The sequence below is a fragment of the Streptomyces litmocidini genome (assembly GCF_014649755.1).
Lineage (GTDB): Bacteria > Actinomycetota > Actinomycetes > Streptomycetales > Streptomycetaceae > Streptomyces > Streptomyces litmocidini.
In genome coordinates this window covers 173,015-276,174 of record NZ_BMTQ01000012.1, presented here as the reverse complement: position 1 = coordinate 276,174, position 103,160 = coordinate 173,015, and the positions used below count along the sequence as shown (strand labels likewise).

Below are 103,160 nucleotides of genomic sequence, written 5' to 3'. Positions count from 1 at the left end.
TTCAGCGCCGATGGTACTGCAGGGGGGACCCTGTGGGAGAGTAGGACGCCGCCGAACAACCCGCCCTTTTAGCTCAGTCGGTAGAGCGTCTCCATGGTAAGGAGAAGGTCAACGGTTCGATTCCGTTAAAGGGCTCCGAGTGAAAAGGCCCCCGCCTTGTGGCGGGGGCCTTTTTGCGTTGTCGTACAGGTCGTACGGACGGGGTGCCGGCGACCCCCGAGGGGGCCGCCGGCACCGTCAGTCGTCGTGCGGTTCGTGCAGGCGCATCGCGAGGATGGCCATGTCGTCGGAGGCAGGGGCCTGGGCGAAGCGCTCGACGGCCCGGAGGACGCGGGAGGCGACCGCACCGGCCGTCAGGCCCGTACAGGTCTTGAGGACCTCGGCCAGGCCGTCGTCGCCCAGCATCCGGGAGCCCTCGCGGCGTTCCGTGACGCCGTCCGTGACACAGAGGAGGACGTCGCCCGGGTCGAGCGTGACCGTCTGCTCGTACAGCTCCAGGTCCTCCATGACGCCCAGGAGCGGCTGAGGCTCGGCCGCGGACTCGACCGTGCCGTCCGGGCGCAGGCGCAGCGGCAGGGGGTGACCGGCGCAGACGACCTTGAGGATCGCCGAGCCGTCCTCCTGCGGGCGCATCTCGCCGTAGAGGAGCGTCAGGAAGCGGCTGCGGGCGCCCTCGTCGAGGATCGCCGCGTTCAGCCGCTCCAGGACGGCGGGGCCGCCGAAGCCCTCGCGGGCCAGGAGGCGCAGGGCGTGGCGGGCCAGGCCGGTGACGGCGGCCGCCTCCGGCCCCGTACCGCAGACGTCGCCGATGGCGAATCCGTACACGCCGTCCCGGATGGGGAACAGGTCGTAGAAGTCGCCTCCGACCTCGTTGCCCTCGCCGGCCGCGCGGTAGATGACGTCCACCTCGACGCCCGGGATCGTGGGGAGGCCGGGCGGGAGCAGGCTGCGCTGGAGGGACTGGCTGATCGCCACGCGCTCCGAGTACAGGCGGGCGTTGTCCAGGGCCAAGGCGGCCCGGCGCGAGAGGTCCTCGGCGAGCTCCAGGATCTCCTGGCGGAAGTGGTCCTCCGAGGGCCTGCCGAGGGTCAGCATGCCGATGACCCGGTTGCGGGCGACCAGCGGCAGGACGACCGTCTCGCCGGCGACGGCGCTCGCGGTGGCGAGGGTGTTGTCGATGCCGGAGGAGAGCGGGCTCGCGGGATGGTCGAGGGCGCGGACCGAGGCGGTCAGCGCGGCGCGGTGCGCGGCCTCGCCCGGGGCGGACCAGACGCGGGCGCCGGGGGTCGGCACCGGGTCCGGCGGGGTGATGGAGGAGAGCAGGGCCTTGAGGCCGTCGATGCGGTCCTCGTCCTCGTGGAGCACGTACGAGAGGTACGGGTCGGAGGCCTGGTCGGCGATCGTGTACACCGCGCACCAGGTGGCGAGGGTGGGGACCGTCATCTGGGCCATGAGGGCCAGGGTCTGGTCGCGGTCGAGGGTGCCGGCCAGGAGGTCGGAGGCCTCGACGAGGAAGCTGAGGGAGCCGCGGCGCAGGCGCTCCAGTTCGCCGAGCCGGGCGGACTCGACGGCCAGGGCGATGCGGTCGGCGGCGAACTGGAGGCGGAGCGCCTCCTCGTTGGAGTAGCGGTTCGCGCTCTCGGCGGCCACGCCGAGGGAGCCGGTGAGCCGGCCCTCGACCTTGAGCGGGACGGTGACGACCGAGCGCATGCCGGTGCCTTCGAGGAGCGGGACGGCGCCGGGGACGGCGGCCAGGTCCTCGTGGACGGCGGGCATGCGGGCGGAGCCGTAACGGCTGGCACCGGTCTCCACGGGGACGCGGGCGAAGCGCTGGCGGGCGGCCGGGAGGCCCGTGGTCGCCCGTACCTCCAGTTCCGTCTCGTCGTCGGTGGCGAGCAGGAGGAAGGCGGCGTCGCCGTCGAGCATGTCGCGGGCGCGTTCGACCGTGCGCTGGAGGAGGCCGTCGAGGTCGTCGGGGGCCGGGGAGCCGATGAAGACCTCGAAGGGGTCGGCGGCGCGGCTCTCGGCGCCCGGTTCGACGGCGGGGCGCTGGGGGGTCTGGAGGACGGCGCGCTCGTGCTCCCGTACGAGGAGGCAGACGGTGGAAGGCTCGCCCTGGGCGTCGCGGACCCGGAGGTGCGAGGCGTAGACGGGGATCACGCGGCCGTCGGCGCAGCGGATGCCGTAGCTGCCCTCCCAGCGGGAGAGGCGGAGGGCCTCGGCGAGGCCGGTGCCGATGCCGGGGGTGTGGGGCCAGGCGGCGAGGTCGCCGAGGGGTTTGCCGGTGACCTGCCCGGCCTCGTAGCCGAAGAGCTCCTCGGCGTCCTCGTTCCAGGCGGTGATCGTGCCGCCGCGGTCGATCTGGGCGACGGCGACGCGGACGCGGCTCTCGGCGACCGGGAGGAGGGCGTCGGGGAGGACGGGGCCGGCGGAACGGGTGCCGACGGGGCGCTGGGGGAGGTCGAGGTGGAACCAGACGTGCTTGCGGGTGGGGGAGTAGTCGACGCCCCAGCGGTGGGCGAGGGCGGCGCAGAGGAGCAGGCCGCGGCCGTTCTCGCGGTCCGGGCTGCCGAGGGAGCGGCCGCTCTGGACGGGGATCTCGCGCTCGGGGTAGCGGTCGGCGACCTCGACGCGGACGCTGTCGTCGGAGCGGAGGCAGAGGACCTCGGCGGAGGTGCCGGCGTGGATGACGGCGTTGGTGACGAGCTCGCTGGTGAGGACGACGGCGTCGTCGACGAGTTCGGGGTGTCCCCAGCCCTGGAGGGTGTCCCGGACGAAGGCGCGGGCGGCCGCGACGGACCGCCCGACGGGCTCGAAGGTGGCAGTCGCCCGCGCGGTGATCACAGCACTCCTCGTACGCGTCTCGACGCCCGGCTCTGCCATGCTCGGTCTGTCCCTCCCGCTGCCCGGTGGTCGTGCGCACGCCACACCGCCCCCGCCGGGCGGACCGGGGCGGTTGGACAGCCGGATGCCAGGTTACTTACCTTCGCTGTCCGAGCGGATGCCGGTCACCGTTGATTCCGCCCCTGGAGGGTAGGGACGCTGTACGAAGCTGCCGAACTGTTATCGCCAGGTTCGGACACGGTGAAACACTGGGCAGGCTGACGGCGGGAGCCGGAGCGGTACGGTCGACCCCTTTCGGGAGGGACACGGTGGAGTCTGGCACGGCGGCGCGGCGCGGCGGAGGCAGTGGCACGCGCGCGAGGGGCGGGCGTTCCCGTGGGGGGACGGTCCAGGTGGACGCGGCGGCGCTGGAGCGGTTGCTGGCCGCCTTGGTGTCGATGCGGGACGGGAACTTCCGCAGGCGGCTGACGGTGTCCGGCGACGGGATCATGGCGGAGATCTCCGCCGTGTTCAACGAGGTCGCCGACCGGCAGATGCACGTGACGGGGGAGCTGTCGCGGGTCCGGCGGGTCGTCGGCCGTGAGGGCAAGCTGTCCGAGCGCCTGGAGGCCGGGGCCAGCGAGGGGGCGTGGGCGGCGGCGATCGAGGCCGCGAACGCGCTCGTCGACGATCTGGCCCGGCCGGTGTCCGAGGTGGGGCGGGTCCTGTCGGCGGTGGCCGAGGGCGATCTGGACCAGCGGATGGACCTGCGGTCGGAGGGCGCGGACGGAACCGTGCGGCCGCTGCGCGGGGAGTTCCTGAAGGTCGCCCGTACCGCCAACAACCTGGTCGACCAGCTGTCGGTGTTCGCCTCCGAGGTGACCCGGGTCGCGGTCGAGGTCGGTACGGACGGCAAGCTGGGCGGTCAGGCGCAGGTGCGCGGGGTCTCCGGTTCGTGGAAGGACCTCACGGACTCGGTCAACACCATGGCGAACCGGCTGACGGCCCAGGTGCGGGACATCGCGCTCGTGACGACGGCGGTCGCGGACGGCGACCTGTCGCAGAAGGTCACGGCGAACGTGGCCGGCGAGATGCTGGAGCTGAAGAACACCGTCAACCGGATGGTGGACCAGCTGTCGTCGTTCTCCTCCGAGGTGACCCGCGTCGCGCGCGAGGTGGGTACGGAGGGCGAGCTCGGCGGTCAGGCCGAGGTGGCCGGGGTCGCCGGCGTGTGGAAGGACCTCACCGACTCCGTCAACACGATGGCGGGCAATCTCACCAATCAGGTGAGAGGGATCGCGGAGGTGACGACGGCGGTCGCCAACGGCGACCTGTCGCAGAAGGTGCGGGTCTCCGCGCGCGGTGAGATCGCCCAACTCGCCGACACCATCAACCAGATGACGGAGACGCTGCGGACGTTCGCCGACGAGGTGACCCGGGTGTCGGGCGAGGTCGGCGCGCAGGGACTGCTGGGCGGTCAGGCGCAGGTGCCGGGTGCGGCGGGGACGTGGAAGGACCTCACGGACTCCGTCAACACGGTCTTCCGGAACATCACCACGCAGGTGCGGGACATCGCGCAGGTGACGACGGCGGTCGCCAACGGCGACCTGTCGCAGAAGGTCACGGTGGACGTGGCCGGCGAGATGCTGGAGCTGAAGAACACCGTCAACACGATGGTGGACCAGCTGTCCGCCTTCGGTTCCGAGGTGACCCGGGTGGCCCGGGAGGTCGGCGTCGAGGGCCTGCTCGGCGGCCAGGCCGAGGTGCCGGGCGCGGCGGGGACGTGGAAGGACCTCACCGACTCGGTGAACACGGCCTTCCGGAACTTGACCGGTCAGGTGCGGGACATCGCGCAGGTGACGACGGCGGTCGCCAACGGCGACCTGTCGCAGAAGGTCACGGTGGACGTGGCCGGCGAGATGCTGGAACTGAAGAACACCGTCAACACGATGGTGTCGCAGCTGTCGTCCTTCGCCGACCAGGTGACCCGGATGGCCCGGGACGTGGGCACCGAGGGGCGGCTGGGCGGTCAGGCGCGGGTCGACGGGGTGTCCGGGCGCTGGCGGGAGCTCACGGACTCCGTGAACTTCATGGCCGGCAACCTGACCTCGCAGGTGCGGCAGATCGCGCAGGTGACGACGGCCGTGGCCCGTGGCGACCTGTCGCAGAAGATCGACGTGGACGCGCGGGGCGAGATCCTGGAGCTGAAGAACACCATCAACACGATGGTGGACCAGCTGTCCGCCTTCGCGGACCAGGTGACCCGGGTGGCCCGCGAGGTGGGCACGGACGGGCGGCTGGGCGGTCAGGCGCAGGTGCCGGGCGTGGCCGGTGTGTGGCGTGATCTGACGGACTCGGTGAACGGCATGGCCGGCAACCTCACCACCCAGGTCCGCAACATCGCGCAGGTCGCCACGGCGGTGGCGCGCGGTGACCTGTCGCAGAAGATCGACGTGGACGCGCGGGGCGAGATCCTGGAGCTGAAGAACACCCTCAACACGATGGTGGACCAGCTCTCGAACTTCGCGGAGCAGGTGACCCGGGTGGCCCGGGACGTGGGCACCGAGGGGCGGCTGGGCGGTCAGGCCGAGGTGCAGGGGGTCTCCGGCACCTGGAAGGACCTCACCCAGTCGGTGAACATGATGGCGAACAACCTGACCTTCCAGGTCCGGAACATCGCCGAGGTCACCACGGCGGTCGCCATGGGCGACCTGTCGAAGAAGATCACGGTGGACGCCAAGGGCGAGATCCTGGAGCTGGTGACGACCGTCAACACGATGGTCGACCAGCTGTCGAACTTCGCCGACGAGGTGACGAGGGTGGCCCGCGAGGTGGGCACCGAGGGCATCCTCGGCGGTCAGGCACGGGTGCGCGGGGTGACCGGCATCTGGAAGGACCTCAGCGACAACGTGAACCTGATGGCCAACAACCTGACCAGCCAGGTGCGCAACATCTCCCGGGTCTCCGCGGCCGTCGCCAACGGCGATCTGACGAAGAAGGTCACCGTCGAGGCGCGGGGCGAGGTCGCCGAGCTCGCCGACACCGTCAACACGATGGTGACGACGCTGTCGTCGTTCGCCGACGAGGTGACCCGCGTCGCGCGCGAGGTGGGTACGGACGGCATCCTGGGCGGCCAGGCGCGGGTGCCCGGGGTGTCGGGCACGTGGCGTGATCTGACGGACTCGGTGAACGGCATGGCCGACAACCTGACCGGTCAGGTGCGCCAGATCGCCGCCGTCACCACCGCCATCGCCAAGGGCGACCTGACCAAGAAGATCGACATCGACGCGCGCGGTGAGATCCAGGAGCTGAAGAGCACCATCAACACGATGGTCGACCAGCTGTCGAACTTCGCCGAGGAGGTCACCCGGGTCGCCCGCGAGGTGGGCACGGACGGGCAGCTGGGCGGTCAGGCCCGGGTCCGTGACGTGGACGGCACCTGGCGGGACCTGACCGAGTCCGTGAACGAGATGGCCGGGAACCTGACCCGTCAGGTGCGGGCGATCGCGGCCGTCGCCACGGCGGTGACCCGGGGCGACCTCAACCTCAAGATCGACGGTGTCGACGCGGCGGGCGAGATCCAGGCCCTCCAGGAGAACATCAACACCATGATCGCCAACCTGCGCGACACCACCCTCGCCAACGAGGAGCAGGACTGGCTCAAGGGCAACCTGGCCCGCATCTCCGGCCTCATGCAGGGCCGGCGGGACCTGGACGACGTGGCCTCGCTCATCATGAGCGAGCTGACGCCGGTGGTCTCGGCCCAGCACGGCGCCTTCTTCGTGGCCATGCCGACGGGCTCCGCGAACAGCGACGCCGAGCTCGTGGGCGAGGGCGACGGCTCGTACGAGCTGCGGATGCGGGGGAGTTACGGATACTCCGCCGGGTCCATGCCGACCTCGTTCCGGCCCGGGGAGACCCTCATCGGGACGGCGGCGGAGGAGAAGCGGACCATCCAGGTCAACGTGCCGCCGGGTTACCTGAAGATCTCGTCGGGGCTCGGCGAGGCCGCGCCCGCGCACGTGATCGTGCTGCCGGTCCTCTTCGAGGGGAAGGTCCTCGGCGTGATCGAGCTGGCGTCCTTCCAGCCGTTCACGCAGATCCAGCGGGACTTCCTGAACCAGCTCGCCGAGCTGATCGCGACCACGGTCAACACCATCAGCGTCAACACCAAGACCGAGGTGCTGCTCCAGCAGTCGCAGAAGCTCACCGAGCAGCTCAAGGAGCGGTCGGCGGAGCTGGAGCACCGGCAGAAGGAGCTCCAGGGCTCCAACCTGGAGCTGGAGGAGAAGGCCGAGCTGCTCGCCCGGCAGAACCGCGACATCGCGGTGAAGAACACCGAGATCGAGGAGGCCCGGCAGGTCCTGGAGGAGCGGGCGGAGCAGCTCGCCGTCTCCATGCGGTACAAGTCGGAGTTCCTCGCCAACATGTCGCACGAGCTGCGCACGCCGCTCAACTCGCTGCTGATCCTCGCCAAGTTGCTCGCGGACAACGCCGAGACCAACCTGACGCCGAAGCAGGTCGAGTTCGCGGAGACCATCCACGGCGCGGGCTCGGACCTGCTCCAGCTGATCAACGACATCCTCGACCTGTCGAAGGTCGAGGCGGGCAAGATGGACGTCTCGCCGACCCGCATCGCGCTCGTCCAGCTCGTCGACTACGTGGAGGCGACGTTCCGGCCGCTCACGGCGGAGAAGGGGCTCGACTTCTCGGTGCGGGTCTCGCCCGAGCTGCCGGCCACGCTCCACACCGACGAGCAGCGGCTGCTCCAGGTCCTGCGCAACCTGCTGTCCAACGCGGTGAAGTTCACCGACACGGGAGCGGTGGAGCTGGTGATCCGGCCGGCCGGCGCGGACGTGCCGCAGTCGATCCGCGAGCAGCTCCTGGAGGCGGGTTCGCTGCGCGATCCGGAAGCCGACCTGATCGCCTTCTCGGTCACCGACACCGGCATCGGGATCGCGGCGAGCAAGATGCGGGTCATCTTCGAGGCGTTCAAGCAGGCCGACGGCACGACCAGCCGGAAGTACGGCGGTACGGGTCTCGGGCTCTCGATCAGCCGGGAGATCGCGCGGTTGCTCGGCGGCGAGATCTTCGCGGCGAGCGAGCCCGGCCGTGGTTCGACGTTCACGCTCTACCTGCCGCTGAGCCCGACGGAGCTGCCGTCGGGCGGCTACGGGCAGGGCGCGCAGGACGCCGACGATCCGCAGCAGGAGGCCGAGGAGGGGACGGCCGGGGGCGTCCACCCGTTCCCGTCCTTCTCGCCGGCGCCCGTGCGGTCGGAGGCGCGGTCCGGGGCCGGGGCGCTGTTCCGGCACCGGCGGAAGGCCGCGGCGGAGGCGAGCGGGGCGCGGGGCGCGGTTCCCGGGCAGTCCGGGCAGCAGGGCACGGCGGACCGGGAGGAGCCGGAGGCCGAGCCGCGGCGCACGTTCGACTTCTCCGGGGAGAAGGTGCTGATCGTCGACGACGACATCCGGAACGTCTTCGCGCTCACCAGCGTGCTGGAGCAGCACGGGCTCGCGGTGCTCTACGCCGAGAACGGGCGGGAGGGCATCGAGGTCCTGGAGCAGCACGACGACGTCGCGGTCGTGCTGATGGACATCATGATGCCGGAGATGGACGGGTACGCGACGACGACGGCGATCCGGCGCATGCCGCAGTTCGCGGGGCTGCCGATCATCGCGCTGACGGCGAAGGCGATGAAGGGCGACCGGGAGAAGGCGATCGAGTCCGGTGCCTCGGACTACGTGACGAAGCCGGTGGACCCCGATCACCTGCTGTCGGTCATGGAGCAGTGGATGCGGGGCGAGTGACTCCGCACCGGGGGTCCGTGCCGCGCGGCACGGACCCCCGGGCTCCGCCGGGCGGACTTTCCCGGGCTCGCCCGGGGCGCGCCGACCGGCTGTCGCCAGGGGGTGTGAGAGGGCGGGATACGGGGAACCTTCTGGTCTCCCACCGCGTTTCCGGTGCGTGCACAGTGACATCGCGGTGACAGGGTGTGGCGACGGGCGGGGTGCGGCTACGATGACCGGCACAAGGACGGACGGCGCTAGGGAGTCGTCTTCTGGGGCGGCGCCCGGTGCTTCCCCCGGTTCGGGGGTCCGGGGAGAGCTGTTGCCGGGACGAGGAGGACGGGGCATGGTGCAGAAGGCCAAGATCCTCCTGGTCGATGACCGGCCGGAGAATCTGCTGGCGCTGGAGGCCATTCTCTCCGCGCTCGATCAGACGCTGGTGCGGGCATCGTCCGGGGAGGAAGCGCTCAAGGCGCTGTTGACGGACGACTTCGCGGTCATCCTGCTCGACGTCCAGATGCCGGGAATGGACGGTTTCGAGACCGCCGCCCACATCAAGCGGCGCGAGCGGACCCGGGACATCCCGATCATCTTCCTCACCGCCATCAACCACGGCCCCCACCACACCTTCCGGGGGTACGCGGCCGGGGCGGTGGACTACATCTCCAAGCCCTTCGACCCGTGGGTGCTGCGCGCGAAGGTCTCCGTCTTCGTCGAGCTCTACATGAAGAACTGCAAGCTGCGCGAGCAGGCCGCCCTGCTGCGGCTGCAGTTGGAGGGCGGCGGCGAGGGCGCCCACGGCAAGGAGTCCGCCGGGCTGCTCGCCGAGCTCTCGGCCCGGCTCGCGGCCGTCGAGGAGCAGGCCGAGGCCCTGTCGAAGCAGCTCGACGACGACTCCGCCGACGCGGCGGCCGTCGCCACCGCCGCACATCTGGAGCGCAAGCTCACCGGGCTGCGCCGGGCCCTGGACGCGCTGGAGCCGGGTACGGGCGCCGCGCCGACCCTGCCCGCCCAGAGCTGACGCACCGTCACGCGCGGTTCCGTCCGGCGGGGGCGCCGTGATGCGGCGTCAGCGCCCTGCCGCGGCACGGACGACACGAACGGGTGAGGCGGACAGGCGCTCCCCACACCCCTCCTCACACCGGTAACCTCGGCATCATGGCTTCACGTACGTCCGGCAAGGGTTCCCAGGGCACGGCGGGCACCGCGAAACCGCGCGCCGGCCGTACGACGGGTGCCGCGAAGAAAGCGGCGCCCGCGAAGTCCCCCGCCAAACCGCCCGCGAAGAAGGCGGCCGCGAAGAAGGCACCGGCCAGGAAGGCCGCGCCCGCCAAGCGCGCGCCCGCGCGGAAGACCTCCGCGAAGAAGGCCGCCCCGCGTCCCGCCCCGTCCCCGACCGGAGGCGTCTACCGGCTCGCGCGCGGCGCCTGGCTCGGCCTCGCCCACGGTGTCGGGGCGATGCTGCGGAGCATAGGACGCGGCGCCAAGGGGCTCGATCCCGCACACCGCAAGGACGGGCTCGCGCTGCTCCTCCTCGCCCTCGCGCTGATCGTCGCCGCCGGCACCTGGTCCCACCTGCGCGGCCCGGTCGGCGACCTCGTCGAGATGCTCGTGACCGGATCGTTCGGCCGGCTCGACCTGCTCGTGCCGCTGCTCCTCGGCGCGATCGGCATCCGGCTCATCCTGTATCCGGAGAAGCCCGAGGCCAACGGCCGGATCAGCATCGGCCTCTCCGCACTCGTCATCGGCGTCCTCGGACAGGTGCACATCGCCTGCGGTTCGCCGGGACGCGGCGACGGCAGCGCGGCCCTGCAGGACGCCGGCGGGCTCATCGGCTGGGCCGCGTCCCAGCCCCTCGTCTTCATGATGGGCGAGGTCCTCGCCGTCCCCATGCTGGTGCTGCTCACCGTCTTCGGACTCCTCGTGGTCACCGCCACCCCGGTCAACGCGATCCCGCAGCGGCTGCGCGCGCTCGGTGCCAGGCTGGGCCTCATCGAGCTCCCGTACGACCCGGCGGAGGCCGAGGAGTACGGGGGGCACCCGGACCACGGGGCGTACGACGAGGAGTGGCGGGACGCGGGGCCGCGGCCCGCGCGGCCCGTCCGGCGCCGCCCGGCCGGACCCGTGGAGCCGTACGACGTCGACCGGGCCGAGGCGGAGACGCTCGAGCGGCGCGGCCGCTCGACCCGCCGGGGCTCCGTGCGGGACGGCCTCGGCTCCGGCCCGGACCCGGTGGACGTCGCCGCGGCGGCCGCCGCCGCGCTCGACGGCGCCGTGCTGAACGGCATGCCGCCCTCGCCGCTCGTCGCCGACCTGACCAAGGACGTCACCGCCGAGCGGGGCGCCGCCCTGGCCGCCTCCGCTGCCCCGGTCACGGAAGCCGCCGAGAAGGCCGCCCCCGTACCGCCGGCCCGCGGGGGAGACCGCCCCGGCGGAGGCGTACCCGATCTGACGAAGCCGGCGCCCGAGCCGACCGACCTGCCGGCCCGGGCCGAGCAGCTCCAGCTCGCCGGCGACATCACGTACTCCCTGCCCTCGCTCGACCTCCTGGAGCGCGGCGGGCCGGGCAAGACCCGCAGCGCCGCCAACGACGCGGTCGTCGACGCGCTCTCCAATGTCTTCGCCGAGTTCAAGGTCGACGCGGCCGTCACCGGCTTCACGCGCGGTCCGACGGTCACGCGGTACGAGGTCGAACTCGGCCCCGCCGTGAAGGTCGAGAAGATCACGGCCCTGACCAAGAACATCGCCTACGCCGTGGCCTCGCCCGACGTGCGGATCATCTCGCCGATCCCCGGGAAGTCCGCGGTCGGCATCGAGATCCCGAACAGCGACCGCGAGATGGTCAACCTGGGGGACGTGCTGCGGCTCGCGGACGCGGCCGGGGACGAACACCCGATGCTGGTCGCGCTCGGCAAGGACGTCGAGGGCGGCTACGTGATGGCCAACCTGGCGAAGATGCCGCACATCCTGGTCGCCGGTGCCACGGGCTCCGGAAAGTCCTCGTGCATCAACTGCCTGATCACGTCGGTCATGATAAGAGCGACCCCCGAGGACGTCCGGATGGTGCTGGTCGACCCCAAGCGGGTCGAGCTCACCGCCTACGAGGGCATCCCGCACCTGATCACCCCGATCATCACCAACCCCAAGAAGGCCGCCGAGGCGCTCCAGTGGGTCGTGCGCGAGATGGACCTGCGCTACGACGACCTGGCCGCCTTCGGCTACCGGCACATCGACGACTTCAACCAGGCCGTCCGGGAGGGCAGGATCAAGCTGCCCGAGGGCAGCGAGCGCGAGCTCAACCCGTACCCGTACCTCCTGGTGATCGTCGACGAGCTGGCCGACCTGATGATGGTCGCGCCGCGCGACGTCGAGGACTCGATCGTCCGCATCACCCAGCTGGCGCGCGCCGCCGGCATCCACCTCGTGCTCGCCACCCAGCGGCCGTCCGTGGACGTCGTCACCGGCCTGATCAAGGCGAACGTGCCCTCGCGGCTCGCCTTCGCCACCTCCTCGCTCGCCGACAGCCGGGTCATCCTGGACCAGCCCGGCGCCGAGAAGCTGATCGGCAAGGGCGACGGCCTCTTCCTGCCGATGGGGGCCAACAAGCCCATCCGCATGCAGGGCGCGTTCGTCACCGAGGCCGAGGTCGCGAACGTCGTGCAGCACTGCAAGGACCAGATGACGCCCGTCTTCCGGGACGACGTCACCGTCGGCACCAAGCAGAAGAAGGAGATCGACGAGGACATCGGCGACGACCTCGACCTGCTGTGCCAGGCGGCCGAGCTGGTCGTCTCGACGCAGTTCGGCTCCACCTCGATGCTCCAGCGGAAGCTGCGCGTGGGCTTCGCGAAGGCCGGCCGGCTGATGGACCTGATGGAGTCGCGGAACATCGTCGGACCGAGCGAGGGGTCGAAGGCGCGGGACGTGCTCGTCAAGCCGGACGAGCTGGACGGGGTCCTCGCCGTGATCCGCGGGGAGTCGGGGGAGTAGGGGCCGTTCGGCGGACCGGGGAGCGGGAACCGCCCGGCGGACCGGGAGAGGGGACCCGTTCGGCGGATGGGGAAGCAGGACCGTCCGGGAGCGGGAAAGCGGGCACGTCCGGTGGACCGGGCCCGGACCCGGCGGCGTCCGGTCCGCAGGACGGGGCCCGGCGGGTGTGGCTCATCCGGGGCCGGGTACCCGATCGAGATCAGCCCGAGACTCACTCGTAAGGGAACGGAGGGCAACCGTTTCCCCTGGCCGTACGTCAAGTTGGAGGAAGGGACAGCAGGATGTCCCAGCCTCATGGCGTACAAACAGCACCCGCCCGGTTGCCCCACCCTTTCGTACCACCCATAGACTGAACGTCCAGCAGGTGGCTACACGCTCGAAAGGCGCTCTCGTGTCCATCGGCAACTCCCCCGAAGACGACCGGACCTTCCCGGCAGACGACCGGGACTCGATCGGTCGCGCTCTCCAGCAGGCCCGAATCGCCGCCGGTCTCACCGTCGAAGAGGTCAGTGCCTCCACCCGTGTCCGGATCCCGATCGTGCACGCGATCGAGGAGGACGACTTCTCGCGCTGTGGCGGCGACGTCTACGCCCGCGGCCACATCCGTACCCTCGCGCGCGCCGTCGCCCTCGATCCGGCTCCGCTGATCGAGCAGTACGACGCCGAGCACGGCGGCCGTCCCGCCCCCACCCCCGCCGCCCCGCTCTTCGAGGCGGAACGCATCCGCCCCGAGCCGCGCCGGCCCAACTGGACCGCCGCGATGGTCGCGGCCATCGTCGCCGTCGTCGGATTCGTCGGCTTCACGATGTTCAACGGCAACGAGACGCCGAACGGGACCACCGTGGCCGACGGCGGCCCGGCCCCCGCCCCGGAGAAGGCGACCTCCGCGACCAAGCCGAAGCCGGCCAAGCCCGCCGCGCCCAAGCCCACCGAGAGCGCGATCGCCGCGGTCCCGCAGGACAAGGTCACGGTCAAGCTCTCCGCGATCGACGACAAGAGCTGGATCTCGGCCAAGGCGCACGACGGCAAGCTCCTCTTCGACGGCCTCCTCCTCAAGGGCGAGTCCAAGACCTTCCAGGACGACGAGCGCGTGGACCTGGTCCTCGGCAACGCCGGCGCGATCGAGCTCTACGTGAACGGCAAGAAGCTCGCCGACAAGTTCGAATCCGGCCAGGTCGAACGACTCAGCTACACCAAGGGCGACCCCGAGGCCGGCTGAGCCCCGTGATGTGACCTCCGTCGCGCAGGTGAACCCTGCGCGACGGGGGAAGGGCCGGGACGAAGTAGTCTTGAGTCCATGCCCGAACGCCGTACCGTCGCCCTTGTCACTCTTGGCTGCGCCCGTAACGAGGTGGACTCGGAGGAGCTCGCAGGCCGCTTGGCAGCGGACGGCTGGGAGCTCGTCGAGAACGCCGAGGAAGCGGACGTCGCCGTCGTCAACACCTGCGGATTCGTCGAGGCCGCCAAGAAGGACTCCGTCGACGCCCTCCTCGAAGCCAATGATCTGAAGGACCACGGCAGGACCCAGGCCGTCGTCGCCGTCGGCTGCATGGCCGAGCGCTACGGCAAGGAGCTCGCCGAGGCCCTCCCGGAGGCCGACGGCGTCCTCGGCTTCGACGACTACGCCGACATCTCCAACCGCCTCCAGACCATCCTCAGCGGTGGCAGCATCGAGGCCCACGCCCCCCGCGACCGGCGCAAGCTGCTGCCGCTGTCCCCCGTGGAGCGCCAGGAGGCCGCCGCGTCCGTGGCCCTGCCGGGACACGGCTCCGTGGACGCCCCCGAGAACGTGCCGAGCGACCTGCCCGAGGGGATCGCGCCCGCCTCCGGCCCCCGCGCCCCCCTCCGCCGCCGCCTGGACACCAGCCCCGTCGCCTCCGTGAAGCTCGCCTCCGGCTGCGACCGCCGCTGCTCCTTCTGCGCCATCCCCTCCTTCCGGGGCTCCTTCGTCTCGCGCCGCCCCTCGGACGTGCTGAACGAGACGCGCTGGCTCGCCGAGCAGGGCGTCAAGGAGGTCATGCTGGTCTCCGAGAACAACACCTCCTACGGCAAGGACCTCGGCGACATCCGGCTCCTGGAGAGCCTGCTGCCCGAGCTGGCCTCGGTGGACGGCATCGAGCGCGTCCGCGTGAGCTACCTCCAGCCCGCCGAGATGCGCCCCGGCCTGATCGACGTCCTCACGTCGACCGAGAAGGTCGTGCCCTACTTCGACCTGTCCTTCCAGCACAGCGCCCCGGACGTGCTGCGGGCCATGCGCCGCTTCGGCGACACCGACCGCTTCCTGGAGCTCCTGGAGACCATCCGCTCCAAGGCCCCCACGGCCGGTGCCCGGTCCAACTTCATCGTCGGCTTCCCCGGCGAGACCGAGGCGGACTTCGCCGAGCTGGAACGCTTCGTCACCCACGCCCGCCTCGACGCCATCGGCGTCTTCGGCTACTCCGACGAGGACGGCACCGAGGCCGCCACGTACGAGCACAAGCTCGACCAGGAGGTCGTCGACGAGCGGCTCGCCCACCTCTCCCGGCTCGCCGAGGAGCTCACCGCGCAGCGCGCGGAGGAGCGCCTCGGGGAGACCCTGGAAGTACTCGTCGAGTCCTTCGACGAGGAGGACGGCTGGATCGGCCGCGCCGCCCACCAGGCGCCCGAGACCGACGGACAGGTGGTCCTCACCACGTCCGACGGTACGAGCCCCGACCTGACGCCGGGCCGTATGGTCAGTGCGAAGGTCGTCGGCACGGAGGGCGTCGACCTGGTGGCCGAGTGTCTTTTCGAGGAGGCGGGCAGATGACCGGAGTCCCGGCATCCGCGACGGGCGGGACCGGTAGGCCGGCGCCCCGCGGCAAGCTGGGCGCGGCGGCCGTCAACCAGGCCAGCCTGTGGAACATCGCGAACATCCTCACCATGATCCGGCTCGTCCTCGTGCCGGGCTTCGTGGTGCTGCTGCTCCAGGACGGCGGCCACGACCCCGCCTGGCGGGCCTGGGCGTGGGCGGCGTTCGCGGTGGCCATGATCACGGACGTCTTCGACGGGCACCTCGCCCGTACCTACAACCTGGTCACCGACTTCGGGAAGATCGCCGACCCCATCGCCGACAAGGCGATCATGGCCGCCGGGCTCGTCTCGCTCTCCGCGCTCGGGGACCTGCCCTGGTGGGTGACCTCGGTCATCCTGGCCCGTGAGCTCGGCATCACCCTGATGCGGTTCTGGGTCATCCGGCACGGGGTCATCCCCGCCAGCCGCGGCGGCAAGATGAAGACGCTCGCCCAGGGCACCGCCGTGGGCATGTACGTCCTCATGCTCACCGGGCCGCTGGCCACCCTCCGCTTCTGGGTGATGGCGCTGGCCGTCGTGCTGACGGTCGTCACCGGTCTGGATTACGTACGACAGGCGGTCGTCCTGCGCCGCAAGGGGCTCGCGGCGGAGCGGGCGGCCGCGCGGGCGGAGACGGCGACGCGATGAGCGAGGCCGCCCCGGTGATGGCGCTGCTCGCGGAGCGTGAGCAGACGGTCGCGGCCGCGGAGTCGCTCACGGGCGGTCTCGTGGCCGCCGCGCTCACCGGAGCGCCCGGCTCCTCGGTGTCCTTCCTCGGGTCGGTCACCGCCTACGCCACGGTCCTCAAGCACGAGCTCCTGGGCGTCGACGAGGCCCTGCTCGCGGAGCGCGGGGCGGTGGACCCCGAGGTCGCGCTGCAGATGGCGGCCGGTGTGCGGGACCGGCTCGGCGCCGACTGGGGCATCTCGACGACCGGGGTCGCGGGGCCCACGGAGCAGGACGGACAGCCCGTCGGAACGGTCTACGTGGCGGTCGCGGGCCCGGCCGCGACGAGCGCCCGCGCCGGGAAAGTGGTGTCGTTGAGGTTGAACGGCGGCCGTGAGGAAATCCGTAGAGAGAGCGTACGGAGCGTGCTGGAACTGCTCCGTGAGGAACTCTCGGGAAATGCGCGGGCACAGGATACGGAACACAACGGGGGGAATTGATGTTTGCAGCCCTGAGTGAACACGACATCGCTCCCCGCACGGCCGCAGCGCGAGGCGGTACGGTGGGGCGTGAAGGATGCGGCTACGCGGTCCGAGGAGGGAGCCACCGATGATTCTGCTCCGTCGCCTGCTGGGTGACGTGCTGCGTCGGCAGCGCCAGCGCCAGGGCCGTACTCTGCGCGAAGTCTCCTCGTCCGCCCGAGTCTCGCTCGGCTATCTCTCCGAGGTGGAGCGGGGGCAGAAGGAGGCTTCCTCCGAACTGCTCTCCGCGATCTGCGACGCGCTGGACGTACGGATGTCCGAGCTCATGCGCGAAGTGAGCGACGAGCTGTCGCTGGCCGAACTGGCCGAGTCGGCAGCGTCGAGCGAACCGGTGCCGACACCGGTACGTCCGATGCTCAATTCGGTGTCGGTGACGTCGGTGGCCGGTGTGCCCACCGAGCGGGTGACCATCAAGGCGCCCGCGGAAGCGGTGGACGTCGTCGCTGCCTGAACCGAAGTGGGGTGAAGCCCCGGTCGGTGTCCTGTTCGCAGGGCGCTGACCGGGGCTTTTCTCAATTCCGGGGAGCGGGTCGGTTTTTCCGAGATGCCGGGTTCCGGGGTGCCGTGCCATGGTGGAAGGGACGTCCGACTGGGCCGTGTGCGCCGGGTCTGCCACCGGTGCGCCCTCCCGCAGGGTGATCCTGCCGGTCTAGCGTCGACCGCAGGAGGCGGCCATGGTACGGCGACGGGTTCCGCTGGTGACGCTCGCTCTGCTCGCGTGCGGTCTCGCGGTCGGAGGGCTCTGGTGGTGGGCGGTGCTGCGCCTGCTGCTCGTGCCGGGCGAGTCCGGGCCGGTCGAGGGAACGGTGGCCGCGGGCGGCTGGGGCCTGAGCCTGCTTCCGGTGCACGTGGCGGCCTCGTCGGGACGGCGGGGCGCGGCCGGTTCCACGGGGCGGACCGGGGTCTTCGACGGCACCGGGCTTCCCGGCGCCGTCGTCCGACGGGTCATCGGGCGGGGGGCCGTCGACCGGACGGTCACCAGGGCATCGCGACGCCGCCGTTGGGGCGGAGGATCTGGCCGGTCGTGAACGCGGAGGCGTCGGAGGCGAGGTGCAGCACCGCGTGCGCGACGTCCTCGGCCTCGCCGACCCGGCCCAGCGGTGAGTGACGGACCATCGCGGCCTCGGCCTGCACCTGGGCGGCCGGCTCGTGGCGGTCCGTCATCGGGGTGCGGATCCAGCCCGGAGCGACCGCGTTGACCCGGATGCCGTACGGGCCCACCTCCGCCGCCAGGGTCTTCGTCAGCTGGACGACCGCCGCCTTGGTGACGCTGTAGCAGAGCAGCCCCGGGCTCGCGGTGTCCATCGCGCCCGAGGCCATCGTCACGATCGAGCCGGGCACACCGGAGGCGATCATCGAACGGGCCGCCTCCTGGCAGGCGTGGAGCACGCCTTTGAAGTTGACGGCGAGGACGCGGTCGAGGTCCTCGTCCCGGGTCTCCAGGACCGTGCTCGTGTGCATGATCCCGGCGATGGCGGCCATGACGTGGAGCGGGCCGGCGGCGCGGACGGCCGCCGCCAGCGCGGGCCGGTCGGTGACGTCCAGGGTGTGGACGCGGGGGCGGGCCGGGGTGCGGGTGTGGGGGTGCGCGGCGCCTGTCCCCGTCCGTCGGGTGATCAGGGCCGCGGTGGCCTTGAGGCCGTCCTCGTCGCGGTCGGCGCAGTGCACGGTGGCCCCGGCCCGTGCGAGGAGGACCGCGGTGGCGCGGCCGATGCCGCTCGCGGCGCCCGTGACGAACGCGGTGCGGCCGGTCAGGTCGTATGCCGGGAGAGTCGTCGCCATGTCCGGACCGTACGACCGGATCTGACGGCACGTCAATTGCCGTGTCCGTCGCAGCCGTCGTGGTCGCTGTGGCCGCTGCCGCCGTTGTCGTTCCGGCGGGACTTCCCGTCCCGGTTTCCGTCGGGTCCCCGCTGGCAGCCGGGGCACCAGTACGTGACCCGGTCGCCGAGCTCCGCCTTCCGGATCGGGGTGCCGCAGCGGAGGCAGGGCCGGCCCTCGCGGCCGTAGACGTGGAGCGGGGTGCCCGGGCGGCGCGTGGTCGTGGTGCGCCGGTCCGGACGCTCCTTGTTCGCGTCGAGCAGGCGATGGGCCGTGGCGACCAGGCGGGCCGGGACCTCCGGGGCGAGCTCGCCCACCGGGAGCCAGGGGGTGACGGCTGCGAGGAAGGCCAGCTCCGACTTGTAGACGTTGCCGATGCCGGCCAGGTTGCGCTGGTCGAGCAGGGCCTCGCCGAGGGAGCGCTCCGGGTCGGCGCCGAGCCGCCGGACGGCCTCCTCCGGATCCCAGTCCGGGCCGAGCAGGTCCGGTCCCAGATGGCCGACGACGCGGGACTCCTCGGCGGTGCGGATCAGCTCCAGGACGGGGAGGCGGTAGCCGTACGCGGTGGACTCGGCGTTCCCGAGGATCGCCCGGATCTGGTGCTCCGGGCCGCCGCGCGGGCGCTCCCCGGTGGCGTACACCCGCCAGGCGCCGTCCATCCGCAGATGCGAGTGGAGGGTGAGCCCGCCCTCGATCCGGGCCAGCAGGTGCTTGCCGCGCGGGGTGACGTCGAGGAGCGTGCGGCCGGTGAGGTCGGCGGTCGCGAACCGGGGCACGCGGAGGTCCGAGCGGGTCAGGACCCGCCCGGCGAGCGCGGAGTGCAGGTGGTGGGCGACCTGCCAGACGGTGTCTCCTTCGGGCACGAATCCATTGTGGGGCCGACGGCGCTGTGCGGTGCGGGGCGGGGCGGGGTGCTGCGCGGTCCCGGGCGGTGGGCTGCACCGCGGGGCTGCGCCCGCCCCCGTTGTGGGCAGTCGTTCCGCCGGGGCGAGGGGGGTCCCCCTGCTCGAGCGAAGCCGAGAGCTCGGGGGAGGGTGGGCACAACGGAACGGCGCCCTTTGCCGGCGCCCGAGGCTGCTGCGCCTGGACCCGCACCCCGTGCGCGGCGCCGCCGTCGGTGCGGGCCCGGGCGCGGAACGCGGAGGCGCCGCTCAGTGCGCCGTCCCGTGTGCCCACCCGTCCCGCCCCAGCGGGACGATTGCCCACACGGAGGTGCGGGGGGCACCGTCCCGCGCGGCGCGGGGCCACGTGGTGCGCCGGTCCGGCGGGTGCGGGCCCGTACGGTGGGGCATCGCCCCGCGGGCACACGCCCGTACGGGTGAGGTGCGGTCGCGCGGGCCCCGTACGGCAGGGGCATCGTCCGGGAGGGCGCGGCCCCACGCGGGGTGGGGTCAGGGGCGGAGGCGGAGGCCTCTGGGGGTGGCCAGGAAGCCGGACGCCTCCAGGGGGCGGGACAGGGGGGACGTCAAGGACGCGGCGCCGTTGATCCGCTCCACCGTGACCGTCCCCAGCGCCCCCGCCCTCGCCGACCCGGCCAGCGCCTCCGCCGCCGCCCCCAGGGCCGGATCGTCCGGGTCCGCCGGCCAGGAGAGGAGCGTCTTGCCGCCGCGCTCCATGTAGAGCGTGAGCTCGCCGTCGACCAGGACCACCATCGAGCCCGCCTTGCGGCCCGGCTTGTGCCCGGCGCCCGTCGGCGGCTCCGGCCAGGGCAGCGCCGCACCGTAGGCGTTCGCGGGGTCGGCGGCGGCGAGGACCACGGCACGCGGGCCGGCCGCCGCCTCGGCGCCCCGGTCGCGGGCGGTCGCCGCCGCCCGCAGCCGGTCCACGGCCCCGTCCATCGCGAACTGGGCCGCGCCGAGCCCCTCCACGACGTAGCCGCGCCGGGCCTGCCCGCTGTCTTCGAAGGCCGCCAGGATCCGGTACGTGGCCGAGAAACCGCCCTCGACCCCCTCGGCGGCCACCGCGCCCCGGGTGACCACGCCGTGCCGGTCCAGGAGGGTGCGGGCCAGGGCGTGCGCCCGGTGCGTCGGCTCCGGCTCGACGGGCGGCAGGAGGGACCAGCGGCCGGAGACCGTCGGCGGACCCGTACGCGAGGCGGGGCGGGCCGTGGAGGTCAGCGTGCCGTACCGGCCGCGCGGGACCGTGCGCCGCGCGCGGTGGGCGGTGGAACCGGCCGTGCGGCCCGAACCGAGGAGCGCGCGCAGCGGGGCCAGGGCGTCGTTGGTGACCCGGCCCGACCAGGCCAGGTCCCACAGGGCGTCGGCGAGCTGCGGGTCGGTGGCGTCCGGGTGGGTGGTGGCCCGGATCTGGTCGGCGATCTGCCGGAAGAACAGGCCGTACCCGCCGGAGAGGGCCGTGAGGACGGATTCGTGCACGGCGGACAGTTCCAGGGGGTGCGGCGGCGGAAGGAGCAGCGGCGCCGCGTCCGCGAGGTAGAGCGAGACCCAGCCGTCCTTGCCGGGCAGCGAGCCCGCACCCGCCCAGACGACCTCCCCGGTGGTCGTCAGCTCGTCGAGCAGTGCCGGGGAGTAGTCCCGGACCCGGGACGGCAGGATCAGCTTCTCCAGGGCCGAGGCCGGGACCGGCGCGCCCTGGAGCTGCTCGACCGCACGCACCAGGCCGTCGATGCCGCGCAGGCTGTTGCTCCCCAGGTGCTGCCACTGGGGCAGGAAGGTGGCGAGGGCCGCCGGGGGCACCGGCTCCAGCTCCTGGCGCAGGGCCGCCAGGGAGCGGCGCCGCAACCGCCGCAGCACGGTCGCGTCGCACCACTCCTGGCCGATCCCGGAGGGATGGAACTCGCCCTGGACGACCCTGCCCGAGGCGGCCAGGCGCTGGAGGGCGCCGTCGGTGACGGCCGTGCCGAGACCGAAGCGGGCGGCGGCCTGCGAGGAGGTGAACGGGCCGTGCGTGCGCGCGTGGCGCGCGAGCAGGTCGCCCAGCGGGTCCTTGACCGGCTCGGTGAAGGCCTCGGGCACGCCGACCGGCAGGGCCGTGCCCAGGGCGTCCCGGAGCCGGCCCGCGTCCTCGATCGCCGCCCAGTGGTCGCGGCCGCCGATCCGCACCCGGATCGCACGCCGGGCCGCCTCGAGCTCGGGTGCCGAGCCCGCCTCGGCGCCGCGCTCGGCCAGCTCCCCGTCCGTCAGCGGTCCGAGGACCCGCAGCAGGTCGGCGACGCCCTCCACGTCCTTGATCCGGCGGTCCTCGGTCAGCCACTGGAGCTCCCGCTCCAGCTCCGTCAGGACCTCGGGGTCGAGCAGCTCCCGCAGCTCCGCCTGGCCGAGGAGCTCCGCGAGCAGCCGGGAGTCCAGCGAGAGCGCGGCCGCCCGCCGCTCGGCGAGCGGGGAGTCGCCCTCGTACAGGAACTGCGCCACGTACCCGAAGAGGAGCGAGCGGGCGAACGGGGAGGGCTCGGGGGTGGTGACCTCGACGAGGCGGACGCGGCGGGCCTCGATGTCCCCCATCAGCTCTTCGAGGCCCGGCAGGTCGAAGACGTCCTGGAGGCACTCGCGGACGGCCTCCAGGACGATCGGGAACGAGCCGAACTCGCTCGCCACCTGGAGGAGCTGGGCCGCGCGCTGCCGCTGCTGCCAGAGAGGGGTGCGCTTGCCGGGGTTGCGCTTGGGCAGCAGCAGGGCGCGCGCCGCGCACTCGCGGAAGCGGGAGGCGAACAGCGCGGAGCCGCCCACCTGGTCGGTGACGATCTGCCCGATCTCGCCCCGGTCGAAGAGCGTGTCGGCCGCGCCGACGGGCGCCTTGTCCGCGTCGTACGTCGTGTCCGGGTGCCGGTCCGGGACGACCGGCTCGTGGTCCAGGAGGTCCAGGCCCATGTCCAGGCCCATCAGGTCGGCGTCCGGCAGGCGCAGCACGATGCCGTCGTCCGCGTGCATCACCTGCGCGTCCATGCCGTACCGCTCGGCGAGCCGCGCGCCGAGCGCCAGCGCCCACGGGGCGTGCACCTGCGCCCCGAACGGCGAGTGGATGACGACCCGCCAGTCCCCGAGCTCGTCGCGGAACCGCTCGACCAGGATCGTCCGGTCGTCCGGCACGTGGCCGCAGGCCTCGCGCTGCTCCCTGAGATAGGCGAGGACGTTCTCCGAGGCCCGGGCGTCCAGGCCCGCGGCGAGCAGGCGCAGGCGCGCGTCCTCCTCCCCGAGGGCGCCGACCTCGCGGAGGAACGCGCCCACCGCACGCCCCAGTTCGAGCGGGCGGCCCAGCTGGTCGCCCTTCCAGAAGGGCAGTCGACCCGGCACGCCCGGCGCGGGGGAGACGAGCACCCGGTCCCGGGTGATGTCCTCGATCCGCCAGGAGGTGGTGCCGAGCGTGAAGACGTCGCCGACCCGCGACTCGTACACCATCTCCTCGTCGAGCTCGCCGACCCGGCCCCCGCCCTTCTTGGGGTCCGAGCCCGCCAGGAAGACGCCGAACAGGCCGCGGTCGGGGATCGTGCCCCCCGAGGTGACCGCGAGCCGCTGCGCACCGGGCCGCCCCGTGACCGTCCCGGCCACCCGGTCCCAGACCACGCGCGGGCGCAGCTCGGCGAAGGCGTCCGAGGGGTAGCGGCCGGCCAGCATGTCGAGGACGCCCGTGAACGCCGACTCGGGCAGCGAGGAGAAGGACGCCGCCCTGCGCACCACCGCGAGCAGGTCGTCCACCTGCCAGGTGTCGAGCGCGACCATGGCGACCAGCTGCTGCGCGAGGACGTCCAGCGGATTCGCGGGGATCCGCAGGGACTCGATGGCACCGGAACGCATCCGCTCGGTGACCACGGCCGCCTGCACCAGATCGCCCCGGTACTTGGGGAAGACCACGCCCGTCGACACGGCGCCGACCTGGTGTCCGGCCCGGCCCACGCGCTGGAGCCCGGAGGCGACCGAGGGCGGCGACTCGACCTGCACCACCAGGTCGACCGCGCCCATGTCGATGCCCAGTTCCAGGCTGGACGTGGCCACCACGGCGGGCAGCCGACCCGCCTTCAGGTCCTCCTCCACCTGGGCGCGCTGTTCCTTGGACACCGAACCGTGGTGGGCCCGGGCGAGCAGCGGCGGGGCGCCCTGCGCCGCCCCCGACTGGGCCATCACCTGGGCCGGGGGCGCCCCTTCGGGGAGCGGCTCGCCGGTCGCCCGCTCGTACGCGATCTCGTTGAGCCGGTTGCACAGGCGCTCCGCGAGCCGGCGGGAGTTCGCGAAGACGATCGTGGAGCGATGGGACTGGACGAGGTCGGCGATCCGCTCCTCGACGTGCGGCCAGATCGACGGCCTGTCCCCGCCGTCCTTGCCCTCCGAGGCGGGGGAGCCCCCCAACTCGCCCATGTCCTCGACGGGGACGACGACGGAGAGGTCGAACTCCTTGCCCGACGGCGGCTGCACGATCTCCACGGCACGCGCCGGGGAGAGGTAGCGGGCCACCTCGTCGACCGGGCGGACCGTGGCCGACAGGCCGATCCGGCGCGCCGGACGGGGCAGCAACTCGTCGAGCCGCTCCAGGGAGAGGGCCAGGTGCGCGCCCCGCTTCGTGCCCGCGACCGCGTGGACCTCGTCGAGGATGACCGTCTCCACGCCCGTCAGGGCCTCGCGCGCGGCGGACGTCAGCATCAGGAACAGGGACTCGGGGGTGGTGATGAGGATGTCCGGCGGCCGCGTCGCGAGCGCCCGGCGCTCGGCCGCAGGGGTGTCCCCGGACCGGATCCCGACCCGGATGTCCGGTTCGGGCAGGCCCAGCCGCACCGACTCCTGGCGGATGCCGGTCAGCGGCGAGCGCAGGTTCCGCTCGACGTCCACGGCGAGGGCCTTCAGCGGCGACACGTACAGCACGCGGCAGCGCTTCCTCGTCTCGGCGGGCGGCGGGGAGGACGCGAGCCGGTCCAGGGAGGCGAGGAACGCCGCCAGCGTCTTGCCCGAACCGGTCGGCGCGACGACGAGCACGTCGGAGCCGGCGCCGATGGCCCGCCAGGCGCCCTCCTGCGCCGCCGTGGGCGCGGAGAAGGCCCCGGTGAACCAACCACGGGTCGCGGGGGAGAACGAGTCGAGCGCGGACCTGACCATGCCCCCCATCGTGCACCCGGCCACTGACAACCGCCCGGACGTGGGGGATCCCGATCGTCGCGGGTCGGCGGAGGGGCGCAGAATGGGGGAATGGCCAGGGGTGCGGAGACGGAAGGCGCGAGCGGGGAGCGGGCACGGTACTGGCGGTACGCCGAGCTGCCCGGGGTCGACCTGCTGCACGCCCACTACGTCCGCAAGGCCTTCGCCCGGCACACCCACGAGTCCTTCGTCTTCGCCGCGATCACCGAGGGCGTCGAGGCCTTCCACCACCGCGACCGGCTCGTCCACGCCGGGCCGGGACAGATCGCCCTCGTCAACCCGGACACCCCGCACACCGGGCACGCGGGCGTGCCCGAGGGCTGGACCTACCGGACGATCTACCCGGACGCGGAGATCGTCCGGTCGATCGCCGCCGACACCCTCGCCCTGCGCGGAGAGGCGGGCTTCACCTCGCCCGTCGTCGACGACCCGTACGCCGCACAGCTCGTGGTCGGCGTCCACCGGGCCGCGGAGGAGGGCAACGCGCTCGCCGCGGACAGCCTCCTGCGCCTGGTCACCGCCAGGCTGCTGCGCAGCCACGGCGGGCTCGTCGCCCCGCTCCCGCCCCGCTCGGCGGGCGCCCGGAACGCGGCGCGCGCGCGTGACGTCCTGGAGGCCGGGATGGTCGAGCCGCCGACCCTGGAGCGGCTCGCCGCCGACCTCGGCACCAGCCCGTTCGCCCTGCTCCGCGCCTTCCGCGAGGCGTACGGGATGCCTCCGCACACCTGGCTGACCGACGCGCGCGTACGCCGGGCCAGACAGCTCCTCGACGCGGGGACGCCCCCGGCGGAGGCGGCCGCCGCCGTCGGCTTCACCGACCAGTCGCACCTCAGCCGGCACTTCACCCGCAGTGTCGGGGTGCCGCCGGGCGCCTACCAACGCGCGCGGGGCACGGGCCGGTGGACCCCGAGGGCCGACGCGGGGACGTGACCGGCGCAAGAACGTACAAGACCGGGCCCGGACCGGCCCCGTAACGTCCCTGACGTGGCAGAACAGACAGCACCCCCCGTCATACGCGACGACGCCCCGGCCAAGCCCGACGCGGCCGTCGTCCGCGACGCGCTCGGCGTCGGCGTCGCCGTCGGGCTCTCCGGCTTCGCCTTCGGCGTGACCTCGGCGGGCTCCGGCCTCAGCGTCCTCCAGACCTGCGTCCTCAGCCTGCTCGTCTTCACCGGCGCCTCGCAGTTCGCCCTGGTCGGAGCGCTCGCCGCGGGCGGCAACCCCTTCACGGCCGCCGCCGGAGCCTTCTTCCTGGGCACCCGCAACGCCTTCTACGGGCTGCGGCTCTCCCAGCTCCTCGCCCTGCCGAAGGCCGTCAGGCCCTTCGCGGCGCACTGGGTGATCGACGAGACCACGGCCGTCGCGCTCCCCCAGCCGAGCCGCAGGGCCGCCCGGATCGGCTTCACCGTCACCGGCCTCACCCTGTACGTCCTGTGGAACCTGACCACGCTCCTCGGAGCGCTCGGCGCCGAGGCGATCGGCGACACCGCGGCCTGGGGCCTCGACGCGGCCGGCCCCGCCGTCTTCCTGGCCCTGCTCGCCCCCATGCTGAAGTCCGCCACCGAGCGCGCCACCGCCGGGATCGCCGTCCTGCTCGGCCTCGGGCTGCTGCCCGTCCTGCCCGCCGGCGTCCCGGTCCTCGCCGCCGCCCTCGCCGCGCCCGCCGTGCTCTGGGCCCGGGGCCGGCGCACCGCCCCCGCCGGACGAGAGAAGGACTCCCGATGAACGTCTGGATCGCGATCGCCCTCACCGCCGCCGGGTGCTACCTCGTCAAGCTCGCCGGCCTGCTCGTGCCCGCGGGAGCGCTGGAACGCCCGCTCGTCCAGCGGCTCGCCGCCCTGCTCCCCGTCGCGCTCCTCGCCGCGCTCACCGCCCAGCAGACCTTCAGCGCGGACGGCGACCTCGTCCTGGACGCCCGGGCCGCCGGGCTCGCCGCGGCCGCCGTCGCGCTCGTCCTGCGCGCGCCCTTCCTGGTCGTCGTGGGCGCGGCCGTCGCCGTCACCGCGGGGGTCCGGGCCCTGGGCTGGTGACGGCGACGACCGCGGGCGGCCCTCCGCCCCGCCCCGCCCCGTGCCGGGCCGGCCGGCCCGGCCCCGGCCCGACGCCCGACCCCGGCCCGACGGCCTCCCGGCCGCAGGGCCCCGGCCCGTCGGGCCCCTGACCGCCGGCCCTGCAGGTCCGGGCTCGTCGGGCCCCTGACCGCCGGCCCTGCCGGTCCGGGCCCGACGTCCCGCCTCAGCCGATCGCGCGGCCGTGCGCCCGGAGGGTGCGCAGTGCCTCGATGGTGGCGATCGGCCGCCACTCCAGCGCCCAGCCGGGCGCCCAGGCGTCCCGGCGGGCCGGCCAGCCGCCGTCCTCCTGCTGGTCGGCCTCCAGCCGGTCGAGCGAGCGGGCCATCTCCGCGTCCGTGAACCAGCGCCCGGCGAGCGAGTCCGGCACGCGCGCGTAGTCGTGCGGGTGGAGGACCCCGCCGGGCGCGTACCCGTCCGCCGTCGAGTGGTCCTCGGGCTGGTCGGGGTCCAGGAGGGCGAGCCGCCGCTCACGGACGAGCCGCCCGAGCCGGTCGGCGGCCGCCTCCGCGCGCGGGCGGTCGGGTGCGCCGTCCAGGAAGGCGACGGCCGCCTGGATCTCGTACGGGTGGGGCTTCTCCAGCGACTCCACGGCCGACCAGCAGAACTCGGTGGCCCGGAACAGCCACGCGTGCCACACCTGGTTGCGGTGCAGCACGCCGACCACCGGGCCGGTCGAGAGCAGGGCGCTCGGCGGGGAGTCGACGACCGGGAGGAACGGCGCCGAGGGGTAGCCGCGCTGGGAGGGGTGGACCGCGGGGAGCGCCCCGTCGTGCGTGGACACCTCCGTGAGGTAGCGGCAGATCCGCTCCACGCGCAGTCCTCCGCAGCGGCCGATGGTGTCCAGGACCCGCAACCCGTGCGCGGTGTGCAGGGGCTGGCTCACCGGGCCGCGCAGATCCGGTTCGAGGGCGTGTCCGTAACCGCCGTCCTCGTTGAGGTACGCCATGAGGGCCGTCTCGACCTGGTCCGCGCCACCGCGCAGGAAGTGGTAGGCGAACCGGCGCTGTTCGAGGACGCGGGCCGTCAGCCAGACGAAGCGCTCGGCGCGGGCCAGGGGGGTCGAGGGCGAGGGGAGGGGGTTTTCGGCCATGCTCCGACCGTAGGGCGGAAAACCGCGGTGACAAGGCCTGGGGAGCGGGCTGCACTCTTGGGAGCGGGATACTGGATTCATGCGGTTGACGATTTTCTGGGAACGGATGGCCGACCACTTCGGTGCGTCCTACGCCGAGTCCTTCGCTCGCGACCACGTGATGGCGGAGCTCGGGGGCCGGACAGTACGGGAGGCGCTGGACGCGGGCTGGGAGGCGAAGGACGTGTGGCGTGCCGTCTGCGCGGCCGTCGACGTACCGGCCGACAGGCGGTGACCGGAAGACGAACCGCCGGGTGACCGAGGGGGATCCCGTGGGGGCCCGGGCGGAATGTCCGCCCGGTGCGCGAGACTGGCGGAGTGGCCCCGACTGACGACACCGACAAGACCGAGCCGAACGACGCACCCGAAGTGCCGGACGCGACGGCTTCCCCGGAGCCGGAGCCGGACCCGAGTGCCGGCGTGCCTGCTTCTCCGGACCCGAGTGCCGGCGTGACGCCGGATCCGGCCGCCGACGCGGGGGCGAGGAGAAGCGCCGTCGCGACCGCGCCCGCGCCTCCGACGACCGCGCCCGCGCCTCCGACGACCGTGCCGCCGGAGGCGGCGGCCGGCCCGGCCGCCGGGGCCGCGCGGATGCCGCGCTGGCTGCCCCGCGCCCTCGTGCTCGCCCTCGCGCTCTACGCCGTCTTCCTGCTGGGCAACTGGGCCTTCCACCAACTCGTCGGCCTGCTCGTCAACATCCTGCTGGCCTTCTTCCTCGCCCTCGCCATCGAGCCGGCCGTCGGACGCATGGCGGCGCGCGGGATGCGCCGCGGCCTCGCCACCTTCCTCGTCTTCTTCGCCGTCACGGTCTTCGGCCTCGGCTTCGTCGTCCTCCTCGGCTCGATGCTGGCCGGGCAGATCGTGGACATGGTCGAGAACTTCCCGAAGTACCTCGACTCGCTGATCAACTGGACCAACCAGAACTTCCACACGGACCTCTCGCGCGTCGAGGTCCAGGACAGCGTGCTCAGCTCCGACTGGCTGCAGAAGTACGTGCAGAACAGCGCGTCCGGCGTCCTGGACGTCTCCGCCACCGTCCTCGGCGGACTGTTCCGGCTCCTGACGATCTTCCTCTTCGCGTTCTACTTCGCGGCCGACGGCCCCCGGCTGCGCCGCGCGCTCTGCTCCGTCCTGCCGCCCGCCCGGCAGGCCGAGGTGCTGCGGGCGTGGGAGATCGCCGTCGACAAGACCGGCGGCTACCTCTACTCGCGCGGGCTGATGGCCCTCATCTCGGGCATCGCGCACTTCGTGCTCTTCGAGATCCTGGGCGTGCCGTACGCCCCGGCGCTCGCCGTGTGGGTCGGCCTGGTCTCGCAGTTCATCCCGACCATCGGCACCTATCTCGCCGGCGCCCTGCCGATGCTGATCGCCTTCACGGTCAACCCCTGGTACGCCCTGTGGGTGCTCGGATTCGTCGTGATCTACCAGCAGTTCGAGAACTACATGCTGCAGCCGAAGCTCACCTCGAAGACCGTGGACATCCACCCGGCGGTGGCCTTCGGCTCGGTCATCGCGGGGACGGCGCTGCTCGGGGCCGTCGGCGCGCTGATCGCCATTCCGGCCGTCGCCACCCTCCAGGCCTTCCTCGGGGCGTACGTGAAGCGGTACGACGTCACGGACGACCCGCGCGTCCACGGCCACCGCAGGTACGGCGAGGCGGTCGTGGCCCGACTGCAGAAGGCCCTGCACCACAAGAAGGAGTCCTGAGGCGCCGGGTTCCGTCCCACGGGCTCAGAGGTGCGAAGGACCCGCCACCCGGTGCCGGAAGGCGTGCCGGACCCAGGCCCGGACGGTCATCAGGACCGGGGTGACGGCCGGCAGGGCGGGCACCGGCAACCGGAGCGTGCTCGGCGCGGCCGCCCGCTCGGCCAGGGGCGGCGCGGTGCCCGCCCACAGCGGCAGCACGGCCGGCAGGGCGGCTCCCGCCGCGAGGGCGTCGGCGGGCCCCGGGGGGACGGGCGGCCGCCGCCGGGGACGCGGAGGGACGTGGGTCGAAGGACAGGCCGGGGCGCTTCCCCCCGTTTGATTGCCGAGTTGTTTAGTAAAGAAAGTGAATATAGAGAGGGAGGGGGGCAAGATCCGGGTGATGCTCGGAGATGAGGGAAGGCGGGGTCCATGTCGGACGGCACGTTTCTGCGGTACGTCGCGCTGGGCGACAGCCAGACGGAAGGGCTCGGCGACGGTGACGACGCCGACGGGCTGCGCGGATGGGCGGACCGGTTCGCGGAGCTGCTCGCCCGCGAGCGGTCCGACGTGCTCTACGCCAACCTGGCCGTACGGGGCCGTCTCGCCGGGCAGGTCCGTGCCGAGCAGCTCGGCCCCGCCCTCGCGCTCCGGCCGGACCTCGCCACGGTCGTCGCCGGCGTCAACGACCTGCTGCGGCCGCGCTTCGACGCGGGCGCGACGGCCGGGCACCTGGAGGCGATGTTCGCCGCGCTGACCGCGCAGGGGGCCCGCGTCGCCACCCTCACCTTTCCCGACGTCGGCCGCGTCACCCCGCTCGCCCGCCCCCTCGGCCCCCGCGTCGAGGCCCTCAACGAGCGGATCCGCGAGGCCTCGCGCCGGCACGGCGTCACCGTCGTCGAGACCTCCCGCCACCCCGTGGTCGAGGACCCCCGGCTGTGGAGCCCCGACCGGCTGCACGCCGGACCGATCGGCCACGCCCGCATCGCCGCGGCCGTCGCCCACGCCCTCGCGCTGCCCGGCTCCGACGACTCCTGGACCCACCCCCTGCCCCCGCAGGCCCTTCCCAGGGGCCTCGGCGCGGTGGCCGCCGAACTCCGCTGGGCCGGATCCTTCCTCGGCCCCTGGCTCGGCCGGCGCCTGTGCGGCCGTTCGTCGGGCGACGACCGGCGGGCCAAGCGCCCGGAACTGCTGCCGGTGAAGCGTCGCTGAAGCGCCGGTGGAGGCCGTCCCCCGGGACTCCTCCGGGGACCGCGTGGCGCGCTTGACACTAAAATCGAACATCCATTCTCATGGAAGCCCGACCCTTGGAATCACGGGCTTGTCGCCGGGTTGTCCACAGGGCGGAGGGGACGTCGGGGCCCATTGTCAGTGGCAGGGGTTAGCGTCTTTCACATGAAGCGATCGACTCAAGCAAACCGGGTGGAACCCATGGCAGGAACCGACCGCGAGAAGGCGCTCGACGCCGCGCTCGCACAGATTGAACGCCAATTCGGCAAGGGCGCCGTGATGCGCATGGGCGACCGTACCCAGGAGCCGATCGAGGTGATCTCCACCGGCTCGACCGCCCTCGACGTCGCCCTCGGCGTCGGCGGCCTGCCGCGCGGCCGTGTCGTGGAGATCTACGGACCGGAGTCCTCCGGCAAGACGACCCTGACCCTGCACGCCGTGGCCAACGCCCAGAAGGCCGGCGGCCAGGTCGCCTTCGTGGACGCCGAGCACGCCCTCGACCCCGAGTACGCCAAGAAGCTCGGCGTCGACATCGACAACCTCATCCTGTCCCAGCCGGACAACGGCGAGCAGGCCCTCGAGATCGTCGACATGCTCGTCCGCTCCGGCGCCCTCGACCTGATCGTCATCGACTCCGTCGCCGCGCTCGTCCCGCGTGCGGAGATCGAGGGCGAGATGGGCGACTCGCACGTGGGCCTCCAGGCCCGTCTGATGAGCCAGGCCCTCCGGAAGATCACCAGCGCGCTCAACCAGTCCAAGACCACCGCGATCTTCATCAACCAGCTCCGCGAGAAGATCGGCGTGATGTTCGGCTCGCCGGAGACCACGACCGGTGGCCGCGCCCTGAAGTTCTACGCCTCGGTGCGCCTCGACATCCGTCGCATCGAAACCCTCAAGGACGGCACGGACGCGGTCGGCAACCGCACCCGCGTCAAGGTCGTCAAGAACAAGGTCGCGCCCCCCTTCAAGCAGGCCGAGTTCGACATCCTCTACGGCCAGGGCATCAGCCGCGAGGGCGGCCTGATCGACATGGGCGTGGAGCACGGCTTCGTGCGCAAGGCCGGCGCCTGGTACACGTACGAGGGCGACCAGCTCGGCCAGGGCAAGGAGAACGCCCGTAACTTCCTGAAGGACAACCCCGATCTCGCCAACGAGATCGAGAAGAAGATCAAGGAGAAGCTGGGCGTCGGCGTCCGGCCCGAGGCTCCCTCGGCCGAGCCGGGCGCGGACGCGGCGGGCTCCGCCGACGCGGTTGGTGCGGACGACGCCAAGGGCGTCCCGACTCCCGCCGGCAAGACCGCGAAGGCGACCAAGGCCACCGCGGTCAAGAGCTGAACCGGTGACCGGTCGCACCGAATGGCCGGGTGACAGCCCCGACTCGTCGAGGGCCGAGAAGGAGCTGTCACCCCAGGATCCGGCTGAGCGGGCGCGCGCGATCTGCCTGCGCCTGCTCACCGGAAACCCGCGCACGCGCAAGCAGCTGGCCGACGCTCTGCGCAAGCGGGAGATCCCCGACGAGGTGGCCGAGGAGGTCCTCTCCCGGTTCGAGGACGTCGGCCTCATCGACGACGCCGCCTTCGCGGGGGCCTGGGTGGAGTCCCGCCACCACGGCCGGGGCCTCGCCCGCCGGGCGCTGGCACGGGAGCTGCGCACCAAGGGCGTCGAGCCGGCCCTCATCCAGGAGGCGGTGGACCAGCTCGACTCCGAGCGGGAGGAGGCCACGGCGCGCGAGCTCGTGGAGCGCAAGCTGCGCGCCACCCGCGGCCTCGACCGCGACCGGCGCCTGAGACGGCTCGCGGGAATGCTCGCCCGCAAGGGATACCCCGAGGGCATGGCCCTCCGCGTCGTCCGCCAGGCGCTGGAGGCCGAGGGCGAGGACACGGACGGCCTGGACGAGTCCTTCTGACGCGGGGGGACAGAAGGACTCGTCAGATCGCACGGGGGGCTTGAAGGAGCCGGTCAAGGCCGCGTGGGAGGCTCGAAGGCTCGGACAGGGCCGTGCGCGGGCCTGAAGGTCCCGACGCGGCGCGACCCGACCGGGGTGCGCGCCGACGTGGCGTGACCGGCCGGGGTGCGCGCGCGAGGGGCCCTTCCGGCCGGCCGGACCGGGCTCAGGCCCGGGTGGCCGGGAGGAGGACCGGGAGGCCGGCGGCCTTCCAGGCCTGGAAGCCGCCGATGAGGTCCGTCGCCCGGTGCAGGCCCAGGCGGCGGAGGGACTCGGCCGCGAGGGAGGAGGCGTAGCCCTCGTTGCAGAGGACCACCACCCGCAGGTCGTGGCTGTCGGCCTCCGCCGCGCGGTGGCTGCCCAGCGGATCGAGCCGCCACTCCAGTTCGTTGCGCTCCACGATCAGCGCGCCCGGAATCAGGCCGTCCCGCTCCCGCAGGGCCGCGTAGCGCGTGTCGACCAGGAGCGCGTCACCCGCCTCGTACGCCTCGTGGGCGGCCCGGGGCTCGATCCGGTCGATGGTCGACCTGACCCGCTCCAGGAGTTCGTCGATGCCCACCCGTTCCTCGCTCACTGCCACTCCTCCGGGCGCTCGACCTGCTCCAGGCGGAGCACCGCGCCCGTCCGGCTGAACCGCCGGATCAGCGGGAGCGGCGGATGGTAGGCGTGCACCGAGATCGCGTGGGTGTCCGTGGACTCGTTGAGCACCTCGTGCACGTGGTGGTGGCCGAAGGCCCGGCCGGCGCCCTCCGGCAGCCGCCGGGAGCGGTCGAGGCCGTCGGCGAGTTCCAGGGTCTTCCAGCCGCTCGCCGGCAACCGGACCGCGAGCGCGTTCTCGGTCAGCGTGCCGCGGGCGGTCGCGAAGGCGCCCAGCGACTCGGCGTGGTCGTGCCAGCCGGTGCCGGTGCCGGGCGGCCAGCCGATGAGCCAGGCCTCGCTGCCGCCAGGGCCGTCGAGCCGCACCCAGGTGCGGCCCTCGGGGTCGAGGGGGAGGGAATCGACGAGTTCCCGGTCGGCCGCCGTACGCCGGACGAAGTCGAGGAGTTCGGCCGAGGTCGGGGCGGGGGCGGGGGAGAAGGAGAGGGAGGAGGGAAGGGTGGGGGGAAGGGGAGAGGCGTGCTGGGGCACGGATGACCGTCCTGGGGTTCGCGGAAGAGCGCGCGACGGCACGGCACACGGCACATGAGCGTGCGTCAGTGGCGGGGCGCGCGGGGAAGGTGCGAGATCAGCAGGACGGGCGACACACGCAGCCCGCGTAGCGGAGGAGGTCCATGTGGACCCTCCGCCACAGGCGCACATCGGTGTCGGTCACGCTCCGGAGTACACCATGCGCGCCTGCGGGAATCAATGCGTGTCCGCCGTGCGGTCGCCCTTCCCGGACGCCGCCGCGGACACGTCCGCGGCCTCCTCGGCGGGAGCTCCTTCGTCGGCCGGGCCGCCGCGGGTCGCGTCGGCCGCCGCGTACAGCTCCTCGGGGCGGACCCCGGAGAAGGAGGCGACGAGGTGCCCGTCGGGCCGTACGAGCAGGACGGTGTGGGCCGCGGCTCCCGGGTAGGCCTCCGTCACCAGGACCTCGGCCTTCGACGGCAGGGCCTGGACGGCCTCTTCGAGCCGGGGCATCACCCCCGCGCTCCGCCAGTGGCGCCGGTCCCAGACCCCGGTGCCGGGCGCGACCAGGAGGACCAGGAGACGGCCCTGGCCGAGCCGGTCGCGGAGCCGTACGGTCGTGCCGTCGGGGGCGGTCACGCGGACGTCCTCGACCGGGGCGCCCGCCGGGGTGCCGACGGGCGTCTGTCCCTCGGTGTACGGGGGCGCGAGGGGGGAGTGGGGGTACGCCGGGGGCGCGCCGAGCGGGCCGCGTCCCACGTGGCCGTCGGTCAGCAGGGCGTCGTGGCCGCGCGCGGCTCCGGGGAGGTAGGTGCGCAGGCCCCCGCCGCCGCGCAGCACGGGCAGCGACTGGTCGGCGGCGCGCAGCCGGGTCGCGACGGCCGTCCGCCGCTCGCTCTGGTAGCTGTCGAGCAGCCGGTCCGAGCCGCCGTGGTGCCAGGTGTGGGCGAGCTTCCAGGCGAGGTTGTCCACGTCCCTCAGCCCCTCGTCGAGGCCCTGGGTGCCGACCGCGCCGAGCAGGTGCGCCGCGTCCCCGGCGAGGAGGACCCGGTCCACCCGCCAGCGGCGGGCGAGCCGGTGGTGGAGGGTGTGGACGCCGGTGTCGATCAGTTCGTACGGGGGCGTCACGCCGTCGCACCAGCCGGCCAGGGTCTCGCGGATGCGGGCGATCAGCGCGTCCGGGGTGACCAGGTCGCCTCGGGGCGGCAACAGCCAGTCGATCCGCCAGACCCCGTCGGGCAGCGGACGCGCGGTGATCTCCTCGGCCGCGCCGCGCCACGGCGGCTGACGGTGCAGCAGGGCCTCGCCGGGCCAGGGGAGTTCGGTGCGGAGCGCGGCCACGGCGTGCCGCTCCACCGCGGTGCGGCCGGGGAAACGGATCCCGAGCAGCTTGCGCACGGTCGAACGGGCTCCGTCGCAGCCGACGAGGTGGCTGCCGCGCCACCAGGTGCCCTCCGGGCCGCGCGTGTGGGCGACGACCCCGCCCCGGTCCTGCTCGACGGTGTCGAGCCGGGAGTCGGTGACGAGCCGGATCAGCTTCTGCCGGGAGATGGCGTCGCGCAGTCCACGGGCCAGGGCGTGCTGGGGGATGTGCAGGGGGGCGGCCGGGGAGGCGGGCGCGTCGGGGTCCTCGGACCACTCCTCCGTGCCGCCGAGCCCCAGGTCGAGCGTGATCCGGCGCGCCTCCTGGCGGCGGCGCATGCCGCGCCAGCCGATCCAGCGGACGCCCTCGTCACGGAGGGTCGTGCAGCCGAGCCGTTCGACCATCGCGGCCATGTCGGCGCGCAGGACGACGCTCCGTGCCGGACGGGGTTCCTCCTTGCCGGTGCCCTCGTCGAGGACGACGCTGGGCACGCCCTGCGCGGCGAGCGCGAGGGAGAGCGCGAGACCGACCGGCCCCGCGCCCACGATGATCACCGGGTCCACGGCGCGGCTCCTGAAGGCCGGACGGTCATGAGGGCAGCACAGCTGAGTGTGGCACGAGCCCGGTGGTTGATCACAGACCGTATGCAACCCACTGAAGATGCCCGCGTCAAGCGACGGGGTGGGCGCGGTGCGGCCGACCTCGGGTCGGTACCGCTCCGGCCCACCCCGGGGGTCCGCGGAGGCGCCCACAGGCCCCCACAGGCCCGCGGACGCCCTCCTGGGTCAGGCGCCGCTGACGGCGTCCGACTTCACCTCGGTGGCTCCCGCCTGGGCGGGGAGAGTCACGGAGGGGGACTTCCTGCCCTGCCGCAGCCGCCTCTCCAGGCGGCCCGCGAGGGTGGTGAGGAGGGAGTTGAGGACGATGTAGATCAGGGCGATGACGGTGAAGGTGGCGATCGTGTTGGCGCCGTAGTTGGCCGTGATCTGCCGGTTCTGGCTGAGGAGTTCCGCGTAACCGAGCAGGGCGCCGCCGAGGGCGGTGTCCTTGACGATCACGACGAGCTGGCTGACCAGGGCCGGGAGCATGACGGTCACGGCCTGCGGCAGCAGGACGTACAGCATGGTCTGGCCCTTGCGCATGCCGAGGGCGACGGCCGCGTCGCCCTGGCCGCGGGGCAGGGAGAGCACGCCGGCCCGGACCACCTCGGCGATGACGGAGGCGTTGTAGAGCACCAGGCCGGTGACGACCGCGTACAGCGGGCGGAAGTCGGAGCTGACGGTGGTGTACTCCGCGTACACCGCGCTGGCGAACATCATCAGGAGCAGGACCGGGATGGCGCGGAAGAACTCCACGACCACGCCGACGGGAACCCGTACCCAGCGGTGGTCGGAGAGCCGGCCGATGCCCAGGGCCGCGCCGAGCGGCAGCGCGATCAGGATGGAGAGCGCGGCGGCCTTGAGGGTCTCGACCAGGCCCGGCAGCAGGTACGTCGTCCAGACCCGGGAGTCGGTGACGAACGGGCTCCACTTGTCGGCGTCCAGCTGGTGCTTGTCGGCCAGGGCGGAGAGCACCCACCAGGCCACCAGGGCGAGGACCGCGAGGAAGACGGTCGTGTAGACGACGTTGCGTCGCCTGGCGCGCGGGCCGGGGGTGTCGTACAGGACGGAGCTCATCGCTTCACCGCCAGTCGCTTGGCCGCCCAGCCCAGGAGCAGGCCGGTGGGGAGGGTGAGGACGATGAAGCCGAAGGCGAAGACCGCGAAGACGGCGAAGAGCGCGTCGGCCTCGTTCTCGATCATCTCCTTCATCAGGAACGCCGCCTCGGCGGCGCTGATGGCCGCCGCCACGGTGGTGTTCTTGGTGAGGGCGATGAGGACGTTGGCCAGCGGGGCCACCACCGCGCGGAAGGCCTGCGGGAGCACCACCAGCGTGAGGACCTGGGTGAAGCCCAGTCCCAGCGCGCGGGCGGCCTCGGCCTGGCCCGGGGGCACGGTGTTGATGCCGGAGCGCAGCGCCTCGCAGACGAAGGTGCCGGTGTACGCGACGAGTCCGAGGATCGCGAGCCGGAAGCCGATGTCCTCGGAGCGGCCGCCGCCGAGGGTGATGCCGAGGGTCTGGTCGAGGCCGAACGAGCAGGCGACGATGACCACCGTCAGCGGAGTGTTCCGGACGATGTTGACGTACGCGGTGCCGAAGGCCCGCATGAGGGGGACCGGGCTGACCCGCATGGCGACCAGGGCGGTGCCCCAGACCAGCGAGCCGAGCGCCGAGTAGAGGGCGAGTTTCGCCGTCACCCAGAAGGCGCCGAGCAGGTCGTACTGCCCGGAATCAAGAAAGTCGAACACGATGCCCCGCGCTCTCCCCTGGTGGTCGGTCGGTGTGGAGGCCGCCGCACGGGCGGCCGGTGCCGGTGCGACGGCCGCCCGTGTGCGGGGCGGCCGTCACGGCGGAGGCGTGCGGGTTACTTCGCGATCGCCGGCGCGGGCTCGTACTGGTAGCCGGAGGGACCGAAGTGCTGCTTGACGAGCTTCTCCCAGGTGCCGTCGGAGACCATCTTCTCCAGCGCCTTGTTGATCTTGCCGCGCAGCTCGTCGTCGCCCTTCTTCAGGCCGATGCCGTAGTTCTCGTCGCTCATCTTCAGGCCGACGAGCTTGAACTTGCCCTGGTGCTCCTTCTGCGAGGCGTAGCCCGCGAGGATGGAGGCGTCCGTGGTCAGGGCGTCCACCCGCTTGTTCTCCAGGCCGGTGAGGCACTCGGAGTAGCCGCCGAGCTGCTGGAGGTCGGCCTTCGGGGCGAGCTTCTCCTTGACGTTCTGCGCGGAGGTCGAGCCGGTGACCGAGCAGAGCTTCTTGGAGTTGAGGTCCTCGACCTTGGTGATCGACTTGTCGTCGGCGCGGACGAGGAGGTCCTGGTGGGTCAGGAAGTACGGACCCGCGAAGTCGACCTCCTTCTTGCGCTTGTCGCTGATCGAGTAGCTGGCGACGACGAACTTCACGTCACCGTTCTTGATCAGGTTCTCGCGCTCGGCGCTCGGCGCCTGCTTCCAGTTGATCTTGTCCTCGGAGTAGCCGAGCTCCTTGGCCACGTACTTGGCGACGTCGACGTCGAAACCGGCGTACGTGCCGTCCGGGGTCTTCAGGCCGAGGCCCGGCTGGTCGAACTTGATGCCGATGTTGATCTTGTCGCCGTTGCTGCCGGAGTCGGAACCGCCGCCACAGGCGGTGGCGGTCAGGGCGAGGACGGCGGCGGCCGCGGCGGCGGCGGAGACGCTGCGAAGCTTCATGGTGGAAAATCCCTTGAGTAGACGTGAGTTGGGAAGAATAGGTCCGAACTCGCTCAGTGGTGAAGGATCTTGGAGAGGAAGTCCTTGGCCCGGTCGCTGCGCGGGTTGCTGAAGAACTCCTCGGGCGTCGCCTGCTCGACGATGCGCCCGTCGGCCATGAAGACCACCCGGTTGGCGGCGGAGCGGGCGAAGCCCATCTCGTGGGTGACGACCACCATCGTCATGCCGTCCCTGGCCAGCTGCTGCATGACCTCCAGGACCTCGTTGATCATCTCCGGGTCGAGGGCCGAGGTCGGCTCGTCGAAGAGCATCACCTTCGGGTCCATCGCGAGCGCGCGCGCGATCGCCACGCGCTGCTGCTGGCCACCGGAGAGCTGAGCGGGGTACTTGTCCGCCTGGGTGCCGACCCCGACCCGGTCGAGCAGGGCCCGGGCCTTGGCCTCGGCGGCCTTCTTCTCCGTCCTGCGGACCTTGATCTGGCCCAGCATCACGTTCTCGAGCACCGTCTTGTGCGCGAAGAGGTTGAACGACTGGAAGACCATGCCGACGTCGGACCGCAGCCGGGCGAGCTCTTTGCCCTCCTGCGGCAGCGGCTTGCCGTCGATGGTGATGGTGCCGGAGTCGATGCTCTCCAGCCGGTTGATCGTGCGGCACAGCGTCGACTTGCCGGACCCGGAGGGTCCGATGACGACGACGACCTCGCCGCGGGCGATCGTCAGATCGATGTCCTGGAGGACATGCAGCGCGCCGAAGTGCTTGTTCACGTCGGACAGTACGACCAGGTCGTCCGCGGCACGCGGGGTGGCCTCGGGACTCTTGGACACTGACTCTCCGCTCATCGGCCTCTTGCTCCGTCCTCCTCGGTTGGGGAGGACACTAGAGACCCGATGTGACGAGCGTCATCACATCTGAGCGGAAATTGAGGATAACGATACGGCCGCGAACGGACACGGCGGGTGAAGGCGCCGCCCGGGCCGTACCGGGTCCATAACGGAAACGGCGCCGTCGCGGGGGGACACTTGACTGTGACACCCGTGTTCGGTGTTCATGCCCTGGTGGCACCTGGTACACAGAGAGCCGCCCTCGGCACATCGTCACGGAATCATCACGGAGGAGGTACGCATGCGACTGCTGCTCGTCGAGGACGACGACCACGTCGCCGCCGCCCTCTCCGCGATCCTCGCGAAGCACGGCTTCACGGTCACCCACGCCCGCAACGGCGAGGAGGCGCTCCAGGCCGTCCTGCCCACCGCCCAGGGCGAGCGGCCCTCGTACGGGGTGATCCTGCTCGACCTCGGCCTGCCCGACCAGGACGGCTACCAGGTCTGCGGCCGCATCCGGAAGCTCACCACCACCCCGGTGATCATGGTGACCGCCCGCGGAGACGTGCGCTCCCGCATCCACGGGCTCAACCTCGGCGCCGACGACTACGTCGTCAAGCCCTACGATCCCGGCGAGCTCCTCGCCCGCATCCACGCCGTCAGCCGGCGCAGCACCGGAGCCGAGGAGACCGGCGGGACCACGGGCACCACCGACGGGACCGTGCTGCGGCTCGGCTCCCTCGCCATCGAACTGCCCACCCGCCGGGTCAGCGTCGACGGCGAGAGCGTCCCGCTCACCCGCAAGGAGTTCGACCTGCTCGCCCTCCTCGCCCAGCGGCCCGGCGTCGTCTTCCGCCGCGAGCAGATCATCAGCGAGGTCTGGCGCACCAGTTGGGAGGGGACCGGCCGCACCCTGGAGGTGCACGTCGCCTCCCTGCGCTCCAAGCTGCGGATGCCCGCCCTGATCGAGACCGTGCGGGGCGTGGGCTACCGCCTGGTCGCCCCCGCCGCGTAATCCCCGACGGCCCCCGACGTGCGCACCCGACTCCTCCCCCTGCTCATCGTGCTGATGGCCGGCGTGCTGCTGGCCCTCGGCTTCCCGCTCGCCGCCAGCCTCGCCGCGTCCGAGCAGCAGCGGGTCGTCGTCGACCGGCTCGACGACGCCGCGCGCTTCGCCGCCCTCGCCCAGTTCGTCGGCGAGAGCAGCGCCGGCGCCGACGAGCGGCGCGCCATCCTCGGCGGCGAACTCGCCAGCTACCACGACGTGTACGGCATCCGCGCCGGGATCTTCTACCGCGACAACCGGGCCATGGCCGCCGCCCCCGAGGACTGGATCGTCCCGTACGAAGGAGAGGGCCGGCGCGCCTTCAACGAGGCGCTGCTCGGACGCCGCAGCCACGACCCGCCCCAGGTCTGGCCCTGGCAGGGGGACGCGCGGCTCACCATCGCCTCCCCCGTCGTCCGCGACGGGGACGTCGTCGCCGTCGTCGTCACCGACTCGCCCACCGGACAGCTCCGCTCCCGCATCCTGCGCGGCTGGATGCTGATCTTCGCGGGCGAGGCCGCCGCGATGCTCCTCGCCGTCGGCGCCGCCTTCCGGCTCACCGGCTGGGTGCTGCGCCCGGTCCGCGTCCTCGACGCCGTCACCCACGACATCGCCACCGGGCGGATGAACTCCCGCGTCGCCGCCACCGGAGGACCGCCCGAACTGCGACGCCTCGCGCGCTCGTTCAACGAGATGGCCGACAACGTCGAGGACGCGCTCGAACAGCAGCGGGCCTTCGTCGCCGACGCCTCCCACCAGCTGCGCAACCCGCTGGCCGCGCTGCTCCTGCGGATCGAGCTGCTCGCCCTGGAGCTCCCCGAGGGCAACGAGGAGATCGCCTCCGTACGGACCGAGGGCAAGCGCCTCGCCCAGGTCCTCGACGACCTCCTCGACCTGGCGCTCGCCGAGCACGCGGCGGCCGAACTGCGGCTCATCGACGTCGGCGCGCTCACCGGCGAGCGGGTCGCGTCCTGGCGCCCGGTCGCCGAGGACAAGGGCGTCACGCTGACCGGGGAGCACGGGGCGGTCACCGCCTGGGCGGATCCGGTGGCCCTCTCCAGCGCCCTCGACGCGGTGATCGACAACGCGCTGAAGTTCACCCCCGCCGGGGAGGAGGTCACGGTCACGGTCGTCCCTGACCGGTCGACCGTCGCCGTGGTCGTCGCCGACCACGGGCCCGGCCTCACCGAGGAGGAGCTCGGCCGCGTCGGCGACCGCTTCTGGCGCTCGGGCCGGCACCAGAACGTCAAGGGCTCGGGCCTCGGCCTCTCCATCGCCCGCGTCCTGCTGACGGCGGGCGGCGGAGGCGTGACCTTCGCCCCGAACGAGCCGCACGGCCTGCGGGTGACGGTCACCGTCCCCCGGTACGCGCCCGCCGACCTGTAGGACGCGGCACGACGCGGCGCCTCAGGGCTTCACCGACCGGTAGTAGCGGCGGGCGCCGTCGTGGAGCTTCAGGGGTTCCGTGTACACGGCGGTGCGCAGGTCCACCAGCTGGGCCGGGTGGACCCGGCGGCCGATCCCGTCCCGGCTCCTGATCACCGTACGGGTGAAGCCCTCGACCAGGTCGTCGTCGGCGTCCACCGTGGTGACCAGCAGGTTCGCCACCGCCAGGGTCTCGATCGGCCGCCCGTCCTGCGCCTGGGAGTACGCGTCCGCCGGGATCACCGCCGACCGGTAGTAGCGGGTCGGGTCGCCGGCGTCGTGCAGCGCGTCGACCAGCCGCGCGTCCAGCGGGATCAGCCGGATCTGGAAGCGCTCGGACAGCGCCTGCACCGCCTGTGTCGGCAGCCCGCCCGACCAGAAGAAGGCGTCGAGCTCGTCCCGCTCCAGGAGCCCCGGCATCGTGTCGATGCCCGCCGAGACCGGCTCGACGTCCCGGTCGGGGGTCAGGCCCGCGGCCGCGAGGACCCGGTCGGCGATCAGGCGCACGCCGGACCCCGGCTGCCCGACCCCGACCCGGAGCCCGCGCAGGTCCTGGACCTTCTGAAGCGAGGAGCGCTTGCGCACGACGAGCTGTACGTAGTCGTCGTAGAGCCGTGCGCAGCCGCGCAGCCGCTCGAAACCGGGCCTGCGCTCGCGCTGGTACTGGGCCACCGCGTCGGCCGTGGCGATGGTGAAGTCGGCCTCGCCCGTGGCGACCCGGGCCAGGTTCTGCTGGGAACCCTCGCTCTCCTCGAGCGTTATCGACACCTCGGGCAGGTCCTGCGCCAGGGCGTTCTTGAGGAGATCGCCGTACCGCTGGTAGACGCCGGTGGGGACCCCCGTGCTGAAGGTGAGCGAGCCGCTCGGGGCGGGGGAGCCGAAGGGAACGAGCCACCACACCAGCACCCCGCACAGCGCGAGCAGCGCGGCCGAGACCGCGAGGGCGCGGCGGCGGGCGGCACGAGAGAGGGAGGGGAGCATGCCCGCGATCCTGCCAGGTCATCGCTGCCCCTGGCCAGGGCCGGCGGTGCGGGGGTGCCGGGGCGGCGCCGTCCCGAGGCCCGTGCCGTCCCCGGCGAGGGGGGCCGCGCGACCCGGCTCCGGGCCCGGAGGCGGCCCGTGCCCGGCCGGGGCACCGTCCCGTGTGCCGCCCTTCCCCCGAGCAGGGGCCCATCGCCCCGCGGGACGACCGCCCGCACGGGGCCGCGGCGCGTACGGGACGGGGTTCCGCTCTCCCCCGACGGGGACGTACGGGAGCGCCGCGCCCGGTCGGCGGGCGGCTCCGGCGGGCCCGCGGCCGGCGGCGGCCGGGTGGGTGAGGACCCCGTCACGCGCGGCCGGCCGCCCTCTCGTCCGAGCCCCGGATGCCCGCGCACGGGTGGGCCGGCGGGCCCGTGGACCGGCCCGGATCCGACCCCGCACGGCGGCCCCGAGTGCGCTCCGCCGAAGTGGTGAGCGGCCCCGTCGGCGCGCGCCGCGCCGTGTGTCCTGCCGGGGTGCCGGGGCCCCGGCGGTTAGCGTCGGAGCGCGCTCGGTGATCTTGAGGACAGTCCCCTGTCCGCCCCTGGCCCCCTTTCCGGGCGCCCCCGAACACCCCTGTCCCAAGGGAGTTCCCATGCCCACGCCGAAGGCATCGGCCCGCCGGCCGCCGCCCCGTACGCGGCGCAGGCCGCGCCCCCCCGCCGAGCAGCCCGTCGACGTCCTCGACGACGACGTCGCCGACCCGGTCGCGCGAAGGGCGACGACCCCGTGCCCGAGGCCGAGGAGCGGCGCCGCGCCGCCGCCTCACCCCGCCACGGCGGCGAGGCGGCGCGCCACCTCGTCCCGGCCCAGCGCCCGGGCCACGGCGGAGAGGTCCGGGCTGCGGGTGGCGCCCGTCAGCGCGACCCGGACCACGTTCGCGACCAGCCTCGGCGGTCCCGCCCAGCGGTCCGGGTCCCGGCGCCAGGAGGCCGTGTCCGGGGCGAAGCCGTGGCGCCCGGCGATCTCCGGGAGCCCCGCGAACCACTCGTCGGGGGAGAGGGCGGCGAAGTCGGCGGCGATCCTCCGCACGAGGTCCTCGGGGAGGTCGCCGTAGCGCTCGTCCCCGGGCGCCGGCGCCGGGCCGAAGAGCTCCGCGAAGAAGAAGCCGTACCGGTCGCGGAAGCACGACCAGCGCTCCAGGTCCTTGCGGGCGGGCGCACCCTCCGGCCGGCCCGTGGCCACGGCCGCCAGGGCGAGGTCCTCGTGGCGGGCGAGGACGGAGGCGAGCTCCGGGTCGTACTCCTCCGCCCAGGCGAGCAGCTGCCCGTACAGCTCCCCCGGGGTGAGCGAGGCGATGAACTCCCGGCTCAGCGAGTGCAGCTTGGGCAGGTCGAGGAGCGGGCCCGAGGGGCGCATGCCGTCCAGCCGGACCTCGGCGGCGAGCGCCTCGGCGGTGGGCACGTCCATCAGCCGGATGTTGGCGAGGCCCCGCAGGTAGTGCTGGACCGCGGCGGGCGGATAGCCGGCGGACAGGTAGTAGTCCACCGACGCCTCGGGGTCCTTGCGCTTGCTGAGCTTGCGGCGCGAGGGCCCCTCCGCCTTCATGAGCGGGGCGAGGTGCGCGTACGCGGGCGGCTCGAAGCCGAGCGCCGCGTGCAGCTGCAGATGGACCGGGGTCGAGGAGAGCCACTCCTCGCCCCGCACCACCAGCGTCACCCGCATCAGGTGGTCGTCCACGACGTGCGCGAAGTGGTAGGTCGGCAGCGGGAGTTCCTCCTCGGAGGACTTCAGGAGGACGATGTCGTTGCCGTTGTCCTGCAGGGTGACGGAGGCCCGGATGCGGTCCGTGAACCGGACCCGGCCGGGGAACTCGTACGGGCAGCGGAACCGCACCACGTACGGCTCGCCGGCCGCGAGCCGCCGCGCCGCCTCCTCCGGCGCCAGCGTCCGGCACGGCGCCCACCGCCCGTAGTAGCCCAGCGGGGAGCGGCCCGCGCGCTGCTCCTCCGCGCTCCGTGCGAGGAGGTCCTTGCCGCAGAAGCAGGGGTAGGCGCGGTCGCGGCGGAGCAGGTCCCGCACGTGGGAGAGGTAGACGTCCCGGCGCTCCGACTGGAGGTACGGTCCCCACGCCCCGTCCCCGGCGACACCCCCCTCGTCCGGGGCGAGGCCGAAGGCGCCGAGCAGCCGGGAGAACTCCTCCGCGGCGCCCGCCACCCGGCGGGACCGGTCGGTGTCCTCGACGCGCAGCACGTGCACCCCGCCCGACTGGCGGGCGAGCGCCCGGGCCACGGCCGCCGTGTAGAGGCCGCCGATGTGCAGGTGTCCGGTGGGGCTCGGGGCGAAGCGCGTGACCTCGGCACCGTCCGGCAGGGCGCGCGGCCCGAACCGCCGCTCCCAGTCGGCCGGTTCCGGGAGGTCGGGCGGGAACATCGCGTTGATGACGGACAGGTCGAGCACGGTGGACTCCCTCCTGGGTTTCCTGGAGCGCCTGGGTTCCTGGAGAGCCTGGGTTCCTGGAGGGATCCACCGTAGGCCGGGGACCGGCCGGTTCGAGCGGGGCGGGGGCCGGAGGCTGCGGAACCCCGAACCCTCTTCGGCGTTGTGGGCTGCGGGAGGGACGCCCGGTCAGTAGCGTCCCGAGGACCGTTCCGTACGACGACCGCAAGGGGGTGTGATGGGCGGCACGCGCGCGGTGGGCCTGCTCGCGCTCGGCTCCTTCGCCATGGGGACCGACGCCTACGCGATGGCCGGGCTGCTCCCGGACATGGGCGCCGACCTGGACGTCTCCGTCTCCCTCGCGGGCCAGTCCGTCACCGCCTTCACCCTCTGCTACGCGCTGGCCGCACCGCTCCTCTCGGCCGTCCTCGCCCGCTGGGGCACCCGGGCGGTCCTCGTCGCCGCGCTCGTCGTCTTCGTCCTCGCCAACACCGGTACGGCGCTGGCCGGTTCGTACGCCGCGCTCCTCGGCACCCGTGCCCTCGCCGGCGCCGGAGCCGGACTCTTCACCCCCGCGGCGGCCACCGCCGCCGTCGCGCTCGTCCCGCCCGAGCGGCGCGGACGCGCCCTCGGCCTGGTCCTCGGCGGGATGAGCGCGGGCACCGTGCTCGGCGTGCCGCTCGGGCTGCTCGTCGCGGCCGCCTCCGGCTGGCGGGCCGCCCTGTGGCTGATCACCGGGCTCGGCCTGGCCGCGCTGCTCGGCGTCGCGACGGCGCTGCCGCCCGTGCGGGGAGCCGCCGCGCCCTCGCTGCGGGCCCGGATCGGGGCCCTCGCCCGGCCCCGGACCGCCGTGGTCGTCGCCGTCACCTTCACCCAGACCGTGGCCAGCCTCGGGCTCTACACCTACCTCGAACCGGTGCTGCGCCGCGTCGCCGGCGTGGGCAGCGCGGTGCCGTACCTGTGGGTCTGGGGCATCGGCGGCGTCTGCGGCAGCCTCCTCGCCGGGACCCTCGTCGACCGGACGGGGCGGCCCGCCCGCCTCGCGGTCGCGCTCCTCGGCACCCTCGGCGCCGCCCTGGCGCTGCTGCCGTGGACCGGCGCCGTGCCCGGTCTCGTCCTGCTGCCCCTGCTCGTCTGGGGCGCGGCAGGCTGGGCCTTCGTCGTCCCGCAGCAGCACCGGCTGCTCGACGGGACGGCTTCCGGCGCCGCCGCCGTCGGCCTCAACAGCTCCGCCACCTACCTCGGCGGCGCCGTCGGCTCCGCGCTCGGCGGCCTCGCCCTCGCCCACGGGCTCGACGCCGGGCGGCTGCCGCTCCTGGCCGCCGCGGTCGCGCTCGCGGGAGTCCTCTTCCACCTCGCGGTGGCCCGGCGCGTCACCGGGTCACCCCTTCAGGAGCACGCCCACGAGGCCGGACCGCGCGGCCAGGACCAGGCCCACGAAACAGGCCCGCACGTCCCGGACCACGCCCACGAAGCCGGACCGCACGTCCCGGACCACGCCCACGGGGCCGGAGCCGCGGACGCGACCGCGGCCGGGCCCCCCGAAAGGAACGCCTCATGAAATTCGGCGTCAATCTGCCCAACTACGGCCCCGAGGCCACCCCCGACGCCCTCGCCGACTGGGCGCTGCGGATCGAGGCGATGGGCTACCACTACGTCATGGTCTCCGACCACGTCGCGCTCACCCCGGACGTCCAGCACCTCTTCCCCGCCCCGTTCTACGACCCCTTCGCGACCCTCGCCTGGCTCGCCGGCGTCACCAGGACGGTGGGACTCGGCACGACGGTGACGATCCTCCCGTACCGGCACCCCGTGCACACCGCCCGCGTCGCCGCCAACATCGACCGGTTCAGCAACGGCCGGCTGGTGTTCGGCGCGGCGGCCGGCTGGGCCGCCCGGGAGTTCGCGGTCCTCGACGTCCCGTACCGCAAGCGCGGGGCCATCAGCGACGAGTACCTCGCCGCCATCAAGGCCTGCTGGGCCGACGAGGTCGCCTCCTTCGACGGCGCCCACGTCTCCTTCCGCGAGGTCCACACCGGGCCGCTGCCCGTGCAGCGCCCCGGCCCGCCCGTCTGGGTCGGCGGCCACAGCTACGGGGCGCTGCGCCGGGCCGTCCGCCTCGGCGACGCCTGGCACCCCACCTCCGTCTCCGGCGACTGGCTCCTCGGCGTGGGCCTGCCCACGCTCCGCCAGGTCGCCGAGGAGCAGGAACGGCCGGTGCCCGCCCTCTCCCCCCGGATCAAGCTGCGGGTCACGCCCCGGCCGCTGGGCCCGGGACGACTGCTCGGCGAGGGCACCCGGGAGCAGATCGCCGACGACCTCGGACTCCTCCAGGACCTGGGCGCCCAGGCCGTCGTCCTCGACCCCACCTACCCGGGCGACCGGCGTGAGGCGGGCCGCACGGCGCGGGACCTGGACGTCCTGGAGGCGCTGGTCGAGGAGGCCGTCGACGTGGACGCGGGCTGCGTACGATGAGAAAGCGCTGACGGGGAGCGGGGGAGGGGTGCGGGACGTGACCGATCTGGACCTGCGGAAGCTGCGCGTGCTCAGGGAACTCAGCGAGCGCGGCACCGTCAGCGCCGCCGCCCGGGCCCTCCACCTCACCCCGCAGGCCGTCTCGCAGCAGATCAGCGCCCTGGGGCGGGAGCTGGGCGTCCCGCTCACCGAACCGTCCGGGCGCCGGCTGCGCCTCACCGGAGCGGCGCGGATCGTGCTCCGGCACGCCGACGCCGTCTTCACCCAGGTCGAGCAGATGCGGGCGGAGCTCGCCGCGCACGGCAGCGGCGAGCGCGGCGAGGTCGCGGTGGCCGGTTTCTCCACCACCCTCTCGGCGCTGATCCTGCCCGCCGTGGCCCGGCTGCGGGAGAGCCGGCCGCTCCTGCGGACCTCGCTCGCCGAGGTCGACCCGCCGGAGAGCTTCTCCATGCTGCACCGCGGCGAGACGGACGTCGTCATCTCTGCGGACGCCGCGCACCGCCCCGGGGCGGCGGGCGAGGAGGGGCGCTTCGACGCGCGGTTCCACCGGGTCGCGCTCTGCGAGGACCCCTTCGACATCGCCCTGCCGGAGGGCCACCGGCTCCTCGACAGCCCCCGGCTGCTCCTCGCCGACCTCGCCGAGGAGACCTGGATCTTCGCGACGACGGGCCTGTGCCACGACATCGGCGTCGCCGCCTGTACGGCCGCCGGGTTCACCCCGCAGGCCTCCCACGCCATCGGCGACTGGGACGCCACGCTCGCGGCGGTGCGACTCGGCCTCGGGGTCGCGCTCGTCCCGCGGATGGCCAAGCCGGCGCCGCGGCCCGAGGTGACGATCCGGGCGTTCAGCGAGCGGGCCCCGTCCCGCACGGTCTTCGCGGCCGTACGGGAGGGCAGCCAGACCTCCCCGGAGATCGCCGCCGTCCTGGACGCGCTCCGCACGGTGGCCCGGGCGGCCGTCGCCCCCTGACCGGGCGGAACACGATTCGCCACGGCTCGTGGAAGGTACCGTCCACGAGCCGTTGCTGGACCCGTCAGGCCGCCGCTGCGAGGCTCGTTCCCGTACCGCGGGTCACTTCGCGCGCCCCTCCTCCTCCGCCTCCTCTCCTCCTGGATCGGGAACACCCATGTCCAAAGCCACGTACGCGCGGCTGGCCGCGCTCAGCCTCATCTGGGGCTCCGTCTTCCTGTGGATCAAGATCGCCGGATACGGCTTCTCACCCGTGCAGATGGTGCTCATCCGGCTCGCCCTCGGCGCCGTCGTCATCCTCGCCATCGGCTACGCGAAGGGACTCCGGCTGCCCAAGGAACCCGCCGTCTGGGGGCACCTGACGGTCGCCGCGCTCCTCGGCAACGCCGTCCCCTGGACCCTCTACGCCGAGGGCGAGATCGCCGGCTCCAGCAGCGTCGCCGCCGTGGTCAACGGCAGCGCGCCGATCTGGACCCTGGCCGCGGCCCTGCTCCTCGGCCAGGAGAAGCGGGTCTCCGGATTCAAGGCGGGCGGGGTGCTGCTCGGCCTCGGAGGCACCGCGCTCATCGCCTCACCCTGGAACGCCGCCTCGGCGGGCACCGGTTGGAGCATCCTCTGCTTCGTCCTCGGCTCGATCAGCTTCGGCGCCAGCTTCGCGTACATGGGCAGGTTCCTCGTGGGCAAGGGCGTTCCGCCGCTGATGCTGGCGGGCGGACAGCTCAGCGCGGCGACCGTGCTGCTCCTCGCCGCCTTCCCGTTCCTCGGCCTCCAGACCGTGACCTGGCGCGCCGACTCGGTGGTCTCGGTCCTCGTCCTCGGCGTCGTCTGCACCGGCTTCGCCGCCCTGCTCAACTTCGAACTGATCATCAAGGACGGGCCCACGGTGGCCTCCACCGTCACCTATCTGATGACCGCGGTGGCCGTCGTGCTCGGCGCCGTCGTGCTGCGCGAACCGCTCGGCTGGACCGTGTGGCTCGGCGCGGTGGCGGTGCTCGCGGCCACCGGCCTGCTGCGGCGCAAGCCGAAGCCGGCGGCCGAACCGGCTCCCGGAGCCGCCCCCGTACCGGCGCCGGCGGCGGCCGATTAGCCGGACGCAATCAGCAGGGCCGGGGAACCCAGAAATGCCGGGCCGTCATCCGCAATATTGTGTTCACCAATGGGGCGGGTGGCGGGTGGTAGCGTCGCAAGCGGAAACACCCGGCCTTTATGGGGGAGTCGCACGTGGCTTTTGTGGTCGAACTCGTTTTCCGTGGCAATGAGACGGACCGGTTGAGTTTCGGAGAAGCTCACCGGGCCTACTGGAAGAAAATGGCCGCGCGCGGCGTCCTGCTCGGCGGCGGCCCCTGGCGGGACGGCACCGGGGAGTTCCTGGTCTGCGAGGCCCCCGACCGCCGCACCCTCTTACGGGTGCTGTACGCCGACCCGTACGCGCAGGCGCAGGTCATCGGCGAACTGCGCGTCCGGGAATGGAACGCCGTCATGGGCCACGTGGTCCTCGCCGGCCTCGAGCGCTCCACCGGAGGCGCCGGGACCCACGAGCGAATACGCGGGGGCGTGCCGGCACCCGGCGCGCCGCCCACCCCGGCACCCGTCACCCCGCCGAGCGCCCGTGAGGAGCTGACCGCCCACGAGCGGCGCATCGCCACGATGATGCTAGACGGCCTGACCAACAAGCAGATCGCCGAGTCCTTCACGGTCTCCACCCGGGCCGTGGAGCTCCACATCACCCGGATCTACCGGAAGCTCGACATCCGCAGGCGCGCCCAACTGGCCGCTGCCATCGACCGGTTCGAAGCCGCGCTGGCCTGCTGATCGTTCCGTCCCACCCACAGACGAAGGGGAGTCACCATGCCGCTGGTCGAGATGACCGTTCCCGAGGGCACCCTGTCCGAAGCCGCCGCGGAGGTCCTGCAGCAGCGGGTCGCCGACTCCGTGCTGACGGCCATGGAGCTGCCCCGCACCGACTTCTTCGCCGCCGCCACCTGGGTCTACGTCCGCGAGGCCGCCAAGGGGCTCGCGACCACCGGCACCGGCCGGCCCCCGGGCGTCCTGGTCGTCGTCACGCCCCTGGAGGGCTTCCTCACCCCCGAGCGGAACGAGGCGCTGGCCGCCGAGGTCACCCGGCACGTCCACGAGGCGACGGACCCCGACACCGTCGTCTGGCTCGTCGTGAACGAGATCCCGGAGGGGAACTGGGCCGTGAACGGCGCGCTCACCCGACGCGCGAAGATCGACGAACTCGTCGCCGAGGCGTCGTCCCGGGCGAGCTGAATTCCGCATTCCTTCAGGCGGCGGCGCCGCACCGTATTCACGGTGCGGCGCCTTCCGCATTTCCGGGGCCCCGCAAAGGGGTGCGGATTCCCGTATCGATGTGCGGGCCGTCCCGCCCGTACGGTGATCTCAATGGCACCGACGGATGGGAGAGACTCGTTCATGGCTCTGCAATCGGCGCCGCGGCTCGGTGTGGTGGTTCCGTCCGGAAACGCCGCCGCCGAACCCGAGATCCACAGCCTCGTAAGCCCCGAATTCAATGTCCACACCTCTCGGTTCCCGGTACTTCCCGGAAAAGACCTGCGCGGCCGTCTCGAAAAGTACAACGACGCGCTCCCCGAAGTGCTCGGGAATTTCGGCGGACTGCGTCTCGACGCGGCCGTCGTCTCCTGCACCGGCTCGCACTACCTCCTCACCCCCGAAGGCGACCGCGCCCTCTGCGCGGAACTCTCCGAGCGGGTCGGAGCACCCGTGCGGTCCGCGGCCCTGGCCATCCTCGACACCGCGCGGGCCGTGGGCGCCGAGCGGCTCGTCCTCGTCTCGCCGTACGAGCCCTGGCTCACCGAACTCTCCCACGCCTACTGGGAGTCGGCCGGGCTCACGGTCGACCGGATCGTGAAGATCCGGGCCGGCGCGCGCTTCTCCCCGTACGACGTGACCACCGGGGAACTCGTCGCCCAGGTCCGGGAGGCCGAACTCCCGGAGGACGCGACCCTGCTGTTCACCGGCACCGGCATGTTCACCTTCGACGCCCTCGCCGAGCTCGGCCGGGACAGCGGACGCACCCTGCTCACCTCCAACCTGGCGAGCGCCTGGTGGGCCCGCGACACCCTCGGCCTCCCGGCCGACGGCCCCGGCGCCCACCCGCTGCTGCGCCGGCTGGCCGAGAAGACCGGCGGCCGTGACGGCGCCCACGGGCCCGCCGCCGTGGCCGTGTCGTGAGCGGCCACAGAACACCCCACGGCCCCGTCGCCGTCGTCGGCGCCGGACCGGTGGGACTGACCGCCGCGCTCGTCCTGGCCCGCGCCGGGACCCCGGTGACCGTCCTGGAGTCCAGGAGCGAACTGGCCACCGAGTCCCGGGCCTCCACCTTCCACCCCGCCACCCTCGACCTCCTCGACGAACTCGGCGTCGCGGCCGCCCTGCGCGGCCGGGGCCGCACCGTCGACCGCGTCCAGTGGCGCGACCTGGACGGCGGCGTGCACGCCGAGCTGGAGTACGCCCTGCTCGCCGGGCACACCCGCCACCCGTACCGGCTCCACGTCGAACAGGCCCGGCTCACCCCCCTGCTGCTCGACGCGCTGACCGCGACCGGCCTCGCCGACGTACGGTTCGGGGCCACCGTCACCGGAGCCGACGAGACCGGAGACGGGGTACGGCTGCGCACCGAGGACGCGGCGGGGAGGGCCACCGACAGCCACCACCCGTACGTCCTGGCGGCCGACGGCAGCCGCAGCGGGCTGCGCGAGCTCGCCGGGCTGCCCGGCACGGCCCAGGAGTACCCGGACTACGCGCTGCGCGTGGTCACCGACGCCCCGCTCGACGAACTGGTCCCCGGGCTCGCCGCGCTGACGTACGTCCGCGACCCCCGGGGCTCGGTCAGCGTGCTCGGGATGCCCGACCACTGGCGGCTCGTCTTCCGGATCCGGCGCGGGACGCCCCGCGACGAGGTGCTCGCGCCGGACGCCGTGCGCGCCCGGGTCGACCGGGCCCTGCCCGGCGGTGCCGGACGGGCCGTGCGCGTCACGGACGCGCACACCTACCGGCTCGCGCGGTTCCTGCTGCCGCGCTACCGGGTCGGCCGGATCCTGTTCGCCGGGGACGCGGCCCACCTCACGTCCACCGCCGGCGGACTGAACATGAACTGCGGGATCCACGACGCCGTGGAGACCGGCAGGGCCCTCGCCACCGTCCTGCGGACGGGCACGGGCGACGAGACACCGCTCGACACGGCCCTCGGCCGACGCCGCTCCGTCGTCGAGACGGCCGTCCTCCCGCGCAGCGAGGCCCGCACGGCCGGCCTGGGAAGCCCGGCCGAACTCCGCGCCCGGATCGCCGACCTGAGGCGCACCGCGGCGGACCCCCGCGCGGCCACCGCCTACCTGCTCGAGGCATCGCTCCTCGACGTCGCACCACGACCCCGGAAAGCCGCTCCACGATCCCCGAAAGCCGCACCACGGCCCCCGAAAGGTGACGCACATGCGGATCTGGTTCCACAAGCACACCGTTGAAGGACGCCTGCCGCTGCTCGACCAGTGGTACCGCGAGCACCTCGACGCGATCGCCGCACCCGGCACCACCGTCGACATCAAGACCCTGCCGGCCGACACGTACCCCGACCGCACCCCCTTCGGCCTCGTCGGCCACCACTCCGCCCAGGTGCTCTTCAGCCGGCACTTCTCCGAGTCCGCGCTGGTCGCGGAGCGGGAGGGATACGACGCCTGGGTGATCGCCGCCGGCCAGGACCCCGGCCTGCGGGACGCCCGCCACCTCGCCTCCATCCCGACCCTCGGCTACGGCGAGACGGCCTTCTTCCTCTCGGCGCTCACCGGCCAGCGCTTCGGCGTCCTCGGCTTCATGCCGCCGCTGGAGGAGCCCATCAGGGCCAACATCCGCCAGTACCGCCTGGAGTCCTCGCTCAGTTCGTACGAGGTCGTCCCCGGCGGCTGGGACTCCGTGCACCGCTCCCTGGAGGGCGACTTCGACGAGTTCGTCGAGGTGTACTCGGCGGCCGCCGAGCGCGCCGCCCGGGCCGGCGCCGAAGTCATCATCCCCGCCGAGGGCATCCCCAACGAGATCCTCTGGCACCTCGGCATCCACGAGCTCCACGGCCTGCCCGTGATCGACCCCGCCGGACTCGCCGTGAAGCTCGCGGAGACCCTCGTCCAGCTGGGCGAGCTGAAGCTCTTCCAGCGCAGCGGCCACGGCTACTGGTTCAGCCGCCCCGACGAGCCCGTCGCCAAGCACCTGGAGCAGGTCTTCCTCGGCTCGGCCCTCTAGGAGATGCCGTGTCCGCAGCCCCGCACGCCCCGCGCGCCGGGAACCCCGCACCGCGCCCGCGCCCGCACCCCCACCGCCCCGCACCGCACGCCGCCACGCCTTCGAGGGAGCCACGCCCATGACGTACGACGCCTACGGCCGCAACACCGCGGCCACCGACCCCGCCGCCCCCTACTACCGGCCGCGCCGCCTCCGCCGCACCCCCGCGCTGCGCCGCTTCGCCGCCGAGACCCGCGTCGGCCCCGCCAACCTCGTCCAGCCCCTCTTCCTCCGCGAGGGCCTCACCGAACCGCGTGAGATCCCCTCCATGCCGGGCGTCTTCCAGCACACCCGCGACTCCCTCCGCAAGGCCGCCGCCGAGGCCGTGGCCAACGGGGTCGGCGGACTCATCCTCTTCGGCATCCCCGAGCACAAGGACCCCACCGGCACCGGCGCCGTCGACCCCGACGGCATCCTCCAGGTCGCCCTGCGCGACGTCGTCGCCGAGGTCGGCGACTCCACCGTCGTCATCGGCGACATCAACCTCGACGAGTACACCGACCACGGCCACACCGGCGTCCTCGACGCCAACGGCGACGTCGACAACGACGCCAGCATCGAGCTGTACGCGCGGGCCGCCGTCGTCCAGGCCGACGCCGGCGCCCAGATCGTCGCCCCCAGCGGCATGATGGACGGCCAGGTCCGCCGCATCCGCGAGGCCCTCGACCGGGCCGGACACCAGTCCGTGGCCATCCTCGGTTACTCCGCCAAGTACGCCTCGCACTTCTACGGCCCCTTCCGCGACGCCGTCGAATCCACCCTGCGCGGCGACCGCAAGGGCTACCAGCAGTACCCCGGCAACATCCGCGAATCCCTCCTGGAGGTCTCGCTCGACGTCGCCGAGGGCGCCGACCTGGTCATGGTCAAGCCCGCCCTCGCCTACCTCGACATCGTCCGGCTCATCGCCGACCACGTGCAGGTGCCCGTCTCCGCCTACCAGGTCTCCGGCGAGTACTCCATGGTCGAGGCGGCCGCCGCCAAGGGCTGGATCGACCGCGACCAGGTCGTCCGGGAGAGCCTCGCCTCCATCCACCGCGCCGGCGCCACCCAGATCATCACCTACTGGGCCTCCGAGTTCGCCCAGAGCCTGGACCGGTGACCCGGTGACCTCGTCCTCCTCCATGCTGGTCCTCGGCATCAGCCACGCCAGCGCCCCGCTCGACCTCCTGGAGAGACTCGCCGGCACCGACCGGCCCGCCGAGGAACTCGTCTCCGACGTGACCTCCGTCGACGGCATCGACGCCGCCGTCGTCGTCTCCACCTGCAACCGCCTGGAGATCTACGCCGAGACCCGGACCACCCCCTCCGATCCGGACCGACTCGACGGACTCGGCGAACTGTTCGCCCGGCACACCGGCGTCGACCCCGCCGAGATCGCCCCGCACCTCTACAGCCACCACGCCGACGGAGCCGTGCGCCACCTCTTCGCCGTGGCCTCCGGACTCGAATCGGTCGTCGTCGGCGAGGACCAGATCCTCGGCCAGGTCAAACTGGGCCTCGAACGGTCCCAGCGGCTCGACCGGACCGGCCGGGTCCTCGCCAAGGCCGTCCAGACCGCCCTGCGGGTCGGCAAGCGGGCCCGCAACGAGACCGGGCTCAACGAGGCCGGCCGCTCGCTCGCCACCGCCGGACTCGGCTTCTTCGAGCGCCGCGTCGGCTCCCTGCACGGCAAGACCGCCCTCGTCATCGGCGCCGGAGCCTTCGCCGGCGTCGTCGTCGCCGCCCTGCGCCGCTCCGGCCTCGACCGGGTCCACGTCGCCAACCGCACCCCCGAGAAGGCCCAGCGGCTCGCCGAGACCACCGGGGGAGCGGGCTACGACCTGGCCGACGTGCCCCGGCTGCTCACCGAGGTGGACGTCGTCGTCGGCGCCACCGCCGCCACCGGCCACCTCGTCACCGCCCGGCACGTGGAGGAGGCGCTCGCCGCCCGGGACGGCCGCGAACTGTTCCTGCTCGACCTGTCCCTGCCGCACAACATCGCGCCCGCGGCGGCGGAACTGCCCGGCGTCACCTTCGTCGACCTGCGCCGGATCGCGGAGGAGGGCCAGGAGGACGAGATCTCCGCCGCCAGCGTCCAGGCCGCGCACGAGCTGATCGACGCCGAGGTCGAGCAGTTCCGCACGGGCCTGCGGCTCGCCGGCGCCAAGCCCGTCCTCACCGCCCTGCGCACCGCCGCCACCGAGGCCGCCGAGGCCGAACTCGACCGGCTCGCCCGCCGCCTCGACGGGCTCGACGGCGCGGCCCGGCAGGAGATCGGCCGCAGCGTCCGCCGCATCGTCGACAAGGCCCTCCACCAGCCCACCGTCCTGGTGCGCGAGCTGGCGGCCGACCCGGACGGCGCCCGGCACATCGCCGCCTTCACCCGCCTCTTCGCCGCGGTGGAACCCACCGACGCCGGCGACACCGACACCACGAACGAGAAGAAGATCGAGGCCATCGCATGAGTGACATCTCGGCCCTCTGGGAAGCCGGATCCATCGCCGTCATCGGGGCCAGCGAGCGCCCCGGCGCCCTGGGCCGCAAACCGCTCGACTACCTCCTCCGGTACGGCTACAAGGGCCGGATCCTGCCGGTCAACCCGCGCTCCCCGGAGATCCTCGGCGTCCCCGCGTACCCCAGCGTCAAGGACGCCCCGGGCCCCGTCGACCTGGCCCTGATCATGGTCTCCGCCGAGCGGGTCCCCGGCGCCGTCGACGACTGCGTCGCCGCCGGCGTCAAACTCGCCGTCATCGCCTCCTCCGGCTTCGCCGAGACCGGCGAGGAGGGCGCCCGCCTCCAGGCGGAGGTCGTCGCCAAGGCCCGTGCCGGAGGCCTGCGGATCATCGGACCCAACTGCATCGGCGCCGTCGGCTACGAGAACCGCGTCCTCGCCACCTTCAGCCCGCTCTTCGGCGCCGAGTCCGTGCCCTTCGAGCCCGGCACCCTCGCCTTCGTCAGCCAGAGCGGCGCCCTCGGCTTCGGCGCCGCCAGCCTCGCCCTGGAGCGGGGCCTGCGCCCCGGCTGGGTGGTCAGCACCGGCAACGACGCCGACGTCACCGCCCTCGAAGTCCTCCGCGAACTGGCCGCCGTCCCCGAGGTCACCGGCCTCCTCGGCTACCTGGAGGACACCCCCGACATCGGGACGCTGCGCGAACTGGCCGGCTCCGGCAAGCCCGTCGCCCTCCTCAAGTCCGGCCGCACCGAGGCGGGCGGCCGCGCCGCCGCCTCGCACACCGGCGCCCTCGCCACCGACGACCGGGTCCTGGACGCCGCCCTGCGCGGCCTCGGCATCGTCCGCGTCGAGGACATCGACGAACTCCTCGACGTGGCCCGGGTATTCGAGTCCGAGCGGCGCCCCGCGGGCAACCGCGTCGCCGTCGTCACCACCTCCGGCGGCTCCGGCATCCTCGCCGCCGACGCCGTCGAGGCCCACGGCCTGGAGCTCAGCGCACTGGAACCGCGCAGCAAGGAGGCGCTCGCCGAGATCGTCCCCGCCTTCGGGGCCATCGACAACCCGGTCGACATCACGGCCACCGTCCTCAGCGACCCCTCCCTGTTCGACCGCTCCCTCGACGTCCTGATCGCCGACGACACCGTCGACATCATCGTCGCCGCCTTCTGCGTGATGGCCGGACCCGACGTCGAGAAGGCCGTCGACGCCCTCTCCCGCGCCGCCGCGAAGGGCGGCAAGCCCATCCTCGTCGCCCGCACCGGCGCCGACTTCCTCGCCCCCGACGCCCCGCGCGACCTGCGCGAGGCCGGGCTGCCCGAGTACCCGACGCCGGCCCGCGCCCTGCGCGCCGCCGCCGCCCTCTGGGAGGTCAGCCGCCCCCGTGCGCTCCCGGACGCCCCCCGCCCCGGGACCGTCCCCGGCCCCGGCGCGGAGGCCACGGAGCCCGAGCTCAAGCGGCTCCTCGCCGAGGCGGGGATCTCCGTGCCGAAGGGCCGGATCGCGACGGACGCCGAGGACGCGGCCCGCGCCGTGACCGAGGCCGGCGGTACGGCGGTGCTCAAGGCCGTGGTGCCCGGACTGCTCCACAAGACGGAGGCGGGAGGCGTCGAGATCGGCGTCACCGCCGAGGCCGCGCCCGAGGCGTACGGCCGGCTCGCCGCGCTCGGCGGCCAGGTCCTCGTCGAGGAACTCGTCGACGAGGGGGTCGAGTTGATCGTGGGCGTCCACACCACCGACCTGGGCCCCGTGCTCACCGCCGGCCTCGGCGGGATCTTCACCGAGGTCCTCGACGACGTCGGCCACCGCCTCCTGCCGCTGGCGCCGGGCGAGGGCGCCGAGCTCCTCGCCGGGCTGCGCGGCGCGAAGGTGCTCGCCGGCGTCCGGGGCCGGGACGCCGTGGACGTCGGGGCCGCCGCCGCACTCCTCCACCAGGTCGGCGAACTGGTCCAGGACTGGCCGGCCGGCTTCGCCCTCGACCTCAACCCCGTACGGGTCCTCACGAAGGGCGCGGTCGTCCTGGACGCCGCCCTGAGCTTCGACGCCCCCGAGGAGACGGCCCGATGAGCACGGGAGAGACGCACAGCAAGGCCCTCTTCGAGCGCGCCCGCAAGGTCACCCCCGGCGGCGTCAACTCCCCGGTCCGCGCCTTCGGCGCCGTCGGCGGCACCCCCCGCTTCATCGCCTCCGCCCAGGGCCCGTACCTCACCGACAGCGACGGCAACGAGTACGTCGACCTCATCTGCTCCTGGGGCCCGATGATCCTCGGCCACCGCCACCCCGCCGTCGTCGAGGCGGTCACCCGGGCCCTGGAACGGGGCACCTCCTTCGGGGCCCCCTCCACCGGAGAGGTCGAACTCGCCGAGGAGATCGTCGACCGGGTCGCCCCCGTCGAACAGGTGCGCCTGGTCAGCTCCGGCACCGAGGCGACGATGTCGGCGATCCGCCTGGCGCGCGGCTTCACCGGCCGCTCCAAGATCGTGAAGTTCGCCGGCTGCTACCACGGTCACGTCGACGCGCTCCTCGCCTCGGCCGGCTCCGGCCTCGCGACCTTCGCGCTGCCCGACACCCCGGGCGTCACCGGAGCCCAGGCGAGCGACACGATCGTCCTGCCCTACAACGACCTGACGGCGGTCGAGAAGGTCTTCGCCGAGATCGGCGACGAGATCGCCGCCGTCATCACCGAGGCGGCCCCCGGCAACATGGGCGCCGTCCCCCCGCTGCCCGGCTTCAACGCCGGCCTGAAGGAGATCACCGCCCGCCACGGCGCGCTGTTCGTCTCCGACGAGGTCATGACCGGCTTCCGGGCCAGCCGCTCCGGCTGGTACGGCCGGGACGGCGTCGCCCCCGACCTGCTGACCTTCGGCAAGGTCATGGGAGGCGGCTTCCCCGCGGCGGCCTTCGGCGGACGCGCGGACGTCATGGCCCACCTCGCCCCGGCGGGCCCCGTCTACCAGGCGGGCACCCTCTCCGGGAACCCGGTCGCCACCGCCGCCGGCCTCGCCACCCTGCGGCACAGCACCCCCGAGGTGTACGAGCGGCTGGACGAGGTCTCGGCCACGATCGGCGCCGAGGTCTCCGCCGCCCTCGCCAAGGAGGGCGTGGCGCACCGGCTGCAGTACTCCGGCACCATGTTCTCGGTCTTCTTCGGCGAGGACGAGGTGGTGGACTTCGACGGGGTCCGCGCCACCGAGGCGTACCGCTACACCCCGTTCTTCCACGAGCTGCTGCGGCAGGGCGTCTATCTGCCGCCCTCGCCCTTCGAGGCCTGGTTCGTCTCGGCCTCGCACGACGACCGGGCCGTGAGCCGGGTGGTCGAGGCGCTCCCGGCCGCGGCGGCCGCCGCGGCGGCGGCGAGGCGCTGACGGCAGGGGCGTACAGGCAGGGTCGTACGGACAGGGTCGTACAGGAGGAAGAGCCCCCGTGATCCACGGGGGCTCTTCCTGTGCCGGGTGACGCGGGCGGCTGCCGGGCGGTCCGGCGGGCTGCCGGACGATTCAGTCGGCGAGATCGATCCGCACCTCGACGTTCCCCCGGATCGCCTTCGAGTACGGGCAGCGGCCGTGGGCGGCGTCGGCGAGCCGCCGCGCCTCGGCGGCGTCGAGGCCGGGCAGTGCGACGGTGAGGACCACCGACAGGTGGAAACCGCTCTCCTCCTTGTGCAGCGCGACCTCGGCGGTGACCGCGTCGTCCGTGAGCACGGTCCCGGACTCGCGCGCCGAGACCCGGAGCGCGCTGTGGAAGCAGGCGGCGTAGCCGGCGGCGAAGAGCTGCTCGGGATTGGTCGCGGTGCCGGAACCGCCGACGGCCCTGGGGCTCGACAGCGGCAGATCGAGGAGTCCGTCCGAGGAGCGCACGGCGCCGTTGCGCCCGTCTCCGGTGGAAGCGACCTCGGCGGTGTAGACGACGGCCATGCGTCATGCCTTTCGAAAGCGGAGAAGGGGAATTCCCCCAGTCTCCGGCGCTGCCGAATTCCCGGCGCTACGGATCTCCGCAGTCTTTTCCGGAACGCCGCCGAATAGCGTGGGAAGCACCACCGATCCATGAATTCAAGGGAGTTGGACATGACGGGACCGCTGGCCGGGGTGCGCGTACTGGAATTCGCGGGCTCGGCGCCTACCGCGTTCGTCGGCACCGTCCTGTCCGGTCTCGGCGCCGACGTCGTACGCGTCGACAGGGCGCCCACCGACCCCGAGGGCGCACGGCCCCCGGAGAACCCGCTCTCCCGCGGCCGCCGCTCGGTCGCCCTGGACCTCAAGAGCCCCGAGGGGGCCGAGCGGGCCCTCACCCTCGCCGAGCACGCCGACATCCTCGTCGAGGGCTTCCGCCCCGGCGTCGCCGACCGCCTCGGCATCGGCCCCGAGGCGGCCCTCGCCCGCAACCCGCGCCTCGTCTACGGCCGGCTCAGCGGCTGGGGCGCCCAGGGCGGGTGGGCCGGACACGCCGCCCACGACCTCGCGGTCCTCGCCCTGACCGGCGCCCTCGACACCGACCCCGCGACCGGGGCGCCGGTGCCGCCCCCGACCGCGTACCTCTCCAGCTTCGCCGGCGGTGCCAACGCCCATGTGCACGGCCTGCTCGCCGCGCTCCACGAGCGGGAGCGCTCGGGCCGGGGCCAGGTCGTCGACACCGCCCTCGCGGACGGCGCCGCCCTGATCGCCACCCTGATCCACCAGTGGCGCGCGGTCCCCGGCAACCACACCGTCACCGACGCCCCGCACTACTCCTTCTACGCGGCCGCCGACGGCCTGCACCTCGCCGTCGCCGCCATCGAACCCCGGCTCTACCGGAACCTCCTGGAACAGCTGGGCCTGACGGACGACGGCACCCTCCCCGACCGCGCCGACCCGGCGGCCTGGCCCGAGCTGCGCGCCCTGATCGCCGCCCGCTTCGCGACCCGGGACCGCGAGCACTGGGTCAAGCTCTTCGACGCCGTGGACGCCGGAGTGGCCCCCGTGCTGACCGCCGCCGAGGCGGCCGAGCACCACCAACTGGCCGCGCGCGGAGCCTTCGTGGACGTCGGCGGCACCCTCCAGCCGGCCCCCGCCTCCCGCTTCGACCGCACCCCGGCCGGGCCCCCGGACCGCGCCCCGCTCCCGGGCGAGCACACCGACGAGGTGCTGACCGAGTGGGCGCACGCCTCCGGATGACGCAGGCCCGCCAGGATCCGCCGGCCGTAGCCGTCGGTCCGGTGGAGCTCCAGCTCGTCGAAGACGGCGCCGAGGCACTTCTCCACCGCGCTCGGCGAGAGGTGCGGCCGCCGCGCGACGGCCGCGTTCGCGCACCCCCGGGCCGGCGCCTCCGGGACCTCCCGCTCGCGCGGGCGAGCTCGCGCGGGCGAGCCGGGCCGGGGATCGGCGCGGGCGCTGCGCACGACGAGCCGGCGCACCACCTCCGGGCCGATCGCCGCCCCGCCCGACGGCGAAGCCGGCCAGGGGCGGATCGCCTCGCCGGGCAGCGGCGGGAAGAAGCTCTCCGGCGCGACGGCCGCACCGGCGCCGGTGCGCCCGTCGTGCCGACGGGCCCGGCGGCCCGTCCGGCGGATCCGTCGGCGGGCCCCCGGCCAGGGCCGGGGGAGGGGAGGGGCGGGTGAGGGACGAGCGCGGTGATCGGCACGGTGGGTCTCCGAGGACGACGAGCGGCTTCCCGGAGCCCTTCGCCCCGGCACCGCTCCACGCCGGAAATCCCAGCTCACCACCGGTACGGGGCTTCCCACCCGGCCACCCCGCGGAAAACCGCAGGGGCGGACCGGGCTCCGGCGCGGTCCGGGGGCTCCCCCCGGACGGCCTACCCTTGGAGCCATGACGAGCAGCAGCGACCGGAGCACCGCAGTGAGCGTTGACGGCACCAAGACCTACGAGATCCGCACCTACGGGTGCCAGATGAACGTCCACGACTCCGAGCGGCTCTCCGGTCTGCTGGAAGAGGCGGGTTACGTCCGGGCCCCCAAGGGCGCCGACGGCGACGCCGACGTCGTCGTCTTCAACACCTGCGCGGTCCGCGAGAACGCCGACAACAAGCTGTACGGCAACCTCGGCCGGCTCGCCCCGATGAAGACCGCGCGCCCCGGCATGCAGATCGCCGTCGGCGGCTGTCTCGCCCAGAAGGACCGCGACACCATCGTCAAGAAGGCCCCCTGGGTCGACGTGGTCTTCGGCACGCACAACATCGGCAAGCTGCCCGTCCTCCTGGAGCGCGCCCGCGTCCAGGAGGAGGCGCAGATCGAGATCGCCGAGTCGCTGGAGGCCTTCCCCTCCACGCTGCCGACCCGTCGCGAGTCCGCGTACGCCGCCTGGGTCTCGATCTCCGTCGGCTGCAACAACACCTGCACCTTCTGCATCGTCCCGGCCCTGCGCGGCAAGGAGGAGGACCGCCGGCCCGGCGACATCCTCGCCGAGATCGAGGCACTGGTCGCCGAGGGCGTCTCCGAGATCACCCTGCTCGGCCAGAACGTCAACGCGTACGGCTCCGACCTGGGCGACCGCGAGGCCTTCAGCAAGCTGCTGCGCGCCTGCGGGCAGATCGAGGGCCTGGAGCGCGTCCGCTTCACCTCCCCGCACCCCCGCGACTTCACGGACGACGTCATCGCGGCCATGGCCGAGACGCCGAACGTCATGCCGCAGCTGCACATGCCGCTCCAGTCCGGCTCCGACACGATCCTCCGCGCGATGCGCCGCTCCTACCGGCAGGAGCGCTTCCTCGGGATCATCGAGAAGGTCCGCGCCGCCATCCCGCACGCGGCGATCTCCACCGACATCATCGTGGGCTTCCCCGGCGAGACCGAGGAGGACTTCGAGCAGACCATGCACACCGTCCGCGAGGCCCGCTTCGCGAACGCCTTCACCTTCCAGTACTCCAAGCGCCCCGGCACCCCCGCGGCCACCATGGAGGGCCAGATCCCCAAGGAGGTCGTGCAGGCGCGCTACGAGCGCCTCGTCGCCCTCCAGGAGGAGATCTCCTGGGAGGAGAACAAGAAGCAGGTCGGCCGCACCCTGGAGGTCATGGTCGCGGAGGGCGAGGGCCGCAAGGACGGCGAGACCCACCGCCTCTCCGGCCGCGCCCCCGACAACCGCCTCGTCCACTTCACCAAGCCGGACGGGGGCGTGCGCCCCGGCGACGTCGTGACCGTCGAGATCACGTACGCCGCCCCGCACCACCTCCTCGCCGAGGGGCCGGTGCGCGCCGTCCGCCGCACGCGGGCGGGCGACGCCTGGGAGAAGCGCACGGCGGCCGCGGCGGCGAAGCCGGCGGGCGTCCTCCTCGGCCTCCCGACGATCGGCGCCCCGGCCCCCCTCCCGGCCCCGACGGCCCCGGCCTGCGGCAACCACTGACCCCTCCACCCGGCCCACCCACCCGCCGTGTGGGCAATCGTCCCGCTGGGCGGGACGGGTGGGCACACGGGACGGCGCCCTGAGCGGCGCCTCCGCGTTCCGCGCCTGAACCCGCACCCGTGTGCGCCGTACCCGTCGGTGCGGGTCCAGGCGCAGCAGACTCGGGCGCCGGCAAGGGCGCCGTCCCGTTGCGCCCACCCTCCCCCAAGCTCTCGGCTTCGCTCGAGCAGGGGGACCCCCTCACCCCAGCGGAACGACCGCCCGCAACGGGGTGGGCACCGCCCGGCGGGCGCGCCCGCAACGGGGTGGGCGCCGCCCGGCGGGCGCGCCCGCAACGGGGGCGCGGGGTGGGCACCGCCCCGGCGCGGAGCCGCCCGTCCCCTCGAACCCCCACCTCCCACCCCAGTAGGCTGCGGATCATGCTTGTCGCCGCAGCCGTCTGCCCCAGCCCTCCCCTCCTCGTCCCCGACGTCGCGACCGGCGCCGCCCCCGAGCTGGACGCCGCGCGCGCGGCGTGCGCGGACGCCGTCGGGCTGCTCGCCGCCGCCCGCCCGGACCGGCTGTACGTCGTCGGTCCCGCCGACGAGGGCGCGCACGGCGGCTATCCGGCCGGCGCGAGGGGCTCCTTCGCCGGCTTCGGCGTGGACCTCTCCGTACGGCTCGGCGCGGAATCGTCCCGGGCCCAGGACGGGGACGACCGCCCCCTGCCCCCTTCCCTCGCCGTCGGCGCCTGGCTCCTGGCCCGCGCCGGCTGGGCCGACGCGCCGATCGAGGGCCTGGGCGTGGCCGCCTCGACGACGGCGGAGGTCTGCGCCGGGACCGGCCGGGAGCTCGCCGCCTCCGCCGAGCGCGTCGCCCTCCTCGTACTGGGTGACGGCAGTGCCTGCCGGACGGTGAAGGCTCCCGGCTACCTGGACGAGCGGGCCGCCGGTTTCGACGCGGAGGCGGCCCGGGCACTGGGGACGGCCGACGTGGCGGCGCTGCTCGCGCTGGACGCCGGGCTCGCGTCCGAGCTGAAGGCGGCCGGCCGCGCTTCCTGGCAGGTGCTGGCGGGTGCGGCGGAGGGTGCCGGCCTCGACGGTCGGTTGCTCTTCGACGACGCCCCGTACGGCGTGGGGTACTTCGTCGCGGCCTGGTCCTGAGGGACGGCGGGAACGAGAACGGCGGGCGGTCGCGGAGCACGATGCTCCGCGCCCGCCCGCCGTGCGGAGGGACTGCCGGACGACGCGGCCGTCAGACGGTCGGCGGCGGCGGTGTCGTCGTCGTGCCACCGCTCCCGGCCGTGCCGTCGTCCTTGTGACCGATCCGGTCGATGGCGCCCTTCGCCTTGTCCGCACCGGTGTGGATCTTGTCGCTGTACTTGCCCTTGGTCTTCTCGTCGACCAGCTTCGCGGCCTTGTCCAGACCGTGGTCGATCTTCTCGCCGTGCTGCTGCGCGAGGTCGGCCACCTTGTCCTTGGCCGGGGCGAGCTTGGCCTTCAGCGAATCCATGAGGCCCATGGAGCACCTTCCCTCCGCGGACCCGCGGACCCGCGGGCCCGTGTTCCGTGTCGTGCTTTCGTTCCGTGTCGTGCCTTCCGCACCCTGCCTCTTTCGGCGAGCCTTTTCGACGAAAGATTGCAAAAACGCACATATCAACTCCATAGAGTACTCGGACGGAGGGGCGCCGCAGTGATCGACGGCGGAGATCCGGGGTGCTCCACGGCTGGCCCCCGCGCCGGGCGGCGAAGCCGGAGGGGTCCGTTCCGCAGCGCGTTGGGGGACCGGGCGGGAGGTTTGCGAGACTGGGGCGGTGAGAAGCGCAGCTCCCGCCCCGCGGGTCATCGCCGTCGTCGGCCCCACGGCGGCCGGAAAGTCCGATCTGGGTGTGTTCCTGGCCCAGCAGCTCGGTGGCGAGGTCGTCAACGCCGACTCGATGCAGCTCTACCGGGGGATGGACATCGGCACCGCCAAGCTGACGCTTGAGGAGCGCGGCGGCGTCCCGCACCACCTCCTCGACATCTGGGACGTGACCGAGGCCGCCAGCGTCGCCGAGTACCAGCGCCTCGCGCGCGCCGAGATCGACCGGCTGCTCGCGGCCGGCCGCACCCCGGTCCTCGTCGGCGGTTCCGGGCTGTACGTACGGGGGGCCGTCGACGCCCTGGAGTTCCCCGGCACCGACCCGGCCGTCCGGGCCCGCCTGGAGGCCGAGCTCGAGGAGCGCGGCCCCGGCGTCCTGCACGTGCGGCTCGCCGAGGCGGACCCCGAGGCGGCCCGCGCGATCCTGCCCAGCAACGGACGCCGCATCGTCCGGGCCCTGGAGGTGATCGAGATCACCGGCAAGCCCTTCACCGCCAACCTCCCGGGCCCCGACTCCGTCTACGACACCGTCCAGATCGGCGTCGACGTGGCCCGCCCCGAGCTCGACGAGCGGATCACCACGCGCGTGGACCGCATGTGGGAGGCCGGTCTCGTCGACGAGGTGCGCGCCCTGGAGGCGCGGGGACTGCGCGAGGGGCGCACGGCGGCCCGCGCCCTGGGTTACCAGCAGGTCCTCGCGGCGCTCGCGGGGGAGTGCACCGAGGACGAGGCGCGCGCGGAGACCGTGCGGGCCACGAAGCGCTTCGCGCGCCGTCAGGACTCGTGGTTCCGCCGCGACCCGCGGGTGCACTGGCTCAGTGGGGCCGCAGATCACCGCGGGGAACTCCCGCGGGAGGCGCTGTCGTTGGTCGAACGAGCGGTTACAGCCTGATCACGTGATGGCATCGGGACGCACTGTCCGTCATTTCGGCGGTCATGGGCGTGCCATCATCGAGCATCGATCGACCAAGTGGAGTCCGAGTGGGGAGGGCGCGTGGCGATGGAGGCCGGCCCTCGCGACAGAGAACAGCACGAGGCGGTTCTGGGTGACCCGACGGCGGATCCGTCGGGCGACACGCCGGGCCACCCGACGGACGACGCCCCCGTCGGGCCCCCGGGGCTGACCCCGGACGGACCCGACGACGCCGTGGGCACCGCCGTCGAGGTCGACGCCGACGAGGTCGAGGTCGAGCTGCGCCCCCAGCGCCGGCTGCGGATCTGGCAGCTCGCCCCCATCGTGGGTCTGGCCGCCGTCGGCTCGCTGATGTTCGCCTTCCCGCTCGCCTTCGGTTCGGGCGACGGCGGTGCCGTCGTCGCCATGCTCGGCCTGCTGATCAGCTCCTGTGCGGCGGGCTGGGGCATGATGGCCGCCCGCAAGGTCGGCTACACCTGGCCGGGGCTTCCGCAGCGCGGCTCGGGCGAGCGTCCGGACTGGCGCGTCCTCGCCCTGTACGTGTCGACGATCGCGGCCCTGGTCGCCCTGGCGGTCTGGCGCGTCGCCCGCCTGCGCTGAGCCCCGCACCGTACGCGGTCCCGTTCCGGCCGCGCCCCGGCCCGGGCCCGTGTCCGCCCGGACCGCGCCCCGACCACGCCCCGGCCCTGCAGGGAACGGGGACCCGTCTCGTGCGGAGCCCGATCCGACTCCGCCCCGTACCGTATGCGGTCCCGTTCCGGCCGCGCCCCGCACCGTACGCGGTCCCGTCCCGGCCGCGCCCCGGCCCGGGCCCGTGCGAGAGCGGGGCCGTGTCGTGGGGGCCCGGGCGCGCCCCTCTCCGCGGGACCGGCCCGTGGACGGGGCGGTCGGCCGTCGGGCCCGCCCCGTACAGTTGATCGCGTGACCAGCACGCAGACCTCGCCGATCCCCTTCCTCAAGGGCCACGGCACCGAGAACGACTTCGTGATCGTCCCCGACGCGGAGAACGCCGTCGACCTCCCCCCCGCCGTCGTGGCGCGCCTCTGCGACCGGCGGGCCGGTATCGGGGGGGACGGGCTGCTGCACGTCGTGCGCAGCGCCGCCCACCCCGACGCCCGCCACCTGGCCGACGAGGCCGAGTGGTTCATGGACTATCGCAACGCCGACGGCTCCGTCGCCGAGATGTGCGGGAACGGCGTCCGGGTCTTCGCCCGCTACCTGGAGCACGCGGGGCACGTCACCGCGGGCGAGGTCGCGGTCGCCACCCGGGGCGGCGTCAAGCACGTCCACCTGGACAAGGACGGTTCCGTCACCGTCGCCATGGGCCGCGCGGTGCTCCCCGAGGCCGGGGTCACCGTCACCGTCGACGGCCGCAGCTGGCCCGCGCGCAACGTGAACATGGGCAATCCGCACGCGGTCGCCTTCGTCGAGGACCTCGCCCACGCCGGCACGCTGTACGACGAGCCGCCGTACGAGCCCGCCGCGGTCTACCCGGACGGGGTGAACATCGAGTTCGTCGCCGACCGCGGCCCCCGCCACGTCGCCATGCGGGTTCACGAGCGCGGCGCGTCCGAGACCCGCTCCTGCGGCACCGGCGCCTGCGCCGTCGCCGTCGCCACCGCCCGCCGGGACGGCGTCGACCCCGCCGAGAGCGGCACCCCCGTCACGTACACCGTCGACGTGCTCGGCGGGACCCTCGTCATCACCGAGCACCCCGACGGCCGGATCGACATGACGGGACCCGCCGTGATCGTCGCCGAGGGCACCATCGATCCGGAGTGGCTCGTCTCGGCGGCGTGATCGCGCGCGACGGAATCGAAACTGTCAACGACTGATTTGTCGCTCGAATGGGTGATCCGTTTCACGCTGGGCGAGAGCGTGACTGCGCCGCGTGGTGGGGTCGGTAGCATCAAGCACCGGCCCCCCGGGCACGCCTGGCCCGCCACCGCCGGTCGATGTTGCCGGAGGTGCCCCATGAGCGCAGAGGCCACCAACCCCGAGGCCGCCCCCACCGACGTGACCGTCCGCAGACGCGGACGCGCCCGGATCGACCTGCGCCGCCTCGGCCGCGCCGCCCTGCTGAACGCCACCGCGGGACCGGCGCCCCGCGACCGGCTGCCCGACGCCATCGGCCACGTGGCGGAGGCGCACCGGGCCCACCACCCCGAGGCCGACCTGACGGTGCTCGGCCGGGCGTACGTCCTCGCCGAGTCCTCGCACCGCGGCCAGTTCCGCAAGAGCGGCGAGCCGTACATCACCCACCCGCTCGCGGTCACCCTCATCCTCGCCGAACTCGGCGCGGAGACCACCACCCTGACCGCCTCCCTCCTCCACGACACCGTCGAGGACACCGAGGTGACGCTCGATCAGGTGCGCCGCGAGTTCGGCGACGAGGTCGCCTACCTCGTCGACGGCGTCACCAAGGTCGAGAAGATCGACTACGGCGCCGCCGCCGAGCCCGAGACCTTCCGCAAGATGCTCGTCGCCACCGGCAGCGACGTCCGGGTCATGTCGATCAAGCTCGCCGACCGCCTCCACAACATGCGCACCCTCGGCGTGATGCGCCCCGAGAAACAGGCCAGGATCGCCAGGGTCACCCGGGACGTCCTCATCCCGCTCGCCGAGCGGCTCGGCGTCCAGGCCCTCAAGGCCGAGCTGGAGGACCTGGTCTTCGCGATCCTCCACCCCGAGGAGTACGAGACCACCCGCGCGCTCGTCGCGGACCACCCCGGCGCCGCCGAGGAACTCGGCGCCGTCGCCGAGCAGGTCACCGCGGTCCTGCGCGAGGCGGGCATCGGCGCCGAGGTCCTCGTCCGCCCCCGGCACTTCGTCTCCGTCCACCGCGTCCGCCTCAAGCGCGGGGAGCTGCGCGGCTGCGACTTCGGACGGCTCCTCGTCCTCGTCGCGGAGGACGCCGACTGCTACGGGGTCCTCGGCGAGCTCCACACCTGTTTCACCCCGGTGGTCTCCGAGTTCAAGGACTTCATCGCCGCACCCAAGTTCAACCTCTACCAGTCGCTGCACACCGCGATCGCGGCCCCCGACGGCGCCGTCGCCGAGGTCCTCATCCGGACCCACCGGATGCACAAGGTCGCCGAGGCCGGAGTCGTCGCCCTCGGCAACCCCCACGTGGGCCAGGAACCGGACGGCACCGCCCCGGCCGCCGGCCTTCCCCCGGCCGAGGACGGCGAGCGCGTCGACCCCACCCGCCCCGGCTGGCTCTCCCGGCTCCTCGCCTGGCAGCAGTCCGCCCCCGACCCCGACACCTTCTGGACCTCGCTCCGCGCCGACCTCGCCGAGGACGACGAGATCACCGTCTTCCACGCGGACGGCGGCGCCCCCGGCACGATCAGCCTGCCCGCCGGCGCCAGCTGCGTCGACGCCGCGTACGCGCAGCACGGCGAGGCCGCCCACGCCTGCCTCGGTGCCCGCGTCAACGGCCGCCTCGCCCCCTTGAGCACCGTCCTCGGCGACGGCGACACCGTCCAGCTGCTGCTCGCCCAGGACGCCGTCTCCGGTCCATCCCCCGAGTGGCTCGACCACGCCCGCACCCCCGCCGCCCGGATCGCGATCACCGGCTGGCTCCGGGCCCACCCCGAGAGCGCCGCGCCCCCCGCCCCCACCGACCCCCGCCCGCAGCCCAGCGTCCCCGCCGACCGCCGCTCCGGAGCCGAGCTCCACGCCGACCTCGACGGCGAGCCGCCGGCGGCCGTCCGTCCGGCGGGCTGCTGCACCCCCGTACCGCCCGACGAGATCACCGGCTTCCGGGTGCGCGGCGGATCGGTCACCGTGCACCGCGCCCGCTGCTCGGCCGTCGACACCATGCGCGGCCTCGGCCGCGAGCCCGTCACCGTCCGCTGGGGCGACACCGCCCGGGGCAGGGTCACCCTCGTCGCCGAGTCCTTCGGGCGGCCCGGACTGCTCGCCGACCTCACCGAGGCCATCGCCACCTTCGGCGCCGCCGTCGTCTCGGCGAACGTCGAGCCGCCCACCGAGCAGCGGGTCCGCCACACGTACACCCTCCAGCTCCCCGACGCGGCCGGCCTCGCCGCCCTCATGAAGGCCATGCGGGACGTCCCCGGCGTGTACGACGTCAGCCGCGCCCGCCACTCGCGCGGGACGGGCTGATCCCGCCACTCGCGCGGGCCGGGCCGATCCCGCCACTCGCGCGGGCCGGGCCGACGTCGTTCCTCGGGCGGCCGGCACGGGGCGGGCCGAGCCGGCGGCGCTGCTCACGGCCCGGACCGGCGTCCCTCGCGCGGCCCGAGCCGGTGACGCTCTTCCGGGCGACCGCCGCGCGCGGCCCCGGCCGACGACCCCCTTCGGGTGGCCGGCGCGCGCGCCGCCCCGGTGTGCGGCGGCGGTCCTGGTAGCCGTAGGGCCATTCCTCCGGAAAGGCCCTGGCCCATGCCGCTCGTCCGAACGTCCCTGCCCCGCGCGCGGTGGCTCCGCTCCGCCGTCCTGGTCGCCGCCTCGGCCGGACTCGTCGCCGCCGCGCTGCCCGCCCCCGCGCCGCTCGGCATCGGGGACCCGCTCTTCCCGCAGCTCGGCAACCCCGGCTACGACGTCCTCGCCTACACGCTCGACGTCACCTATCCGGGGGTGAACACCAAGCCCCTCGCCGCCGTCACCCGGATCGACGCCCGCGCCACGGCGGACCTGGAGCGGCTCAACCTCGACTTCACCCACGGCACGGTCTCCGCCGTCACCGTCGACGGCCTGCCCGCCGCGTACACCACCAGCGGCGAGGACCTGGTCGTCACCCCCGTCGTTCCGATCGACGCGGGCGAGGAGGTCGAGATCACCGTCACCCACACCAGCGACCCCACCGGCCCCGCCTCCAGCGGTGGCTGGGTCCGCACCAGCGACGGCCTCGCCATGGCCAACCAGGCCGACGCCGCCCACCGGGTCTTCCCCTCCAACGACCACCCCTCGGACAAGGCCCGGTTCACCTTCCGGGTCACCGCCCCCAGCGAGCTCACCGTCGTCGCCAACGGACTCCCCGCGGGCCGCGTCGACCACGGCGCCACGACCACCTGGACGTACCGCACCCGGCACCCCATGGCCACGGAACTCGCCCAGATCTCCATCGGCCGCTCCACCGTCGTCCACCGGGAGGGCCCGCACGGGCTGCCCGTGCGGGACGTGGTGGCCACCGCGGACCGGCAGCTCATGGAGCCCTGGCTGCGCCGCACCCCCGGCCACCTGGAGTGGATGGAGCGGCAGGTCGGCCCGTACCCCTTCGAGACGTACGGGGTGCTCGTCGCCGACGCGGACACCGGCTTCGAGCTGGAGACCCAGACCCTCTCGCTCTTCGAGCGCGGCATCTTCACCCAGCCCGGCTACCCCGAGTGGTACGTCGACGCCGTCATGGTCCACGAGCTCGCGCACCAGTGGTTCGGCGACAGCGTCTCGCCCCGCGCCTGGTCCGACCTGTGGCTCAACGAGGGACACGCCAGCTGGTACGAGGCGCTGTACGCCGAGGAGACCGCCGGCAAGTCCCAGGAGCAGCGCATGAAGGCCGCCTACCGCGCCTCCGACGGCTGGCGCGCCGCCGGCGGCCCGCCGGCCGCCCCGGAGCCCCCCCTGCCCGGCCACAAGATCAGCCTCTTCCGGCCCGTCGTCTACGACGGCAGCGCCCTCGTCCTCTACGCGCTCCGCCAGACGATCGGCACCGAGGCCTTCCGGACCCTGGAGCGTCGCTGGGTCGCCGAGCACCGGGACGGCACCGCCACCACCGCCGACTTCATCGCGTTGGCCGGCGAGGTCGCGGGCCGGGACCTCACCGCCTTCTTCCACGACTGGCTGTACGAGGCGAAGACCCCGCCGATGCCCGGACACCCGGACTGGCGCAGCCGTCCCGCCGGGACCACGAGGACTGCGCCGAAATCCGGGTGAGGGCCGCGCCGGGAGCCGGGCGGGAGTCGCGCCGGGCCCGGGCGGGAGCCGCGCCGGGGCCCGGGCGGGGAGCGCGCCGGGGCCCCGGCGGGGACCGCTCCGAAACCCGGGTGACGGGCCCCGACGGGCCGTGACACCATCTCCAGGTCGGTGACGCGGCCGGATCCTCCGGCCGACGCGGCCGGGCCCGGGAATCTTCCGGAGCCCGCGGGCGTTGTGACCGGCACAGACACACATCTCCTCATCGACGTAAGGACCCAATGACCTCCTCTTCTTCCCCTTCCCAGGACGAGCAGAGCTTCGCGGAGACGAGCCGTACCGAGAGCCTTCGGGCCGATGCCCTGATGGAAGAGGACGTCGCCTGGAGCCACGAGATCGACGGAGAGCGGGACGGCGACCAGTTCGACCGCTCCGAGCGCGCGGCCCTGCGCCGTGTCGCGGGCCTCTCCACCGAGCTCGAGGACGTCACCGAGGTCGAGTACCGCCAGCTGCGCCTCGAGCGCGTCGTGCTGGTCGGTGTCTGGACCTCCGGGACGGTGCAGGACGCGGAGAACTCCCTCGCGGAGCTCGCGGCCCTCGCCGAGACGGCGGGCGCCCTCGTGCTCGACGGCGTGATCCAGCGCCGCGACAAGCCGGACCCGGCCACCTTCATCGGCTCGGGCAAGGCGCGCGAGCTGCGCGACATCGTGCTCGAGACCGGCGCCGACACCGTCGTCTGCGACGGCGAGCTCAGCCCCGGCCAGCTCATCGCCCTCGAAGACGTCGTCAAGGTGAAGGTGGTCGACCGGACCGCCCTCATCCTCGACATCTTCGCCCAGCACGCCAAGTCCCGAGAGGGCAAGGCGCAGGTCGCGCTCGCGCAGATGCAGTACATGCTGCCGCGACTGCGCGGCTGGGGTCAGTCGCTCTCCCGGCAGATGGGCGGCGGCGGCGGTGGCGGCATGGCCACCCGCGGCCCCGGTGAGACCAAGATCGAGACCGACCGGCGCCGCATCCGCGAGAAGATGGCGAAGATGCGCCGGGAGATCGCGGAGATGAAGACCGGCCGCGACGTCAAGCGGCAGGAGCGCCGCCGGAACAAGGTGCCGTCGGTCGCCATCGCCGGATACACCAACGCCGGCAAGTCCTCCCTGCTCAACCGGCTCACCGGCGCGGGCGTCCTCGTGGAGAACGCCCTGTTCGCCACCCTCGACCCGACGGTCCGCCGGGCCGAGACGCCCACCGGCCGGGTCTACACCCTGGCCGACACCGTCGGCTTCGTCCGGCACCTGCCGCACCACCTGGTCGAGGCGTTCCGCTCCACCATGGAGGAGGTCGGCGAGTCCGACCTCATCCTGCACGTGGTGGACGGCTCGCACCCCGCCCCGGAGGAGCAGCTGGCCGCCGTGCGCGAGGTCTTCCGCGACGTCGGCGCGGTGAACGTGCCGGAGATCGTCGTCGTCAACAAGGCCGACGCGGCGGACCCGCTGGTCCTCCAGCGCCTGCTGCGGATGGAGAAGCACTCCATCGTGGTCTCGGCCCGTTCGGGCCAGGGCATCGACGAGCTGCTCGCGCTCATCGACTCCGAGCTGCCGCGCCCGGAGGTCGAGCTGGAGGCCCTCGTGCCGTACACCCAGGGCGGGCTCGTCTCGCGGGTGCACGCCGAGGGCGAGGTGGAGTCCGAGGAGCACACCCCGGAGGGCACCCTGCTCAAGGCGCGGGTGCACGAGGAACTGGCGGCGCTGCTCGCGCCGTACGTCCCCGCCGCGCACTGACGGAACACGAAGGCGCCGGTCCCTCCCGAACGGGAAGGACCGGCGCCTTCTGCTTTTCAGCTGCTCTGCTGCTCTGCTGTTTCGGGTGGGTCAGCGGGCGAACTTCTTGCTGACCATCTCGTGGACGGCCTTGGCGCCCCGTCCCAGCTGCGGGCCGGCGAGCCAGCCGTTGCTGCCGGCCGGGCCGATCGAGGTGTTCGACACGAGCGCCGTCCTGCCGTTCGGCAGCACGCGGAACCAGCCGCCGCCCGAGGAACCGGCGGTCATCGTGCAGCCGATCCGGTACATGGTCGGCGTGGCCGGGGCCGTGGTGAGGCGCGTCGGCCGGTCGAGGCACTTGTGCATGATCATGCCGTTGTACGGCGGCGCCCCCGGGTAGCCCCAGGCGCCCATCGTGCCGGCCTGCGCGGCCGTCGGCGCGGAGAAGTCGACCGGCAGGGCGGCCCCGACGGTCTCCTCCAGGGACTTCGAGCCGCGCTCGGGCTGCACGTGCAGCACGGCGTAGTCGTACGGCCAGGCCTGGTTGGTGCCGCCCGCGTTGATCCACTCGCCCGAGGTCACGGCCCAGTCGGCCCAGAACTGGCCGTACGGGTACACCTCGTGCGGCTGCGCGTTCTGCAGTGCGGCGGGGGACTTGCCCAGGTCGTTGAAGGCCGGGACGAAGGCGATGTTGCGGTACCAGCCGCCCTTCTTGCCCGCGTGGACGCAGTGGCCCGCCGTCCAGACCAGGTTCGACTTCCCGGGGCGGCGCGGGTCCTTCACGATGGTGCCGGAGCAGACCATGTGGCCCTCGGGCGCGTCGAAGAAGATCTTGCCGACCGGGGCCGCGTAGTTGTGGTACGGCGTCTTCTCGCGCTGCGCCTTGACCGGCCGGGGCGTCGGGTCGGTGCCGCCGACACCGGCCTGCGCGGTGATCGTCTGGTCCGGGCTCTTCGCCGACTGCATGCGCGGCGGGTCCCAGAGCCCCTCGATCACCGGGTTGACGAAGTCCCCGGCCTCACGGAGCCAGGTGTCCTTGTCCCAATTCTTCCACTCGCCCTGCTTCCACTTGTCCAGGTCGACGCCGTGCTTCTTGAGCTTGTCGGCGAGGTCCCCGGTGAGGTCGCCGCCGGCGTCGCCGCCGTCGGCGGCGGGTGCGGAACTGCTCGTCCCGGCGGCCGGCTTGCCGTCGGCCGGGGTCTCGGTGGGGCCGCAGGCCGTGGCGGTCAGCGTGAGCGCGGTGACCAGGCCGAGGGCGGCGGGTAGGAGTCGTACGGAACGCATGAATGTATTCCCCGTTGGTATTGCCATGGACGTGTCATGGGCGGTGCACAGTATGCCGGTCGGACCGGACATGGGGGGAGGCGGGACCCCCGGGGCCCCGCCTCCGTGCCCGCCGCGCCTACTGGCCGGCGTACTTCTTGCTGACCTCGTCGAAGACGGCCTTGGCCTCGGGACCGAAGCGCGGACCCGCGAGCCAACCGGCCGTCGACGGGCCGATCGAGGTGTTCGACACCAGCGCCGGCTTGCCGTCGCCGCCCTTGGCGACCCAACCGCCGCCGGACGAACCACCGGTCATCGTGCAGCCGATCCGGTACATCGTGGGCTGCTCCGCCTTCAGGGACAGCCGGCCCGGCTTGTCCTGGCACTGGAACATCTTCTGGCCGTCGAACGGCGGCGCCGCCGGGTAACCGGTCGCCGTCATGTCGGCGATCTTCGGCACGGCGGGGGCGTTGAACTCCACCGGGAGCGCCGAACCGACCGTCTCCTCCAGCGACTTGCCCGAGGAGCCCTTCTCCGGCGTCACCTTGATGACCGCGAAGTCGTAGGGAGCACCGGCGCCGCCGGTGGACGCGCCCTCGGCGATCCACTGGTCGGAGGTCTTGACCCAGTCGGCCCACCACACGCCGTACGGGGCGATCTGCTGCCGCGTCGCCTTCTCCAGCGCCGAGGTCTCCAGCGCCGAGTCGTTGTACGAGGGCACGAAGGCGATGTTGCGGTACCAGCCGCCCTGCTTGCCCTTGTGCACGCAGTGACCGGCCGTCCAGACCAGGTTGGACTTGCCCGGGTGCGCCGGGTCCTTCACCACCGTGGCCGAGCAGACCATCGAGCCCTCGGGGCCGTCGAAGAAGACCTTGCCGAACTCGGGGGCGTTGGCGTGGTACTTCGCCCCCACGGCCTTCGCCCGCACCGGGGCCGGAGTCGGATCGGTGACGCCCTTGTCGCCCGAGATGTCCTCCTCCTCGACCGGCTTGTCGGGCCGCTCGGCCTCGCGCATCCGGTCCGGGTTCCAGAGGTCCTCGATGATCGGGTTGACGAAGTCCTTGGCCTCACGCAGCCACTTGTCGCGGTCCCAGTTCTTCCACTCGCCGTTCCGCCACTTGTCGAGGTCGATCCCGTGTTCCTTCAGGCGGTCCTTCAGGTCCTCCGGAATCTTTATTCTGTCCGGGTCCAGGCTCGCGGGAGCGACGGGCTTGTCTCCCGCGTTCTCCTCGCTCGGACCGCAGGCCGTGACGGTGAGCGTCAGCGCCGCGACGGCGGAAGCCGCCATCAACAGCGGACGAATCGATCGCATCTGGTGATCCCCCTGGGACTACGTCAACGTGTGCAATGTGTGCATGGGCGAACAGCGGCCGGGTCCCGCGGACGCGACCGACGGCCCCCACTATGCCGGTGCCGGAGGGGACGGTACGCGCCCCACCGGCGGTTCCGGGAACCGTTCGGCCGTTGCCGTGCCGTGATCCGGGACACGCCAAGTTCCTTCCCTCCGGCCCGTGATCCCCGACGGTTCCCGTCGTTGGTACGGGCGGGGGACACGACGGGGGCGTTCAGGACGGCCTTTGCGACGGCTCCGCGACGCCCCGATGTGCAACGCAACTGTTACAGCGGGAGGACACCGAGCCGTGGCCGTGACCGAATCAGCTCCGGCCGTCCCACCGGCCGCGCGCACGCAGAGCCGACCGACGGACCGGCCGACGGACCAAGGGGGCGGGTACGAGGGCATCCTGCGCCGCCAGTCCCAGCGCGAATCCGCCGCACGCACCTACGCCCGTTCCCTGCCGATCGTCCCCGTGCGGGCACGAGGGCTGACCATCGAGGGCGCCGACGGACGCCGTTACCTCGACTGCCTGTCCGGCGCCGGGACACTCGCCCTGGGCCACAACCACCCCGTGGTCCTGGAAGCCATCAGGAAGGTGCTCGACTCGGGCGCGCCCCTCCACGTCCTCGACCTCGCCACCCCCGTCAAGGACGCCTTCACCTCCGAACTGTTCGCCACCCTCCCCGGCGCGCTCGCCGACGACGCCCGCATCCAGTTCTGCGGCCCCGCGGGCACGGACGCGGTCGAGGCGGCCCTGAAACTCGTCCGGACCGCCACCGGCCGGAGCGGACTCCTCGCCTTCACCGGCGCCTATCACGGCATGACGGCCGGAGCCCTCGACGCCTCCGGCGGAGCGCCCGACGTCCGCGTGACCCGGCTGCCCTACCCGCAGCGGTACCGCTGTCCCTTCGGCGTCGGCGGCGAGCGCGGAGCCGAACTCGCCGCCCGCTGGACCGAGAACCTCCTCGACGACCCCAAGAGCGGTGTCACCACCCCCGCCGGAATGATCGTCGAGGCCGTCCAGGGCGAGGGCGGGGTCATTCCCGCCCCCGACGACTGGATGCGCCGGATGCGCCGGATCACCGCCGACCGCTCCATCCCCCTGGTCGTCGACGAGGTCCAGACCGGCGTCGGCCGCACCGGCGCCTTCTGGGCCGTCGAGCACAGCGGCGTCGTGCCCGACGTGATGGTCCTCTCCAAGGCCATCGGCGGCTCCCTCCCGCTCGCGGTCATCGTCTACAGGTCGGAACTCGACGTCTGGGAACCGGGCGCCCACGCCGGCACCTTCCGCGGCAACCAGCTCGCCATGGCCGCCGGCACGGCCACCCTCGCGTACGTCCGCGAGAACAGGCTCGCCGAACGGGCCGGCACCCTCGGCGCCGGGATGCTCGGCCGGCTCCAGGGCCTCGCCTCCGCCCACCCCTGCGTCGGCGAGGTCCGCGGCCGGGGGCTGATGATCGGCGTCGAACTCGTCGATCCCGACGCGGCCGGACCGGACGACTCCGTCCCGCCCCCCGCCCCCGCGCTGGCCCTCGCCGTCCAGCAGGAGTGCCTCGTCCGCGGCCTCATCGTCGAACTCGGCGGCCGCCACTCCGCGGTGGTCCGGCTCCTGCCCCCGCTCACCCTCACCGACGAGCAGGCCACCGCCGTCCTGGACCGCTTCGCCGACGCCCTGGCCGCGGCCGAACGGGCCCACACCCCCCACCCGCCCGCCCCCCGTGGGGCCACCACCCCCCGGAACGCCTCCGGTCCGTCCCACTGACCCGGACCGCCCCGGCCCCCACCCCCAAGGAAACCCCCGTGAACGCCACCCCCACCTCCCCGGCTCCCACCACCGACCGTCCTCTGGAGACGCCCCACCACACGGACGCCCCCCGCCCCGAGGCCCACCACGCGGAGGCCCACCGCACAGAGCCCCACCACACAGAGCCCCCTCGCGCCGAGCCCCGCCACACGGAGGCCTTCCACGGACAGCTCCCCCGCCGGGAGGCCCGCCACGGGGAGGCCTCCCGCCCGGAGGCCCTCCGTTCGGGGGCGCGCCATGGGGAGGCCCTCCGCCCGGAGACCCGTCACGGAGAGGTCCCCCGCTCGGAGGCCGTCCACCCCGAGGCCCCCCGCACGGCGCCCCTTCCCGCGGAGGCCCTTTCCCCCGCGGCCCCCCACGTCGACCGGCGAGACGTCCAGGGGCAGGAGACCGGGCCGGACCCGGTCGGCTCCGACGAGCCCACCGTCCCGCGCCAGCACACCGGCCCGTACGAGCCCAGCCCCCTTCGCCCCTCCGGCGCCCCCGACCCGCTGGACGCCCCCGACCCGCTGGACGACCACGACCCGCGGCGCGCCGCCGACGCCGCCGCCGTCGAGAACCTCCTCCGCTGCTGGGTCCGGGAGAAGAACCTGCCGGCCCCCGGATCCACCACCCTGCGCATCCCCCTGGACGCCAGCGGCACCGCCCTCCTCGTCCCCGTCCGCTACTGGTCGCCCACCGGCTGGCACCGTTTCGGCACCCCCACCCTCGAAGGACTCCCGGCAACGGCGCCGGCCGCCGACGCCGTCACGGTGGCCGCCCTGCTCAGCCGGGAGACGGGCCGCTCCGAGGGGACCGACCTCGTCGGCCGTGTCGCCGATTCCGCGCGCCGGACCGCCGACTTCCTCGCCGAGCGCCGCCGCAGGCCCGAACCGCACCCGGACGCCGACCTCTTCCTCGCCGCCGAACAGTCCCTGCTGCTCGGCCACCCGCTCCACCCCACGCCCAAGAGCCGCGAAGGGCTCTCCGAGGCCGAGGGGCGCCTCTACTCACCCGAACTGCACGGTTCCTTCCCCCTCCACTGGTTCGCCGTCGACCGCACCGTCCTCGCCGCCGACTCCGCCTGGACCGAACAGGGCCGGCCCGTCACCGCCGAACAGCTCGCCTCCGGACTGACCGAAGGGCTGGCCCTCCCCACCGGCACCATCCCCCTGCCCCTGCACCCCTGGCAGGCCCGTGAGCTCCTGCACCGCCCCGACGTCCGCGCCCTCCTGGACGCGGGTCTCCTCCACGACCTGGGCCCCCACGGCACCCCCTGGCACCCCACCTCCTCCGTCCGCACCGTGCACCGCCCCGGCGCGCGGGCCATGCTCAAGCTCTCCCTCGGTCTGCGCATCACCAACTCCCGCCGCGAGAACCTCCGCAAAGAACTCCACCGCGGCGTCGAGGTCCACCGGCTGCTCCGCACCGGCCTCGTCGACGAGTGGCAGGCCGCCCACCCGGGCTTCGACATCGTCCGCGACCCCGCCTGGCTCGCCGTCGACGCTCCGGACGGCGCCCCCGTCCCCGGGCTCGACGTCATGATCCGCCACAACCCCTTCGGCCCCGGCGACGACGCCGTCTGCATCGCCTCCCTCACGACCCCCCGGCCCTGGCCCGGTTCCACCGCCATGCGCTCCCGGCTCGCCGACGTCATCGGACGGCTCTCCACCCGCACGGGCCGCCCCACGACCGCCGTCGCCGCCGAGTGGTTCCTCCGCTACCTCGACCAGGTCGTCCGCCCCGTCCTCTGGCTCGACGGCCACGCCGGCATCGCCCTGGAGGCCCATCAGCAGAACACCCTGGTGCTCCTGGACCCGAACGGCTGGCCGATCGGCGGCCGCTACCGCGACAACCAGGGGTACTACTTCCGCGAGTCCCACCGGGGCGAGCTAGAGAGCCGCCTCCCCGGCATCGGCGACGACAGCGACACCTTCGTCTCCGACCAGGTCACCGACGAGCGCTTCGCCTACTACCTCGGCATCAACAACGTCCTCGGTCTCATCGGCGCGTTCGGCGCCCAGGGCCTCGCCGACGAACGCGTCCTGCTCGCCGCCTTCCGCAGCTTCCTCACCTCCGCCACCAGCCTCGGCTCCCCCCTTCCGCACCGGCTCCTGGAAGCCGCGACCCTGCGCAGCAAGGCCAACCTCCTCACGCGCCTGCACGGCCTGGACGAGCTCGTCGGACCCGTCGACACCCAGTCCGTCTACGTCACCGTCACCAACCCCCTCCGCGCCTGAACCCGTACCCGTACCCGAACCCGTGCCGGCGCCGTCCCGCGCCGACCCGACCGCACCGCCGAGAGGAGAGCGACACCGTGTCACCCACCCGCCCACCGGCCGTCCCGCCGGGGGACGACACCCTGGACCTCAGGGTCGACGACCTCGTCGCCCTCCTCGACGGCGACCTGCTCGACTCCGTCGCCGCCTGGGGGCCCGCCGACACCCCCGTCGGCTCCTTCCGGCTCGCACCCGTGCGGCTCGAACGGGATCTGCCGCTGCTCGCCCGATGGATGAACGACCCCGCCGTCGCCGCCTTCTGGGAGCTCGCCGGTCCCGACGCCGTCACCGCCGAACACGTCCGTGCCCAACTCGAGGGCGACGGCCGGAGCGTCCCCTGCCTCGGCGTCCTCGACGGCACGCCCATGAGCTACTTCGAGATCTACCGAGCCGACCTCGATCCGCTCGCCCGCCACTACCCGGCGCTTCCCCACGACACGGGTGTCCATCTGCTGATCGGAGGCGTCACCGACCGGGGCCGCGGCGTCGGCACCACGCTGCTGCGCGCCGTCGCCGATCTGGTCCTCGACCACCGCCCCCGCTGCACCCGCGTCCTCGCCGAACCCGACATCCGCAACACCCCCTCCGTCTCCGCGTTCCTCAGCGGCGGCTTCCGCTACGCGGCGGAAGTCGACCTTCCCGACAAAAGAGCCGCGCTCATGATCCGTGACCGGGCCCTTCGTCACGTTCTGTGAACCGTCCCTTTCTCCTACGCGCCGCTCGGCCCGCAGCGGCGCCCACCCCTGAGGAGTCCTCGTGTCGACACCCCCTGCACCTCACGACTCCGCACCACCCACCCCGGCCGTCCCGGCTCCCAGGAAGAGCCCCGTCCCGGCGCCCGAACTGCTCGCCCCTCCCGAGCTGAACGCCACCGCCTGGACGCGGGCGTCCTCCCGTCTCCTCGCCAAGGCCCTCTCCGAGTTCGCCTACGAGGAGATCGTCGAACCCGTGCCCACCGACGACGGCGAGCCCGACCGTTACGCACTACGGCTCGACGACGGCACCGCACTCGCCTTCCGTGCCCGCCGGGGCGCCTACGGCAGCTGGCGCGTCACCGCCGGCTCGGTCACCCACGAAGGCCGGCCCCTCACCGACCCCTTCGACTTCCTGGTCCGCGCCCGTCACCTCCTCCGACTCGACGGCGCCACCCTCGGCCACCTGATCCGCGAACTCTCCGCCACCCTCGCCGCCGACGCCCGCCTCGACCACACGGCCCTCACCGCCGACCGGCTCGCCGGGCTGTCCTACGCGGAGCTCGAAGGCCATCAGACCGGCCACCCCTGGCTCGTCCTCAACAAGGGACGCATCGGCTTCTCCGCCACCGACGCCGCCCACTGGGCCCCCGAGGCGCGCCGCGTGACCCGGCTGCCGTGGATCGCCGTCAGCAACCGCATCGCCGCCTACCGCGGCGTGGCAGGCCTGGAGACCCCCGACCGCCTCTACGCCCGGGAACTCGACCCCGACGTCCACCAGGCCTTCCGGGCGACCCTGACCGCCCGTGGTCACGAACCCGACGACTACCTCCTGCTGCCCGTCCACCCCTGGCAGTGGGACGAGGTCCTGCTCCCGCTCTACGCCCCGGCCATCGCCGCCGGAACCGTCGTCCCACTCCCCGCCGACGGCGACCTCCGACTGCCACAGCAGTCCGTCCGCACCTTCCTCAACACCAGCCGCCCCGACCGGCACACCGTCAAGCTGCCCCTGTCGGTGCTCAACACCCTCGTCTGGCGCGGACTGCCCACCGAACGGACCCTCGCCGCGCCCGCCGTGACCGCCTGGGTCCACGGCCTGCGCGAAGCCGATCCGTTCCTGCGGGACGAGTGCGGAGTGGTCCTCCTCGGCGAGGTCGCCTCCGTCACGGTCGAGCACCCCCTGTACGACCGGCTTCCCGAAGTCCCGTACCAGTACAGGGAACTGCTCGGCGCGATCTGGCGCGAGCCCCTGAGGCTGCCCCCGGGCGAGCGGGCCCGCACCCTCGCCTCGCTCCTCCACACCGACCCGGAAGGCCGGGCGTTCGCCGCCGAGCTCGTCGAGCGCTCCGGGCTCGCCCCCGCGATCTGGCTCCAGCACCTCTTCACCGCTCTGCTCCCCCCGCTGCTGCATTTCCTCTACCGGTACGGCACGGTCTTCTCGCCCCACGGCGAGAACGCCATCGTGGTGTTCGACGACGACGTCCCGGTCCGACTGGCGATCAAGGACTTCGTCGACGATGTGAACATCAGTGCCCACCCGCTCCCCGAGCACGCCACCCTCCCGGATGACGTCCGCGGCGTCCTGTTGACGGAGGAGCCCGGATTCCTGACCCAGTTCATCCATTCGGGGCTCTTCGTCGGGGTCTTCCGCTACCTGGCGCCCCTCTGCGAGGAACAACTCGGCGTTCGCGAGGAGGACTTCTGGGGACTCGTCCGAGCCGAGATCCTGCGGTACCAGGCGCGCTTCCCCGAGCTGAAGGAACGGTTCGAGCTCTTCGACCTCCTGACCCCGCGGATCGAGCGACTCTGCCTCAACCGCAACCGTCTGCACCTGGACGGCTACCGGGACCGGCCCGACCGCCCGCACGCGGCCGTCCACGGAACCGTCCCCAACCCACTCGCGTGACCCGGCTGTCAGTGCCGCCCCGTAGGGTGGGAGGGCTATGACGAAGCCATCCCTCCCCGACCTTCTCCACGCCGCCGTCTCCGCCGTCGGCGGCACGGAGCGGCCCGGCCAGGTCACCATGGCCGAGGCCGTGGCCGAGGCCATCGACGACAATTCCCACCTCCTCGTCCAGGCCGGCACCGGCACGGGCAAGTCGCTCGGCTACCTCGTGCCGGCGCTGGCCCAGGGCGAGCGGGTGGTGGTGGCCACGGCCACCCTGGCGCTCCAGCGCCAGCTCGTCGAGCGCGATCTTCCCCGCACCGTCGAGGCGCTGCACCCGCAGCTCCGCCGCCGGCCGCAGTTCGCCATGCTCAAGGGCCGGTCGAACTACCTCTGCCTGCACCGGCTCCACGAGGGCGTCCCGCAGGACGAGGAGGACGGCCTCTTCGACCCCTTCGAGGCGGCCGCGCCCAGCAGCAAGCTGGGCCAGGACCTGCTGCGGCTGCGGGACTGGTCGGACGAGACGGAGACCGGGGACCGGGACGACCTGACGCCCGGCGTCTCCGACAAGGCCTGGGCCCAGGTCTCGGTCTCCTCCCGGGAGTGCCTCGGCGCGAGCAAGTGCGCGTACGGGCCGGAGTGCTTCGCCGAGGCGGCCCGCGAGCGCGCCAAGCTCGCGGACGTCGTCGTCACCAACCACGCCCTGCTCGCCATCGACGCCATCGAGGGCGCCCCGGTGCTCCCGCAGCACGAGGTGCTGATCGTCGACGAGGCCCATGAGCTGGTCTCCCGGGTCACGGGCGTCGCCACCGGCGAGCTCACCCCGGGCCAGGTCAACCGTGCCGTGCGCCGGTCCGCGAAGCTCGTGGACGAGAAGACGGCCGACCAGCTGCAGACCGCCGCGGAGGGGTTCGAGCGGGTCATGGAGCTGGCGCTGCCGGGCCGCCTGGAGAAGATCCCGGAGGACCTGGCGTACGCGTTGATGGCGCTGCGGGACGCGGCCCGCGCGGTGATCACGGCCCTGGGCAACACCCGGGACCGGGCCGTGCAGGACGAGGACGCGGTCCGCAAGCAGGCCATGGCCTCGGTGGAGACCGTGCACGGCGTGGCGGAGCGGATCACCCAGGGCTCCGAGTACGACGTCGTCTGGTACGAGCGTCACGACCGGTTCGGGGCCTCGCTGCGGGTCGCGCCGCTGACGGTCTCGGGCCTGCTGCGGGAGAAGCTGTTCACGGAGCGGTCCGTGGTGCTCGCCTCGGCCACGCTCAAGCTCGGCGGCGACTTCAACGGGGTCGGGGCCTCGCTGGGCCTGGCACCCGAGGGCACCCAGGGCGACGACCTGCCCGTCTGGAAGGGCATCGACGTCGGTTCCCCGTTCGACTATCCGAAGCAGGGCATCCTCTACGTCGCCAAGCACCTCTCGCCCCCCGCGCGCGACGGGCAGCGTGCCGACATGCTCGACGAGCTCACCGAACTGATGCAGGCGGCCGGCGGGCGGACCCTCGGACTCTTCTCCTCCATGCGGGCCGCGCAGCAGGCGGCGGAGGAGCTGCGGAGCCGGGTCCCGGAGCTGCCGATCCTGCTTCAGGGCGAGGACACGCTGGGCGAGCTGATCAAGAACTTCGCGGCCGACCCGGAGACCTGTCTCTTCGGCACGCTCTCGCTCTGGCAGGGGGTGGACGTCCCGGGGCCCAGCTGTCAGCTGGTCGTCATGGACAAGATCCCGTTCCCGCGCCCGGACGATCCGCTGATGAGCGCCCGGCAGAAGGCCGTCGAGGAGGCCGGCGGAAACGGCTTCATGGCGGTCGCGGCGACCCATGCCGCCCTGCTGATGGCCCAGGGCGCCGGCCGGCTGGTGCGGGCCACCGGCGACCGGGGCGTCGTGGCGGTCCTCGACCCCCGGTTGGCCACCGCTCGCTACGGCAGCTACCTGAAGGCCTCGCTGCCCGACTTCTGGTACACGACGGACCGCAACCAGGTCCGGAAGTCGCTCGCGGCCATCGACGCCGCCTCGAAGGCGCCGGTGGGCTGAGGAGTGGAGACGGCGGTGGGCTGAGGAGTCGGGACACGGCAGGGCCCCGGGACCGGCGCAGTGGGTCCCGGGGCCCGGTCAGAGCCGGCGGGGAGGACTCACACCCGCCGCAGCACCGCCACGACCTTGCCGAGGATGGTCGCCTCGTCGCCGGGGATGGGCTGGTACGCCGCGTTGTGCGGGAGCAGCCAGACGTGGCCGTCCTCGCGCTTGAAGCGCTTGACCGTGGCCTCGCCGTCGAGCATCGCGGCGACGATGTCGCCGTTCTCCGCGACGGGCTGGCGGCGGACGGTGACCCAGTCGCCGTCACAGATGGCGGCCTCGATCATCGAGTCGCCGACGACCTTCAGGACGAACAGCTCGCCGTCGCCGACCAGTTGGCGGGGGAGGGGGAAGACGTCCTCGACGGACTCCTCGGCCAGGATGGGGCCGCCGGCCGCGATGCGGCCGACCAGCGGGACGTACGACGCGGCCGGCTTGCCGGTGGTGTCCGTCGGCTGGGTGCTCGGCTGGTCGGAGCCGCGGACCTCGTAGGCGCGGGGCCGGTGGGGGTCGCGGCGGAGGAAGCCCTTGCGCTCCAGCGCCATGAGCTGGTGCGCCACCGAGGAGGTGCTGGAGAGGCCGACCGCCTGCCCGATCTCCCGCATCGACGGCGGGTAACCGCGCCGCTGGACCGAGTCACGGATGACTTCGATGACCCTGCGCTGCCGGTCGGTGAGCCCGGAGCTGTCGGCGCGGATGCCTGGAGGTCGCCCGGGGAGGGCGCGGGCGGGGCGCCCTGGCTCCTCACCGCTCATGCTCACGTCATTCATGGCGTGTACCGGCTCGAGTCGGCCCTGGGAGCGGTCCTGGGCGGTGATGGTGGCGCTGTCTGCGGTGGTGGTCACGTCGTCGGCCCCTCTCGAATGGTCTCCCTGCCTGGCACAACGGTAGTGGCTTTCGAAAGGTTGCGCCAAACACACGTTCGAGTGAAAAATCGCAGATTGCCTTACGTGCGTATGTGCGGAGGTGTATGGGTGCACCGGTGCCGCCGTCCCGAATCGGTCGTTGCGGTAGCCTTCGCGGCTGGGTCGCGACCGAGCGGCGAGCCGTCCCAGTGTCGCATCCGGAAGCGTGGATCCCCGGGAGCGCCCGCGCCACGACACGCGGAGTGAGGGAAGTGCCCCTAACCCAAGATCTAGTGGTTGGATGGCATCGACCGCCCAGGGGTAGTGGTCCTCGGTCTGCCGGGGGTGCCCGCATCACCTATGCTGGTGGTCGCTTCGCGGGGCCTTGACGGGCCGGGCGAGGTTCGTCAGTCGTGCCACGAGGAGGGTTGGAACCTATGCACTGCCCCTTCTGCAGGCACCCTGACAGCCGCGTCGTCGACAGCCGCACCACCGACGACGGGACGTCGATCCGACGCCGTCGCCAGTGCCCCGACTGCTCCCGTCGTTTCACGACGGTGGAGACGTGCTCGCTCATGGTGGTGAAGCGTTCCGGCGTCACCGAGCCCTTCAGCCGCACCAAGGTCATCTCCGGCGTGCGCAAGGCCTGCCAGGGGCGACCGGTCACCGAGGACGCCCTCGCCAAGCTCGGCCAGCGGGTCGAGGAGGCGGTGCGCGCCACCGGCAGCGCCGAGCTGACCACGCACGACGTGGGCCTGGCCATCCTCGGCCCCTTGCAGGAGCTCGACCTCGTCGCCTACCTGCGCTTCGCGTCCGTGTACAAGGCTTTCGACAGCCTCGAAGACTTCGAGGCCGCCATCGCGGAACTCCGCGTGCGGCCTCCCGCTGAGAACCGCGGGACCGGCGCGACCCCGGAGGTCCCCGTTCCCGCCACCGCCGCCGACTGACCGGCGGTCCGGGCCGCTCGGCGGCCCGGCGACCGGCCGCCGAGCGGCCCGGCAGACGTGCCCCGGGCGACCCCCTGTGGTCCCCGTGGCAGCAGTACAGAACGACGTACAGAAGACGGTGCCCTGGGACTATCTGGGTGCCAAAGTGTGTTTTGCCCGTATATGGGAGGCGGCATGACAGAGACGGCGAGCGGCCCGGCACGTGGTTCCCGCACCAAGGGAGCCAAGTCGGCGAGCAAGGGCCTGCGCATCGAGCGCATCCACACCACCCCCGGCGTGCATCCGTACGACGAGGTGGCGTGGGAGCGCCGTGACGTCGTCATGACCAACTGGCGCGACGGCTCGATCAACTTCGAGCAGCGTGGCGTCGAGTTCCCCGACTTCTGGTCGGTGAACGCGGTCAACATCGTCACCAGCAAGTACTTCCGCGGCGCGGTCGGCACCCCGCAGCGCGAGACCGGTCTCAAGCAGCTCATCGACCGGATCGTGAAGACGTACACGAAGGCCGGCGAGGACCACGGCTACTTCGCCTCGCCCGCCGACGCCGAGATCTTCGAGCACGAGCTGGCCTACGCCCTCCTGCACCAGATCTTCAGCTTCAACTCCCCGGTCTGGTTCAACGTCGGCACGCCCCAGCCCCAGCAGGTCTCCGCCTGCTTCATCCTGTCCGTCGACGACTCCATGGAGTCCATCCTCGACTGGTACAAGGAAGAGGGCATGATCTTCAAGGGCGGTTCCGGCGCCGGCCTGAACCTCTCCCGCATCCGCTCCTCCAAGGAACTGCTCTCCTCCGGCGGCAACGCCTCCGGCCCCGTCTCCTTCATGCGCGGCGCCGACGCCTCCGCGGGAACGATCAAGTCGGGCGGCGCCACCCGCCGCGCGGCCAAGATGGTCATCCTCGACGTCGACCACCCCGACATCGAGGACTTCATCGAGACCAAGGTCAAGGAGGAGGAGAAGATCCGCGCCCTCCGCGACGCGGGCTTCGACATGGACCTGGGCGGCGACGACATCACGTCCGTCCAGTACCAGAACGCCAACAACTCCGTCCGCGTGAACGACGAGTTCATGAAGGCCGTCGAGGCCGGCGGGAAGTTCGGCCTGCGCGCCCGCATGACCGGCGAGGTCATCGAGGAGGTCGACGCCAAGGCGCTCTTCCGCAAGATGGCCGAGGCCGCGTGGGCCTGTGCCGACCCGGGCATCCAGTACGACGACACGATCAACCACTGGCACACCTGCCCCGAGTCCGGCCGCATCAACGGCTCGAACCCGTGCAGCGAGTACATGCACCTGGACAACACGTCCTGCAACCTCGCCTCGCTGAACCTGATGAAGTTCCTCAAGGACGACGGCAAGGGCAACCAGTCCTTCGAGGTCGAGCGCTTCGCCAAGGTCGTCGAGCTCGTCATCACCGCGATGGACATCTCCATCTGCTTCGCCGACTTCCCCACCCAGAAGATCGGCGAGAACACCCGCGCCTACCGCCAGCTCGGCATCGGCTACGCCAACCTCGGCGCCCTGCTGATGGCCACCGGCCACGCGTACGACTCCGACGGCGGCCGCGCCCTCGCCGGCGCCATCACCTCCCTGATGACCGGCACCTCGTACAAGCGCTCCGCCGAACTCGCCGCGGTCGTCGGCCCGTACGACGGCTACGCCCTCAACGCCGAGCCCCACCAGCGCGTCATGCGGCAGCACGCCGACGAGAACACCAAGGCCGTCCGCATGGACGACCTGGACTCGCCGATCTGGGCCGCCGCCACGGAGGCCTGGCAGGACGTCATCCGCCTCGGCGCCAAGAACGGCTTCCGCAACGCCCAGGCCTCGGTCATCGCCCCCACCGGCACCATCGGTCTCGCGATGTCCTGCGACACCACCGGCCTCGAGCCCGACCTCGCCCTGGTCAAGTTCAAGAAGCTCGTCGGCGGCGGCTCGATGCAGATCGTCAACGGCACCGTCCCGCAGGCCCTGCGCCGCCTGGGCTACCAGGAGGAGCAGATCGAGGCGATCGTCGCCCACATCGCCGAGCACGGCAATGTGATCGACGCCCCCGGCCTGAAGACCGAGCACTACGAGGTCTTCGACTGCGCCATGGGCGAGCGCTCCATCTCCGCGATGGGCCACGTCCGCATGATGGCCGCCATCCAGCCGTGGATCTCGGGCGCCCTCTCCAAGACCGTGAACCTGCCGGAGACGGCCACGGTCGAGGACGTCGAGGAGGTCTACTTCGAGGCCTGGAAGATGGGCGTCAAGGCGCTCGCGATCTACCGCGACAACTGCAAGGTCGGCCAGCCGCTCTCCGCCAAGAAGAAGGAGAAGGAGAAGGCCGAGGTCACCGCGAAGTCCGAGGCGACGATCCGCGAGGCCGTCGAGAAGGTCGTCGAGTACCGCCCGGTCCGCAAGCGCCTCCCGAAGGGCCGCCCGGGGATCACCACCTCCTTCACCGTCGGTGGGGCCGAGGGCTACATGACCGCCAACTCCTACCCGGACGACGGTCTCGGCGAGGTCTTCCTGAAGATGTCCAAGCAGGGCTCCACCCTCGCCGGCATGATGGACGCCTTCTCCATCGCCGTCTCCGTCGGCCTGCAGTACGGCGTCCCGCTCGAGACCTACGTCTCGAAGTTCACCAACATGCGCTTCGAGCCGGCCGGCATGACGGACGACCCGGACGTGCGGATGGCGCAGTCGATCGTCGACTACATCTTCCGCCGCCTGGCGCTGGACTTCCTGCCCTTCGAGACCCGCTCCGCCCTTGGCATCCACTCGGCCGAGGAGCGTCAGCGCCACCTGGACACCGGCTCGTACGAGCAGCCCGACGACGAGGACGTCGACGTCGAGGCCCTCGCCCAGTCCGCGCCCCGCACCCCGGAGCTGAAGGCCGTCGCCGCCCCGGCCCCGGTGGCCAAGGCCGAGGTCCCGGCCCCGAAGCAGGCGCACACCTCGGCGGAGCTCGTCGAGATGCAGCTCGGCATCAGCGCCGACGCCCCGCTCTGCTTCTCCTGCGGCACGAAGATGCAGCGCGCCGGCTCCTGCTACATCTGCGAGGGCTGCGGCTCGACCAGCGGCTGCAGCTGACCCGTTCCGGTGCGCTGAGGGGCGGAAGCCGCTGAGCGCACCGGATCACCCGTGAGGGGGCGCCGACCACCGGTCGGCGCCCCTTCTCGCGTGCGCGCCGCCGCTCGTCAGGACGCCGCGGAACCCAGGAGCGTGCCGAAGGCCTGCGGGTCGGCGTCGAAGCCACGGGTGATCGAGCGGTACGACCAGCCGTCCGCCTCGGCGCGGGTGAATTCCACGACCGTCGCCGAAAGGGCCCCGGGGACGTCCGCGAAGTCATGGGTCAGCAGGTCGTCGTAGCCCTCGCGGACCCGTATGCCCGTGTTCGCTATGTCGCCGAAGGTCAGCCGCCCGCCTCCCTGTTGTATGGCCACGCCCACCACCACCCGCCCGTACCGCGCGTCCAGCCGGTCCAGTTCCAGGGTCATGGCCTCGTCGTAGCCGAAGCCCTGCCCCGTGCGGCTGTCGCGGTGGAGCGTGATCGTGCCGTCCGGGGAGCGACTGCCGAAGTGCACCAGATGGGCCGGTGCGCCGTACGGATCGCCCGCGGCGAAGACCCCGGCGACGAGATCCAGGTCATGGGCCGGCGCGCCGGCAGGGGCGGGGTCCCACTTGAGCGTGACCTCGACGCGCCCCACCCCTTTGTTGAGTCCGCTCATGGTGCTTCCCCTCTCCGCGCGCCCGCGCCCGCATCGCCTCGTACCGTCGACCCGCTCAAAAGCCCTTGGTCATGGGCCGGTTGCTCATGGTGTCATGTGCCTACGACAGAGGACCCGGCGCTTGAGGGGGAGAGCGGTTTGTGGAGCGGTGACGAGCTGGATCTCGACGCATATCTGGCTCGAATCGGATACGACGTCGAACGGGACGGAGAACTCGCCGCCGATCTGCGGACCTTGACGGCCCTTCACCGGGCGCATGTCGCGGCCGTTCCGTTCGAGAACCTCGACGTCGCCCTCGGACGGCCGGTGCCCCTGGACCTGAAGAGCCTCCAGGCCAAACTCGTCGCGCGACGCCGGGGCGGCTACTGCTACGAGCAGAACTCCCTCTTCGCGGCGGCTCTCGAACGGATCGGCTTCCAGGTGGCAGGCCGCGGCGCGCGCAACCGCTCGCGGGGCGCTGCGCTGCCGCCGGTCACCCATGCGATCCTCGCGGTCACGGTCGAGGGCGACCAGTGGCTCGCCGACGTCGGGTTCGGCTGGCAGGGGCTGCTGGAGCCCGTGCCGCTGCGGGACGGCGCACGCGTGGAGCAGGGCGGTTGGACGTTCGGCGTCCACGTCGAGGACGAGGGCGTCCACGTGCTGCGTTCGCTGCGGCCGGAGGGCTGGAAGGACCTGTACGCGTTCTCGCCCCAGGCCTATCACCCCGGTGACTTCACCGTCCTGAACCACTACAGCTCCAGCCATCCGCAGTCTCGCTTCCTCGGCCAGATCGTGGCCCAGCGGCCGGGCGCGGACGCCGGCAGATCCCTGTTGCGCTCGACGCTCTCGATCCTGCGCCCCGACGGACCTGCCGAGGAACGGGTCGTGACCCCGGACGAGTTGGCCGCGACCCTGGAGACGGAGTTCGGCATCGAACTGGATGCCGAGGAGCGCGCGGGTCTGGAGCGACTGCACGCGGAGGGAGTCTGACGGGGTCTGCCGGGGTGCTCTCCGGCCCCGTACGATGGCGCGGTGCTGGTCAAGTGGATTCGCTGCACCGTGGTGGACCGTCGAGGGTTCGAGCGGGGGCAGCGGAAATGGGCGGGGCTGCTCGGTGAGCCGGGATTCCGGGGACAGGGCGGCGGGTGGAGCCGGGGTCGCCCGGACGTCGCCCACATCTTCGCGTTCTGGGAGAGCCGGGCCTTCTACGACTCGTTCATGGCCCGGTCGCACGACCGGCTGGCGGCCGCGCAGGCCGGCACGTTCAAGGACGCCCAGGTCAAGCTCTTCGACCACCGCTTCGACGTGAAGACCGGGTTCGAACCGCGGTTCGCCGACGCCGACGTGGCGCGGGTGGCGCACTGCCGGGTCCACGAGGACCGTGCCGAGCACTTCGCACTCATGCAGGAGAAGGTGTGGAACCCCGCCATGGCGGGGTCTCCCGGCATGTTGCGGGGCCTGTTCGGCGAAGCGCCCGGCAGCGAGTTCCTGGTGCTCTCGATGTGGCAGTCCGCCGCCGAGCACGGAAAGTACCGGGCCGAACGCGTGGAGCGGCTCGGGCTGCGGGCCCGTACCGCGGCCGACGTGGCGGCGCTGGACGGAGACGTGGTGCAGCTCGAACCCTCCTGGACGGTCTGAGCCGCCGCCCCGGGACGCCTCCCTCGGACGGGCTCCGGGCACGGCCTCGGCCGAGCCCGCCGGAGAGCGGCGATCTAGGGTCGGGGTATGGCAAGACCGCGGCGCATCGTCCTCGTACGGCACGGAGAGTCCGAGGGCAATGTCGATGACACGGTGTACGAACGCGAGCCCGACCATGCCCTGCGGCTGACCGAGACCGGCCGGCGCCAGGCAGAGGAGACGGGGGAGCGGCTGCGGGAGCTCTTCGGCGAGGAGCCGGTCAGCGTCTACGTCTCGCCGTACCGCCGCACCCACGAGACCCTCCGGGCCTTCCGGTTCCCCGCGAAGCAGGTCCGGGTGCGGGAGGAACCCAGGCTCCGGGAGCAGGACTGGGGAAACTGGCAGGAACGCGAGGACGTACGCCTGCAGAAGGCCTACCGGGACGCGTACGGCCACTTCTTCTACCGCTTCGCCCAGGGCGAGTCCGGTGCCGACGTCTACGACCGCGTCGGCGCCTTCTTGGAGAGCCTGTACCGCAGCTTCGAGGCGCCCGACCATCCGCCCAACGTCCTGCTCGTCACCCACGGGCTGACCATGCGGCTGTTCTGCATGCGTTGGTTCCACTGGACGGTCGCCGAGTTCGAGTCGCTGTCGAATCCCGGCAACGCCGAGACCCGCGCGCTCCTGCTCGGGGAGGACGGCCGGTACCGCCTGGACAGGCCGTTCGAACGCTGGCGCACCCCGGAACCGTACGGCCCCACCGGATAGACGCCTCGTGGTTCTCCCCGTCAGGACCCGGCTGCGCTGTTCGGACAGCGATCGCTCGTGGAACGTCTCGATGGCTGCGGCTCTGGACGCGGTCTGCTCCAGGGGAAGAGCAGCCCGTCACGGAAGCGGTCGAAGCCGTCCTGGGGGCATCCACCGTCGGCGACGCAGACGGCGGTCCGCAGAAGGCCGGCACCCGGTCGCGGGCCGCTGCGACGAGACCCCGCGGAACTCCGCGGCGCGTTCCGACTCCACGGCATCCGGCCACGGAACCCGCGCGACAACCCGCTTGGCGGACTTGGCGACCACTGCTAGGTTTCCTGAGGCCGTGCAAGAGAACGAGGAGGTGGTACCCGTGAACGCAGTATCGACATGGGTGCTCCCCTCCGGGGTCACGGTCGGGCGATAGGTCGTCGTCCGGGAGCGCCGTCTCTGAGCACTCCCGAAAGGCACGACCATGCACTTCACTTCTGAGCGGGTTTTCGACGACGGCGTCGTCGAGCGCGAGTTCACCCTCGGCGAGATCCCCGGCATCCTGTGGACGCCCGCGTCCGCACCGGCGCCGTTGATCCTGATCTGCCCCCCGCCGCTCGGACTGGGCAAGGTGTACTCCCGGCTGGCGGGGCGGGCCCGGTACTACGCGGCGGAGTACGGCTTCGCCTCCGCCACCCTCGAACTCCCCGGGAGCGGCGACCGTCCCCGTTGGGCCGCCGCCGACCGGGCCCGCGCCGACCTGCGCCGGGCGATGGAGGCCGGCGAGCCGGTCAGCGGCGAGATCGTCGACGCCCTGATCCTCCCGCTGGTCGAGAAGGCGGTCCCGGAATGGCAGGCAGCGCTCGACGACCTCCTCGCGCTGCCCGAGATCGGCGGCCCGGTCGGGTACGAAGGGGGAATCATCTCCATCGGCGTCCGGCTCGCGGTGGTCGAGCCGCGCATCGCGGCCGCCGGTCTCTTCGCCGGGAGTCTCGTGCCCGCCGCCGTCTTCGAGGAGGCCCGGCAGGTGACCATCCCGCTGCACGTCCTGCTGCAGTGGGACGACGAGGGGAACCCCCGGCAGGCGGCCCTGGACCTCTTCGACGCCTTCGGCTCCGAGGAGAAGACCCTGCACGCCAACATGGGCGGACACACCGGCGTCCCGCCGCACGAGCTCGACGCCGGGGCCCGCTTCTTCGCCCGGCACCTGAAGTGAGGCCGGGCCGGCAGGCCACCACCGGGCGGTAGGCGACGCCGGCCGGGACACCACTCACCGGGGACAGGCCCCGGCCCTCCTCGGTTCTCTGCACGGCGGGCCCCTGCCGAGTCGGCAGGGGCCCGCGCTGTCCGAAGCCGTGAACGGTTCGACTCCCGCGGGGCCCGGGTGCTGCCCGAATTCGTGTACGAGGGCTCTCGGGCTCTGGCTCAGGTTCTGTGGTCGGGGACGCTGCGTGGTGATCGCAGTTCGGGTTCGGCCCCCCCGGGGCTCGTCGTCGGTGGTGAGTGTCATGATCGGTTGTATGGGAGCCCTCTTCGGCTACTACGCCGCTGCTGACGATGAAGACGCCGTGCGGGCTGTGGTCCGTGAGGACGGACAGCCGACGGGAACGGGGTACGACTCGTTTGTCGTGAAGGGCGTCGATCCGGTGGTCGAGCTGCTGCCCGCAGAGGTGCTCATCACGGGGCGAGCCGCTGATGCCGTCGAGGCCGATCCGCGGCGCGGGCATCTGGTCGGAATGGTGGGCGACGGCGAAGTGGTCAGCTTGTCCCTCACTGATTCCTTTTGTGACTCGCTCGCCCGTTTCGAGCGGGCGCAGTTGGGCGAAGTGGCACGTGCTTGGTCCGCGTCGGGTGTTTTCGACACTCGGTCGGACCCGAATGGGCTCACGGGTTTCCTGGAAGAACTCGCTGCTCTGGTAGGGAGGGCGGCCGCTCGCGGTCACCGGTTGTACTGCTGGATCAGCATGTAACGACGTGGGGCTCGGCCCGCCGGCAGTACCCGCCCGGCGACGGCCCGGGGCGAAGGCGGGCGGAAGGTCACCGGCCGCGGCGAGGTGCGCTTCTTGTACATGTGGGTGCGAACGCGCTGGTAGCTGCTTCCGCGGCCGAGCGGGACGATATGCACGGTGGGTGGTGCTGGATCCGTCGGCAACGAATTAGAGTGGCAGACCGATGACCGCTGACTCCTCATTCGACCGGCGCTTCGACCGCGCCCTGGCCAGCCTGCGCGGGCTGTCCGTGGGAGACGCCCTGGGCTCCCAGTTCTTCGTGCCCTCCCACTACCCCCTGCTGAAGCGCCGCGAGCTTCCCGCCGGCCCCTGGCAGTGGACCGACGACACCGAGATGGCCTGCTCCGTCCTGGCCGTCCTCGTCGACCACGACCGCATCGACCAAGACGCCCTGGCCCGGTCCTTCGCGGAGCACCACGACTTCGACCGCGGCTACGGTCCCGCCGTCAACCGGATGCTCCGGCTCATCCGCGAGGGCGGCGACTGGCGCGAGCTGGCCGCCGCGCTCTTCAACGGCCAGGGCTCGTGGGGCAACGGCGCCGCCATGCGGATCGCCCCGTTGGGCGCCTGGTACGCCGACGACCCCGAGCAGGCGACGCACCAGGCCGAGATCTCCGCGTACACGACCCACCAGCACCGGGAGGCCGTGGTGGGCGCCATGGCCGTCGCCGCCGCGGCCGCGATCGCCGCCGACCCCGCCGGACCGCCCACGCCCGAGGCACTGCTCGACGGGGTCATCGCCCTGGTGCCGCGCAGCGCGGTCGGGGCGGGTCTGCGCAGGGCCCGGGACATGCTCGACTACGACGACGCCGGCACGGTCGCCGCGGTCCTCGGCAGCGGCCGCCGGACGAGCGCCCATGACACGGTCCCCTTCGCGCTCTGGTCGGCGGCGCGCGGGCTCGGCGACTTCGAGCAGGTGTTCTGGACGACCGCGCAGGTCGGCGGCGACGTCGACACGACCTGCGCCATCGCCGGCGGAGTGGTCGCCTCCACCGCGGCCGGCACACCGCCGGAGGGTTGGCTGCGACAGACCGAGAGCCTTCCGGGGTGGGTTTCGGAGGGAAAGGCCTGAGGGCGGCCGAAGCGCCCGCGCCGGGCAGTGGCCCGGCGTCCTCATGGGGGGGGTGATGGATCGATGCTCCCCCGGCCCCGCTCGGGCCAGGGGCATCGACGGGCCGTCAGACCCCTGGCCCCGTGGCCTCGGCACGGCCGCTCAGTGCTTCCAGGCCCCTCTTGCGGACCCGGATCACCAGGACGGATGTGACCAGCACGACCAGCGCCATGCCGACGGCGCCCGTGAGGGCCGAGGAGATGAACGTCGGCCGGGAGAGTCCCCCGCCGGTGAGCGTCGCACCCGTCACCATGAACGGCTTGGGCCCCCGAGGACCGGCAGGAGCCGCTGGGCGAGCCCCGCGCCGACGCCGTCGCGCCCGCGATGTCGAACCGGCCCGGGCGGCCCTCGGATTCCGCGATGTGGCGCGCGGTGAGGAAGGTGATCAGCAGGCCGAAGCGGTGTCGAGGACGACCATCGACCGTGCCTCCGGACCCGGGACGTGATGTACTCCAAACCTTGCTTGATCCTGCGAGCAGTGGTTCACGAATGCGATGCCGAGTCCGCCGAACGCCTCCACCGGCTGATCGAGACAGGCGTGATCCAGCCCTGGAAACATCTCTTCCGGGACGTACTGCGGCGTGGAATCCCCCGTGGAGAGGTGCGGCACGACGCGATCGACGACCTCGTCCTCGATGTGGTCCCCGCCATGACGATGCACCGCTCCAAGGTGTACGGAAGCGAATGGGCGGAAGGCGAGATCGCCGATGTGATCGACCGGGTCATGGTGCCCCTCCTGTGTGCCCGAGGCCTTCGGCACGGGGTGCGGGTGAGCTTCGGAGCGGGGCGGGACGGGCGCCTTCGGGCGTCTGCGGCGAATCCGGGTATCGCAGGTGACGTCAGGCGGCGTAACCTGTCTGGCGCCATGCCGTACGAACCTCCCACCCACACTGTCGAGCGGTCGCTCCGAGCCACCACCGGCGCCAAGATCGTCGCCGGGGTCGACGAGGTCGGACGCGGAGCGTGGGCCGGCCCCGTCACGGTGTGCGCGGCCGTCACCGGTCTTCGCCGGCCTCCCGAGGGGCTCACCGACTCGAAGCTGCTCACTCCCAAGCGCCGCGACGCGCTGGCCGTGGAGCTGGAAGGGTGGGTCACCGCGTACGCGCTCGGTGACGCCTCCCCGCAGGAGATCGACGAACTCGGGATGACCGCGGCGCTGCGGCTCGCGGCCGTCCGGGCCCTCGAAGGCCTCCCGGTGCGGCCCGACGCGGTGATCCTGGACGGCAAGCACGACTACCTCGGCAGCCCCTGGCAGGTCCGTACGGTGATCAAGGGCGACCAGTCCTGCATCGCCGTCGCGGCCGCCTCCGTCATCGCGAAGGTCCGACGCGACGCCCTCATGGCGGAGCTGGAGGCCGAGGGCGGCCAGTACGCGGCGTACGCCTTCGGCGCCAACGCGGGCTACCCTTCGCCGGTCCACAGAGCGGCGCTCGAAGAGCTGGGGCCCACCCCCCACCACCGTCTCTCCTGGTCGTACCTGGACGCGCTGCCCCAGTGGCGCCACCTCAAAAAGGTCCGCCTCTCCGCCGGGGCGGCCGCGCTGGAAAGCGGGGGCCAACTCGGCTTCGACTTCTGAACTTCCGGTCACGGAGGCCCTGCTCAAGGGCCGCCCGCGCGGCCGGGGTGCACATGTGTGCCCACCCGCCGGTGCTTCGCGCAGCGGCGTTTGATAGACATCCATCCATGCCTCTCATCCCCGAGGAGCCTCAGATTCACGAGAGCGCCCAGGGTCCCCGCGCCACCACGGCCGCCGGCCGCCCCGCGTCGACCCCCCGTCCCGTACCCGGCCCGCGTTCCGCGGCCTCTCCGCGCCCCGGACGCCCCGTTCCCGGTCCGGCCAGGCCCGCCGCGCCGGCACCGCGCCCCGGTGCCGGGCAGCCTCCGGCCAAGGGCCCGGAAAATCGTTCCGACCAGCGATCCACCCCGCAGCTCCAGCTGATCCCGGCCCCGGTCGACGGCGCGCTCGACGCCGCCGAGGAGGCCCTGGACCTGCTCCTGGAGAGCGGACGGGCACCCGGCGAGATCCTGGTGCTCACCACCGGCGACCCGCACCCGTGGGCGGCTCACGAGCTGTCCTTCGGCGAGGCCGCCTACTGGGCCCAACAGGACACCGCCGACGACGTGTTCTTCGCGGACGCCTCCGCCGTGGAGCGGGCCGCAGGCCGCCCCGTGGTGATCGTCGCCGTCAACGGCGGAGACGAGGGGACGGCCGCCCGGGCCCTTCCGGCTGCGAAGGCCCGCGCGGGCGCGCTGCTCGTCGTCTGCGGCGACCCGCAGCGCATCACGGCGCTCCTCGGCGCCGGCGTCTGACCGACCGCACTCCTCCGCCGGGCCCCCACCGGGACCGGCGGAGGCCCGGCACCGCCCGTGCGATCAGCGTGCGGCGGCCCGGCGCAGGGGCTCGGTCGCGCCGCTCGCGGTCCTCGGCGTGAGTCGGTCGAGTTCGGCCGGCCCGTCACCCAGCGGCAGGGGGAGCGAGTCGGAGCTCGGCCGACGACCTCCCCGGCCCTCGCCGAGCACCTGCCAGCCGGCTCCGGTCAGCGTGATGTACGCGCCGCAGCGGAGGCCGTGCAACGTGCAGGCGTCCCGAAGCCCCCACATCCAGGCTCCGTCCTCCTCCGTCCAGCGCTCGTCGCCCTCGCGGCAGTACAGCAGGACCGCGGTCCGCACGGGCGCGCGTCTGCGGAGGTCGTGCGGGATGACCCGCCGCAGATGCGCGAGGAGCGCGTTGCGGAACTCCCAGCCGTCCGCCGCGACGGGGCGTCGGACGAACGAGGCGCTGGCGGCGAGCCGCTCCTCGTGGTCCAGGACGGCGAGGACCGCCGTCGAGGGCGTGGGCGCGTGCCGCGAGTGGAGTCCGCTGACCACCTCACGAGGGTTGCGCAGCAGGGGAATTCCCGCCGCAGCCCACTCGGAGGGTTCGAGTATCCGGGCGAGGCGGCTGGCGGACTCGGACGACGATCTGAGCGAGGCGGCTGTGGGCGGAGCGAATCCGAGGGTCACGGTCCTCCCTTCGGATACGCGCCCGCTGGGCGGCGGGCAAGGTCGGGTGAGGGCGCACCACGGCACAGTCCTTCCGGACCGCTGACGGGCCGTGCGGGGCGGTTTCCCAATTCTTGCTGGCCCGTGCGCGAGCGGCAACGAGCAATTGAGACCGCTGACGGGAATGGGTTGGTATGCCACTCATATCCCTGCCCAGTTGCCCATTGTTCACTCCCCGTTCCCCCTCCTGTTTCACCCCTGGACGGCGAGCACCAGCGGGAACACCCCTTCCGCTCCGGCCCGCCGCAGCAGCCGCGCGGCCACCGCCAACGTCCAGCCGGTGTCGGAGAGATCGTCCACCAGGAGAACCGGCCCGCCGGCGCCGGCCAGCCGCCCGGCCAGCTCCGGAGGGACCGTCAGCATCCGCTGCAGACCGACGACCCGCTGGGCGCTGTTGGTCCGTGAGAGCCGGAGCTCCTCCGCCTCCGGCACGTACTCCACCACGCCGAGCAAGGGCATCCTGCCGATCTCGGCGATCCGCTGCCCGAGCGAACCCACCAGACGCGGCTTGCGGTGCGAGGCGACCGTGACCACACCGGCGGGCCGGGCCGGCGCGTCCGGCGCGCCGGAGGCCCACCCGCCGGGTCCCTTGGCCCAGTCCGCCAGCACGTGCACCACCGCCTGCACGACATCGTCCGGCACGGGCCCGTCCGGGGTGCCGTCGGCCAGCAGCGGACGCAGCCGGTTGCCCCAGCCGATGTCCGAGAGTCGCCCCAGGGCCCGGCCGCCGAAGGACTGCTCCCCGAGCGGGATGCGGCCCTTCAGATCGACCCCGACCGCGGCGAGCCCGGTGGGCCACATCTTCCGCGGTTCGACCTCCACACCGGGCCGTCCCAGCTCGCCCTCGGCCGCGTCCAGCGCCGCCTCGGACACCTTCGGATCGAACCGGTTCCCCGCGCAGTTGTCGCAGCGACCGCACGGAGCGGCCTCCTCGTCGTCCAGCTGGCGCCGCAGGAACTCCATCCGGCACCCGGTCGTCGCCGCGTAGTCGCGCATCGCCTGCTGCTCGGCCGCCCGCTGCCGCGCCACCCAGGCGTACCGTTCGGTGTCGTACGCCCAGGGCTGCCCGGTGCTCTCCCAGCCGCCCTTCACCCGGCGCACCGCGCCGTCCACGTCCAGCACCTTGAGCATGGTCTCCAGCCGGGTCCTGCGCAGCTCCACCAGCGGCTCCAAGGCGGGCAGGGACAAGGGCCGACCCGCCTGCGCGAGCACGTCGATCGTGCGGCGCACCTGCTCCTCGGGCGGAAAGGCCACCGAGGCGAAGTAGCGCCAGATCGCCTCGTCCTCCTGCCCGGGCAGGAGGAGCACCTCCGCGTGCTCCACCCCTCGCCCGGCCCGGCCGACCTGCTGGTAGTACGCGATGGGGGAGGACGGCGACCCGAGGTGCACCACGAAGCCCAGGTCCGGCTTGTCGAACCCCATCCCGAGGGCCGAGGTCGCCACGAGCGCCTTGACCCGGTTGGCCTGGAGGTCGTCCTCCGCCTGCTGCCGGTCGGCGTTCTCCGTCCGACCGGTGTAGGAGGACACGATGTGGCCGCACTGGCGAAGATAGGCGGTGACCTCGTCGGCCGCGGCGACCGTCAGCGTGTAGATGATGCCGGAGCCGGGCAGCTCGCCGAGGTGGTCGGCGAGCCAGGCCAGACGGTGCGCCGCGTCCGGCAGCCGGACCACGCCCAGACTCAGGCTCTCCCGGTCGAGCGGCCCGCGCAGGACGAGCGCGTCCGTGCCCGCCCCCGTGCCGAGCTGCTCGGCCACGTCCGCCGTCACCCGCGCGTTCGCCGTCGCCGTCGTGGCGAGGACCGGGACACCGGAGGGCAGGTCCGCCAGCATCGTCCGCAGCCGGCGGTAGTCCGGCCGGAAGTCGTGGCCCCAGTCCGAGATGCAGTGCGCCTCGTCCACCACGAGCAACCCGGTGGCGGCGGCCAGCCGGGGCAGCACCTGGTCGCGGAAGTCGGGATTGTTGAGCCGCTCCGGGCTCACCAGGAGCACGTCCACCTCGCCGGAGGCCACTTCCTCCTGGACCGTCTCCCACTCCTCGGTGTTGGACGAGTTGATCGTCCGTGCGCGGATGCCCGCCCGGGCCGCCGCCTCCACCTGGTTGCGCATCAGCGCGAGCAGCGGGGAGACGATCACGGTGGGGCCGCTGCCGCGCTCGCGGAGCAGCGAGGTCGCCACGAAGTACACGGCCGACTTGCCCCACCCGGTCCGCTGCACCACCAGGGCCCGGCGCCGGTCGGCGACGAGCGCCTCGATCGCCCGCCACTGGTCCTCGCGCAGTCTGGCCGTGCCGGTCGGATCGGAGACGAGACGGGCGAGCACGGCATCGGCGGCGGCTCGGAGGGCGGCGCGGTCTTCCAGCGGGGCTGCTTGGGTCATGCCTCCATGCAACCCGATGCCTCGGACATCGCGCGAATGAGCCCTCGAACCTGTGGACAACTCGACGGGTCGGCGAATGCCCCGTTCCAGGAGTTATCCACAGGGGTTTCGGATTTCGGGAGATCACGAGACCGTCCTGACCATGAACGCGAATCACCACGAAACCAGTGGACTCCCCCGTACCCAGCAGATCACCCTGCGCGGCCCGGCGGAACTGGCCGACGCCCTGCCGTTCGTGCTGGGCTTCCATCCCACCGACTCGGTCGTCCTGGTCGCCCTCCACGGCGAGCACGGCCGCTTCGGGGGCCGGGTCAGGCTCGGGATCCCGCGCTCGCCCCGGGAGTGGGCGTCCACCGCCGACCACCTCGCCGAGTGCCTCGTCGAGGGAGGCGCCCGAACCGGCTCCCGGCCCGACGGCATCGTCGTCTTCCTGTGCCAGGACCCCGAACCCGGCGAGACGGGCCGCAGGGTCATGGAGCGGCTGCGGCCGTTCGCACAGCGGCTGCGGACCGCCTGCGGCGCCCTCGACATCCCCGTCTACGAGGCCCTCTGCATCACCGACGGGCTCTACTTCTCGTACTGCTGTCCCGACCAGCGCTGCTGCCCGCCCGACGGCACCCCGCTCGCGCTCAGCGGCACCTCGGTGATGGCGGCGGCCGCGACGTACGCCGGAGTGCAGGTACGCGGCTCCCTGCGGGACATGGAGGCCCGGTTGAAGCCCCCCGGCGGGCCCCGGGACGAGGAGCAGCGGGCCGCCCTCGACGCGGCCGCCGCCTCGATCGTCCCCCGGATCCTCGAAGGCGCCGATGCGCGGGGACGGGAAGAGGTGCGCGAAACCACACTGCGTCTCGCCCGAGAGGTCCTCCGCCGGTTCGTGAACCCGAAGGGCCGGAAGAACCCGAACGGCTCCGGGGACCGGGCCGGTGCGGTGGGCGCGCCGAGCACGGCGCGCCCGGTGCGGCAGCTCGTGCCGGGACGAGCGGCCGGCACCACGACCACGGCTGCGGACGACGCCGCCGACGACGCCCTGATCACGACCGACGAGGCGGCGGCTCTGGTGATCGGCCTCCAGGACCGGGTCACCCGCGACCGTGCAGCCGAGTGGATGGAGGGCTGGGAGGGAACCGCCGCCCTGCGGCTCTGGCGGGTCCTGGCCCGGCGCTGTGTCACGCCCTACCAGGAGCACGCCGCCGCGCCCCTCACCCTCGCAGGCTGGACGGCCTGGTCCACGGGCGACGAGCCGACCGCCCGGGTCGCCCTCGGGCTCGCCCTCGACGCCGATCCTGAGTACGTCTTCGCCCGTCTGCTGCACCAGGCGTGCAACGAAGGGCTGAACCCCGAATCGCTCCGTTCCTGCCTGCGCAGCGAGCGGGATGCCCGGGCCGCCTCGGAGCAGAAGGCCCCGTCGCCCTCCCGGCGGGTGCGGATGCGGGCCACTCGCAGGCCGGGCACCCCGCCGGCCCTCAAGAAGCCGGGCCGGACGACCGGTGGGACCGGGCGGCGGGCGACGGCCGGTGTCCGCCCCGGCGGGCCCGCGACGGGCGGGCC

82 protein-coding genes, 1 tRNA gene and 1 pseudogene (1 of these 84 cut by a window edge) are annotated in these 103,160 nt (G+C 73.1%); 59 read left to right on the top strand and 25 right to left on the bottom strand.

Annotated features, from left to right (window positions below; genetic code table 11):
- Positions 1-62 precede the first annotated feature (62 nt).
- Positions 63-135 (top strand) — tRNA-Thr (locus IE180_RS24990).
- A gap of 102 nt (positions 136-237) precedes the next feature.
- Here IE180_RS24990 and IE180_RS24985 read toward each other — a convergent pair.
- Positions 238-2,883 carry a SpoIIE family protein phosphatase gene (locus IE180_RS24985; RefSeq protein ID WP_190159190.1) on the bottom strand — a complete coding sequence of 882 codons (2,646 nt, stop codon included), beginning with the start codon at positions 2,881-2,883 and terminating at the stop codon, positions 238-240.
- A gap of 269 nt (positions 2,884-3,152) precedes the next feature.
- Here IE180_RS24985 and IE180_RS24980 point away from each other — a divergent pair, with 269 nt between their 5' ends.
- The 9 genes from IE180_RS24980 (at position 3,153) to IE180_RS24940 (ending at position 17,649) form a co-directional block, all read left to right on the top strand.
- On the top strand, positions 3,153-8,633 hold the full coding sequence (locus tag IE180_RS24980; protein WP_190159189.1) for a HAMP domain-containing protein: 5,481 nt from the start codon (positions 3,153-3,155) through the stop codon (positions 8,631-8,633).
- A 325-nt stretch (positions 8,634-8,958) separates the two neighbouring features.
- Positions 8,959-9,633 (top strand): response regulator, encoded by a 675-nt coding sequence (locus IE180_RS24975; RefSeq protein WP_190159188.1) that lies wholly within the window; start codon positions 8,959-8,961, stop codon positions 9,631-9,633.
- A gap of 137 nt (positions 9,634-9,770) precedes the next feature.
- On the top strand, positions 9,771-12,602 hold the full coding sequence (locus tag IE180_RS24970; protein WP_190159187.1) for a DNA translocase FtsK: 2,832 nt from the start codon (positions 9,771-9,773) through the stop codon (positions 12,600-12,602).
- A gap of 391 nt (positions 12,603-12,993) precedes the next feature.
- Positions 12,994-13,821 (top strand): helix-turn-helix domain-containing protein, encoded by an 828-nt coding sequence (locus IE180_RS24965; protein ID WP_190159186.1) that lies wholly within the window; start codon positions 12,994-12,996, stop codon positions 13,819-13,821.
- A gap of 78 nt (positions 13,822-13,899) precedes the next feature.
- The gene (gene rimO, locus IE180_RS24960; RefSeq protein ID WP_190159185.1) at positions 13,900-15,390 is read left to right on the top strand and encodes a 30S ribosomal protein S12 methylthiotransferase RimO; all 1,491 of its coding nucleotides are present in this window, start codon (positions 13,900-13,902) and stop codon (positions 15,388-15,390) included.
- Positions 15,387-16,061 carry a CDP-diacylglycerol--glycerol-3-phosphate 3-phosphatidyltransferase gene (gene pgsA, locus IE180_RS24955; RefSeq protein WP_190159184.1) on the top strand — a complete coding sequence of 225 codons (675 nt, stop codon included), beginning with the start codon at positions 15,387-15,389 and terminating at the stop codon, positions 16,059-16,061. Before rimO ends, pgsA begins: the two co-directional genes overlap by 4 nt.
- Complete coding sequence (locus IE180_RS24950) at positions 16,058-16,579, top strand: CinA family protein (RefSeq protein WP_190159183.1); 522 nt, start codon at positions 16,058-16,060, stop codon at positions 16,577-16,579. The genes pgsA and IE180_RS24950 overlap by 4 nt, the downstream gene beginning before the upstream one ends.
- Positions 16,580-16,688: 109 nt before the next feature.
- Positions 16,689-17,072: a helix-turn-helix domain-containing protein gene (locus IE180_RS24945; protein ID WP_093873780.1), complete on the top strand. Its 384-nt coding sequence runs from the start codon at positions 16,689-16,691 to the stop codon at positions 17,070-17,072.
- A gap of 223 nt (positions 17,073-17,295) precedes the next feature.
- Complete coding sequence (locus IE180_RS24940) at positions 17,296-17,649, top strand: hypothetical protein (RefSeq protein ID WP_190159182.1); 354 nt, start codon at positions 17,296-17,298, stop codon at positions 17,647-17,649.
- Here the strand turns inward: IE180_RS24940 and IE180_RS24935 are convergent.
- From IE180_RS24935 to IE180_RS24925, 3 genes are all read right to left on the bottom strand, one after another.
- A complete protein-coding gene (locus tag IE180_RS24935; RefSeq protein ID WP_190159181.1) occupies positions 17,597-18,403 on the bottom strand; it encodes an SDR family NAD(P)-dependent oxidoreductase in 807 nt (268 codons plus the stop codon). The genes IE180_RS24940 and IE180_RS24935 overlap by 53 nt on opposite strands.
- A 32-nt stretch (positions 18,404-18,435) precedes the next feature.
- A complete protein-coding gene (locus tag IE180_RS24930) occupies positions 18,436-19,305 on the bottom strand; it encodes a DNA-formamidopyrimidine glycosylase family protein (protein WP_190159180.1) in 870 nt (289 codons plus the stop codon).
- 528 nt (positions 19,306-19,833) lie between these two features.
- Positions 19,834-24,483, bottom strand: coding sequence for an Lhr family ATP-dependent helicase (locus IE180_RS24925; protein ID WP_190159179.1), 4,650 nt, complete (start codon positions 24,481-24,483; stop codon positions 19,834-19,836).
- A 90-nt stretch (positions 24,484-24,573) separates the two neighbouring features.
- Here IE180_RS24925 and IE180_RS24920 point away from each other — a divergent pair, with 90 nt between their 5' ends.
- Genes IE180_RS24920 through IE180_RS24910 form a run of 3 tightly spaced genes read left to right on the top strand, consistent with a single transcriptional unit; the run spans position 24,574 to position 26,552 of the window.
- The gene (locus IE180_RS24920; protein WP_190159178.1) at positions 24,574-25,452 is read left to right on the top strand and encodes an AraC family transcriptional regulator; all 879 of its coding nucleotides are present in this window, start codon (positions 24,574-24,576) and stop codon (positions 25,450-25,452) included.
- Positions 25,453-25,506: 54 nt separating this feature from the next.
- Positions 25,507-26,247, top strand: coding sequence for an AzlC family ABC transporter permease (locus tag IE180_RS24915; protein WP_190159177.1), 741 nt, complete (start codon positions 25,507-25,509; stop codon positions 26,245-26,247).
- On the top strand, positions 26,244-26,552 hold the full coding sequence (locus IE180_RS24910) for an AzlD domain-containing protein (RefSeq protein WP_190159176.1): 309 nt from the start codon (positions 26,244-26,246) through the stop codon (positions 26,550-26,552). Before IE180_RS24915 ends, IE180_RS24910 begins: the two co-directional genes overlap by 4 nt.
- A gap of 205 nt (positions 26,553-26,757) precedes the next feature.
- Here IE180_RS24910 and IE180_RS24905 read toward each other — a convergent pair whose 3' ends face one another.
- Positions 26,758-27,684 (bottom strand): hypothetical protein, encoded by a 927-nt coding sequence (locus IE180_RS24905; RefSeq protein ID WP_190159175.1) that lies wholly within the window; start codon positions 27,682-27,684, stop codon positions 26,758-26,760.
- Positions 27,685-27,763: 79 nt separating this feature from the next.
- Here IE180_RS24905 and IE180_RS24900 point away from each other — a divergent pair, with 79 nt between their 5' ends.
- Positions 27,764-27,958: a DUF3046 domain-containing protein gene (locus IE180_RS24900; RefSeq protein WP_190159174.1), complete on the top strand. Its 195-nt coding sequence runs from the start codon at positions 27,764-27,766 to the stop codon at positions 27,956-27,958.
- A gap of 356 nt (positions 27,959-28,314) precedes the next feature.
- A complete protein-coding gene (locus IE180_RS24895) occupies positions 28,315-29,430 on the top strand; it encodes an AI-2E family transporter (protein ID WP_190159204.1) in 1,116 nt (371 codons plus the stop codon).
- A gap of 24 nt (positions 29,431-29,454) precedes the next feature.
- Here IE180_RS24895 and IE180_RS24890 read toward each other — a convergent pair whose 3' ends face one another.
- Positions 29,455-29,628: a hypothetical protein gene (locus IE180_RS24890; protein ID WP_190159173.1), complete on the bottom strand. Its 174-nt coding sequence runs from the start codon at positions 29,626-29,628 to the stop codon at positions 29,455-29,457.
- 210 nt (positions 29,629-29,838) lie between these two features.
- On the opposite strand from IE180_RS24890, the gene IE180_RS24885 reads away from it, so the two are divergent.
- From IE180_RS24885 to recX, 3 genes are all read left to right on the top strand, one after another.
- Positions 29,839-30,618, top strand: a complete 780-nt coding sequence (locus IE180_RS24885) for an SGNH/GDSL hydrolase family protein (protein ID WP_190159172.1) — start codon at positions 29,839-29,841, stop codon at positions 30,616-30,618.
- Between the two features lie 219 nt (positions 30,619-30,837).
- Positions 30,838-31,971, top strand: a complete 1,134-nt coding sequence (gene recA, locus IE180_RS24880; protein WP_190159171.1) for a recombinase RecA — start codon at positions 30,838-30,840, stop codon at positions 31,969-31,971.
- 4 nt (positions 31,972-31,975) lie between these two features.
- Entirely contained in the window at positions 31,976-32,542 is a 567-nt protein-coding gene (gene recX, locus IE180_RS24875) for a recombination regulator RecX (RefSeq protein ID WP_190159170.1), read from the top strand.
- 205 nt (positions 32,543-32,747) lie between these two features.
- On the opposite strand, the gene IE180_RS24870 is transcribed toward recX, so the two are convergent.
- The 8 genes from IE180_RS24870 to IE180_RS24840 form a co-directional block, all read right to left on the bottom strand.
- Positions 32,748-33,155 carry a rhodanese-like domain-containing protein gene (locus IE180_RS24870; protein WP_190159169.1) on the bottom strand — a complete coding sequence of 136 codons (408 nt, stop codon included), beginning with the start codon at positions 33,153-33,155 and terminating at the stop codon, positions 32,748-32,750.
- Positions 33,152-33,709, bottom strand: a complete 558-nt coding sequence (locus IE180_RS24865; protein WP_190159168.1) for a cupin domain-containing protein — start codon at positions 33,707-33,709, stop codon at positions 33,152-33,154. Before IE180_RS24865 ends, IE180_RS24870 begins: the two co-directional genes overlap by 4 nt.
- Before the next feature lie 97 nt (positions 33,710-33,806).
- Complete coding sequence (locus IE180_RS37575) at positions 33,807-33,878, bottom strand: putative leader peptide (protein ID WP_310851512.1); 72 nt, start codon at positions 33,876-33,878, stop codon at positions 33,807-33,809.
- A 47-nt stretch (positions 33,879-33,925) separates the two neighbouring features.
- Complete coding sequence (locus IE180_RS24860; RefSeq protein WP_190159167.1) at positions 33,926-35,614, bottom strand: FAD-dependent monooxygenase; 1,689 nt, start codon at positions 35,612-35,614, stop codon at positions 33,926-33,928.
- A 222-nt stretch (positions 35,615-35,836) separates the two neighbouring features.
- Positions 35,837-36,727, bottom strand: a complete 891-nt coding sequence (locus IE180_RS24855; RefSeq protein ID WP_190159166.1) for an amino acid ABC transporter permease — start codon at positions 36,725-36,727, stop codon at positions 35,837-35,839.
- Positions 36,724-37,398, bottom strand: coding sequence for an amino acid ABC transporter permease (locus IE180_RS24850; protein WP_190159165.1), 675 nt, complete (start codon positions 37,396-37,398; stop codon positions 36,724-36,726). Before IE180_RS24850 ends, IE180_RS24855 begins: the two co-directional genes overlap by 4 nt.
- A 116-nt stretch (positions 37,399-37,514) precedes the next feature.
- The gene (locus IE180_RS24845; protein WP_190159164.1) at positions 37,515-38,336 is read right to left on the bottom strand and encodes a glutamate ABC transporter substrate-binding protein; all 822 of its coding nucleotides are present in this window, start codon (positions 38,334-38,336) and stop codon (positions 37,515-37,517) included.
- A gap of 53 nt (positions 38,337-38,389) precedes the next feature.
- On the bottom strand, positions 38,390-39,175 hold the full coding sequence (locus IE180_RS24840; protein ID WP_190159163.1) for an amino acid ABC transporter ATP-binding protein: 786 nt from the start codon (positions 39,173-39,175) through the stop codon (positions 38,390-38,392).
- Between the two features lie 283 nt (positions 39,176-39,458).
- Between IE180_RS24840 and IE180_RS24835 the strand changes: the two genes are divergently transcribed.
- Positions 39,459-40,172: a response regulator transcription factor gene (locus IE180_RS24835; RefSeq protein ID WP_190159162.1), complete on the top strand. Its 714-nt coding sequence runs from the start codon at positions 39,459-39,461 to the stop codon at positions 40,170-40,172.
- Between the two features lie 18 nt (positions 40,173-40,190).
- Positions 40,191-41,588, top strand: a complete 1,398-nt coding sequence (locus tag IE180_RS24830; protein WP_190159161.1) for a sensor histidine kinase — start codon at positions 40,191-40,193, stop codon at positions 41,586-41,588.
- Positions 41,589-41,609: 21 nt separating this feature from the next.
- Here the strand turns inward: IE180_RS24830 and IE180_RS24825 are convergent, their stop codons facing one another.
- Positions 41,610-42,608 (bottom strand): TAXI family TRAP transporter solute-binding subunit, encoded by a 999-nt coding sequence (locus IE180_RS24825; RefSeq protein ID WP_190159160.1) that lies wholly within the window; start codon positions 42,606-42,608, stop codon positions 41,610-41,612.
- A gap of 804 nt (positions 42,609-43,412) precedes the next feature.
- Entirely contained in the window at positions 43,413-45,047 is a 1,635-nt protein-coding gene (locus IE180_RS37240) for a glutamate--tRNA ligase (RefSeq protein ID WP_190159159.1), read from the bottom strand.
- 217 nt (positions 45,048-45,264) lie between these two features.
- On the opposite strand from IE180_RS37240, the gene IE180_RS24815 reads away from it, so the two are divergent.
- From IE180_RS24815 to hemL, 13 genes are all read left to right on the top strand, one after another.
- The gene (locus IE180_RS24815; RefSeq protein ID WP_190159158.1) at positions 45,265-46,587 is read left to right on the top strand and encodes an MFS transporter; all 1,323 of its coding nucleotides are present in this window, start codon (positions 45,265-45,267) and stop codon (positions 46,585-46,587) included.
- Positions 46,584-47,501, top strand: a complete 918-nt coding sequence (locus IE180_RS24810; RefSeq protein ID WP_190159157.1) for a TIGR03619 family F420-dependent LLM class oxidoreductase — start codon at positions 46,584-46,586, stop codon at positions 47,499-47,501. The genes IE180_RS24815 and IE180_RS24810 overlap by 4 nt, the downstream gene beginning before the upstream one ends.
- A 37-nt stretch (positions 47,502-47,538) precedes the next feature.
- Positions 47,539-48,471 (top strand): LysR family transcriptional regulator, encoded by a 933-nt coding sequence (locus IE180_RS24805; protein WP_229860831.1) that lies wholly within the window; start codon positions 47,539-47,541, stop codon positions 48,469-48,471.
- A 157-nt stretch (positions 48,472-48,628) separates the two neighbouring features.
- Positions 48,629-49,558: a DMT family transporter gene (locus IE180_RS24800; protein WP_190159155.1), complete on the top strand. Its 930-nt coding sequence runs from the start codon at positions 48,629-48,631 to the stop codon at positions 49,556-49,558.
- A 119-nt stretch (positions 49,559-49,677) separates the two neighbouring features.
- The gene (locus IE180_RS24795; protein WP_268255489.1) at positions 49,678-50,283 is read left to right on the top strand and encodes a LuxR C-terminal-related transcriptional regulator; all 606 of its coding nucleotides are present in this window, start codon (positions 49,678-49,680) and stop codon (positions 50,281-50,283) included.
- 36 nt (positions 50,284-50,319) lie between these two features.
- Positions 50,320-50,742 (top strand): tautomerase family protein, encoded by a 423-nt coding sequence (locus IE180_RS24790; protein ID WP_190159153.1) that lies wholly within the window; start codon positions 50,320-50,322, stop codon positions 50,740-50,742.
- A 342-nt stretch (positions 50,743-51,084) separates the two neighbouring features.
- On the top strand, positions 51,085-51,684 hold the full coding sequence (locus IE180_RS24785; RefSeq protein WP_308434448.1) for an aspartate racemase/maleate isomerase family protein: 600 nt from the start codon (positions 51,085-51,087) through the stop codon (positions 51,682-51,684).
- Positions 51,681-52,973 carry an FAD-dependent oxidoreductase gene (locus IE180_RS24780; RefSeq protein ID WP_190159151.1) on the top strand — a complete coding sequence of 431 codons (1,293 nt, stop codon included), beginning with the start codon at positions 51,681-51,683 and terminating at the stop codon, positions 52,971-52,973. Before IE180_RS24785 ends, IE180_RS24780 begins: the two co-directional genes overlap by 4 nt.
- Positions 52,942-53,742, top strand: a complete 801-nt coding sequence (locus tag IE180_RS24775; protein ID WP_093873741.1) for an aspartate/glutamate racemase family protein — start codon at positions 52,942-52,944, stop codon at positions 53,740-53,742. Before IE180_RS24780 ends, IE180_RS24775 begins: the two co-directional genes overlap by 32 nt.
- Positions 53,743-53,860: 118 nt before the next feature.
- Complete coding sequence (hemB, locus tag IE180_RS24770; protein WP_190159150.1) at positions 53,861-54,880, top strand: porphobilinogen synthase; 1,020 nt, start codon at positions 53,861-53,863, stop codon at positions 54,878-54,880.
- Positions 54,881-54,884: 4 nt separating this feature from the next.
- Positions 54,885-56,225 carry a glutamyl-tRNA reductase gene (hemA, locus tag IE180_RS24765; RefSeq protein WP_190159149.1) on the top strand — a complete coding sequence of 447 codons (1,341 nt, stop codon included), beginning with the start codon at positions 54,885-54,887 and terminating at the stop codon, positions 56,223-56,225.
- Positions 56,222-58,276 (top strand): acetate--CoA ligase family protein, encoded by a 2,055-nt coding sequence (locus tag IE180_RS24760; protein ID WP_190159148.1) that lies wholly within the window; start codon positions 56,222-56,224, stop codon positions 58,274-58,276. The genes hemA and IE180_RS24760 overlap by 4 nt, the downstream gene beginning before the upstream one ends.
- Positions 58,273-59,574, top strand: a complete 1,302-nt coding sequence (gene hemL / locus IE180_RS24755; protein ID WP_190159147.1) for a glutamate-1-semialdehyde 2,1-aminomutase — start codon at positions 58,273-58,275, stop codon at positions 59,572-59,574. Before IE180_RS24760 ends, hemL begins: the two co-directional genes overlap by 4 nt.
- Before the next feature lie 132 nt (positions 59,575-59,706).
- Here the strand turns inward: hemL and IE180_RS24750 are convergent, their stop codons facing one another.
- Positions 59,707-60,123 carry an organic hydroperoxide resistance protein gene (locus IE180_RS24750; RefSeq protein WP_190159146.1) on the bottom strand — a complete coding sequence of 139 codons (417 nt, stop codon included), beginning with the start codon at positions 60,121-60,123 and terminating at the stop codon, positions 59,707-59,709.
- A 150-nt stretch (positions 60,124-60,273) separates the two neighbouring features.
- On the opposite strand from IE180_RS24750, the gene IE180_RS24745 reads away from it, so the two are divergent.
- From IE180_RS24745 to IE180_RS24735, 3 genes are all read left to right on the top strand, one after another.
- The gene (locus IE180_RS24745) at positions 60,274-61,359 is read left to right on the top strand and encodes a CaiB/BaiF CoA transferase family protein (RefSeq protein ID WP_190159145.1); all 1,086 of its coding nucleotides are present in this window, start codon (positions 60,274-60,276) and stop codon (positions 61,357-61,359) included.
- 651 nt (positions 61,360-62,010) lie between these two features.
- Complete coding sequence (miaB, locus tag IE180_RS24740; protein ID WP_190159144.1) at positions 62,011-63,540, top strand: tRNA (N6-isopentenyl adenosine(37)-C2)-methylthiotransferase MiaB; 1,530 nt, start codon at positions 62,011-62,013, stop codon at positions 63,538-63,540.
- Positions 63,541-63,959: 419 nt separating this feature from the next.
- Complete coding sequence (locus IE180_RS24735) at positions 63,960-64,682, top strand: class III extradiol dioxygenase subunit B-like domain-containing protein (RefSeq protein ID WP_190159143.1); 723 nt, start codon at positions 63,960-63,962, stop codon at positions 64,680-64,682.
- A 91-nt stretch (positions 64,683-64,773) separates the two neighbouring features.
- Here the strand turns inward: IE180_RS24735 and IE180_RS24730 are convergent, their stop codons facing one another.
- Complete coding sequence (locus IE180_RS24730; protein WP_190159142.1) at positions 64,774-65,040, bottom strand: antitoxin; 267 nt, start codon at positions 65,038-65,040, stop codon at positions 64,774-64,776.
- 292 nt (positions 65,041-65,332) lie between these two features.
- Here IE180_RS24730 and miaA point away from each other — a divergent pair, with 292 nt between their 5' ends.
- The 6 genes from miaA to hflX all read left to right on the top strand — a co-directional run bounded on the left by miaA (position 65,333) and on the right by hflX (position 73,944).
- Complete coding sequence (gene miaA, locus IE180_RS24725) at positions 65,333-66,271, top strand: tRNA (adenosine(37)-N6)-dimethylallyltransferase MiaA (protein WP_190159141.1); 939 nt, start codon at positions 65,333-65,335, stop codon at positions 66,269-66,271.
- 108 nt (positions 66,272-66,379) lie between these two features.
- The gene (locus tag IE180_RS24720; RefSeq protein ID WP_190159203.1) at positions 66,380-66,892 is read left to right on the top strand and encodes a hypothetical protein; all 513 of its coding nucleotides are present in this window, start codon (positions 66,380-66,382) and stop codon (positions 66,890-66,892) included.
- 321 nt (positions 66,893-67,213) lie between these two features.
- Entirely contained in the window at positions 67,214-68,092 is an 879-nt protein-coding gene (gene dapF, locus IE180_RS24715; RefSeq protein ID WP_190159140.1) for a diaminopimelate epimerase, read from the top strand.
- Between the two features lie 174 nt (positions 68,093-68,266).
- On the top strand, positions 68,267-70,420 hold the full coding sequence (locus IE180_RS24710) for a RelA/SpoT family protein (RefSeq protein WP_190159139.1): 2,154 nt from the start codon (positions 68,267-68,269) through the stop codon (positions 70,418-70,420).
- Positions 70,421-70,699: 279 nt separating this feature from the next.
- A complete protein-coding gene (locus tag IE180_RS24705) occupies positions 70,700-72,190 on the top strand; it encodes a M1 family metallopeptidase (RefSeq protein ID WP_190159138.1) in 1,491 nt (496 codons plus the stop codon).
- Between the two features lie 260 nt (positions 72,191-72,450).
- The gene (hflX, locus tag IE180_RS24700) at positions 72,451-73,944 is read left to right on the top strand and encodes a GTPase HflX (RefSeq protein WP_190159137.1); all 1,494 of its coding nucleotides are present in this window, start codon (positions 72,451-72,453) and stop codon (positions 73,942-73,944) included.
- A 90-nt stretch (positions 73,945-74,034) separates the two neighbouring features.
- On the opposite strand, the gene IE180_RS24695 is transcribed toward hflX, so the two are convergent.
- Both IE180_RS24695 and IE180_RS24690 read right to left on the bottom strand, forming a co-directional pair.
- Complete coding sequence (locus IE180_RS24695; RefSeq protein WP_190159136.1) at positions 74,035-75,207, bottom strand: trypsin-like serine peptidase; 1,173 nt, start codon at positions 75,205-75,207, stop codon at positions 74,035-74,037.
- Between the two features lie 118 nt (positions 75,208-75,325).
- A complete protein-coding gene (locus tag IE180_RS24690; RefSeq protein WP_190159135.1) occupies positions 75,326-76,498 on the bottom strand; it encodes a trypsin-like serine peptidase in 1,173 nt (390 codons plus the stop codon).
- A 328-nt stretch (positions 76,499-76,826) separates the two neighbouring features.
- Here IE180_RS24690 and IE180_RS24685 point away from each other — a divergent pair, with 328 nt between their 5' ends.
- The 5 genes from IE180_RS24685 (at position 76,827) to IE180_RS24665 (ending at position 85,193) form a co-directional block, all read left to right on the top strand.
- The gene (locus IE180_RS24685) at positions 76,827-78,284 is read left to right on the top strand and encodes a diaminobutyrate--2-oxoglutarate transaminase family protein (RefSeq protein WP_190159134.1); all 1,458 of its coding nucleotides are present in this window, start codon (positions 76,827-76,829) and stop codon (positions 78,282-78,284) included.
- Positions 78,285-78,322: 38 nt separating this feature from the next.
- On the top strand, positions 78,323-80,545 hold the full coding sequence (locus IE180_RS24680) for an IucA/IucC family protein (protein ID WP_229860827.1): 2,223 nt from the start codon (positions 78,323-78,325) through the stop codon (positions 80,543-80,545).
- 77 nt (positions 80,546-80,622) lie between these two features.
- Positions 80,623-81,279: a GNAT family N-acetyltransferase gene (locus tag IE180_RS24675; protein ID WP_190159133.1), complete on the top strand. Its 657-nt coding sequence runs from the start codon at positions 80,623-80,625 to the stop codon at positions 81,277-81,279.
- A 61-nt stretch (positions 81,280-81,340) separates the two neighbouring features.
- Complete coding sequence (locus tag IE180_RS24670) at positions 81,341-83,182, top strand: IucA/IucC family protein (RefSeq protein ID WP_190159132.1); 1,842 nt, start codon at positions 81,341-81,343, stop codon at positions 83,180-83,182.
- A 37-nt stretch (positions 83,183-83,219) separates the two neighbouring features.
- On the top strand, positions 83,220-85,193 hold the full coding sequence (locus IE180_RS24665; protein WP_190159131.1) for an ATP-dependent DNA helicase: 1,974 nt from the start codon (positions 83,220-83,222) through the stop codon (positions 85,191-85,193).
- A 98-nt stretch (positions 85,194-85,291) separates the two neighbouring features.
- Here the strand turns inward: IE180_RS24665 and lexA are convergent, their stop codons facing one another.
- On the bottom strand, positions 85,292-86,080 hold the full coding sequence (lexA, locus tag IE180_RS24660) for a transcriptional repressor LexA (RefSeq protein ID WP_190159130.1): 789 nt from the start codon (positions 86,078-86,080) through the stop codon (positions 85,292-85,294).
- Between the two features lie 437 nt (positions 86,081-86,517).
- Here lexA and nrdR point away from each other — a divergent pair, with 437 nt between their 5' ends.
- Both nrdR and IE180_RS24650 read left to right on the top strand, forming a co-directional pair.
- Positions 86,518-87,027: a transcriptional regulator NrdR gene (gene nrdR, locus IE180_RS24655; RefSeq protein ID WP_030325324.1), complete on the top strand. Its 510-nt coding sequence runs from the start codon at positions 86,518-86,520 to the stop codon at positions 87,025-87,027.
- 174 nt (positions 87,028-87,201) lie between these two features.
- Positions 87,202-90,102, top strand: coding sequence for a vitamin B12-dependent ribonucleotide reductase (locus IE180_RS24650; RefSeq protein WP_190159129.1), 2,901 nt, complete (start codon positions 87,202-87,204; stop codon positions 90,100-90,102).
- Between the two features lie 107 nt (positions 90,103-90,209).
- On the opposite strand, the gene IE180_RS24645 is transcribed toward IE180_RS24650, so the two are convergent.
- On the bottom strand, positions 90,210-90,740 hold the full coding sequence (locus tag IE180_RS24645; RefSeq protein WP_190159128.1) for a TerD family protein: 531 nt from the start codon (positions 90,738-90,740) through the stop codon (positions 90,210-90,212).
- A 234-nt stretch (positions 90,741-90,974) separates the two neighbouring features.
- Here IE180_RS24645 and IE180_RS24640 point away from each other — a divergent pair, with 234 nt between their 5' ends.
- The 6 genes from IE180_RS24640 (at position 90,975) to IE180_RS24615 (ending at position 96,155) form a co-directional block, all read left to right on the top strand.
- Positions 90,975-91,709 carry an arylamine N-acetyltransferase family protein gene (locus tag IE180_RS24640; RefSeq protein ID WP_308434447.1) on the top strand — a complete coding sequence of 245 codons (735 nt, stop codon included), beginning with the start codon at positions 90,975-90,977 and terminating at the stop codon, positions 91,707-91,709.
- Positions 91,710-91,751: 42 nt separating this feature from the next.
- The gene (locus IE180_RS24635; RefSeq protein ID WP_190159127.1) at positions 91,752-92,357 is read left to right on the top strand and encodes a YdbC family protein; all 606 of its coding nucleotides are present in this window, start codon (positions 91,752-91,754) and stop codon (positions 92,355-92,357) included.
- 87 nt (positions 92,358-92,444) lie between these two features.
- The gene (locus tag IE180_RS24630) at positions 92,445-93,104 is read left to right on the top strand and encodes a histidine phosphatase family protein (protein ID WP_190159126.1); all 660 of its coding nucleotides are present in this window, start codon (positions 92,445-92,447) and stop codon (positions 93,102-93,104) included.
- Between the two features lie 454 nt (positions 93,105-93,558).
- Positions 93,559-94,290 carry a dienelactone hydrolase family protein gene (locus IE180_RS24625; protein WP_190159125.1) on the top strand — a complete coding sequence of 244 codons (732 nt, stop codon included), beginning with the start codon at positions 93,559-93,561 and terminating at the stop codon, positions 94,288-94,290.
- A 304-nt stretch (positions 94,291-94,594) separates the two neighbouring features.
- On the top strand, positions 94,595-95,044 hold the full coding sequence (locus IE180_RS24620; RefSeq protein ID WP_190159124.1) for a hypothetical protein: 450 nt from the start codon (positions 94,595-94,597) through the stop codon (positions 95,042-95,044).
- A gap of 202 nt (positions 95,045-95,246) precedes the next feature.
- Positions 95,247-96,155, top strand: a complete 909-nt coding sequence (locus IE180_RS24615) for an ADP-ribosylglycohydrolase family protein (protein WP_190159123.1) — start codon at positions 95,247-95,249, stop codon at positions 96,153-96,155.
- 106 nt (positions 96,156-96,261) lie between these two features.
- Here the strand turns inward: IE180_RS24615 and IE180_RS24610 are convergent, their stop codons facing one another.
- On the bottom strand, positions 96,262-96,447 hold the full coding sequence (locus tag IE180_RS24610) for a hypothetical protein (RefSeq protein ID WP_190159122.1): 186 nt from the start codon (positions 96,445-96,447) through the stop codon (positions 96,262-96,264).
- A gap of 192 nt (positions 96,448-96,639) precedes the next feature.
- Here IE180_RS24610 and IE180_RS36705 point away from each other — a divergent pair.
- The 3 genes and pseudogenes from IE180_RS36705 to IE180_RS24600 form a co-directional block, all read left to right on the top strand.
- Positions 96,640-96,858: pseudogene (locus IE180_RS36705) on the top strand (TetR-like C-terminal domain-containing protein); the annotation flags it as partial.
- A 201-nt stretch (positions 96,859-97,059) separates the two neighbouring features.
- Positions 97,060-97,770 carry a ribonuclease HII gene (gene rnhB, locus IE180_RS36700; RefSeq protein ID WP_229860841.1) on the top strand — a complete coding sequence of 237 codons (711 nt, stop codon included), beginning with the start codon at positions 97,060-97,062 and terminating at the stop codon, positions 97,768-97,770.
- A gap of 107 nt (positions 97,771-97,877) precedes the next feature.
- A complete protein-coding gene (locus tag IE180_RS24600; RefSeq protein WP_190159120.1) occupies positions 97,878-98,504 on the top strand; it encodes a hypothetical protein in 627 nt (208 codons plus the stop codon).
- 63 nt (positions 98,505-98,567) lie between these two features.
- Here the strand turns inward: IE180_RS24600 and IE180_RS24595 are convergent, their stop codons facing one another.
- The gene (locus IE180_RS24595; protein WP_190159119.1) at positions 98,568-99,197 is read right to left on the bottom strand and encodes a hypothetical protein; all 630 of its coding nucleotides are present in this window, start codon (positions 99,195-99,197) and stop codon (positions 98,568-98,570) included.
- A 231-nt stretch (positions 99,198-99,428) separates the two neighbouring features.
- Positions 99,429-101,612, bottom strand: a complete 2,184-nt coding sequence (locus IE180_RS24590; RefSeq protein WP_190159118.1) for a RecQ family ATP-dependent DNA helicase — start codon at positions 101,610-101,612, stop codon at positions 99,429-99,431.
- 142 nt (positions 101,613-101,754) lie between these two features.
- On the opposite strand from IE180_RS24590, the gene IE180_RS24585 reads away from it, so the two are divergent.
- Positions 101,755-103,160: the 5' portion of a DUF4192 domain-containing protein gene (locus IE180_RS24585; protein ID WP_190159117.1), read on the top strand. Its footprint extends 55 nt past the window's final position; 1,406 of the gene's 1,461 nt are visible here — the first part of the coding sequence; its start codon is at positions 101,755-101,757; its stop codon lies off the right edge, out of view.

What these genes read in the sequence shown, in the direction of transcription:
- IE180_RS24760 (WP_190159148.1), top strand. Translation starts at nt 56,222, where the DNA reads ATGAGTGACATCTCGGCCCTCTGGGAAGCCGGATCCATCGCCGTCATC.
- IE180_RS24815 (WP_190159158.1), top strand. Translation starts at nt 45,265, where the DNA reads ATGGGCGGCACGCGCGCGGTGGGCCTGCTCGCGCTCGGCTCCTTCGCC.
- IE180_RS24950 (WP_190159183.1), top strand. Translation starts at nt 16,058, where the DNA reads ATGAGCGAGGCCGCCCCGGTGATGGCGCTGCTCGCGGAGCGTGAGCAG.
- IE180_RS24935 (WP_190159181.1), bottom strand. Translation starts at nt 18,403, where the DNA reads ATGGCGACGACTCTCCCGGCATACGACCTGACCGGCCGCACCGCGTTC.
- recA (WP_190159171.1), top strand. Translation starts at nt 30,838, where the DNA reads ATGGCAGGAACCGACCGCGAGAAGGCGCTCGACGCCGCGCTCGCACAG.
- hemB (WP_190159150.1), top strand. Translation starts at nt 53,861, where the DNA reads ATGACGTACGACGCCTACGGCCGCAACACCGCGGCCACCGACCCCGCC.
- IE180_RS24615 (WP_190159123.1), top strand. Translation starts at nt 95,247, where the DNA reads ATGACCGCTGACTCCTCATTCGACCGGCGCTTCGACCGCGCCCTGGCC.
- IE180_RS24620 (WP_190159124.1), top strand. Translation starts at nt 94,595, where the DNA reads ATGGGAGCCCTCTTCGGCTACTACGCCGCTGCTGACGATGAAGACGCC.
- nrdR (WP_030325324.1), top strand. Translation starts at nt 86,518, where the DNA reads ATGCACTGCCCCTTCTGCAGGCACCCTGACAGCCGCGTCGTCGACAGC.
- IE180_RS24645 (WP_190159128.1), bottom strand. Translation starts at nt 90,740, where the DNA reads ATGAGCGGACTCAACAAAGGGGTGGGGCGCGTCGAGGTCACGCTCAAG.
- IE180_RS24690 (WP_190159135.1), bottom strand. Translation starts at nt 76,498, where the DNA reads ATGCGATCGATTCGTCCGCTGTTGATGGCGGCTTCCGCCGTCGCGGCG.
- IE180_RS24750 (WP_190159146.1), bottom strand. Translation starts at nt 60,123, where the DNA reads ATGGCCGTCGTCTACACCGCCGAGGTCGCTTCCACCGGAGACGGGCGC.
- IE180_RS24840 (WP_190159163.1), bottom strand. Translation starts at nt 39,175, where the DNA reads ATGAGCGGAGAGTCAGTGTCCAAGAGTCCCGAGGCCACCCCGCGTGCC.
- rimO (WP_190159185.1), top strand. Translation starts at nt 13,900, where the DNA reads ATGCCCGAACGCCGTACCGTCGCCCTTGTCACTCTTGGCTGCGCCCGT.
- IE180_RS24985 (WP_190159190.1), bottom strand. Translation starts at nt 2,883, where the DNA reads ATGGCAGAGCCGGGCGTCGAGACGCGTACGAGGAGTGCTGTGATCACC.
- IE180_RS24835 (WP_190159162.1), top strand. Translation starts at nt 39,459, where the DNA reads ATGCGACTGCTGCTCGTCGAGGACGACGACCACGTCGCCGCCGCCCTC.
- hemL (WP_190159147.1), top strand. Translation starts at nt 58,273, where the DNA reads ATGAGCACGGGAGAGACGCACAGCAAGGCCCTCTTCGAGCGCGCCCGC.
- IE180_RS24650 (WP_190159129.1), top strand. Translation starts at nt 87,202, where the DNA reads ATGACAGAGACGGCGAGCGGCCCGGCACGTGGTTCCCGCACCAAGGGA.
- IE180_RS24720 (WP_190159203.1), top strand. Translation starts at nt 66,380, where the DNA reads ATGGAGGCCGGCCCTCGCGACAGAGAACAGCACGAGGCGGTTCTGGGT.
- IE180_RS24895 (WP_190159204.1), top strand. Translation starts at nt 28,315, where the DNA reads ATGCCGCGCTGGCTGCCCCGCGCCCTCGTGCTCGCCCTCGCGCTCTAC.
- IE180_RS24970 (WP_190159187.1), top strand. Translation starts at nt 9,771, where the DNA reads ATGGCTTCACGTACGTCCGGCAAGGGTTCCCAGGGCACGGCGGGCACC.
- IE180_RS24630 (WP_190159126.1), top strand. Translation starts at nt 92,445, where the DNA reads ATGGCAAGACCGCGGCGCATCGTCCTCGTACGGCACGGAGAGTCCGAG.
- IE180_RS24695 (WP_190159136.1), bottom strand. Translation starts at nt 75,207, where the DNA reads ATGCGTTCCGTACGACTCCTACCCGCCGCCCTCGGCCTGGTCACCGCG.
- IE180_RS24920 (WP_190159178.1), top strand. Translation starts at nt 24,574, where the DNA reads ATGGCCAGGGGTGCGGAGACGGAAGGCGCGAGCGGGGAGCGGGCACGG.
- IE180_RS24825 (WP_190159160.1), bottom strand. Translation starts at nt 42,608, where the DNA reads ATGCTCCCCTCCCTCTCTCGTGCCGCCCGCCGCCGCGCCCTCGCGGTC.
- IE180_RS24800 (WP_190159155.1), top strand. Translation starts at nt 48,629, where the DNA reads ATGTCCAAAGCCACGTACGCGCGGCTGGCCGCGCTCAGCCTCATCTGG.
- IE180_RS24665 (WP_190159131.1), top strand. Translation starts at nt 83,220, where the DNA reads ATGACGAAGCCATCCCTCCCCGACCTTCTCCACGCCGCCGTCTCCGCC.
- IE180_RS24885 (WP_190159172.1), top strand. Translation starts at nt 29,839, where the DNA reads ATGTCGGACGGCACGTTTCTGCGGTACGTCGCGCTGGGCGACAGCCAG.
- miaB (WP_190159144.1), top strand. Translation starts at nt 62,011, where the DNA reads ATGACGAGCAGCAGCGACCGGAGCACCGCAGTGAGCGTTGACGGCACC.
- IE180_RS24775 (WP_093873741.1), top strand. Translation starts at nt 52,942, where the DNA reads ATGCGGATCTGGTTCCACAAGCACACCGTTGAAGGACGCCTGCCGCTG.
- pgsA (WP_190159184.1), top strand. Translation starts at nt 15,387, where the DNA reads ATGACCGGAGTCCCGGCATCCGCGACGGGCGGGACCGGTAGGCCGGCG.
- IE180_RS24625 (WP_190159125.1), top strand. Translation starts at nt 93,559, where the DNA reads ATGCACTTCACTTCTGAGCGGGTTTTCGACGACGGCGTCGTCGAGCGC.
- IE180_RS24705 (WP_190159138.1), top strand. Translation starts at nt 70,700, where the DNA reads ATGCCGCTCGTCCGAACGTCCCTGCCCCGCGCGCGGTGGCTCCGCTCC.
- IE180_RS24745 (WP_190159145.1), top strand. Translation starts at nt 60,274, where the DNA reads ATGACGGGACCGCTGGCCGGGGTGCGCGTACTGGAATTCGCGGGCTCG.
- IE180_RS24900 (WP_190159174.1), top strand. Translation starts at nt 27,764, where the DNA reads ATGCGGTTGACGATTTTCTGGGAACGGATGGCCGACCACTTCGGTGCG.
- IE180_RS24975 (WP_190159188.1), top strand. Translation starts at nt 8,959, where the DNA reads ATGGTGCAGAAGGCCAAGATCCTCCTGGTCGATGACCGGCCGGAGAAT.
- IE180_RS24590 (WP_190159118.1), bottom strand. Translation starts at nt 101,612, where the DNA reads ATGACCCAAGCAGCCCCGCTGGAAGACCGCGCCGCCCTCCGAGCCGCC.
- IE180_RS24610 (WP_190159122.1), bottom strand. Translation starts at nt 96,447, where the DNA reads ATGGTGACGGGTGCGACGCTCACCGGCGGGGGACTCTCCCGGCCGACG.
- IE180_RS24925 (WP_190159179.1), bottom strand. Translation starts at nt 24,483, where the DNA reads ATGGTCAGGTCCGCGCTCGACTCGTTCTCCCCCGCGACCCGTGGTTGG.
- IE180_RS24905 (WP_190159175.1), bottom strand. Translation starts at nt 27,684, where the DNA reads ATGGCCGAAAACCCCCTCCCCTCGCCCTCGACCCCCCTGGCCCGCGCC.
- IE180_RS24730 (WP_190159142.1), bottom strand. Translation starts at nt 65,040, where the DNA reads ATGGGCCTCATGGATTCGCTGAAGGCCAAGCTCGCCCCGGCCAAGGAC.
- rnhB (WP_229860841.1), top strand. Translation starts at nt 97,060, where the DNA reads ATGCCGTACGAACCTCCCACCCACACTGTCGAGCGGTCGCTCCGAGCC.
- IE180_RS24810 (WP_190159157.1), top strand. Translation starts at nt 46,584, where the DNA reads ATGAAATTCGGCGTCAATCTGCCCAACTACGGCCCCGAGGCCACCCCC.
- hflX (WP_190159137.1), top strand. Translation starts at nt 72,451, where the DNA reads ATGACCTCCTCTTCTTCCCCTTCCCAGGACGAGCAGAGCTTCGCGGAG.
- IE180_RS24600 (WP_190159120.1), top strand. Translation starts at nt 97,878, where the DNA reads ATGCCTCTCATCCCCGAGGAGCCTCAGATTCACGAGAGCGCCCAGGGT.
- IE180_RS24855 (WP_190159166.1), bottom strand. Translation starts at nt 36,727, where the DNA reads ATGAGCTCCGTCCTGTACGACACCCCCGGCCCGCGCGCCAGGCGACGC.
- IE180_RS24795 (WP_268255489.1), top strand. Translation starts at nt 49,678, where the DNA reads ATGGGGGAGTCGCACGTGGCTTTTGTGGTCGAACTCGTTTTCCGTGGC.
- IE180_RS24945 (WP_093873780.1), top strand. Translation starts at nt 16,689, where the DNA reads ATGATTCTGCTCCGTCGCCTGCTGGGTGACGTGCTGCGTCGGCAGCGC.
- IE180_RS24735 (WP_190159143.1), top strand. Translation starts at nt 63,960, where the DNA reads ATGCTTGTCGCCGCAGCCGTCTGCCCCAGCCCTCCCCTCCTCGTCCCC.
- IE180_RS24710 (WP_190159139.1), top strand. Translation starts at nt 68,267, where the DNA reads ATGAGCGCAGAGGCCACCAACCCCGAGGCCGCCCCCACCGACGTGACC.
- IE180_RS24790 (WP_190159153.1), top strand. Translation starts at nt 50,320, where the DNA reads ATGCCGCTGGTCGAGATGACCGTTCCCGAGGGCACCCTGTCCGAAGCC.
- IE180_RS24845 (WP_190159164.1), bottom strand. Translation starts at nt 38,336, where the DNA reads ATGAAGCTTCGCAGCGTCTCCGCCGCCGCCGCGGCCGCCGCCGTCCTC.
- IE180_RS24940 (WP_190159182.1), top strand. Translation starts at nt 17,296, where the DNA reads ATGGTACGGCGACGGGTTCCGCTGGTGACGCTCGCTCTGCTCGCGTGC.
- IE180_RS24910 (WP_190159176.1), top strand. Translation starts at nt 26,244, where the DNA reads ATGAACGTCTGGATCGCGATCGCCCTCACCGCCGCCGGGTGCTACCTC.